Origin of the sequence: Curtobacterium sp. MCBD17_013, assembly GCF_003234565.1 — a bacterium.
In the GTDB taxonomy this organism is placed as follows: Bacteria; Actinomycetota; Actinomycetes; order Actinomycetales; family Microbacteriaceae; genus Curtobacterium.
Map to the genome: position 1 here is coordinate 400,345 of NZ_QKTU01000001.1, position 114,392 is coordinate 514,736.

Here is a 114,392-nt window from a genome sequence, read left to right on the forward strand (position 1 = left end):
GGTGGCGGATGTGGCATCTGGTCGTCGGGGCTGAACATCCCGTTCGGCGGCGGGTACTCGGCCTTCCCCAACGGTTCCGGCACGGCGACCCTCGGACGCTCGGGACCGTTCGGCTCGGGCGGCTTCGGGTCCGGACCCTTCGCCTCGGGTCCGTTCGCCTCCCAGCCCGGCGGGTACGTCCCCTGGACCTCGCCCGTCCTCACCACGGGGAGCGACGGCCGGAACGCCGGCTTCGGCTCCTACGTCCACGCCGGGCAGGAGGCCTGGCACGGGGCGCTCGACCGGATGATCGCCGAGGCTGCGGCCCTCGGCGCCGACGGTGTCGTCGGTGTCCGCATCCGGCGCACGCGGCTGGAGACCGCGACCCACGAGTTCACGGCGACCGGCACCGCGGTGCGCACGCTCGACGCCTCGGTCTCGCCGCACGCGCGGTCGGCACGCGACGTCTGGGCGGCCGGGTCGACCGCCGAGGAGGTCGCGGCCCTCATCCGCTCGGGCTGGGTCCCACGCGGGATGGCGTTCGGCGTCTCCATCGCCACGAAGCACGAGGACCCGCTCCTCAAGTCACAGCGGAGCGTCTGGTCGGGCAACGTCGAGATCGAGGGCCTCACCGAACTCGTGAACGCCGCCCGTCACGACGCCCGGGTGCAGCTCACCCGTCGCGCCGCACCGCTGAACGGCTCGGACATCGTCATCACCGGCAGCAGCCTCGGCGAGTTCGACACCCCGTGCGGCGAGGAGGTCGACCTCCACGCCGAAGCGACCTTCACCGGCACGGTCATCGCGCCGGGCCTCATGCACGCGTTCCGCGACCACTCCGCGACCGCCGCCGCCCGGCGCGACGTCACGACCGTGATCCCGCTCCGCGACACCACGAGAGGAACCACCCGCCGATGAGCACCACCGGACCCGACCTGTCCCGCGTCCCGCTCCCCGCCGACGCCACCGCGCGCCTCGACGAGGGACGGCGCCGCCTGTTCACGTCGGACCTGTCGGTCAACGAGTTCCTGCTCGTGCGGCAGGCCGGGTTCCGTCCGGTCGGCCTCGTCCTCGGCTCGAGCGTCTACCACGTCGGGATCCAGACCGGACGCTGGAGCAAGAACATGGAGCTCGACAAGCTCAGCCAGGCGATGTACCACGCCCGGGAGCTCGCCATGACGCGCATGGAGGCCGAGGCGGACCGACTCGGTGCCGACGGCATCGTCGGTGTCCGGCTCGAGATCGAGTTCAAGGAGTACGGCAACGACCTCGCCGAGTTCGTCGCGGTCGGCACCGCTGTCGTCGCGGACGCCCCGCCGCCCACGGGCAAGTGGCGCAACACCCGGGGCCTGCCGTTCACGTCGGACCTGTCCGGGCAGGACTTCTGGACCCTCATCCAGGCTGGGTACGCTCCCCAGGGCCTCGTCATGGGCACGTGTGTCTACCACATCGCCCACCGCGGCATGATGGCGTCGCTCGGCACGATCGGCCAGAACACCGAGATCCCGCAGTACACCGAGGCCCTCTACGACGCGCGGGAGCTCGCGATGGGCCGGATGCAGACCGAGGCCGAGTACCTCGACGCCGAGGGCATCGTCGGCGTGCAGCTCCTGTCGCTGCCGCACCGGTGGGGCGGCCACACGACGGAGTTCTTCGCGATCGGCACCGCGGTCCGGCCCCTGCGCGAGGACCACGTCATCGCCACGCCGGGGCTCGTGCTGCCGCTCACCGACCGATGACCGTGTCGCTCCCGGTGCCCCTGCCGTCCGCGGACGAGCCGCAGGCGCTCGTCGAGGCGCTCGCGGTGAACGCCGCGCGCGCGCTCGGCCCCGCGGCCGACGGCGCGCTCTCGGTCGAGCGCGACCGGTCGCTCGGCGATCGCCTCGCCGGGCGTCCCGGGACGGTGACCGCCCTCCGGCTCGAGGGCGTCGACGCGCGCATGACGTTGCGCCTCGAGCGGCACCGACTCACGGGGGAGGCCGCGCAGGTCTCGGGCGGCGTCGTCATCGCGCGTCGGGCGATGCCGCTCGGCGCATGGCTCCAGGCGTTCGCGGGCGAGGTCGCCGCGGTGGCCGCGGACGCCGCCGGCGACGCGGCCGTGGCCGCACGGGCGCTCGCAGCCCTCGGTGTCGCCCCGGCCGCCGACGTCGTGCGCGTCGACCCGTCGGACGTCGCCGGCGGTCTGCTCCCGCTCCGCGCGGCCGTCGCCGGACGCGTGCCCGAGCCGGCCGCCGCGATCGTCGACCGGATCGCCACGGCCCTCCAGGAGGCCCTGCCGCGCGTCACCGGCACCGGCGAACCCGAGGTCGTCGTCACCCGGACGGCGACCGACTACCTGCCCGAGACGCTGCGGGCGTACCTCGCGCTGCCGGCGGAGTGGGCGGCGCACCACCGGCTGTCCGACGGCCGGACGCCGGCCGAGGCGCTCGTCCAGCAGCTCACCGCGCTCGAGCAGGCGGCCGCGCGGATGCGCGACGCGGCCGTCGAACGCGACGCCGACGCCCTCCTCGTCAACGGGCGCTTCCTCGACGACCGGTTCCGGACCTCCCGGCTCGACCTGCCCTAGCCGCCCGGCCTGCCACGCGCGTCAGGCGGTCCGGCTCGCGTCCTCGGTGTGGGAACGAGCGAGCGCTCCGCGGGCACGCTCGACCTGCGCGCCCAGCGCGTCCACCGTCGTCGCCATGGACTGCACGGCACCCGCTCGGTAGGCGTCGATCGCGTCCATCGTCGCGAACACCTGGTCGAACGCGTGCTGGAGGGTCTCGACGCTGACCCCGGACGACGTCGCCTGCTCGTGCACGGCCGCGGTCTGCTGCCGGAGCAGGTCGCTCGTCCGGCCGATCATCGCGTCGGTCGCCGAGTTGAGCGCGGCGACCTGTTCGAGGACGAGCCGCTGCTGCCCGAGTGCCTGCGCGACGACGATGGCCGTGCGGAGCGCGGCGACGGTGGTCGTCCGTGCGCGGTCGACGCCGCGGATGAGCTCGAGGTTGTTCTTGCGGATGAGGTCGAGCGCCAGGTACCCCTGCACGGACACGGCGATCTGCGTCGCGAGGTCCTGCCGCCGCTGCCGCACGGGGAACAGCGCGTCGGCGACCAGCGCGTCCGCCGCGCGGCCGTCCGAGGCCCGGAGCGCCTCGGCCTTCGCGCTGATCGCGTCGTCGAGGGCGGCCGCCAGCGTCGCGTACTCCGCGAGTCGTCCCATCGTGGCCCACAGCTCCGCCCGCTCCTGCTCGATGGCGGCGTTGTCCCGGCGCAACGAGTCCTGACCGGACACGAGCGCCGTGATGATCGCGTCGAGCTGCTGCTGCGCGGACTCGTACTTGTGGAAGTACCGGGCGATCCGGTTCGCGCCCGGCAACCGACCGAGCAGGCGGCGGGCGCCGGTCAACTCGGCGCGCGCGGGGTCGAGGTCCGTGACGGTCTCGCGGAGGTCCTGCAGCGTCCGGGCCACCGCCGCCTGCGGATCACCCGCCGGGCCCTGGCCCTTCGCGGCGGCGAGCGACGTGGCGGGCCGCTCGAGCATGCGGCTCGACACCTGCGACGCCGACCGGATGTCCTGTTCGCCCATCCGCACGAGGTCGTCGACCCGCTTCGTGAACTCGGGGCTGCCGGGCTGCTCGGCGGCGAGTGCATCGGCGAAGGCGCGGGCCTTGTCCTGCAGTTCCGACCGCTTGTCGGCGGGGACGGCCACCATGCCGACGGCCTGGTCCGGCTCCACCTCGGGCACGGCGGCCGGCGGCGTGAGCTGGAGTTCCTGCCCAGTCGGCTCCGGCGGGGTCAGCGGTGCGTCGAGGTCGAGTTCGGACATGCGGTGTTCCCCCTCCGGCGACCGGCCGTCGGCGCCCGCGCCCAGCGTAGGGCCGGCGGCGTGGTGTGCGCCGGACGGCTCCCTGAGAAGACGGTCATCGTCCAGGGCCGACGGGCGCAGCGCGATCCGGGCGCGGCGGCCCGCTCCTGGTGGGGCGGCCCGCCGTCGCGGCCGTTCCTCCTCAGACCGTCAACCGGTACATCCGCGCCTGCGCGTTCCCCGCCTCGGTGCCGATCGTCAGCCCGGCGGTGGTGGGCGTGACGGACCAGGGCGCGCCGACGCCGGCGGGCGGGTAGACCTGCTCGACGGTCGGCACGCTGCCACCCAGGTGCGGCAGGGCGAGCTCGACGTCGCCGGCCGCGGCCGGGAGGCGCCACACCACCAGGAGCGTCTCGTCACCGGCGTCGAACGCGACCGACAGCCACTGGTCGTCCCACGTCGGCAGCCCGGTCGGGAACCGGGGGACCGCGCGGGCGAGGGTGTGCTTGGTGGCCTGGTGGGCCTCCACGGCGGCACCGACCAGGGCGAGCTGGTCGTCGTCCATGCCGCTGAGCACGCCCGCGAGGTACAGGCGACCGGCGAGCCCGGCACCCATCGCGAACACGATCTCCTCGTCCGACATCGTCGGCTGCGGGTACGCCCAGTTGCCCGCCTGCTCGGGCAGCACGTGTGCGAGGGCCCCGACGGCGATCGCCGGGTACAGGAGCGGGTCCTGCTGGTCCGAGGTGGACTGCAGCTGCAGGGTGCCGAGCATCGCGGGATCCGAGCGCATGGCCCCGGATCCGCAGTTCTCGATGACCAGGTCCGGGTGGCGGTCGAGCACGTCGCCGAGCCACGCCAGCAGCGCCCGGTCGTGTTCGAGCAGGCCCTGGCCCGCGGACTCGGCGCCGACGTCCGTGCCGGCGCCGGGCGTGACGTTGTAGTCGAACTTGAAGTAGCCGATGCCGAACTCGGCGATGAGCCGGTCGACCGCCTCGTCGAGGTGTGCGCGTGCCGCCGGGGAGCGCATGTCGAGGAAGTACCGCTGGTGCTCGCGGATCCGTTCGCCGTGCCGTCGGAGGAACGCCTCGTCGGGGAGCGTCTCGGCCGCGGTGCTCGTGACGCCGACCACCTCGGGTTCGAGCCAGACCCCGGGCACCATGCCACGGTCCCGGATGTGGTCGACGACCGCGCCGAAGCCGTCCGGGAACCGCAGGGTGGACGGCCGCCAGTCGCCGACGCTCGCCCACCATCCGGCGGAGTCGTCGTACCAGCCGGCGTCGATGCAGAAGTACTCGGCACCGGCCCGCGCTGCTGCGTCGACGAGCGGCAGGAGCTTCGCCGTGGTCGGGTCGCCCTCGAGCGTGTTCATGTAGTCGTTGAACACCACGGGCAGCGTGTCACCGACGGGGTGCGGTCGTCGGGCCGCGCGTCGATGTGTGGCGAGGTTCCCGAGGGCGTCCTCGAACGACGCCGCGACGGTCACGGTGACGGGCACGGTCGTGAACGTCACGTCGGGCGTCAGGGTGAGCGACCACTGGTGGTCGGCGTCCTCGGGGCCGAGCAGCGCGACGTAGGCACCGTCGTGCGAGCGGTCGCCCTTCGGTGGTCCGTACGGCTCCGGCGCGCGGACCCGGTCCTCGATCGGCACGGCGCCCCGGTTCCAGTCGGGGTCCTCGCCGACCTCCCAGTGCCAGGCGCCGTTGTGCTCGATCTGCCACGCGAGGGTTCGGCCGGTGCTCCGGGCGACGGCGGCACCCGCGGGGTTGTACAGGCCGGACGACCACGTCGAGGTGCTCGTGGCGGCGATGCGGTTCCGGCTCGTCTCGCCGCGCGCCCCGGGGTCGATGGACGGCAGACCGGGAGCGCGGAGCGGGGTGGGCGCCCACCGGTTCTCGGCGGACCACCCGGTGCGCGCCGACCAGATGTCGAGGTCGTCGATGTCCTCGGAGACCACGGCCCCGGTGGCGAGACTCGTGACCGCCCAGAGCGTGAGGGGAGCCGCGCCGTCACGGAGCGACACGGTCGTCGCGGTGCGGACGGCGGGCGCTCCGCCGACGAGCTCGAACCGCGAGGTCACGACGAGCCCGTCGGGGTGCTCCTGGCGGATCTCGAGGCACTCGCGCCCGGGCCGTCCGTCCGTCGCGGGCTCGGTCGTCGCGACGTGCGTGACGTACCGGAGGCCCGCGCCGAGTTCGGTGCCGTCGAACCGGTAGCTGTTGTTCCGCCGCCCGTACCGGGGCGCGAGCACCTCGACGAGGGGCTGCGTGGGCAGCAGGTCGTCCTGGATCCGCGGCGCCGGAGCGGCCGGACCCGCCAGTGACACGAGCCGGACCGGCCCGTCCTCGTCGGCGGCGAACGTCAGAGTGAGGGATGAGGGTTCCCAGGAGAAGTGCGTCACGGTGCTTCCTCGCATCGGTCGGACGGGTCGGTCAGCGGCGACCGTAGCACCGCGAGAGCGATTTTGGTAACGTTTACATTCGTTATCATCCCGTTACCGAACGCGCTTGACCGGCTTCCCGGCCGCCGGACATGATCGTCCCCACGTTCCGGAGCCGAGCAGCCCGGGACCCACATCTGGCCCAGGCGGACACCCCGTCCGCGGGGCTCCATCGGCGATGGCGTCGGTGGTCCGTCGGCGTGCCCGCCGGCGGTCTCGTCAGGACTCGAGGAGGCGTCCGTGAACGATCAGAAAGCCCAGCCCGGAGACGACGGACGGCTCTCGCGCCGTGGGTTCGTCGGCATGGGCGCGGCCATCGCGGGCGGGGCCTTGCTGTCCCCCCTCGCCGCCGCCGGCGTGCCGTCCGGCGCCGCCGAGGCCGCCGTCCCGAAGAACGTGAAGGCCGACCTCGTCCTGTCGACGTGGGACATCGCCGCGGACCTGGTCACGTACGCGAAGTTCGCCGCGGCGTACAAGAAGACGCATCCCGGGGTGAACATCAAGATCCAGAAGACGCCCGGCGGCGACTTCAACCAGTGGTTCACGACACAGCTCAGCGGTGGGAGCGCGCCCGACATCGTCCGCGTGACGTGGCAGTCGTTCGGCCGGTACGCCGAGAACGGCGGCCTCATCGACCTGTCGAAGTGGGTCCCCGCGCGGTACGGCAAGGGGTTCCAGAAGAGCTTCTGGCAGGCGTCGCTACTCGACGGCAAGCCGCACGCGATCCCGCAACACACCGACACGTTCGCGACCTACTACCGCAAGGACGTCTTCGCGGCGATCGGCGAGCAGCCCCCGGCGAGCATCGGGCAGGCGTGGTCGCTGTCCGAGTTCCACGACCTGCTCGTCAAGGTCAAGAAGCAGACCGGCAAGTACGGCATGGTCTACGGCTTCGGCGGTCCGAACACGGCCTACCGCTGGCTCCCGTTCCTCTACATGATGGGCGGCCGGTTGCTCGACAACGACCTGAAGAAGCCGATGATCAACACCAAGAAGGGCATCGCCGCGCTCGACTGGTTCCAGGGCCTGTACAACGACGGCCTCATCCCGAAGTCGAACACGATCAAGGCCTCGAACGACGCCTCGACGCTCAACAGCTTCACGACCGGTCAGGTCGGCGTCATGCTCTACGGCGACTGGCTGATGGGGGACGTCGGCAAGGGCCTCGATCAATCGAAGTGGGACGTCACGTACATGCCGAAGGGCAAGAAGGCCGCGTCCGACCTCGGCGGGAACCTGCTCGGCGTCTCGAAGTCGTCGAAGCACCCCGACGTCGCCGCCGACTTCATCAAGTTCGTCTGCAACCAGGCGAACATGGAGTACTTCTGCGAGAACGACCTGTTCCTGCCGATCCGCACCGCGCTCGACGCCGACTCGCTGCACTTCAGGTCCAACAACGACCAGATGAAGACGTTCGTGGAGCAGGTCGCCACGATCCCGACGAACATGGCGAAGATCGAGACGAGCCCGCAGTTCAACCAGATCAACGAGGTGCTCGCCGACCAGCTCGACCTCTGCTTCATCGGGACGCAGACCCCGAAGGAGACGGCGAAGAACATCTCGGACGGGATCAGCCGTGTCGTCGGCTAGCGAGGTCGCCGCGCGCGGGGTGGTCGGGTCGGTCGACGTGCGGCCGTCGTCCCGCACCGGCGGGCGGCCGCCGCGCCGGGGCGGGCGGCGTCGCGTCCCGGTCGCCGTGCCGTGGACCTTCGTCGCCCCGTCGCTGCTCCTCTTCGTCGTGTTCGCGTTCGGACCGATCATCGTGTCCGTCGTGCTGTCGTTCCAGGACGTGCAGACGTTCGGCGGCGGGAGCTGGATCGGTGGGAAGAACTACGCCGACATCCCGAGCGACCCGGTGTTCTGGACGAGCGTGTGGAACACCGTCGTGTTCACGCTCGGCACGGTGCCGACGTCGGCAGCGATCGGGCTGCTGCTCGCCGTGCTCCTCAACCGCAGGCTCCCCGGCCGCGGCGTCATCCGCAGCCTGTACTTCCTGCCGATGGTCGTGTCCGGCGTGGCCGTGTCGCTCGTCATGGCGTGGATCTTCAACGCCGACAACGGGATCGCGAACGCCGCGCTCCAGGCGCTCGGGCTCCCGCGGGTCACCTGGTTGTCGTCGCCGCACTGGGCCATGGCCACGGTCATCCTCACGGTGGTCTGGGGACGGATCGGGTTCTGCATGGTGACCTACCTGGCGGCGTTGCAGAACATCAACCCGAGCGTGCTCGAGGCGGCGAGCGTCGACGGTGCCGGCAGCGGCAAGCGCTTCTCGAACATCGTCTGGCCGCTGCTGCGACCGACGACCTACATCCTCGTCGTGCTCAACGTGGTCTTCTCGATCCAGGCGTTCGACGTCATCTACGTGCTCACCGGCGGTGGTCCCGGGTTCTCGACGACCGTGCTCGTGCAGTACATCTTCCGGGCCGCGTTCACGCAGGGGACGATGGGGTACGCGTCCGCCGTCGGCGTGCTCCTCGTGCTGACGCTGCTCCTGCTGACACTGGTGCGGAACGTCCTCGCGCGCCGCACCGAGGAGGACCAGGCATGAGCACGTCGGCATCGCGTCCCGTCGAGCGGGTCGGCAGCTCCACCGCCGTTCCCGCCCGTGCCGTCGGACGCTCCACGGCCGGTCGTCCGGGAGGCACGGCACGCGTCGTGCGCACCCGTCCCGACCGCCGCGTACCGATCCAGGACCGGATGACCCCCGCGCGGTGGGTCATCTGGGCGGCGATGGTCCTCGGGGGACTCGTCATGGTGTTCCCGGTCTACTGGGTGTTCGTCACCGCGATCAGCCCGGGCGGCCTCGCCCAGACGTCGGGGTTCTCGCTGTGGCCGCATCGGGTCGACCTGGGGGTGTTCGCCAAGGCGTTCGCGGACCAGCCGGTGCTGACGTGGCTGGTCAACTCGGTGGTCATCGCGGTCGCCGGGGTCGTCATCTCGGTGTTCATCAGCGTGCTCGCCGGGTACGCGTTCGCGAAGTTCTCGTTCCGCGGACGGAACCTGCTGTTCGGCGCGATGCTCGTGACGATCATGGTGCCGATCCAGGTGGTCATGGTGCCCGAGTTCGTCATCATCTCGAAGCTCGGACTCGTGGGCACCCCGTGGGCCGTGATCCTGCCCTCGGCGGCACAGGCCGTCTCGATCTTCATGGCCCGGCAGTACATCCAGGCGATCCCGACCGAGCTCATCGAAGCGGCTCGGGTCGACGGCGCGGGGGAGTTCCGCACCTTCCGGACCGTCGTGCTGCCGGCGTGCGGCCCGCTCGTCGCGGTCCTGACGATCCTGACGTTCGTGTGGCGGTGGAACGACTTCGTCTGGCCGCTCGTCGCCCTGCAGAAGCCGGAGAGCTACACGATCTCCGTGGGCTTGTCCTCGCTGAACGGGTCCTACTCGCACCCGTGGGACGAGATCATGGCGATCACGCTCATCTCGATGATCCCCGTGATGGTCGTGTTCTTCGTCTTCCAGCGGCAGTTCGTGCAGGGCATCGCGGAGTCCGGCATCAAGTGACCGGCGCGTGGTGTCGGGATAGCATCGTCCGATGGTCGAGCGTCCGCCCCGCGCGCCGGGCATCGCGGACGTCGCCCGGATGGCCGGCGTCTCGGTCGCGACCGTCTCCCGCGTCCTCAACGACCCGGGGGTCGTGAGCGAGCGGCGTCGGACCGCCGTGCAGGACGCCATCGTGCGACTGGGCTACCGGCCGAACGAGGCGGCCCGCGCGCTCAAGTCGGGTCGCCAGAAGATGATCGGCGTCATCACCGGGAACACGACCCGGTACGGGTTCGCCTCGGTGCTCCGGGGCATCGAGGAGGCCGCGCGTGAGGGCGACTTCCTCGTCACGATCACGGTCGTCGAGAACGGGGACCCCGACCACGTCCGGTCCGCGGTCGAGCTCGTGCTGTCCCAGCCGTTGTCCGGGATCATCGGCATCGAGTTCGACGAGTTCGTGACGGCGGCACTGGCGCGGATCCCCACGACCATGCCGACCGCCACCGCGGCGATGGTCGGCACGAACCGGTCGGGCCTGCCCTACGCATGGCTCGACGACGAGCTCGGTGCGCGACTGGCGACCGAGCACCTGCTCGCGCTCGGTCACCGCACGGTCCACCATCTCGCCGTCGACTACCCGAACGACATCGGGCACGGCCGGACGTACGGGTACCTGGCCGAGCTCGCCGCCCGCGACGCGCCGGTGCCGCCCGTGGTCGCCACGGACTGGGCCCCGATGAGCGCCCGGGCCGCCGCGATCGAGCAGCTCCCGGACGACGCGACCGCCGTGTTCTGCTTCAACGACGAGGTCGCGATGGGCGTGCTCCGGGCGATGGCGGACCAGGGCCGCGCCGTCCCCGGCGACGTCAGCGTGGTCGGGTTCGACGACATGCCCCTCGCCGAGGTGTGGACGCCCGGGCTCACCACCGTCCGGATGGACTTCGCCGGACTGGGCCGCGCCGCGTTCGAGGTCCTGCGCGCGACGATGGCGGGTGCCCCGCCCCCGACCGCGCGGGCGATCCGGCCCTCCCTCGTGGTCCGCGGCTCGTCGGGCGCACCCCGCGCCGCCGCGCGACCGTGACGCGTTCGACGGTCCCCGCTCGGACGCTCCCGCCGGGCCGACCCGGGCCTCCCGGCGTCACGCGAATCGCGCCCGGCGAGCACGATGTGGTACTCACGTGTGTGCACCCCGCCCATCCCTCGGAGGAACGACGATGACCACGATCGACGGCACGGCCCGCCACGACCGGCCACGCGACGACGTCCGGGGCGAGGTCGACGACGACCTGCGCGGCGACGTCAGCTTCCTCGGGAACCTGCTCGGGCGGGTGCTCCGCGAGACCGGCGGCGAAGCCCTGTTCGCCGACGTGGAGGCCCTGCGCGCCGCCGTGATCGACGCGTACGAGGGCACGGACGACCGGGCCATCGACCGGGCCCAGGAGATCGTCGAGGGCTTCGACCAGGACCGCGCGGAGCAGGTCGCCCGGGCCTTCACCTGTTACTTCCACCTCAGCAACCTCGCCGAGGAGCACCACCGCGTCCGCGTCCTCCGACGTCGTGGTGACGTGGGGGGCACGCCGGGGGACTCGATCGCGGCGACCCTCGCCGGACTGCGTGACGCACTCGGCGAGGACGAGGCGGCCGCCCGCCTGGCGGCCCTCCGGTTCCATCCGGTGCTCACGGCGCACCCGACCGAGGCCCGACGCCGAGCCGTGGCCACGACGATCCGCCGGATCAGCGACCTGCTCGACGCACGGGACGCCGTCCGGAACGCCGTCGACGGTGCCGAGAACGCCCGCCGCCTGCTCGAGGAGGTCGAGACGCTCTGGCGTACCTCGCCCCTCCGGCCCACGCGTCCCACCCCGCTCGACGAGGTCCGCACGGCGATGAGCGTCTTCGACCAGACGCTGTTCGAGATCGTGCCGGCGGTGTACCGGCTGCTCGACGACCGCCTCCTCGGCGACGACGCCGGGCGCCGTCCGGTGGCCGCCCCGGCGTTCATCCGCCTCGGCAGCTGGATCGGCGGCGACCGCGACGGCAACCCCCACGTCACCGCCGAGGTCACGCTCGAGGCGGCCCGGATCCAGTCCGAGCACGTCCTGCTCGGGCTGACCCGCGCCGCGACCCGGATCGCCGACGCGCTGACCCTCGACGACGGCGGCACCCCGCCGACGGCCGACCTCACCGCGCTCGACGACGCCCAGCAGGCGCTCGACGCCGACGTCGCGGCGCGCATCGCGGTCCGCGCGCCGCAGGAGGTCCACCGCCGCGTGCTCCTGTTCGTCGCGGCCCGCATCGACGCGACCCGGCGCGAGGACGTCCCGCTCGCGTACGCCTCGCCCGAGGACCTGCTCGCCGACCTCCGGACCGTCCAGGGCTCGCTCGCCGCCGCCGGCGCCGAGCGTGCGGCCCACGGCGAGCTCCAGAACCTGATCTGGCAGGTGGAGACCTTCGGCTTCCACCTCGCGGAGCTCGAGGTCCGGCAGCACTCGCAGGTGCATCGAACCGCCCTCGCCGAGGTCCGTGCCGGCGTCGAGCACAGCCCGATGACGGACGAGGTGCTCGCGGTGTTCCGGGCGATCGCGTCCCTGCAGGCGCGGTACGGCGTGCGCGCGGCGTGCCGGTACGTCATCTCGTTCACGCAGTCGTCCGAGGACATCGCCACGGTGTTCGAGCTCGCCGAGGCCGCACTCGGGTCCGCCGAGGCCGCGCCGGTGCTCGACGTCGTCCCGCTCTTCGAGACCTTCGCCGACCTCGACGCGAGCACGCGGATCCTCGACGAGGCCGTCCGCCTGCCCGCGGTCGAACGTCGACTCGCCGCGACCGGGCGCCGGCTCGAGGTGATGCTCGGGTACTCCGACTCGTCGAAGGACGTCGGTCCGGTGTCGGCGACGTTCGCGCTGTACGACGCCCAGGCCCGGATCGCCGCGTGGGCTGCCGACCATGACATCGAGCTGACGCTGTTCCACGGCCGGGGCGGTGCGCTCGGCCGCGGCGGCGGTCCGGCGAACGAGGCCGTGCTCGCGCAGCCGCCGGGGTCGGTCGACGGCCGACTCAAGATCACCGAGCAGGGCGAGGTCATCTTCGCCCAGTACGGCGACAAGACGATCGGCGCGCGGCACCTCGAGCAGATGGCCGCTGCGACCCTGCAGGCGTCCGCGCCCTCGAACGAGTCCGTGACCGCCGCGGCCGCCGATCGCTTCGCGGACGTCGCCGCCACGATGGACCGCGCATCGCGCGCGGCCTTCTTCGACCTCGTCAAGGCGGACGGGTTCGCGCCGTGGTTCGCCACCGTCACGCCGATGGAGGAGATCGGGCTCCTCGCGCTCGGCTCCCGGCCGGCCCGTCGCGGCCTGTCGGTCGAGTCCCTCGAGGACCTCCGCGCCATCCCGTGGGTGTTCTCGTGGACCCAGGCGCGCATCAACCTGGCCGGCTGGTACGGCCTCGGGTCGGCGCTGGCCGCGGTCGGCGACGTCGAGCTGCTCCAGGACGCCTACCGGTCCTGGCCGCTGTTCTCGGCGATGATCAAGAACGTCGAGATGTCCCTGGCGAAGACCGACGAGGCGATCGCGAACCGGTACCTCGCGCTCGGCGACCGCCCGGACCTCGCCCGCATGGTCCTCGACGAGATGGCTCTGACGCGCGCCTGGGTGCTCCGGACGAGCGGCTCGTCGGACGTCCTCGAGGACCGGCCCGTCCTGAGCCGCGCCGTCCGCCTGCGGAGCCCGTACGTCGACGCCCTGTCGCTCCTGCAACTCCGGGCGCTCCGTGGCATCCGGACCGCGAGCGACGGCGACCCGCAGGACGCCGACCACCGACTGCTGCTCCTCACCGTGAACGGCGTGGCCGCCGGTCTGCAGAACACGGGTTGATCCCGTCGTCCCGACGGCGGACGGGAGGCACGGGGATCGCGGTCCCCGTGCCTCCCGTCGTCTCCGTGGAGGCGTCCCTCCCGGGCGGGATCAGACGCCGACGGTGATCGCGCTGGTGGGCACGGCGGCCGCGGCGGTCGCGACGGGTTCACGCCGGAGCGCCACGACCGTGACGTCGTCGTCGTGCCCGGCGGTGCGGGCCATCGCGACGAGGGCCTCGACCACGGCGCCCGGCCGCGGATCCCGGCGGGCGATCGCGGCGACCTGGTCGATCGTGTCGAGTCCACCGCCGAACAGGTCGAGCACGCCGTCGCTGAAGGTGACGAGGACGTCCCCCGGCGCGATGGCGATCTCCATCGTCTGCCAGGCGTCGTCGATCCCGAGACCGATCGGCAGGTGCGCGGTGGTCAGGCGCTCGTGGGTCCCGTCCTCGCGGACGACGATCGACAGGCCGTGTCCGGCGTCCGCCCAGCGGAGGACGTCCCCGCTGAACCGGGCGTGGAAGAGCGTCGTGAAGGCCGTCGACTCGCCTCGGTCCGCGACGTCGGTCGAGAGCCCTTCCGAGGCACGCACGATCGCGGCCGCGGGGTCGGGATCACGCCGGGAGCTGCGGACCACGGCCCGCACGGCCGCGGCGATGAGCCCGGCGCCGACGCCCTTGCCCATGACGTCGCCGAGGGTGATCGCGATGCCCTCGTCGGTGCGGTACCAGTCGAAGAAGTCGCCGCCGACCGTGGCCGAGGGCAGACAGGTCCCCGCGACGGAGTAGCCGGGCAGCGAGCAGAGGGGCTGGGGGAGGAGCGATCGTTGCACCGCGGCGGCGCGGTCGATCTCGTCCGTGACGGCTGCCTCGCGCTCGGCGGCGAGGCGCAGCTGCGTCGCGTGCTGCCGGGCGAACTCGTTGACGACGAGCGCCACGGTCGTGTAGACGACGAGCACGACGACGAGGCGGACGAGCTCGGTGACCCGGCCGCTGCCGCTGATCCCGAAGACGAACGGCGTGAGGATCACGACCGCCGTACCGAGCATCGCGTAGAGGACGTGCCGTCGGCCGTCGGTGGCGGCGAACCACACGACGGGCAGGACCACGAGGGCCGTGAAGATCGACGCCGACGAGCCCGTCGCCCATCGGAGGACGCCGAGCGCCACGAAGTCGACCGCGGGCACGAGGAGCGCGAGGGCGCCGAGCCGCTCGCTGCGCGCGGTCACCACGCTCGCCCAGAGCGTGGCGATCGCGGTGAGCACCAGGCTCACCGCGAGTCCGGTGTGGTCCGACACGGCGAGCTGCGGGACGGCGACCGAGAGCACCGCCGCCAGGGCGACCAGCACCGCGATCGGTGCCTGCTTGAGGAACGGTGTCACCGAGTACCGGTGGATGAACCGACGCACGCTGGTCATGGGGGGTGCCTCCGGTCCGCGTCCACGAGAGTGATCGTGACGACGATAGGTGTCGCGGCTCCCGCTTCCCACCCCCAGAACGGGCACGGCGGCGGATGGGCGCCACGCCGGAGCGGGTCGCCGCTGCATGGTCGTCGGCGTGCATGCGCCGTCCGGGGCACGGGCGACGTCATGGGTGCGGAGTAGACCGGTGCCATGACCGACAGCTCGAAGGACCCGCAGCTCGTTCCGCTCGCCGGCAGCGAGCGTCCGTCCGCCCCCGGCGTCCGCGCCGCGGCGGCCCTCCCGCCCGACTCCCCGGTCCAGGCGACCGTGGTGGTGCGGCGCGCGAACCCCGTCGCGCCGCTCGACGGCACCGCCGTCCCGATGGACCGCGCCGCGTTCGTCAGTGCGCACGGGGCGACCGAGGCCGACCTCGACCTCGTCCGCACCACGCTGGAGGCCCTCGACCTGGCCGTCCTCAGCGCCGACCCCGCCACGCGTCATGTGCGCGTCGAGGGGACGACCGCGGCGATGGGCCGGGCGTTCGGCACGGACCTCGAGACCGTCACGAGCGACGCGCCCGGCGGTGGCAGTGCCCAGCACCGGCACCGGTCGGGGGGCCTGAGCGTCCCCGCGGCACTCGACGGCGTCGTCGTGGCGGTGCTCGGCCTCGACGACCGCCCGCAGGCGCGGACGCAGTTCCGTTCCGTGCCCGCCGCCGCCCGCGCGACCAGCTACTCGCCCGTCGAGCTCGGCACCGCGTACGCGTTCCCGCCCGACACCGACGGCTCCGGGCAGACGGTGGCGATCATCGAACTCGGCGGCGGGTACGTGCAGTCCGACCTCGACGCCTACTTCTCCGGTCTCGGCGTGGGCTCCCCGTCCGTGACCGCCGTGGGTGTCGACGGCGCCGAGAACGTCCCGGGTGGGGATCCGAACGGCGCGGACGGCGAGGTCATGCTCGACGTCGAGGTGGTGGGGGCGCTGGCTCCCGGAGCGGCGATCGTCGTGTACTTCGCCCCGAACACCGACGCCGGCTTCGTCGACGCCGTGGCCACCGCGGCGCACGCGACTCCGACCCCGACGGCCATGAGCATCAGCTGGGGACAGAGCGAGGACGCCTGGACCGCCCAGGCCCGCTCCGCGCTCGACGACGCCGTGGTCGACGCGGTGTCCCTCGGGGTCACCGTGACCGCGGCCGCGGGCGACAACGGCAGCACCGACGGGCAGTCGGACGGCGGGCAGCACGTGGACTTCCCGGCGTCGAGCCCGCACGTCCTCGCCTGTGGCGGGACGCGGCTCGAGGCCTCGGGCACGACGATCACCTCCGAGACCGTGTGGAACGACGGCGCGAGCGGTGGCGCCACGGGCGGTGGGGTCAGTGATGCGTTCCCGCTGCCGACCTGGCAGCAGGGCGTCGGCGTGCCGGGCACCGCCGAGTCGTCGGGCGGCCGAGGCGTGCCCGACGTCGCCGCGGTCGCCGATCCCCAGACCGGGTACGAGGTCCTCGTCGACGGCAACCGCACCGTCATCGGCGGCACGAGCGCGGTCGCTCCGCTGTGGGCCGCGCTGATCGCCCGGATCGTCCAGTCGACCGGGCGGCCGCTCGGGCTCGCGCAGCCGGTGCTGTACAGCGCGGCGTCGACCTTCCGCGACGTCACCTCGGGGTCGAACGGCGCCTTCGCGGCGGCTCCCGGGTGGGACGCCTGCACCGGGCTCGGCTCCCCGGACGGCGCTGCACTGCTCGGAGCCGTGGCCGCGGGCAGCGGTAGCGCTGGCAGGTGACGTCTCCGGACGACACCGCGGCCCCGCTCGGAACGCGACACACCGCCGATCATCCGGGTTCCTCCGCTCCTCCTGCCTACGATTCGGCCATGGAGACCCAGTCCGGAGCACGTCCCGCCCTCGTCGACCCGTTCGGCCGCGAGGTCGAGGCGTGGCTCCGGGACGTGCCGGCGGTCCACGCCCCCTACGTCCCGGACCTCGTCGTGCCGCCGGTGACCGGGCCCGTCGCACTCCCCACCGAGACCGACACGGCGGCCGCTCCGGACGCGGGCGGCACGGACGCGGGCGGTCCGGAGACGGCGGCCGAACCCGTCGCCGCTGCGGCCGTCGTCGCCGAGCCCGTGCGGGCACTCGACGTCGCTCCGCTGGACGACCCGGCACCCGCCACGCTCGTGGACCCCGCGCCCGCCGCCTTCCGCCGTGATCGCGGACGGCACGCCTCCGCCTGCGCCCCGACGTTCCCCGAGCCCCCGGCCCGGATCTCGCTCCGGATCGGGGACCTCGCCGTCGAGCTCGCGACCGCGACCGGCCGGAGCACCGTGGAGCGCATCTCCCTGCTCGAGGAAGAACTGCGCCGCCGCGACGAGGACCGCGCGCGCTTCGCCGCATGGGAGGCCCGGATCGCCCGGTCCTCCGACCCCGAGGTCGCCGCCGCCCGGGCCTGGGCCACCGAGGTCTTCGCGGACCTCCTCGCCGCCGCCGTGGTCGCCCGACCAGCCCGCACCGCCGTCTCGACCGCGGCCACCACCACGCCGGCCCGGGGCGACGCGCTCCCCGCCCTGCAGTCCGTCCTCGCCGATGCCCTCGACCGCGAGGACGTCGACGTCGAGTCCGCCGGCGCGCCGGTCGCTCCGGTGGCCGCGGTGACGCGTCCGACGCCGCTCGTGCCGCCCGCCACGGGCCCGAGCGCGATCGACCACGAGGCCTTCGTCGCCGCGTTGCGCGCCCACACGGGTGCCGACGCCGGTGCGGCGACCGCGTTCCCGCTCGGTCCGGTCCGGTCCGGGTCCGCCGCCGCGGTCGAGGCATCGGCCGAGCCGCTCGCGGGCACCGACACCGACACCGAGGAGCACCGTTCCGACGTGGCGGCACCGGGGGAGCCCGTGCCGTCCGACGTCGCGGCGACCACGCCGAGCTGGTGGGCACGCGTCGTCGCCCGCGTGCTGCGGGTCCTCCGCCGCGCCTGACCAGCCGCTCAGGGCTGTCCTGCCGCTCGGGGCTGGCGTGCCGCTCGGGGCTGGCGTGCCGCTCGGCGCTGACGTGCCGCTCGGCGCTGACGTGCCGCTCGGGGCCGACGGCCCTCGGTAGACTGGGCTGATGCCGACCCTCCGCGCCGTCCTCGCCGCCGCCGAGGCCCTCTGGCCCGCCGACGGCGCCGAGTCGTGGGACGCCGTCGGACTCGTGTCGGGCGACCCCGATGCCGAGGTCCGTCACGTGCACCTCACCGTCGACGCCGTTCCCGAGGTCGCGCGAGAGGCCGTCGCGCTCGGCGCCGATCTGCTCGTCGCGCACCACCCGTTGCTCCTGCGTGGTGTGACCACGATCGCCGAGACCACGTACAAGGGGTCGGTCCTCGCCACCCTCGTGCGCGGCGGCTGCGCGCTCCTCGCCGCGCACACGAACGCCGACGTCGTGACGACCGGGACCTCCGCGGTGCTCGCCGACCGCCTCGGCCTCGTCGAGCAGCGCCCGATCGAACCGGGCGCCCGACCGGGGACCGGGATCGGCCGGTTGGGCGTCCTCGCCGCCCCGATGACGCTCGGGGCGCTCGCGCGGCACCTCGTCGACGTCCTGCCCGCCACGGCGTCGGGTGTCCGCGTGTCGGGCGAGCACGACCGCCCGGTCCGGACCGTCGCACTCTGCGCGGGTGCCGGCGACTCCCTGCTCGGTACTCCCGAGGTCCTCGCCGCCGACGTCTACGTCACGAGCGACCTCCGGCACCACCCCGCGTCGGAGTTCCGGGAGGGCGCGATGCTGTCGGACGGTCCGGCACTCGTCGACACGTCGCACTGGGCCACGGAGTGGCTCTGGCTCGACGTCGCCGCCGCGCAGCTCGCCGACGCGACGGGCGTCCGGGTGACCGTGAGCGACATCCGAACCGACCCCTGGGACTTCGCCGTCCTCCCGTCGTCCGCCCCGCATGCCCACGGGACCGACGAGGGGCCCCAGCCGACCGACCCGGAAGGAGCCGCCGCGTGAAGGCAGCCCCGGAGGCACAACTCCTCCTCCTCGATCTCCAGCGCATCGACAACGACGTGACCCGCATCGGCCACCGCATCACCGGACTCCGCAAGGGGGAGCACCTCGCGGAGCTCGGGCGGCGTGCGGCGGTGCTCCGCAGCGACCTCGCCGCGGCGACCGGCAGCGTGGAGGACGCCGAACGCGAGCTCGCACGCCTCGAGTCCGACACGGCGACGGCACAGGCCCGGATCGACCGCGACACCACCTTGCTCCAGGCGGCGAAGAACGCGAAGGACGCCGCCGGGCTCGAGAGCGAACTCGCCAGCCTCACCCGGCGCATCAACGACCTCGAGACCACGGAGCTCGAGGTCATGGAACGGCTCGAGGTCGCGCAGGCCCGCCTCGGCGACGTCCAGGCGCAGCTCGCCGAGATCGACGGCGAGCACGACCGGCTGCTCCACGAGCGGGAGGCCCAGGTGGCCTCGCTCGAGCAGGACCTCGGTCACGTGCGGGCGAACCGCGAGACCGTCGCCGCGCGCGTCCCCGCGGACCTCCTCGCGCTGTACGAGCGGCAGCGGGCGCGGTACGGCTTCGGTGCGAGTCTGCTCCAGGGTGGGGTCTCGACCGCGTCCGGTGTGTCGCTCACGGCCTCGGACCTCCAGACCGTCCGCGCGGCCGCGCCGGACGAGGTCCTGCTCTGCCCGGACAGTGACGCGATCCTCGTGCGGACGGCCGAGTCCGGGCTCTGACCACCCGGTGCGATCGCCGCGGTGGCCGTGCTGCGGGCCGTCCGAGCGGCAACGACTGCGATCTCGGCGATCGGGCCGGTAGGGTGGACGCGCGAATGGGTCGGTGAGACGGTCGCGTCACCCCTCGGGGTGCCGAGGAACGTCCGGGCTCCACAGAGCAGGGCGGTGGGCAACACCCACCCGGGGCAACCCGCGAGACAGTGCCACAGAGAACAGACCGCCGTCGGGGCGACCCGGCGGTGAGGGTGAAACGGTGGTGTAAGAGACCACCAGGGATCCGGGTGACCGGATCTGCTCGGTAAACCTCGCCCGGAGCAAGGTCAGACAGAGGACGACGAAGCTGCTCGCTGAGTCCTCGGGTGGACCGCTGGAGGCCGACGGCGACGTCGGTCCGAGATAGATGGCCGTCACCGCCGCGCGAGCGGCGGGACAGAACCCGGCGTACGGCCGGCCCATTCGCACCGACGTCGTCAACGGCCGACGAACCGGTACCTGCCGGTTGAACACCGGCATGCCGCGGTTCCACCGGAAGCAACCGGTTCAACGGGGCGGGACGCGGCAGGACCGACGGACGGGAGGGGCGGTGCCAGGCGGCGCCGCCCCTCCCGACCGTCACTCCTTGCTGTCCGCCGCCAGCTTCGCGGCCCCGATGATCCCCGCGTTGTTGCGGAGCGTCGCGGGGATGATCTTCGCCTGGAGGTCGAGCAGGGGCAGGAACTCCTCGTGCTGCTTCGAGATGCCGCCGCCGACGACGAACAGCTCGGGGGACAGGTACGCCTCGAGGTGGGAGTAGTACTTCTGCAGGCGCTTGGCCCAGTGTTTCCAGGAGAGGTCGTCGCGCTCCTTCGCCGCGTACGACGCCTTCGTCTCGTAGTCGACCCCGTCGATCTCGATGTGGCCGAGCTCGGCGTTGACGATGAGCACCCCGTCGTTGATGAGGGCCGTGCCGATGCCGGTGCCGAGCGTCGTCATGATGACGAGGCCGTCGACGCCCTTCGCCGCACCGAACTGCTGCTCGGCGAACCCCGCCGCGTCGGCGTCGTTGACGAAGTGGATCTGGCGCCCGAGCCGCTTCTCGAACAGCTCCTCGGCCGGGAAGCCGATCCACTTCTTCGACACGTTGGCCGCGGACATGGTCCGGCCGTCCTTCACCACGGCGGGGAAGCAGATGCCGATCGGCTCGTCGTTCGTCATGCCGAGCTCGTTGATGATCTCGACGACGACCTCGGCGATGTCGTCCGGCTTGCCGCCCTCGGGCGTGGCCTTCTTGATCCGGTCGCTCGTGAGCGCGCCGGACTCGACGTCGACGATCGCGCCCTTGATGCCGGTTCCGCCGATGTCGACGCCGACCGCGAGTTGTGCCATGGGGGAGTGCCTTCCGGTGCTGGTGGGTTCAGGAAACGGTGAGGAGCTCGGCGCCGCGTTCGGTGACGACGAGGGTCTGTTCGAACTGTGCCGTCCAGGACTTGTCGCGGGTCGAGACCGTCCAGTCGTCGGGCCAGATGTCCGCGTCGATGCCACCGAGGGTGAGCATCGGTTCGATCGTGAACACCATGCCGGGCTCGATGACGGTGTCGTACTGCGGGGCGTCGTAGTGGGGGATGATGAGCCCGGAGTGGAACGCCCGCCCGACGCCGTGGCCGGTGTAGTCACGGACGACGCCGTACCCGAACCGCTTGGCGTAGGACTCGATCGCCCGCCCGATGACGTTCACCTGGCGTCCGGGAGCGACGGCGCGGATGCCACGGCGCATGGCTTCCTCGGTCCGCGTGACGAGGTCCTGGACCTCCTGGCTCGCGGTGCCGACGACGAAGGTCCGGTTCGTGTCCCCGTGGACGCCGTCCTTGTACGCCGTGATGTCGATGTTCACGATGTCGCCGTCCTGCAGCACCGTGTCGTCCGGGATGCCGTGGCAGATGACCTCGTTGACGCTGGAGCAGAGCGACTTCGGGAACCCGCGGTAGCCGAGCGTCGACGGGTAGGCGCCGCGCGCGACGATGAACTCGTGGCCGACCCGGTCGAGCTCGTCGGTGGTCACCCCCGGGCGGATGGCGGCGGCGACCGCGTCGATGGCCTGCGACGCGATACGGCCCGCGGTCCGGATCCGCTCGACCTCGTCGGGCGTGTACGTGTCGCCCAGGCCGTGCTCGTGCGGTTCGACGTGGCCCACGTACTCCGGTCGGGCGATGTCCGCGGGGACGGGGCGGGTGGGACTGATGCGGCCGGCAGTGAGGTGTCCGTGTTCGTCCCGGGGCATGCTGCCGAGTCTATCCGGCGGTCACGGGCCCGATCCTCGCGCGTACGCTCGCGGTCATGAGCGACGAACGGATCGAGTCCCAGTTCTGGTTCAACACCACCACGCACCAGGTCGAACAGGGCATGCAGTCCCCGAACCGCGACCGCATCGGGCCCTTCGACACGCGCGAGGAGGCGCAGGCGGCACTCGACCGTGTCCGTGCGAACAACGCACGGTGGGACCAGGAGGACGCGCAGGGCTGACCGTCCCGCCGCTGCCCCGCCGATGTCCGGTTCGCGCGAGCGGAGGTCCGATGTGCGCAGGACCTCGTCCGGCTCGCGCAGTCCGATCGCGTCGCGACCCCGTCGGACGTACCGTCGGAGCGGGCGGGGAGGCTGACCACGGCGACCCACCGATGCCAGCATCCGGTCCGGTGTCCTCGCTCCGTCGAGAGGAGGCACCAGATGAGCCTGTACGAGTCCCAGTCCGGCGTGGAGCCGGCCCGCATCGCCACCTACCGCCGGCTCCGGCAGCAATGGCGCCGCGGCACGCTGACGAGCAGCGGTGGCCCACGGTACGAGGACTTCTTCAGCGACGACGCGTCGTCGCTGGTCGATCGCTAGCCGACACGAGGAACGGCCCGGCACCCATGGGGTGCCGGGCCGTTCGTCATCCGGCCGGGAGGCCCGGCCTCAGCGGTACTGCTGCGGCCGGTACGTGATCGGCAGACGACGGTCGCGTCCGAACGCCATGCCCGAGATCTTCGGGCCGATGGCACCCTGCCGGCGCTTCCACTCGGAGCGGTCGACCAGCCGGGTCACCTCGGCCACCGTGTCGGGGTCGTGACCCTCCGCCACGATGTCGGCGGCACCCAGGGCCCGGGTGATGTACCCGTCCAGGATGCTGTCGAGCACCTCGTACGGCGGGAGCGAGTCCTCGTCCTTCTGGTCGGGACGGAGCTCGGCGGATGGCGGTTTGGTGATCGAGTTCTCGGGGATCGGCTCGGTCTCGCCCCGTGCCGCGGCGAACCGGTTGCGCCACGTGGCGAGTTCCCACACGAGGGTCTTGGGGACGTCCTTGATCGGTGCGAAGCCGCCGACCGAGTCACCGTAGATGGTGGAGTACCCGACCGACAGCTCGGTCTTGTTCCCGGTCGTGAGCACCAGGTGACCGTCGAGGTTCGACAGCCCCATGAGCACGAGCGCCCGGGCGCGGGCCTGGATGTTCTCGGCGGCGAGCCCGGTCAGGTGGAGCTGGTCCTCGAAGGGGCGTACGAGGTCGGCGATCGCCTCGGTCCGGTAGTGCAGGCCGAGGCGTTCGGCGACGTCGTCGGCGTCCGAGCGGGAGTGCTGCGACGACCACTGGGACGGCATCGAGACGCCGTACACGCGGTCGGGGCCGAGGGCGTCGACCGCGATCGCCGCGCACACCGCCGAGTCGATCCCACCGGACAGGCCGAGGACGACCGAACGGAAGCCGTTCTTCTCGACGTAGTCGCGTGTGCCGAGGACGAGCGCGTTCCAGATCTCCTCGAGGTCGTCACGGGGTTCGGCGACGTCGCGGGGGAGTGCCGGGCGTTGGCCGTCCAGCGCGATGCTCCCGGGGGTGGTGTCCGGGGTGTCGAGGAGGACCCGGTGGACGTCCTCGGTCACGACCGGGTCGGTCGCCGGCGCGGGGTCGAGGTCGACGAGGAGCAGGTGCTCCCGGAACTGCGGGGCGCGGGCGAGGACCGTCCCCGCTTCGTCGACGACGAGGCTGTCCCCGTCGAAGACCAGGTCGTCCTGGCCGCCCACGATGTTGACGTAGGCGACGATCGTGTCGGACTCCGTGGCCCGCCGGGTGACGAGCGGGAGGCGGACCTCGTCCTTGTCCGCGATCCACGGCGAGGCGTTGACGACGAGGAGCAAGCCTGCGTCGGCGGCGAGCACCCGGGCGACCGGACCGCCCTCGCGCCACAGGTCCTCGCAGATGATGATCGCGACGTCGACGTCGGCGATGCGCGCGACGAGCAGGTCGTCGCCCGGGATGAACACCCGGTACTCGTCGAACACCGAGTAGTTCGGCAGGTGGTACTTGGCGGTCGTGGCGATGACCCGCCCGTGCTGGAGCACGCTCGCGCAGTTCTGGGCGATGGCGCTCGGCGCGGTGGTGACGTCCACCGAGCGGGGCTCGAACGGGCCGTCCGGGTGGCCGACGACGACGGCGACGTCCCCGAGGCCCTGGTCGGCGAGCCGGCGTGCGAGGGTCTCCACGGCCTCCCGTGCGGCGCGGAGGAACGACGGGCGCGAGGCGAGGTCCTCGATGGGGTACCCGGAGATCGCCATCTCGCCGAAGGCGACGAGGTCCGCGCCCTGCTCGGCGGCCGATCGCGTGGCCGTGATGATGCCTGCCGCGTTGTGCTCGAACGCCCCGACGACCGGGTTGGTCTGTGCGAGCGCCAAGCGGAGTCGGGGCATGGCCACTACCCTAGTGACGACCATCAGAAAGGGCGTGCATGGACAAGCAGACGGACTTCGTGCTCCGCACCATCGAGGAGCGCGGCATCAAGTTCATCCGACTCTGGTTCACCGACGTCATCGGCACGCTCAAGTCCGTCGCGATCGCCCCCGCCGAGGTCGAGGGCGCGTTCGCCGAGGGGATCGGGTTCGACGGCTCCGCGATCGAGGGCCTCACCCGCTCGTACGAGGCCGACGTGCTCGCGCACCCGGACCCCTCGACGTTCCAGATCCTGCCCTGGCGCGGCGAGGTCGACCCGACCGCCCGCATGTTCTGTGACATCACGACCCCGGACGGGCAGCCCGCGGTGGCCGATCCGCGCAACGTCCTCAAGCGCACGCTCGCACGTGCCGGCGAGCGCGGCTTCACCTTCTACACGCACCCCGAGGTCGAGTTCTACCTGCTCAAGAGCCTGGCGCTCACCGACGGCCGTCCGGAGCCCGTCGACCAGGCCGGGTACTTCGACAACGTGCCCGGCGGCAGTGCCCACGACTTCCGGCGTCGTTCGGTGCGCATGCTCGAGGACCTCGGCATCTCGGTGGAGTTCTCCCACCACGAGGCCGGCCCGGGCCAGAACGAGATCGACCTCCGCTACGCGGACGCCCTGACGACCGCCGACAACATCATGACCTTCCGCACCGTCGTGAAAGAGGTCGCGATCGAGCAGGGCGTCTACGCCACGTTCATGCCGAAGCCGCTGTCGGGTCGGCCGGGTTCCGGCATGCACACGCACGTGTCGCTGTTCGAGGGCGACCAGAACGCCTTCTACGAGCCCGGTGGCGAGTACCAGCTGTCGACGATGGGCCGTCAGTTCATCGCGGGGCTGCTCCGACACGCGCCCGAGATCACCGCTGTCACGAACCAGTTCGTCAACTCGTACAAGCGCCTCTGGGGCGGTGACGAGGCTCCGTCCTTCGTGACGTGGGGGCACAACAACCGCTCGGCCCTCGTCCGCGTGCCCCTGTACAAGCCGAACAAGGGGCAGTCGAGCCGGGTCGAGTACCGGGCGATGGACTCCGCCGCCAACCCCTACCTCGCGTTCTCGCTGCTCCTCGCCGCGGGGCTCAAGGGCATCGAGGAGGGCTACGAGCTCCCCGCGGAGGCCGAGGACAACGTGTGGAGCCTCACCGACGCGGAGCGCCGTGCGCTCGGCTACAACCAGTTGCCGGCGAGCCTCGACCACGCGCTCAGCCTCATGGAGGACTCGGAGCTCGTCGCCGAGACACTCGGCGAGCAGGTGTTCAACTTCGTGCTGCTCAACAAGCGGCAGGAGTGGAAGGCCTACCGCGACCAGGTGACGCCGTTCGAGCTCGAGACGAACCTCGAGCGGCTCTAGCCGGACCGGACCACGAGCGGGTCCGAGCGCACGGTGCTCCGGGCCCGGAACCACCGCCGAGCAGGACCAGGAACCGCATGAGCGACACGACGACGACGACGTCGCGGAGCGTGTTGGCGCGCCTCGGGTTCGCGGACCTCGGGACGGCGCAGGAGCGGATCGCGGCCCTCGGCCGTCGGGTTCCCGTCGCCGAGGCCGCGTCGACCTGGGGGGCCACGGCCGACCCCGACGGCGCACTGCTCGCGGTCGAGCGGCTGCTCGACGCCGCGCCGGAGGCCGTCGCCCCCGTGCTCGCCGACCGAGCAGCCACCGAGCGCCTCATCCGCCTCGTCGGGGCGTCGGCGGGGCTGGCGGAGTTCCTCGTCCGTCGGCCCGGGGAGCTCGCCCTGCTGCTCGACCCCGTCGCACCGCCGGACGACGCCGACACCTACCGGCAGGCGCTCGAGCGGGCGGTCGACGGCGCGGTCGGCGAGGACGCCCGGGTCCGGCTCCGGGTGCGCTACCGCAGCCTCCTGGCCCGCATCGCGCTCCACGACGTCATGCACCCGGACGCGACCGAGGCGTTCCCGGCCGTCGCCGCGGGACTCGCCGACCTCGCTGGCGCCGCCCTCGACGTCGCCGTCGCGATCGCCCGGCGCGAGGTCCCGTTCCCGGAGGGCGACGTCGCCGCGACTCCGCTCGCCGTGATCGGCATGGGCAAGGCCGGCGCCCGCGAGCTCAACTACGTCAGCGACGTCGACGTCATCTTCGTCACCGAGCCCACCGAGGGCGTCGGCACCGACCGCGCGGTCCTCATCGCGACGCGCATCGCGATCGCCGCGACGCACGTCATCACGGATCTCGCAGCGGAACCGCCCCTCTGGGAGGTCGACGCGAACCTCCGCCCCGAGGGCAAGGACGGCGCGCTCGTGCGGACGCTCGACTCGCACGTGGCGTACTACGCCCGGTGGGCCCGCGAGTGGGAGTTCCAGGCACTGCTCAAGGCGCGGCCGATCGCCGGTTCGCGCGACCTCGGCGAGCGGTACGTCGCGGCGGTCGCGCCGTTCGTGTGGGAGTCGTCCGACCGGCCCGGCTTCGTGGAGTCCGTGCAGCGGATGCGCGAACGCGTCACGGCGGCGATCCCGGGCGACCAGGTGGACCGGCAGATCAAGCTCGGACCGGGTGGGCTGCGCGACGTCGAGTTCACGGTGCAGCTCCTCCAGCTCGTGCACGGTCGCACGGACCCGACCGTCCGGCAGCGTGCGACGCTCGATGCGATGGCGGCCCTCACCGATGCCGGGTACGTCGGGCGTCCCGAGGCGGCGCGGTTCGGGCCGGACTACGCGTTCCTCCGGGTCCTCGAGCACCGCATCCAGCTCCGGGGGCTGCGTCGCACGCACCTCATGCCCGCCGACGAGTCCGACCTGCGCGTGTTGGCGCGGTCGACCGGGGTCGCGACGAGCGCCGAGCAGCTGCTCACCCGGTGGCGCTCGGTCAAGCGCGAGGTCCGCGGCCTGCACGAGCGGCTGTTCTACCGACCGCTGCTGTCGGCGGTCGCCGCGACGTCGGCGGACGGCATCGTGCTCACGAGCGACCAGGTGCGGCAGCGCCTCGCGGCGATCGGGTTCGTGGACCCGGACGGCGCGTTCGAGCACATCCGCGCGCTCACGCAGGGGGTGTCGCGACGGGCGACGATCCAGCGCACGCTCCTCCCGGTCCTCCTGCGGTGGATGGCCGAGGGTCCGGCACCGGACCGCGCCCTGCTCGCGTTCCGACGGCTCAGCGACGCGCTGGGGGAGTCGAACTGGTTCCTCCGCATGCTCCGTGACTCGGACGGCGCCGCCTACAGCCTCACCGTCGTGCTGTCGGAGTCCGCGTTCCTGGCCGGTCTGCTCGAGCGGACGCCCGAGGCGGCACGGTGGCTCGACGACCCCGACGAGCTCCTGCGACCGCGTCCACGTGCCGCGCTCGTCGCCGAGGCCGAGGCGACCGTCGCGCGCCACGCGACGGACGACGTGGGCGCCGCCGCGGTCCTCCGCGCTGCCCGTCGGCGCGAGACGCTCCGGCTCGGCATGGCCGCGGTCATCGGGCGGATCCGGGTCGAGGAACTCGGTGAGGCGCTGACGGACGTGTCCGAGGCCATGCTCACGGGCGCGCTCGAGCTCGCGCGCCGGGGGACCGCGCCGGGGCTCGAGTTCGGCATCGTGGCGATGGGCCGGTTCGGCGGCCGCGAACTCGGCTTCGGCTCCGACGCCGACGTCCTGTACGTGTACCGCGCGGACGGCTGGGACCGCGAGGCCGCCGCACGTGCCGCCCGCCGCATCGTGACGCGCCTCGGGACCTGCACCGAGGACGCCCTGTTCCCCTTCGACCTCGACATCGGACTGCGGCCCGAGGGTGTGAACGGCCCGGTCGTCCGGACGCTCGAGTCGTACGCCGCGTACTACGCCCGCTGGTCCCTGACCTGGGAGGCGCAGGCGCTCCTCCGCGCCCGCGGTGCGGTCGGCGACGACGCACTGCTCCGGAACTTCGAGCACCTGGCCGACCTGACGCGGTACCCGGAACACCTCGACGACCGCGAGGTCCGCGAGGTCAAGCGCATCAAGGCGCGCGTGGAGTCGGAGCGGCTGCCTCGCGGCGCGGACCCCGCTCGGCACCTCAAGCTCGGGCGGGGATCACTCAGCGACGTCGAGTGGTTCGTACAGCTCCTCCAGCTCCGGCACGCACTCGCGATCCCCGGGCTCCGGACGACGTCGACCCTGCGGGCACTGCGCGCCGCCGAGCGCGCCGGGCTGGTCACGAGGGACGACGCCGAGCGCCTGGCCGACGCGTGGCTCCTGGCATCGCGGGCCCGCAGCGCGCTGGTGCTCTGGACGGGCCGCACGACCGACGTGCTCCCCGTCGAGCGAGCCCAGCTCGAGGGCGTCGCACGGTTGCTCGGGTACCCGCACGGGTCGGCGTCGCAGCTCGAGGAGGACTACCTCGCGACGACGCGCCGCGCTCGGCAGGTGTTCGAGCGCGAGTTCTACGGAGGACCGGACCGGAGCCCCGTCGAGGGCTGACATTCCTGCGGACGAGAGCCGCCGGGCGAGGGTCGGTGCTCCCGGGCCGGCAGACCACTCGGATCTGCGCCCGACACGCCCGAGATGCAGATCTCGCGGGTGATGCGCCCGACGATCACGGGTGATTTCGTGTTGGCGCGGATCGTCCCCCGACCTGGGAACGGTGTACCCCGGCGCTCAGGGACTGCGCGGCTCCGGCCCGGCGTCGCGCTCGGTTCGACGCAGTGCTCCCGGTCCGGCCCCCGGACGACACCTGTCAAGCACGAAAACGCGCTGTGACCAGGTGATCACGCGAGACCGACCGAAGCGGCGAACGGCCCTTCCGGCGCTGGAACATCGGCTCGATGCGGAACCGTCGGTCCCCCTTCCTGCTGTCGGGCGGACGGCGGACATGTCGGGTAGGGCGAACGACCGACCCCGATGTACCCCGTAACGCACGTGTAACACCCCCGGACGGGGGCCGCGTTGTGGACTCCGGCAGGCTCTGTCACAAATGAAGCACCCGAACTGACCCTGGTTCCCCGATGGCGCGGAATCCCACCTCGAACGCCGAAGCAGGGATCGATGTTCACTTTCATCCTCCAAATCCGCCAGATGGTCGATGGACACCCGGAGTTCTACTTGTTCACCGTGTACTCGGCGATCATCTGGCTCCTCTGGATCGCCAAGGTGGTGATCTCCGCCCGGTACCGGCCGTACACGGGCACGTTCACGGGGACGACGAGCGTCGTCGTCCCCGTCGTCGACGAGCCACTCGACCTCTTCCGTGACGTCATCGGCCGCATGGTCGAGCAGCGTCCGGGCGAGATCATCGTCGTCATCAACGGCGCGCCCAACGCGGGGCTCGTGCAGGTCTGCGAGGAATTCGCCCCCCTCGTGACCTGGACGCACACCCCGATCCCGGGCAAGCGCAACGCCGTCAAGATCGGAACCGAGCTCTCGCGCGGTGACATCACGATCCTCGTCGACTCGGACACCGTCTGGACCCCCGGCACGCTCGACGAACTCGTCAAGCCGTTCGCCGACGAGTCCGTGGGCGGCGTCACGACGCGCCAGCGCATCCTCGAACCCGAGCGCAGCTGGATCACCCGCTGGGCGGACTGGCTCGAGAACTCCCGAGCCCTCTACTCGATGCCGGCGCAGAGCGTGCTCGGGCAGATCGGGTGCCTCCCGGGCCGGACGATCGCGTTCCGCCGCAGCATCCTCATGCGCGTCATGGAGAAGTTCATGACCGAGAAGTTCATGGGCGTGTTCCTCGAGGTGTCCGACGACCGGACGCTCACGAACCTCACGCTCAAGGAGGGCTACCGGACCGTCTACCAGTACACGTCACTCGTGTACACGGACGCGCCGCTCAAGGTGAAGAAGCTGTTCAAGCAGCAGCTCCGCTGGGCGCGTGGTTCGCAGTACAACACGCTGCGGATGCTCCCGTGGATGATCGGCCACGCCCCGATCCTCGCGCTGTTCTTCGTGACCGACATCATCCTGCCGTTCATGCTCTTCGGTGTCATCGCCGGCTGGGTGTACCGCGCGTTCACCGGTCAGGGCCAGAACCTCTACCAGGGCATCCTGCACCAGTACGGGTTCTCGACCGGCTTCGTCTACGTCGCCGCGCTCATGGTCGTCTCGAGCGTGCTCAGCATGGCGATCCGGCAGATGCGGCACCTCGCCGAGAAGCCGTCCGACTTCGTCCGCCTGCCGATGTTCATCATCGTCTCGACGTTCTTCCTCATGCCGATCCGGCTGCTCGGGTTCTTCCGCCTCGCGCACGCCTCGGGCTGGGGTACCCGCGCCGGTGCGTACGCAGGCGGACCGATGGAGACCGAGCCCGCCGTACCCGTCCCCGGCCACGACAGCACCCCGCCCGTCAGCCCCATCGACCGGATCGACGAGGTCCGCTCCGAGGACGTCGACCGAGAGTTCGAGCAGATGTTCCAACTCGGCTCCTCGACCGGCGCCGACGCCACCAGCACCTCCACCACCACCGTCCTCGCGACGCGTCGGGACACCGTCCGGGACGCCCGCATCTCGCGCAAGGCGGCGGCGACGCCCGCCAAGCGCGTCAACCCCTACGCGGTGATCCCGTACCTCATCGGTGTCGCGATCTTCGCCCTGGAGGCACTCACCATTGTCTGAATCCATCCGCCACTCCGGAAGCTGGTGGGCCCCGTCGAGCAAGCACGCCAAGCGCACCGCCGTCGGGACCACCGCCATCGTCGTCGCCCTCGCACTCATCACGTGGGCCGTCTGGATCTCGCCCGGCAACGTGGTCAGCACCGCCGTGCACCACGCGCTGGGCGTGAAGACCCAGGCCCAGAAGACCGCGGACGCCACGGCCGACGCGGCGAAGCTGCAGGCGAAGCTCACCGCCGCGCAGCACCGCATCTGGAAGCTCGAGGGGCAGCTCCAGTCCGCGAACGCCTCCGGCGCCTCTCGCGCCGAACGTCTCGCCTCCTTGCAGGCGCAGCTCAAGACCGCGTACGCCAAGCTCGGCACGGCCGAGTCGGCGGCGTCCGGTGGGACCACGACCGCGTCCGGATCGACGTCGGGCGGGTCCGGTTCCGCCAGCGCCTCCAACGGGTCCGGCGGGTCCGGTGCCGCCCCCGCGGCCGCCGGGAACCCGGCCAAGGCGTCGTCGACCTCGACGGCGGCCGTCGCGGCCCCGACGAAGGCCGAGGTCCTCGCGCAGACGTCCCGCTGGTTCGGCCTGTACACGGACCAGTCGCCCTTCAACTGGGCGACGTACGACGACACCGCCACCAAGATCGGGACCGCGCCGAACATGGCGGGGTACTTCCAGGGCTTCGACCAGGACTTCCGAGCCGACGCGGTGCAGCGCTCGTGGGCGAACGGCCGGCTCCCGATGCTCACGTGGGAGTCGCAGCCGAACGCCGCCGGCAACAACGCGCCGGACCAGTCCGCGTACAGCCTGTCGAAGATCATCAAGGGTGACTTCGACGCGTACATCACGAAGTACGCCGAAGCGGTCAAGGCCAACGGTCAGCCGGTCGCGATCCGGTTCGACCACGAGATGAACGGCAACTGGTACCCCTGGTCCGAGGGCGTGAACGGGAACACCCGGGGTCAGTACGTCGAGGCGTGGCGGCATGTGTGGAAGATCTTCCAGGCCACGGGAGCGAACGCCGATGCCATCTGGGTCTGGGCGCCGTCCCGCGTCGACGTGCTCCCGACCGAGAGCACCACGGCGTGGAACCACCGCACGATCGACTACACCACGTCGCTGTACCCGGGCACGCAGTACGTCGACTGGGTCGGCATGAGTGGGTACTACCGCTCCGCGAGCTCTGACCCGACGTTCGACACCACGTTCGGTGCGACGCTCCAGCAGCTCCGGCAGATCGCGCCCGACAAGAAGATCCTGCTCGCCGAGATCGGCGCGACCGAGACCGGCGGCAGCATCGGCTCGGCCAACGCACCGAGCCAGAAGGCCGCGTGGATCACGTCGCTCTTCGACGCCCTGGCCGAACCGCAGAACAAGGACATCATCGGGTTCTCGTACTTCGACGAGACCGCGACGACGATCGCGGACGGCGTCCGCAGCACCAACGACTGGCGCATCGACTCGCGCTCCGACAGCCTCGCCGCGTTCACGGCGGGCATCGCACGCACCGACATCGACTACGACCTGCAGGAGGTCAGCAAGTGACGAACAGCAACAGCGAGCACGCCGCCACCGGGCTCGACACCCGCCCGGCGCCCCGGATCAGCGTCATCGGGACCGGGTACCTCGGTGCGACGCACGCCGCGGCCATGGCCGAGATGGGGTTCGACACCATCGGCGTGGACGTCGACCCGTCGAAGCTCGCGGCCCTCGCCGCGGGCGAGGTCCCGTTCTACGAGCCCGGGCTCCCCGAACTCATCACCAAGCACGTCGCGAGCGGCAAGCTCCGCTTCACGGCGGACCTCGCCGAGGCGGTCGCGTCGAGCGATGTGCACTTCATCTGCGTCGGCACGCCCCAGCGAGCGGGTAGCCACGCGGCGAACCTCAGCTACGTCGAGAGTGCCACCCGGTCCGTCGCGGAGCACCTGACGCACCCGGGCCTCATCGTGGGCAAGTCGACGGTCCCGGTCGGTACGGCGGCACGGCTGCGCTCCCTCGTCGCCGAGTTCTCGCCCGCCGGCATCGACGTCGAGCTCATCTGGAACCCCGAGTTCCTCCGCGAGGGCAAGGCGGTCGAGGACACGCTGCACCCGGACCGCCTGGTCTGGGGCGGTGCCTCCGCGGCGGCGGACGCCGTCATCCGCGAGGTCTACGCCGCACCGATCGCCGAGGGCACGCCCGTCATCGCGACGGACCTGCCGACCGCCGAGCTCGTCAAGGTGAGCGCGAACGCGTTCCTCGCCACGAAGATCTCGTTCATCAACGCGATCTCGGAGCTGTGCGACATCGCCGGCGCGGACGTCACGACGCTCGCCGACGCCCTCGGGCACGACGTGCGCATCGGTCGCAAGTTCCTGAACGCGGGCCTCGGCTTCGGCGGTGGCTGCCTGCCGAAGGACATCCGTGCGCTCATGCACCGCTCGTCCGAACTCGGCGCGAACCGGGTGGTCGGCCTCATGCAGCAGGTCGACGAGATCAACATGGGCCAGCGCCAGCGCGTCATCGACATGGCGATCGAGGCGGCCCAGGGCTCGGTGCTCAACCGGCGCATCGCCGTCATCGGCGCCGCGTTCAAGCCGCTCACCGACGACGTACGCGACTCCCCGGCGCTCAACGTCGCCGCGGCCCTGCATCTCCGCGGCGCGCAGGTCTCGCTCTGGGACCCGGAGGCCATGGAGACCGCCAAGCGCAGCTTCCCGACGCTCACCTACGCGGAGAGCATGGAGGCCGCGGTCGAGGGTGCCGACATGGTGCTCGTCCTCACCGAGTGGGACGACATCGTGCAGGCCGACCCGTCGAGCCTCCGTGCGCTCGTCGGTCGCGCGATCGTGATCGACGCGCGCAACTGCATCCCGGTCACCGACTGGGTCAAGGCGGGGTGGTCCGTCCGATCCCTGGGCCGGACCGCCTCGGTCGCGGGTGCACCCGTGAGCATCGCCGCCGGGACGAACGACTTGATGGCCACGAGTCGCTAGCCCCGCGGGGAACCGGAGGGCCCGTGTCGGCGGACACGGGCCCTTCGCCGTTCCCGCACACGGCCGGAGGTCCGTCCCGCGTCGCGCGCTGCGGTGACGCTCGCGGGCGGCCCGGCCCGTGCCTCCCAATCCGTGCCTCCCGGCCGTCCTCCGCGGTGACGAGACGACGAGAGGCCCGCACCCTGGCGGGTGCGGGCCTCTCGCGAGCGGCTGCGACTCAGACGCCGAAGTACATCTCGTACTCGAACGGGTGCGGGCGCTGCGCGTACGGGAGGATCTCCTTCTCGTACTTGTAGTCGATCCAGGTGCGGATGAGGTCCTCGGTGAAGACGTTGCCCTTCGTGAGGAACTCGTGGTCGGCCTCGAGCGCGGCGAGGGCCTCCTGGAGCGACGACGGCACCTGCGGGATGCCCTTGGCTTCCTCGGGCGGGAGCTCGTAGAGGTCCTTGTCGACCGGCTCGTGCGGCTCGATGCGGTTCTGGATGCCGTCGAGCCCGGCCATCATCTGCGCGGCGAACGCGAGGTAGGGGTTTCCCGAGGCATCCGGTGCACGGAACTCGATGCGCTTCGCCTTCGGGTTCGTGCCCGTGATCGGGATGCGGATGGACGCCGACCGGTTGCCCGCCGAGTAGACGAGGTTGACGGGGGCCTCGAAGCCCGGGATGAGCCGGTGGTACGAGTTGATCGTCGGGTTCGTGAAGGCCAGGACCGCCGGGGCGTGCTTGAGCAGGCCGCCGATGTACCAGCGGGCGATGTCCGACAGACCCCCGTAGCCGTTCTCGTCGTAGAACAGCGGCGAGCCGTCGCTCCACAGCGACTGGTGCGTGTGCATGCCCGAGCCGTTGTCGCCGAACAGCGGCTTCGGCATGAAGGTCGCGACCTTGCCCCACTGCTCCGCGGTGTTCTTGACGATGTACTTGAACTTGAGGATGTCGTCGGCCGCGTGCACCATCGTGTCGAAGCGGTAGTTGATCTCCTGCTGCCCGCCCGTGCCGACCTCGTGGTGGGCGCGCTCGAGCACGAGGCCCGAGTCGATGAGCTTGAGCGAGATGTCGTCACGCAGGTCGGCGGTCTTGTCGACCGGCGACACCGGGAAGTACCCGCCCTTGTACGCGGTCTTGTTCGCGAGGTTCCCGCCCTCTTCGCGACGACCGCTGTTCCAGGCGCCCTCTTCGCTGTCCACCTCGTAGAAGCTGCTGTTCTGCTTCACCTCGTAGCGGACGTCGTCGAAGATGTAGAACTCGGCCTCGGGGGCGAAGAACGCGGTGTCCGCGATGCCCGTGGACGCGAGGTACTTCTCCGCCTTCTTGGCGACCTGACGCGGGTCACGGGCGTAGATCTCGCCGTTCCGCGGGTTGTAGATGTCGAAGACCATGATCAGCGTCCGCTCGGCCCGGAACGGGTCGATGTAGGCCGTCGTCACGTCGGGGATGAGCTGCATGTCCGACTCGTGGATCGAGGCGAACCCGCGGATCGACGAACCGTCGAAGAGCTGCCCGACGGCGAAGAAGTCCTCGTCGACCGTGGAGGCGGGGATGTTGAAGTGCTGCTGGACACCGGGCAGATCCGTGAAGCGGATGTCGAGGAACTTGACATCCGTGTCCTTGATGAACGCGAGCACCTCGGAGGAATCACTGAACATGTGAGTCGTTCTCCAATGGTTGGTGATGGCGGGGGCCAGGAGGCTACCTCCGTCGAGGCTATTGACCCGGCATTTCCCCGACGTGACTGCATTGTTTCCGGCATGTTACGTGGCGGTCGGCCCAGTACCCTGGGTGGTATGCCCGGTCCGACCTACTCAGCCCCCGCCGCCTCGTCGGACACCTGGCCCGGGAAGGACCTCGGGCTCCCGGCTGAAGGGTCCCGGAGCGTCGCTCGGCTCGGTCGTCGGATCGCTGCCCTCGCGATCGACGGTGTCCTGGCGGACCTGGTCGCCGTGGCGCTCCACGTCTACCCGTCCGGCCGCGACGTCGCCGAGGGCTGGTGGGTCCTCGGGATCTTCGCCGTGCTGCAGATCGTCTTCATCGCCGTGCTCAGCGGCAGCTTCGGTCACCTGTGCGTGGGGCTGCGGGTCGTACCTGTTCGACCCGGGTACATCGGCGTGGTTCGGCCGGTGGTCCGCACGGTCCTGCTGTGCATCGTGATCCCCGCGTTCATCTTCGACCGGGATCAGCGTGGGTTGCACGACCGGATCCCGGGCACCGTGCTCGTCCGCCGATAGCCGAGCGCGCCCTCAGGGGACGAGGCGGACACGCGAGTTCCGCCCCCGGGAGCGGAGGGGGCCGACGTTTCGCCCCGGGAGCGGAGGGCGCCGACGTTTCGCCGCGCGAGCGGAGGGCGGAGACGACGAAGGCCCCACAGTCGAGCGGGGCCTTCGTGGTGATCCGGGGTGCTCAGCGAGGTCGCCCGGCACGCATGCGCGTCGGGTCCATGCCCTTCGGGATCGCGGACGCGGGGTTCTGGGTCAGCGAGTCGAGCCGGTTCGCGACGGCGACGACCTCGTTGCGGTTGAGCGAACGCTTCAGACGGTTCATCCGCCGTGGCAGCCGGTGCAGCGTGACAGCGTCCTCGCCGTCACCCACGGCGATCACGTGGAGCGCGACGTTCGGCACGATGCGGTGCACCTTGCGTCGCTCCTCCTCGACCAGGCGGGAGAGCGTCGCCGTCCGTCCCTCGGTGATGAGGACCACGCCGGGAGTCCCGACGGCGCGGTAGACCGCGGCCTGCGACCGGGCATGCACGGCGACGGGCATCTCGCTCGACCGCCAGTTGCGGCGGAGGGAGTTCGACAGGACGGCGCCGACCGCGCCGGGCTGGCCGTCGATCTGCGAGTACGCCGCCCGCTCGGCGAGACGCCCGAGCACGATGAGGAACAACAGGACGCCGAGCAGCACGCCCGCGACGATCCAGAGGATCTGGGCGAAGACGGTCTGGTTCGGCAGCAGGAACGCCAGCAGGACGCCCGCGAGCACGGGAACGCCGAACGCGAGGATGAACCACCCGAGCGACGTCGGGTCGGCGCGCCGCGTCATCTGGAAGACCTGGAACATCTGCTTGAGACGTCCGGGCTCCTTCGCCGTCGGCTCCGGGGTCGTGGTGCGTGCCATGCGTCCAGGATACGGCCTGCCCGGACACCGGTGATCCCGAGGTCGGCGCTGCGGGCGAACGAACCGTCCTGGTCCGTGTGGAGGGCGCGGGAGCCGTCGTCCACATGTGCCCGGCCGCCCGATCGTTCCCCTGGTGGATTCCGTGGCGGGTCGTGGCGGCGTGGGGACCGCGATGCTACCGGGCATGGACGGATGGTTGCGAGGAAGGGACGGGCGACGGAACGGGCGGATCGCGCCACCGCAGGTCCGGATCACCCGGAGACCCGACCGGCGTACCCCGCGCGTCGACCGTGGACGGGGCCACGGTACCGAAGCGGACGGGGGTACCGACGTCGCCGAGGCGGTCGTGGTGGACGACCAGGGGTGGCCCAACTCCTGGATCCCGTGCGTCGACGTGGACGCGGCTGCTGGCTTCCTCGGATGGGTGGCAGCGCGAGGTGTTGACGAGGACCGCCACCTCGTCCGCGTCTCCGCGTTGGCGGCCGGTCCGGACGGCCTCCCGACGGCGTTCGTCCGTCAGGTGGAGGGTCTCCCGCTGCCGATCGCGCTCGACGTGCTCGGCGGACTCACGGTCGGTGTCGCGGTGACGCTCGGGCTGCCGCTCGTCCGCCTCGCCGTGCGCGCCGCCGTGTCGGGCAGCACCCCGGTCCTCCTGCCGTTCGGCCCGGTACGACCGTCGGACGTGCTCGTGGACCGCTCGGGGGCGGTCGTCGTCGCCGAGCCGCCCCCCGGCGCATCCGGGGGTCCGCCGCACCTGCCCGGTTCCGGCACGGAGAGCGCCATGATGCGTTCCTCGGCGGCGGGACGTCGCCACCGCGCGCCTGCCGGTGTGGACGGCCTGCTCGTGGCGTGCCGCGTCGTGTGGGAGCGGGCGGACCCGCGTCTGCCCGAAGTCGACCGCGTGTTGCGCGCACTCGACGAGGCGCGCGCCGACGTCGACGGCTGGACCGATCGCGTGCCCGCGGCGATGGTCGCCGCGGCGGTGCCTCGCCCGGTCCGATGGCCTCACGACGCGACGTTCCCGGGCACGGTCGCCACCGACAGGGCCTCGCCGGCTGCGGTGCATGGGGGAGCGACGCGGTGGGGCGCAGGGGGAGCGGTGCGTGCCGGCGCGGGCCACGGCGACGGCGCGCCCGCGCCGCTCCCGAGCCGCGTGGGCACGATCGTCGGCGCGTTGTCGGCCGGTCTGCCGGTACCCGGGGGTCGGCGGCTCCCGCTCCGGGTGGCGATCGGCGGCCTCTTGGGCGTGGTCGGGCTCGTCACCGGGCTCGTGCTCACGGGCGGGCCGCGTGCGGCGACCGCGATGCCGGTGTCGCCCGGTGCGGGCACGACAGCGGCCCCGGTCCTCGTGCGAGGACCGGGGCCGCCGTGATCGCGTCAGTACCCGAGGTGCGCCGTGAAGTCGCCCGCCTCGAGCCGGTTCTTCACCGCGACGAGGTACCGCGCGGCGTCGGCACCGTCGATGATCCGGTGGTCGTACGACAGGGCGAGGAACACGGTCGATCGGATGGCGATCGCGTCCTGACCGTCGACGCTGATCACCGCCGGCTTCTTGACGACGATGCCCGTGCCGAGGATCGCCGACTGGGGCAGGAACACGACCGGGGTGTCGAACAGCGCACCACGCGAACCGGTGTTCGTGAGCGTGAACGTGCCTCCGGAGAGCTCGTCGGGCTTGAGCTGGTTGTTGCGCGTCCGCGCGGCCAGGTCCGCGATGCTGCCGGCCAGTTCCGCGAGGCTCAGCTCCGCCGCGTCCCGGATGACCGGGGTCAGCAGCCCGCGCTCGGTGTCCACCGCGATCGAGAGGTTCTCGGTCTCCGGGTACACGATCTCGTCGCCCTCCACCGTGGCGTTGAGCTTCGGGTGGGCCTTGAGGGCTTCGGCGGCGGCCAGGGCGAAGAACGGCATGAAGCTGAGCTTCGAGCCGGTCTTCTGCTGGAACTCGGCCTTGTGCGCGTCGCGGAAGCGGGCGACGTTCGTCACGTCGACCTCCACCACGCTCGTGAGCTGGGCGGTGGACTGCATCGACTGCACGGCCCGCTCGGCGACGACCTTGCGCAGGCGCGTCATCTTCTCGCGGGTGCCGCGGAGCGGCGACACCTCGGCGACGAACGGTGTCCCGCTCGCAGCCGGAGCCGTGGTCGACGCGGTGGAGGCTGCCGCTGCGGCAGCGGCCTCGGCGGCTGCGAGGACGTCCTCCTTGCGGACACGCCCGCCGACACCGGAGCCGGTCACGGTGGCGAGGTCGACGCCCTTCTCGTTCGCGAGCTTGCGGACGAGCGGGGTGACGTATCCGGAGGTGCCTGACGTGGTCGGGTTCGGGACCGTGGCCGACGTCGCCGGGGACTGCGGCGCCGCCGCGGGGGCTGACGGCACGGCGGCCGGAGGAGCGGGGACCGGCGCCGGCGGCGCGGGCACGGCGGCGGGCGGCGCGGGCACGGCGGCCGGCGGAGCGGCGGGAGCGGCCTGCGCGGCCGGCATCGGCTGGACGGCGGGCGGCGCCGGCGGTGCCGGGACGGGTGCGGGAACCTCGTGGTCCTGCTCGTCCGTCGGGGCGGCGAACGGGGCCTCCTGGTCGGCGGCCTGCTCGTTCTCGGGCGCGACCGGCTCGTTCGACTCGACGGGCGCGGCATCCTGCGCGGGGGCGTCGTCGGACGCGCCCTGGTCGGAACCGTCACCGATGCGGACCAGCGGCGTCCCCACCTCGACGGTCTCGTCCTCGCCGACGAGGATCTCCTCGACCACACCCGCGACCGGTGACGGGATCTCCGTGTCGACCTTGTCGGTCGAGACCTCGAGCAGCGGCTCGTCGACCTCGACGCGGTCGCCCACGTTCTTCAGCCATCGGGTCACCGTGCCCTCGGTGACGCTCTCCCCGAGCGCCGGGAGGTTGACGGATTCGCTCATCAGGTGGACTCCTCTTCGAAGGCGTGGTGGTGTGGTGGTGCGGTGGTGCTCGACCGGGTCCGGCGGAGCGTCACAGTGCGTGGAGGGGCTTGCCCGCGAGGTGCAGGAACGCCTCGCCGAGCGCCTCGTTCTGGGTCGGGTGTGCGTGGACCAGCGGGGCGACGTCCTCGGGGTGGGCTTCCCAGTTCACCGCGAGCTGGGCCTCACCGATGAGTTCGCCGACGCGCGCACCGATCATGTGCACGCCGACGACCGGACCGTCGACCACGCGCACGACCTTGATCGAGCCGGACGTGCCGATGATGTGGCTGCGGCCGTTCCCTGCGAGGTTGTAGTCGTACGCGTCGATCTTGTCGGCGCCGTACTCCTGCTCCGCCTTCGCCTGGGACAGCCCGACCGAGGCGACCTCGGGGTCGCAGTAGGTGACCTTCGGGATGTTCTTGTCCTCGATGATGACGGGACTCAACCCCGCGATCTCCTCGGCGACGAAGATGCCCTGCTGGAACCCGCGGTGCGCGAGCTGCAGGCCGGGGACGATGTCGCCGACGGCGAACACGCCGGGGACGCTCGTGCGGAGCCGGTCGTCCGTGAGCACGTACCCACGGTCCATCCGGATGCCGGTTTCCTCGTAGCCGAGCCCGGCCGTGACGGGACCGCGGCCGACGGCGACGAGCAGCAGGTCGGCCTCGACGGTGGAGCCGTTCTCGAGCGTCACGACGACGCCGTTCTCGTGCTGCTCGACGCCCTGGAACCGGACGCCGAGCGAGAACCCGATGCCGCGCTTGCGGAACGCCCGCTCGAGCTGCTTCGACATCGCCTCGTCCTCGTTCGGGACCAGGTGCGGCAGCGCCTCGATGATGGTGACGTCGGCGCCGAAGGACTTCCAGACGCTGGCGAACTCGACTCCGATGACACCGCCGCCGAGGATGGCCACCTTGTTCGGCACGTAGTCCATCTGCAGGGCGGTCTCGGAGGTGATGACCCGCCCGCCGATCTCGAGACCGGGCAGGCTGCGCGAGTAGGAACCGGTCGCGAGCACGACGTTCTTGCCGGTCACGGTGCGTTCACCGACCTGCACGGTGGTGGGGGAGGTGAGTCGACCGGAGCCCTCGACCACGGTGATGCCGCGCGCCTTGATCAGCCCCTGCAGGCCCTTGTACTTCGAGGTGATGACACCTTCGCGGTACTCGATCACCTTCGGGACGTCGATGCCGTGCAGCTGGGCCCTGACGCCGAAACGCTCGGCGTCACGGGCGCCGTCGGCGATCTCGGCCGCGTGGAGCAGTGCCTTGGTCGGGATGCATCCGCGGTGCAGGCAGGTCCCGCCGAGCTTGTCCTTCTCGACGAGCGCGACGCTCATCCCGAGCTCCGCGGCCCGGAGCGCCGCGGCGTACCCGCCGCTGCCGCCACCGAGGACCACGACGTCGTAAGTCTCTTCCGTCACCTGGTGCAACTCCCTCGTGCGAGAGGGCCGATCGGGCCCTCGTGGAACGCCGCGCCGCGGCGGCGCCCGGCGGTCGGTGCCCTGGTTCGGGTCCCGTGCCGTGTGTGAGCAGTCGGCGGATGACAAGCACATCCGCCGGAACGACCCTACTCCTCGGACTGCAGCTGTTCTGCGAGGGCGACGAGTGTCCGGACCATGACGCCGGTCGGACCCTTGCCGAGCCAGCCGTACCCGCCACCCTTGTTCTCGGCGGGCCCGGCGATGTCGAGGTGGGCCCACGGGATCGTGCTGCCGTCCGGGCGGGTGCCGACGAACCGCTCGAGGAACCGGCCCGCGAGCAGCATCCCGGCGGCCGGCTGCCCCGGCGTGGCGTTCACCATGTCGGCGACCTCGCTCGCGAGCCGCGCGTCCAGCTCGTCGGGCAGGGGCATCGGCCAGACGAGCTCGGAGACGGATTCGGCCACCGCACGGACGCGGTCGACGAGGTCGTCCGATCCCATCAGCCCGGACGTGCGGTCACCGAGGGCGACGACCTGCGCACCCGTGAGTGTCGCGACGTCGACGATCGCGTCCGGGACCTCGAGCGACGCCGCGGCGAGGCCGTCCCCGAGGACGAGGCGCCCCTCGGCGTCGGTGTTCGTCACCTCGACGGTCTTGCCGTTCTTGAGCGTCAGGACGTCGCCGGGGCGCGTGGCGGACCCCGACGGCATGTTCTCGGCCAGGCACAGCCACGCCGTGACGCGGACGTGGAGCCCCAGGCGGGCGGCGGCGACCGTGGCGGCGAGCACGGTGGCGGCGCCGGTCATGTCGTCCTTCATGCCGTTCATGCTCGCGGCGGGCTTCAGCGAGAGACCCCCGGAGTCGAAGGTGATGCCCTTGCCCACGAGCGCGAGGTGCTTCGACGCTCCGTCGGGCGCGTACCGCACGACCACGAGCCGGGGCGGCCGGACGGAGCCGCGGCCGACCCCGAGGATCCCGCCGTAGCCCTGCTCCTCGAGCGCGGCGACGTCGAGCACCTCGACGTCGAGGGGGAGTCCGCGCGCTGCGTCCAGGGCGGCCTCGGCGACGTCCTCGGGCGCCATGTCGGCGGCAGCGGTGTTGACGAGGTCACGGACGAGCGCCACCGCGTCGGCGACGATCGCCGGTCGGACCGTGGCCTCGGCCGGGGCGGCCGCGAGCACCGTGATCCGCTGGTCGCCGCGGACCGGTCCGGTGGTGCCGGTGCCGCGGTGCCGGGTGAACGTGTAGGTCCCGAGGGCCGCGCCCTCGAGCGCTGCGTCCACCAGGTCCTCGTGATCGGTCGGGAGGCCCAGCGCGATCGAGACGACGTCGTGCAGCTGTCGGACGGCGCTGCCGGCAGCCGCACGGATCGACGCCGCGTCGACCCGGCTCCCCAGGCCGATGAGCGCCACGCTGCGCGCGGCGAGGCCGGGCGCCGGCAGCCGGACCAGCTGGTCCTTCGTGCCGCGGACGCCGAGCGCCGCGAGGTCGATCCCGAGGTCGACGACGGTGCCGTCGGCGGTGGGGGCGACGACGGCGGGCGAGCCGTCGGAGCCCGGGCGGACCCCGAGCACGAGGACGTCGGCGTCGACGCTGTCGGGGCGGTCGGAGGTGGTGTCGAGCGTGGGGCGGACCATACCGCCAACCCTACTGACGCGCTCGTGCCGCACCGTCGGAGCTGTTCGCTCTGGGCGTGCAGCGGCGGTCGGGGGTGTCCGACGGCCCCGCCTAGCATGGTCGGGATGAACCCCGAAGACCTGTACACGCTGACCGCGGCAGCGGCGGACGTCCCGCCCGGTCTGCACCTGGTCGCGGGCCTGACGGGGTTCGCCGACGCCGGCACGGCGGTCGGTCAGGTGACCGAGACGCTGCTCGCCGGTCCGGGGGCGGTGCTCGTCGCGGAGTTCGATCCGGACATCCTGCTCGACTACCGGGCGCGCCGCCCGGTGATCACGTTCGACCGCGACCACATCGCCGAGGTCACGCCGTCCCGTCTGACGCTGCACCTCGTGCACGACGAACTCGGTCGCCCGTTCCTCTTCCTCTCCGGGTACGAGCCGGACTTCCAGTGGAACCGGTTCGTCCGCGCGGTGGTCGACCTCGCCGAGGACCTGGCCGTCACCGACACGACGTGGATCCAGTCCATCCCCATGCCCGTCCCGCACACCCGTCCGATCGGGATCACGGTGAGCGGGACACGCGCGGACCTCGTCGAGTCGATGAGCATCTGGAAGCCGCAGACCCAGGCACCGGCGAACGTGCTGCACCTCGTCGAGCACCGCATGAGCGAACTCGACCGCCAGGTCACCGGTCTCGTGCTGCTCGTCCCGCACTACCTGTCCGACACCGAGTACCCCGACGCCGCCGTCGCCGCGCTCTCCGGCATCGCGGCGGCGACCGGCCTGATCTTCCCGACGGACCGCCTCCGCGAACTCGGGCGCGACTTCCACAACCGCGTCGACGAGCAGGTCGCGGGCAACGGCGAGCTCGAGCACCTGGTGCAGGCACTCGAGGAGCGGCACGACACGTACGTCGAGGGCAACCCGGTGTCGTCGCCGCTCACCGGTGCCGACGGTGAGGTCCCGACGGCGGACGCGATCGCGGCCGAGCTCGAGCGCTTCCTGGCGGACCGCCGCCCGGACGGCCCCGACGGGGTCGCGGGCGACGCCACGCTCGACTGAGCCGCACGACCTCGGCAGCCGGAGCCGCACGGTCCGGAGGGCGGCCGCTGGATACGCTGGCGGGGATGAACTCCCGCCGCTCGTGGACCGTCTGGTCCGTCGCCGTGCTCGCCTACGTGCTGGCCGTGCTGCAGCGGTCGTCGCTCGGTGTGTCGGGCGTCCAGGCGCAGGAGCGGTTCGCCGTGTCCGCGGCCGTGCTCTCGACGCTGGCGGTCGTGCAGATCGCGGTGTACGCGGGCCTCCAGATCCCGGTCGGGATCCTGCTCGACCGGGTCGGGCCACGTCGGCTCGTCGCCGCCGGCGCGGCGTTGCTCGCGGTCGGTCAGGCGGTGGTCGCGATGTCACCGACGATCGATCCCGCGATCGGCGGTCGGGTGCTCGTCGGCGCCGGCGACGCCATGACCTTCATCTCGGTGATCCGGCTGTTGCCGATGTGGTTCACCGGGCCGATCCTCCCGCAGATCTCGCAGTGGACCGGCAACCTGGGGCAGCTCGGGCAGATCGCTTCGGCGTTCCCGTTCGCGGTCCTGCTCCACGCCTCCGGGTGGAGCGCCGCGTACGGCGTCGCGGCCGCGGTGAGCCTCGCCGGGTTCGTGCTGGTCGCCGCGTTCGTCCGCAACGGTCCGATCGCGGTGCGGACGGACGCCATCCCGTTGCCCGGCTCGCGGCGCGGCGCGTTCTCGACGTTCGGGCAGGCGCTGCGGCGTCCCGGGACCCAGCTCGGCTTCTGGTCGCACTACGTCACGCAGTCGTCGGGGACCGTGTTCAGCCTGTTGTGGGGCGTGCCGATGCTCGAGCGCGGGCTCGGGTACTCCGCGACCGTGGCGGCGGCGTTCCTCACGGTGATCGTGCTCGTCGGGTTCGTGGTCGGCCCGGTCCTCGGGGTGCTCTGCGCACGCTTCCCGTTCCGGCGGTCGAACCTCGTGCTGACGATCGTGGGCGTCATCTTCGCCGCGTGGACGGCCGTGCTGCTCTGGCCCGGCGCTCCGCCGACGTGGCTCGTCGTCGTGCTCGTGGTGGTCCTCGGCGTGGGCGGCCCCGGGTCCCTCATCGGCTTCGACTTCGCGCGGACCTTCAACCCCGTCGGGTCGCTCGGTTCGGCGAACGGCGTCGTCAACGTCGGCGGGTTCCTGGCTGCCTTCGTCATGATGTACTGCATCGGCGTCGTGCTCGACGCGGTCCACGACCACACGGGCGCGGCGGTCTTCGCGTGGTCGTCCTTCCGGGTCGCCCTGCTCGTGCAGTACGTCGTGGTGGGGTTCGGCGTGGTGATGCTCCTCGTCGCGCGGCACCGCACGCGAGCACGGATCCACGCCGAGGACGGAATACGCGTCGGCCCCCTCTGGGTTGCACTGGTGCGGCGTATGCGCGCCGGCCGTACGACGGACGGGCCGACCAGACCCTGACATCGCATCCCACCCGACCACGCATCGTGCGTTCGATCGACCTCGAGCGGACGACACGCGTCGGGCGGCGGCGGGACGTGCAATAATGGCGTACGGACCCGTTCGGGTCCTGGTACGCCGATCAGCGGCGAGCTCCGGCTCGTGGTGATCGGGGCACGAGGACTTGACATGGGTCCTCATGCTGCCCGGAACGCAGGGTCCTGACGTCGGTCCGCCGACGGCGGGGGCAGGACAGCGAGGGGCCGTCACGACCCAGGACGTGACACGACGAGAGAGGTGATCGCATGGCTGCCCGGAGCACGACGATCGATGCGACGAAGGCCACGGCCGACGCCGAGACGGTGGAGACCGCGACCGATGAGAACGCGGCACCCGCCGCGCCGAAGAAGCGCGCCCCCGCCAAGAAGGCCGCGCCGAAGAAGACGACCGCCAAGACCGCGCGCGGCAAGGCGGCCGCCCCCGCCGACGACGAGCCGGACACCGTCGAGGACGCGCCGGAGGACGCCGTCGACGTCGAGGCCGACGACACCGAGGTCGCGGCCGACTCCGAGGACAGCGACACCGAGGACGGCGAGGAGACCGAGTCCGAGGACACGGCGACCCCCGCGCCCGAGGCGGCCCCTCCGGCGGGCGCGCTCGTCATCTCGCAGGCCGACGACGACGAGGTCCCGGTCTACTCGACCACGATCACGGGCGCCACGGCGGACCCGGTCAAGGACTACCTGAAGCAGATCGGCAAGGTCCCGCTCCTGAACGCGGCCGAGGAGGTCGAGCTCGCGATGCGGATCGAGGCCGGCCTGTTCGCCGAGGACAAGCTCCAGCACGCGACGGGGCTGTCCAAGCAAGAGGAGCGTGAGCTCAAGTGGGTCGCCCGCGACGGTCAGCGCGCGAAGTCCCACCTGCTCGGTGCGAACCTCCGCCTCGTGGTGAGCCTCGCCAAGCGCTACACGGGTCGCGGCATGCAGTTCCTCGACCTCATCCAAGAGGGCAACCTCGGCCTCATCCGTGCCGTCGAGAAGTTCGACTACACGAAGGGCTTCAAGTTCTCGACCTACGCGACCTGGTGGATCCGGCAGGCGATCACCCGCGCCATGGCGGACCAGGCGCGGACCATCCGCATCCCGGTCCACATGGTCGAGGTCATCAACAAGCTCGCCCGCGTCCAGCGGCAGATGTTGCAGGACCTCGGACGTGAGCCCACGCCCGAGGAGCTCGCGCGTGAACTCGACATGACGCCGGAGAAGGTCGTCGAGGTCCAGAAGTACGGCCGCGAGCCGATCTCGCTGCACACCCCGCTCGGCGAGGACGGCGACAGCGAGTTCGGTGACCTCATCGAGGACACCGAGGCCGTCGTCCCGGCGGACGCAGTGGGCTTCACGATGCTGCAGAAGCAGCTCGAGAGCCTGCTCGACTCGCTGTCCGAGCGTGAGGCGGGCGTCATCCGCATGCGCTTCGGGCTCGGCGACGGCATGCCGAAGACCCTCGACCAGATCGGCGACACGTTCGGCGTCACCCGCGAGCGCATCCGCCAGATCGAGTCGAAGACGATGGCGAAGCTGCGCCACCCGTCGCGGTCGCAGTCCCTGCGCGACTACCTCGAGTAGGCCCCGCGTGCGTTTCGTCGTCCCGATCCTCATCGGGCGGATCCTCCGCGCCCTCGCTCGTGCGCGCGGCGGGGGATCCGCCTACCCCGGCTACATCCTCCTCAAGCTCGTTCCCGACTTCCTCCGGCACGTGTCGCGGCAGTTCCCGAACGGGATCGTGTTCGTCCTGGGTTCGAACGGCAAGTCGACGACGACCCACATGATCTCCGAGATCATGCGGGCGCACGGACTCCGCGTGTTCACCAACCCGTCCGGGGCGAACCTGCCGCAGGGCATCGCGTCGGCGCTCCTCTCGGAGGTCGGGCTGACGGGACGCCTCAAGGCGGACATCGGCATCCTCGAGGTCGACGAGGCCTTCGCCGTGGAGCTGTCCGGCATCCTCTCGCCGTCGACGGTCACGATGCTCAACGTGCAGGTGGACCAGCTGTACCGGTTCTTCGAGACGGAGCGCGTCGCGACGATGATGCTCGACACCGCGGCGACGTCGTCGCGGAACGTCATCACGAACCACGACGACCAGTTCCTCGACGCCTACGAGGGCCGGGCCGGGCAGCGGGTCCTGCGCTTCGGCGCCGCGCCCGAGGTCGTCGCTGCGGCCCCGAACGGATTGCAGAACGCGGACGACTTCGCCCGGGACGCGTCGGGCACGACCGCCGCGGACGCCGAGGTCGTCGAGTCCACCGGGGACGCAGCGGTGGTCCGCTTCGGTGGGGCCGACATCCCGGTGCGGCTGCCGGCCCGGGGGCTGCACTACGCGGTGGACGCCGCTGCTGCCACCGCGACCGCTTCGGCCGCCCTCGGCGAGCAGTTCCGCGCGGAAGCGGTGACCCGGGCGTTCACCGCGATGAAGCCGGCCTACGGGCGTGGTGAGCGCATCCCGATCGCGGGAGAGCACGCCGAGTTCACCATGTTCAAGAACGCCGCGAGCCTGCAGCTCAACCTCGACGCCCTGTCGACGCCGCCCGAGCAGGTGCTCATGGCGATCGACGAGGGCACGCCGGACATCTCCTGGATCTACGACATCGACTTCTCGCATCTCGACCACGTGGACGTCGTGTCGGGTGACAAAGCGTGGCAGATCGCCCTCGCCCTCGAGTTCGCCGGGGTGCGGATCGGCCGTGTGGAGCCCGATGTCGAGGCCGCGATCCGACTGATGTCCGGACTCGGAGCGACGACGTCCGGCACGAAGCACTTCATCGTCAACTACGAGATCATGATGCTGGCCCGCAAGGCCCTCGGTCATCCCGACCTGGAGAGGACGGCATGACGGCCGATCGCCTCACGATCCTGCACCTCTACCCGCGGCAGATGGGCGTCTCGGGCGACCGGGGGAACGTGACCGCCCTCGTCGCCCGCGCGGACGCCGCCGGGATCCCGACCGCGGTCGTGCGCCACGACGTCGGGGACAGCCTCCCGACGGACGCCGACGTCGTCGTGGTCGGCAACGGACCGCTCAGCGCGATGCGCTCGCTCGGCGGGGACCCGGCTCGGCTCGCACCGTTCCTCCAGGACGCCGTCGCCGCCGGCGTGCCGCTCGTGGCGGTCGGTGGCGGCTACGACCTGGCGACCCGCGAGGTCGTCCCCACCGAGGGGACGCCGGTGACCGGCCTCGGGGTGTTCGACGCCCGCGCCGTGCGCGGCGCCGAGCGCCGGGTCAACTACTTCCTGCTCGACGTGCGTGCGACCCTGCCCGGCGGAGATCAACGCGTGGCGGGGTTCGAGGACCACGCGACCCGCATCGAGAACATCGATCCCACGGCGGTGTTCGCGGACGTCGTGTCGGGCGGCGGCAACCAGGACGGCACCGGCACCGAGGGCTCGGCGACCGCCGCGGCGTTCGGCACCCACACCCAGGGGCCGCTCCTGCCACTGAACCCGCACCTGACCGATGCGGTGTTGGCCGCCGCCACCGGTCGTCTGGGTCGCGAATACGCGCCGGATCCGACGCGCACCGCCGCCGTGGACCGCTACGCTCGCGAGGCCCGCGCGGTGATCACGCGCTACGTCGACAAGGCGTTCAAACGCATCGCCTGACGCGGTCGCGAGCGGCACACCGGCAGGGTACGCGAGAGGCCGGATCCCCGATGGGGATCCGGCCTCTGTTCGTCGGACCGACCGCGGCGATCGCCGTGGCGGGGCCGGGCGCTACTTGCTCTCGTAGAGCCGGCTGGTCTCGTCGTGCCACTCGAGAGCGGTCGCGGCGAGCTTGTCCTTGAACTCGGCACCGTGGTGGGCGCAGAAGAGGAGCTCGCCGCTCGCCATCGTGGCTCGGATGTAGGCCTGCGCGCCGCAGCTGTCGCAGCGGTCGGCCGCCGTGAGCTGGTTGCTGCCGAGGTCGTCGATGGAGAGGTCCTGCACGGTCTGGGACATGGTGTGCTCCTCGTTGATCGGAGGCGGTGCCGGGGTTGGTGCGTCCATTTCAGCACGCGCTCCCTGGGATCCCCGCATTGTGGTCGCGCTGTTTCGCTGACCGCGGATTCCGTCGACGGTCACCTGCGCGTCGCGGACACCGCCGGGAGGCCCGGTCGGCCGAGCGTCGTGCGCTCACGTCCGGGGTGGTGCGCCAGGAGCGTCACCGGTCGCGGGTAGCCTCGGCAGGTGAGTTCCGACTACAACGCCCGCCATCTCTCCGTGCTCGAAGGGCTCGAGGCGGTCCGCAAGCGTCCCGGGATGTACATCGGTTCGACGGACTCACGAGGGCTCATGCACTGCCTGTGGGAGATCATCGACAACTCCGTCGACGAGGCCCTCGCGGGCCACGGCGACGAGATCACGGTGCGGCTGCACGCGGACGGCAGCGTCGAGGTCGGGGACGTCGCGCGTGGCGTGCCCGTCGACGTCGAGCCGAAGACGGGGCTGACGGGCGTCGAGGTCGTGTTCACCAAGCTCCACGCGGGCGGCAAGTTCGGGTCCGGCTCGTACGCCGCGTCCGGCGGTCTGCACGGGGTCGGGGCATCCGTCGTGAACGCACTGTCGGAACGCCTCGACGTCGAGGTCGACCGCGGCGGCAAGACGTACGCCATGTCGTTCCACCGCGGTGAGCCCGGCGTGTTCGACGACGCTGCGGGCATCGGCCCGGACGCACCGTTCACCCCGTTCACCTCGGGCAGCGAGCTCCGGGTGATCGGCAAGGTGAAGCGCGGCGTCACCGGCACGCGCGTCCGGTACTGGGCCGACCGGCAGATCTTCACGGCCGACGCGGTGTTCCAGCTCGGCGACCTGACGAACCGGGCGCGGCAGACGGCGTTCCTCGTGCCGGGTCTCGGCATCACCATCACCGACGAACGCCCGCACGCGATCGCCGCGGCGTCCCGGCTCGCCGAGGGGCAGGGCGCCGAGCGGCTCGAGGGACCGGTCGTCGAGCGGTTCCGGTTCGACGGTGGCATCAGCGAGTTCGCCGAACACCTCGCTCCGGACACGGCCGTGACCGACACGTGGCGCGTCACGGGGACGGGTACCTTCACCGAGACCGTTCCGGTGCTCAACGACGCCGGGGCGATGGTCGCGACCGAGGTCGAGCGCACCTGTGAGGTCGACGTCGCGCTGCGCTGGGGGAGCGGCTACGAGACCGTGACCCGGAGCTTCGTCAACATCATCGCGACGCCGAAGGGCGGGACGCACCAGACGGGCTTCGAGAACGGTCTGATGAAGGCGATCCGCGCGCAGGTGGACGCGAACGCCCGCAGGCTCAAGGTGGGGCAGGACAAGCTCGACAAGGACGACGTGCTCGCCGGACTCACCGCGGTGTTGACGGTGCGGCTGCCCGAGCCACAGTTCGAGGGGCAGACGAAGGAGATCCTCGGCACGCCGGCGGTCCGGCAGATCGTCGCGAACGTCGTGGCCGCCCGGATGACCGAGATCCTGACGTCGACGCAGCGGACCGAGAAGGCACAGTCGCAGGCGCTGCTCGAGAAGGTCGTCTCGGAGATGAAGTCCCGGATCTCCGCTCGCGCGCACAAGGAGACCCAGCGCCGCAAGAACGCGCTCGAGAGCTCGTCCCTGCCCACGAAGCTCGCCGACTGCCGGTCGAACGACGTCGCCGCGAGCGAACTGTTCATCGTCGAGGGCGACTCCGCGCTCGGCACCGCCAAGCTCGCCCGGAACAGCGAGTACCAGGCGTTGCTTCCGATCCGCGGCAAGATCCTCAACGTGCAGAAGGCCTCGGTGAGCGACATGCTCTCGAACGCCGAGTGCGCGTCGATCATCCAGGTGGTCGGAGCCGGATCCGGACGCTCGTTCGAGCTCGACCAGGCCCGCTACGGCAAGGTCATCGTCATGAGCGACGCCGATGTCGACGGTGCGCACATCCGCACGCTGCTGCTGACGCTGTTCTTCCGGTACATGCGCCCGATGATCGAGGCCGGCCGGGTGTTCGCCGCCGTCCCGCCGTTGCACCGCGTCGTGGTGGTGAACCGGGGCAAGCCGAACGACACGCTGTACACGTACTCGGAGCAGGAGCTGCAGGGCGTGCTCCGGAAGCTCGAGAAGTCGGGCAAGAAGTACCAGGAGCCGATCCAGCGCTACAAGGGCCTCGGCGAGATGGACGCCGACCAGCTCGCCGAGACCACGATGGACCGGGCGCACCGGACCCTCCGGCGCGTCAACGTGTCGGACGCCGAGAACGCCGCCCGGGTGTTCGAGCTGCTCATGGGCAACGACGTGGCGCCACGCAAGGAGTTCATCCTGGCCGGCCAGGGGCTCGACCGGGACCGCATCGACGCCTGACCGGCCCAGGCCCCGGCCGCCCCGCGGGGTCGCCTTCCGGCCGCTCCGCGGGGTCGCCTTCCGGCCCCGCTCTGCGGGGTCGCCTTCCGGCCCCGCTCCGCGGGGTCGCCTTCCGGCTCCGCTACGCGGGGTCGGACTCCGCCCCGATGGGGACGGCGGGGCTCGCACCGATCGTGGTCACGACGGCCTCGAGCGGTGACCCGGACCCGTCGCGCTTGGACAACCAGTCGGGCAGTGTCCGGGCCGCGCCGTCCGGACCGAGCGCGTGCGGTGGAGCGACACCGGCCCACGCGACGGCGAGGCCGTCCTCGCCCTTGAGGAACGCGTGCGCCCGGACCCCCATGGTGCCGCGCCCCTTGGCGGGGAACTCGGACAGAGCGGAGACCTTGGCGCGGCCGGGGTCCGTGCCGGCGAGCGTCGCGGACGACGTGGACACGGTCGCGACGACGACGTCGGCCGCTGGGTCGACGGTCGTGAAGGCGATGACCGTGGCACCCGCGGCGAGCTGGACGCCGACGACGCCGCCCGCGGGAAGCCCCTGCGGGCGGACCACGGCGGCGGGGAACCGCAGGAGCTGCGCGTTCGAGGTCACGAACACGACGTCGTCCTGTTCGGGTCCCTGTGTGGCGCCGATCACGGCGTCGCCGTCCTTGAGGGCGATCGCCACGACGTCGGGCTTGTCCGGCCACGCGTTCGGCACGACGCGCTTGACGACGCCCTGCCGTGTGCCGATCGCGAGCGCGTTCGGTGACTCGGGGTCGAGGAGCGCGACGACGGTCTCACCCGACGGCAGGCCCAGGTAGTCGCGGACACGCACGCCGGCGTCCAGGCGGACCGAGGCCGGCGGGACGGCGGGGACGTCGACGGGCGAGAACCGCACGACGCGGCCACGGTCCGTGAGTGCGCCGACGGAGGACCGCACCGTGGTGGCGACGGTGGACCGCACGGCGTCGTGCTTCGATCGCGCCGGGGTGCGCGCGACGCGGTCGGAGCCCTCCGTCTGGTCGACGCGCACGAGCCGTCCGGTGGTGGACAGGAGCACGCGGCACGGTGCGTCCACGATCTCGAGCTCGACGGCGGCCTTGCGTCCGCCGCGCACGGGCGCGTCGGCTTCGGTGAGCAGGGTGCGGCGCGGGGTCGCGAAACGGTCCGCGACCTCGGTGAGTTCCGTGGCCACCTGGGTCCGGAGCCGGGCGTCGGAGCCGAGCAGTTCCTCCAGGGCGGCGATGTCGGTGAGCAGCTCGTCGCGTTCCCGCTCGAGCTCCAGGCGCGAGAACTTGGTGAGGCGCCGCAGGCGCAGCTCGAGGATGTACTCGGCCTGCACCTCGGACAGGTCGAAGACCTCTTGGAGCCGCGTGCGTGCGGCCTCGGAGTCGTCCGACGTCCGGATGACCTCGATGACCTCGTCGATGTCGAGGATCGCGATGAGCAGGCCCTCGATGAGGTGGAGGCGCTCGCGACGCCGCGCGAGGCGGTAGCGGGACCGGCGGGTCACGACGTCGAGGCGGTGTGCGACGTAGACCTCGAGGAGCTCCTTGAGCCCGAGCGTCTGCGGGGTGCCGTCGACGAGGGCGACGTTGTTGATGCCGAAGCCGTCCTCGAGCGGGGTGTGCTTGTACAGCTGCTCGAGCACGGCGGACGGGTTGAACCCGGTCTTGATCCCGATGACGAGCCGGAGTCCGTGGTTCCGGTCGGTCAGGTCGGTGACGTCCGAGATCCCCGAGAGCTTCTTGGACTGGACGCCGTCCTTGATCTTCTCGATCACCCGTTCGGGACCGACGAGGTACGGCAGCTCGGTGACGACGAGCCCGGTCTTGCGCGGGGTGATGCTCTCGACGCTCACCTTGGCGCGCGTGCGGAAGGAGCCGCGGCCGGTGGCGTAGGCGTCCCGGACCCCGGCGAGGCCGACGATCGTGCCGCCCGACGGCAGGTCGGGGCCGGGCACGAACTCCATGAGCTCGTCGAGGGTCGCGTCGGGGTGACGGAGCAGGTGCTTCGCGGCCTCGACGACCTCGCCGAGGTTGTGCGGCGCCATGTTCGTGGCCATGCCGACCGCGATCCCGGACGCGCCGTTCACGAGCAGGTTCGGGAACGCCGCGGGCAGCACCTCGGGCTGCATGAGCTGGTTGTCGTAGTTCGGGACGAAGTCGACGACGTCCTCACCGAGGCCGTCGGTCATCGCCATCGACGGCTCGGCGAGTCGTGCCTCGGTGTAGCGGGCGGCGGCGGGTCCGTCGTCGAGCGAGCCGAAGTTGCCGTGGCCGTCGACGAGCGGGACGCGCATCGTGAAGTCCTGTGCCATCCGCACGAGGGCGTCGTAGATCGCGCCGTCGCCGTGCGGGTGCAGCTTGCCCATGACCTCGCCGGTCACGCGCGCGCACTTGACGTGTCCGCGGTCCGGGCGGAGGCCCATCTCCGACATCTGGTACAGGATCCGGCGTTGGACGGGCTTCAGGCCGTCACGGGCGTCGGGCAGCGCGCGGGAGTAGATGACCGAGTACGCGTACTCGAGGAACGAGCCCTGCATCTCCTCGGAGACGTCGACGTCCTCGATGCGCTCACCGTCGGGGAGGCCGACTGCGTCCGTGCGTGCCATGGGCCCTCTCTGTCGCGGCGCTGTCTGGTTGACTGGGCCGGATGACTCCGATGGTACCGACGGCGACGCAGGACACCGCGAACCTCGCCGACGTGGTGCCGGCCTGCCTGACCGCACTCGGCCACCCTGGACCGGCGCTCGCGGGGCTCGGTCGGGAGGCCCGGATCCGGCTCCGTCCCGCCCGGTCCGCGATCGTCGTGCTCGTCGACGGACTCGGTGCGAACGCCGTGCGGGCGCGCGCCGGTCACGCGCGGTTCCTCGCCGCCGAGAAGCGCCGGCTGCGGAGCGGGTTCCCCACGACGACCGCAGCCGCGCTCACGACGCTCAGCACGGGTGCGACGCCCGGGACGCACGGCGTCGTCGGGTACAGCGGGTTCGACCCGGGCTCGGGCCGCGTGGTCAACCTGCTCAGCGGTTGGGACACCGAGGTCCCCGCGGGGTGGCTGCTTGTCCCGACGCTGTTCGAGCGGGCCGTGGCCGACGGGCTCGTGGTGCGGTCGGTCGGGCCGGCGCGATACCGGACGTCGGGGTTCACCGCGAACGTCCTAGCGGGCGCGGACTACGTCGACGCCGACACCATCCCCGCCCGGGTGGACGCCGCGCTCGAGGCGGTTGCCGACGGGCCGGCCACGCTCGTCTACCTGTACGTGCCGGAGCTCGACTCGATCGCCCACAAGCGCGGCTGGCAGTCGGACCGGTGGACGAGCGCGCTCGAGGCCCTCGACGCCGAACTGGCCCGGCTCGCGGCGGCGCTCCCGGCCGATGTCGGCCTCGTCGTCACCGCGGACCACGGCGTGCTCGACGTCCCCGACGAGGCGAACGTCGCCATCGCTCCCGACCTGCTCGAACCGGTCGTCGGGTTCGCGGGGGATCCGCGCTGCCGACAGCTCACCCTGGCGCCGGGGACCGACGTCGACGCCACCGTGCGCGCGTGGCGGGAGCGCGTCGGCAAGCGCGCGTGGGTGGCGAGCCGCGACGAGGCGATCGCCGCCGGGTGGTTCGGGGCGGTCACCTACCCGGTCCGGGCGCGACTCGGCGACGTCGTGGTCGCCGCTCGCGGTCAGTGGGCGTTCAACGACGACCGCGAGGCCGGCGAACACCCCCGGCGGATGCTCGGCCAGCACGGATCGATGTCGGACGACGAGACCTACGTCCCGCTGCTCCTCGCGGGGGCGTTCGCCACCTGAGGTCGGGGTGCCGGATCAGGCCAGGTCGTCGTCCGGCCGCGTGCCGAACACGATCTCGTCCCAGCTCGGCATCGCCCGTCGGCTCCGCTTCTTCCGGTCCGGTCGGCCTCCGTCGGGCTGCTCCGCGGTGGAGCCGGACTCGTCCGCCCGGGGCGCGGACGACGGGCGGCCGCCGTCGCCCACCGGGTCGTCGACCCCGTCGGCGTCGCCGACCTCGCCGGGAGCGAGGGTGTCGAGCGGGATGTCCACGACGGTCACCGACCGGCGCTGCCGGTCGTCCCCGCGGCGGTCGTCCGAGTGGTCGCCGAACGTGGCGGCCTCGCGCTCACCGCGCCGGCGCCGCAGCGCCTCGAGCAGGTCGGCGGTCTCGTTCCCCGGGCCCCGTTCCTCGACGGCCGGCGCGCCGATGCGCGGCAGCGGTGCGCGGAGTGGCGGACGGTCGGCGGCCTCCCGGTCCGGAGCCGGACGCTGGTCGGTCTCGACCCGGAACGCGCCGGAGTCGAACCGGGTGGACGCGCTGTCCTCGGGCTCCGGATCGACGGCGCGGAGCCGAGGGGTGAGGCCCTCGTCGTCGTCCTCGCGCGACAGGCGGTGCGCGTCGCCGTTGTCGGGCGTCAGCGTCGAGGTCTTCGGGTCGAAGCGCCACTGCGCGTCGTGCTCGACCTCGTCCGCGATGTAGTGGACCTGCACCTGCCAGCCGTGCTCGACGTCCTTCCGGCTGGACCAGCGGACGTCGGTGGCGTCGCCGGCCTCGAGCCGCGCGGTGATGGCGTCACCGAATACTTCGGGTGCTCCCGCTTCGCCCGTGACGGAGACGCGTCGGGCGGCGTCGAGCACGAACGACCGCTCGGCCATCACCGGCCCCTCGAACCGACGGACGTCCTCGACCTCGACGCCCATGAGCTCGGCGACCTGCTCGCTGCTCAGCCCGGCGCGGATGCGCGCCTGGATCTCCTTGGGCGGGATCCGGCGGTGCGGCTCGCCCTCGGCGGGGCTCGCCTGGCGGACCTGGCCGGACAGCGAGGGGGTGACCGCGAGCCGGTACTCGCTCCCGGAGTCGGTCGCGAGGAGGATCGCGCCCGGTTCCACACCGATGACTCTCACGTCTTGCATCTGTCCGCCTTCCCGTGCATGCGTACAGTCCGGAAGTGTGCCACCCGCCCGACCCCGCGACCGGGACGTCGTGGGCGTGCCGCGCGGAAACGTCGTCGGCCTCGTGTCCGTGGCCGGCCGCTCACGCCGGTGCCGACGACGGCGTGAAGACGGGCTGGAAGCGGGAATGCGCAGCCGGCCCGACGGGTTGCACCGCCTGCTGGAGCACCGGATCGCACGGTTTGCGAATCATCGGTACTTGATGCAAACTGTCGCCGCCGATCCCGGCGACGACCCCTCTCAACGAGAACGGATGGGCATGGCCACCGACTACGACGCCCCTCGGAAGACCGACGACGACTCCGAGTCGATCGAGGCACTGAAGGAGCGCGTCCCCGACAAGATGTCGGGTGTCGTGGACGTCGACGACGCCGACAACCCCGGCAGCTTCGAACTCGCCGGACAGGACCTCTCCGACGTCGACCTCGACGTCGTGGTGCTGCCGCCGCAGGTGGACGAGTTCACCTGCGTCGAGTGCTTCCTCGTGAAGCACCGCTCGCAGCTCGACCACGAGACGAAGCTCGGTCCCGTCTGCATGGAGTGCGCCTCGGCGTAGTCCACACCCCGCACGTCGAACGGCGCCGGATCCCGATCGGGGTCCGGCGCCGTTCGTCGTCCTCCCGACCGGCGCCGTTCGTCGTCCTCCCGACCGGTCAGCGTCCGAGGGCCGCGACGACCTGGTCGGGGTGCCGCACGGACACCAACCAGTACGGGGTCGGGTCCTGCGCGTCGGCGACCTCGACCTTGACCACCCCGTGGACGTAGCCACGGAAGAGCGTCCAGGCGCGCGCGTCCAACGTCGGCCCGCGCTCGCGGGTCGCCGCGCTGCCGTCGTACCCCTGCACCGCGCCGACAGCGCTCCGCGGCAGGTGCGCGCGGCCCGCCCGGAACTCGTCCTCGGTCACCTCGACGATCGGTGCGAGCAGCCAGAGCATGACGAGGACCGCGAGCTCCATGCCGATCGCGACGACGACGCCGACGGTGGTGTTGATGGGCAGGAACACGAGCAGGCTGGCGGGGATCACCAGCGCGGTCGCGAGGTAGAGGGTCGGGGGAGCCCAGAGTCGTTCGCGGTACACGGTCACCCCCCTATTCGACCACGCCGTGTGCACTACCCTCGTCACGTGACCGAGCCCCTCGACGTGCCATGGACCGGGGCGGACGCCCCTCGGTTCGCCCACCCGGGAGACGCCGGAGCCGACCTCGTCTCCACCGAGGCGGTGGTGCTCGCCCCCGGTGAGCGTCGACTCGTCGGCACCGGCGTACGGATCGCCCTGCCCGACGGGTACGCCGGGTTCGTGGTGCCGCGGAGCGGTCTGGCCGCCAAGCACGGGATCACGATCGTCAACGCGCCCGGCACGATCGACGCCGGGTACCGCGGGGAGCTCAAGGTCGCCCTGCTCAACACGGACCAGCGCGAGTCGTACTCGGTGGCGGTGGGGGACCGCATCGCCCAGCTCGTCGTGATGCCCGTGCCCGCCGTGCGGTTCGTCGCCGTCGACGAGCTCCCGGACAGCGTGCGCGGACACGGCGGATTCGGGTCGTCCGGGTACGGTACGGCGGTGGACGTGAGCGTGGCGGCCGCCCCCACGACGGAGGGCGCGGCGGACGGCACGCGACCCGGAACGGACGACCAGGAAGGAGCCGGCGCATGAGGATCGGCAGGGGCAAGAAGGGCACCGAGCCCGCCGAGGAGGTCGAGCTCGCCTCGACCACGCCCGAGGTGGACATCGCGGACGAGGCCGACGAGGCGCTCGACGAGGTCGTGACGGTCGAGCCGACGGCGAAGTCGGCTCCCGCGGACCGCGAGGAGAACGGGCCGCTCGACGAGACCGAGGCGAATCCCGTGCGTCCGTACGTCGACCTCGGCGGGGTGAAGATCCTGCCGCGTGAGGGCCTCCACCTCCGCCTCGAGGTCGAGGAGGGCTCGCAGCGGGTCGTCGCGGTCGGTCTCGACTTCGAGGAGTCGACGCTCCAGGTGCAGCCGTTCGCCGCGCCCCGGACGACGGGGCTCTGGCACGAGATCCGCGCGCAGATCGCCGAGCAGATCGGTCGGCAGGGTGGCGTGGCGACCGAGGTGGACGGGCCGCTCGGCCCGGAGCTCCGCGCGGACGTCCCGGTGGTCGGCGAGGACGGCGTCACCGACGGGCTGCGGACCGCGCGCTTCGTCGGGGTCGACGGGCCCCGCTGGTTCCTCCGCGGTGTGATCGCCGGCAAGGCGGCGGAGGACCCCGAGGCCGCGACCGAGATCGAGGACCTGTTCCGGAGCGTGGTCGTCGTCCGCGGGACGAGTCCCATGCCGCCCCGCGACCTCATCCCGCTCCACATGCCGAAGACGATGCCGACCGCGACGATCTGATGACGTCGGACCCGAGCGCCCCGCTCCCCGAGGACCACGCCACAGACCACGCCGACGCGCTGTCGTTGTCGGCGCAGCTGCGTGACGCGGTCGCGCGGGCCGGCATCGCGCGGGTCGCTCCGGGCGAGGCGCCATCGGGCCGCGCGCTCGTCGCGGCGGTCGGCGGGGTGCGCGGACTGGCCGAGTCGATCCTCCCGGGGTTCGCGTTCCTGATCGTGTTCGCCGTCACGCACCAGCTCGTGCCGAGTGTCGTGGTCCCCGTGCTCGTCGGGCTCGTGTTCGTCGGGCTGCGGCTCGTGCAGCGTCAGCCGCTCGTCACCGCGCTCTCCGGGATCCTCGGCGTCGCGATCTCCGCCGGCCTGTCGCTGTTCACCGGGCGCGCCGAGAGCAACTTCGTGCCGGGCATCGTCGTGAACGCGGTGTCCCTGGCCGTGTTGCTCGCCACCCTCGTGGCCCGACGGCCGCTCATCGGGATCGTCGTGGGGCTCCTGCTGCCGGAGGGCGACCACTGGCGCAGCGACCCCGGCAAGCGCCGTGTGCTCACCGTGGCGACCTGGCTCTGGGCGGGGCTGTTCGCCGTGCGGCTCGCGATCGAGGTCCCGCTCTACCTCGCCGCGCAGGTGGAGCTCCTGGCCGGCATCAAGCTCGTCACCGGGGTACCGCTCTACGCGGCGATGCTCTGGGTGACGTGGCTGCTCGTCCGCTCCGTGTTCGGGCAGGTCGCCGACGGCGGCACCGGGGACGTCGACGCCGCCGGAGGCCCCGACCGCGTGTAGCATCTGTCTCGACATCGAGACATCTCGGGCCCGCGACGGAGCGGGCCCGACCAGCAAGGGAGGCGGCACGATGGCTGCGTTGAACAGCTTCGGTTCGAAGGACGTCCTCACGGTCGGGGGTGTCGACCACGCGTTCCACCGCATCGACACCGTGCCCGGACACGAGCGACTCCCGTACAGCCTGAAGGTCCTGCTCGAGAACCTGCTCCGCACCGAGGACGGCGCGAACGTCACCGAGGCGCAGATCCGCGCGCTCGGCTCCTGGGTGCCGACCGCGGAACCCGACACCGAGATCCAGTTCACGCCCGCGCGCGTGGTGATGCAGGACTTCACCGGCGTGCCGTGCATCGTCGACCTCGCCACCATGCGTGAGGCGATGGCGGAGATCGGCGGGGACCCGACGAAGATCAACCCCCTCGCGCCGGCCGAGCTCGTCATCGACCACTCGGTGATCGCCGACCTCTTCGGGCGTGCTGACGCGCTGAAGGTCAACACGGACATCGAGTACGAGCGGAACGGCGAGCGGTACCAGTTCCTCCGCTGGGGGCAGACCGCGTTCGAGGACTTCAAGGTCGTCCCGCCGGGCACCGGCATCGTCCACCAGGTGAACATCGAGTACCTCGCCCGTGTCACCTACACGCGCGAGATCGACGGCGAGCTGACGGCCTACCCGGACACCCTCGTCGGCACCGACTCGCACACCACGATGGTGAACGGGCTCGGCGTCCTCGGGTGGGGCGTCGGCGGCATCGAGGCCGAGGCGGCGATGCTCGGTCAGCCGGTGTCGATGCTCATCCCGAAGGTCGTCGGGTTCAAGCTGTCCGGTGCGATCCCGGCCGGCGTCACCGCGACCGACGTCGTCCTGACGATCACCCAGATGCTCCGGAAGCACGGCGTGGTCGGCAAGTTCGTCGAGTTCTACGGCGAGGGCGTCGCCCAGGTGCCGCTCGCGAACCGCGCGACGATCGGCAACATGAGCCCCGAGTTCGGGTCGACCGCCGCGATCTTCCCGGTCGACGACGTCACGCTCGAGTACCTGCGCCTCACCGGGCGCGAGGAGTCGCAGATCGCCCTCGTCGAGGCCTACTCCAAGGCGCAGGGCCTCTGGCACGACCCCTCGGTGGAGCCGGCGTACTCCGAGTACCTCGAGCTCGACCTCTCGACGGTCGTGCCGTCGATCTCCGGACCGAAGCGGCCCCAGGACCGCATCGAGCTCTCGGTCGCCAAGGACCAGTTCGAGGTCGACCTGGCGAACTACGCCACGACGACGCCGTCGGAAGAGGACAAGGCCGTCGCCGACTCGTTCCCCGCGTCGGACCCGGTGGCCGCCGCGCCCGGCGACGAGCACGCCGTCCAGGACGACGCGGACGCCCAGCCGTCGGAGGTCCCGCTCCACGCCGCCAGCGCGCCGAACACGGCGTCGAAGCCGGTCCGGGTGGCGCTCGACGGCGGCGACGCGTTCACGATCGACCACGGCGCGGTCGCCATCGCCGCGATCACGTCGTGCACGAACACGTCGAACCCGTCGGTCATGCTCGCGGCCGGGCTCCTCGCCCGGAACGCCGCGAAGAAGGGCCTGAAGTCGAAGCCGTGGGTCAAGACCACGCTCGCGCCCGGGTCGAAGGTCGTCACGGACTACTACGAGAAGGCCGGGCTCACCGGGTACCTCGAGGACCTCGGGTTCTACACGGTCGGCTACGGCTGCACCACGTGCATCGGCAACTCCGGCCCGCTGCCCGACGAGATCTCGCAGGCGGTGCAGGACAACGACCTCGCCGTGACCGCGGTGCTCTCCGGCAACCGGAACTTCGAGGGGCGCATCAACCCCGACGTCAAGATGAACTACCTGGCGTCCCCGCCCCTCGTGATCGCGTACGCGCTGGCCGGGTCCATGCACTTCGACTTCGACGCGGACGCGCTCGGCACCGACCAGTCGGGGGAGCCGGTGTACCTCAAGGACATCTGGCCCGACGCGGCCGAGGTGCAGGAGGTCATCGACCACTCGATCGACACCGGGATGTTCACGCACGAGTACGCCTCGGTGTTCGAGGGCGACGACCGCTGGAAGTCCCTGCCGACGCCGACCGGTGACACGTTCGAGTGGGACGCCGAGTCGACCTACGTCCGGAAGCCCCCGTACTTCGAGGGCCTGACGATCGAGACCACCCCGGTGTCGGACATCAGCGGCGCCCGGGTGCTCGCGAAGCTCGGCGACTCCGTCACGACCGACCACATCTCGCCCGCCGGCTCCATCAAGGCGGACAGCCCCGCCGGGCACTACCTGGCCGAGCACGGGGTGGATCGGAAGGACTTCAACTCGTACGGGTCGCGCCGCGGCAACCACGAGGTCATGATCCGCGGGACGTTCGCGAACATCCGCCTCAAGAACCTGCTGCTGGACGGCGTCGAGGGCGGGTACACGCGGGACTTCACGACCCCCGAGGGTGCACAGGCGTTCATCTACGACGCGTCGCAGCACTACCAGGCGCAGGGTGTCCCGCTCGTGATCCTCGGCGGCAAGGAGTACGGATCCGGGTCCTCCCGCGACTGGGCGGCGAAGGGCACGAACCTGCTCGGCGTCCGTGCGGTGATCGCGGAGAGCTTCGAGCGCATCCACCGCTCGAACCTCATCGGCATGGGTGTCGTGCCGCTGCAGTTCCCGGCGGGCGAGACCGCGGACTCGCTCGGACTCGACGGCACCGAGGTCGTGTCGATCTCGGGGCTCGAGCAGCTCAACGACGGGACGACCCCGCGCACGGTGCACGTCACCGCGACGCCGAGTGAGCACTCGCCCGCGGGTGCCCAGCCCGTCGAGTTCGACGCGGTGGTGCGCATCGACACCCCCGGCGAGGCCGACTACTACCGCAACGGCGGCATCCTGCAGTACGTGCTCCGCTCGCTCGTCTAGGTGACCGGTGGACGGACGGGAGGGAGGGTGCGACTGGCACCGTCCCTCCCGTCCGTCCAGGTCACCATCTGCGCGACGAGCCCCGCGCCGCCAGCAACCAGACCGTTCTGCGGTGGCGCGAATACACTGAGCGTTCGCCCACGAAAGGAGCGTCCGTGAGCCTGTTGTCCGGCATCCGGTCGCCACGCGACCTGAAGCGTCTGTCCGACACCCAGATGGTCGAGCTCGCAGCGGAGATCCGCACGTTCCTCGTGGCCGAGGTGGCGAAGACGGGCGGGCACCTCGGGCCGAACCTCGGCGTGGTGGAACTCACCCTCGCCATGCACCGGGTGTTCGACTCCCCGCACGACCCCATGGTGTTCGACACCGGGCACCAGTCGTACGTCCACAAGCTCATCACGGGGCGACAGGACTTCAGCGGCCTGCGGACACAGGGCGGTCTCGCCGGGTACCCGCAGCGGTCCGAGTCCGAGCACGACATCGTCGAGTCCTCGCACGCGTCGTCGTCGCTGTCGTGGGCGGACGGCATCTCGCGGGGGTTCCAGCTCACCGGGCAGAGTGATCGCACCGTCGTGGCCGTGGTCGGTGACGGCGCGCTCACCGGCGGCATGACGTGGGAGGCCCTCAACAACATCTCGGACGACAACGACCGCCGTCTCGTCATCGTCGTCAACGACAACGGCCGCTCCTACGCGCCGACGATCGGCGGCATGGCGCGGTTCCTCAACCAGGTGCGGACGCGGCGTGAGTACCGCGAGATGTACGAGCGCACCCAACGCTTCGCGAGCCACTTCGGGCATCCCGGACGTGCCGTGTACCGGGGACTCCGGGGCGGCATGCACGGGTTCCTGTCGCGGTTCACGAACAACGAGGCGCTGTACTCGAACCTCGACATCAAGTACATCGGACCGGTCGACGGCCACGACGAGCGCGCGCTCGAAGCCGCGTTCCGGCAGGCGAAGGACTACGGGACGCCGGTCATCGTGCACGCGATCACGGAGAAGGGGCACGGCTTCGAGCCCGCGCTCCGCGACGTCGCCGACCAGTTCCACGCCGTCGGGCACATCGACCCCGAGACGGGCGAGTCGCTCGAGAGCGCGAGCGCCGGACCCGCCTGGACGGACGTGTTCGCGGAGGCACTCGCGCAGGCCGGCGACGACGACGAGCGCATCGTCGCGATCACCGCGGCGATGCTCCGGCCGACGGGACTGCACCGGTTCCAGGAGCGGCACCCGGAGCGCGTGTACGACGTGGGGATCGCCGAGCAGCACGCCGTCACCACGGCAGCGGGGCTCGCGTTCGGCGGACTGCACCCGGTCGTGGCGCTCTACGCGACGTTCGTGAACCGCGCGTTCGACCAGGTCCTCATGGACGTCGCCCTGCACCGCGCCGGCGTGACCTTCGTGCTCGACCGCGCCGGCGTCACCGGTCCGGACGGACCGAGCCACCACGGTATGTGGGACCTCGCGACCCTGCAGGTCGTCCCGGGCATCCGCATCGCTGCGCCCCGTGACGCCAGCACCCTCCGCGAGGAGTTCCGCGAGGCCGTCGCCGTCGACGACGCCCCGACCGTCGTGCGGTTCCCGAAGGGCGCGGTGGGGCCGGACATCCCCGCGGTGCACCGCCTCGCGGACGGCGTGGACGTGCTCCGGTCGGCGTCGGACTCGTCGGACGCCGAGGACGTCCTCATCGTCGCGGTCGGGGCGATGGCACCGATCGCGCTCGACGTCGCCGCGCTCCTCGAAGCGCAGGGCATCGGCGCCACGGTGGTCGACCCGCGATGGGTCGTGCCCATCGCGACCTCGCTCGTCGACCTCGCGCGCGACCACCGGCTCGTCATCACGCTCGAGGACGGCGTCCGCGTCGGGGGCATCGGGACGCGCCTGCGGCAGGACCTCCGCGCGGCCGGGGTCGACACCGCGGTGAACGAGCTCGGGCTGCCCGACGCGTTCATCGACCACGCGTCGCGGTCCCAGATCCTCGAGCAGGTCGGACTGTCGGCACAGGCGATCGCGCGCGACGTGATCGACCAGGTCGTGGGCACGAAGCTGCCGAAGGCGAAGCCCGCCCCCGCTCGCGAGTCGTCGGGCTCGGCGCAGCGCTGACGGCGGCGGGTCCGCGACCGCCGTCGCACCGCCGGGGTGCCGGTCGCACCGGGGCATCCCGGTGTCCGAACGGGATGCTCCGGTGCGACGCGGCCGGAGCGGCGCTCAGCGGGAGGCCGGACCCACGATCCGCGGGTCGTGGAATGTGCCGCCGAACACCCGCTCGGACGCGCCGACCCGGTCGAGGTACGGGCTGATGCCGCCCGAGTGGAACGGGTACCCGGCACCGAGGATCAGCCCGAGGTCGATGTCCTCGACGGCGGAGACGACGCCCTCGTCGAGCATGCGGTGGAGCTCGTCCGCGAGGCCGTCCTCGAAGCGTCGCTGGATCTCCGCCGCGGACGATGGTGTCGCGTCCTTCTTCGCGGGCGCGACGAGTTCCACCGCCGCCCGGTCGTACCCGGTCACGGCGCCCTTCTTGTCGCGCGTCGTGATGGCACCGTGCTCGGCGAGCCGCCGGAGTCCGTCGCCCGACCAGTAGCGGTCGGGGAACGCCTGGTGGTGGGAGTCGAGCACGTGGGCGCCGATGGGCAGACCGACGAGTTCGAGCAGTTCGAACGGCGACATCGGGAGGCCGAGCGGCGCGGCGCCCTCGGCCACGACCTCGAACGGGGTGCCCTGCTCGACGCCGCGCATCGCCTCGCCGAGGACCCGGGCGAGCACACGGTTCACGACGAAGCCGGGGGCGTCCGCCGTGATGATCGCGGTCTTCTTCAGCGTCCTCGCGACGGCGAGTGCGGTCGAGACGGCCTCGTCCGACGTCCGCGGTGCGCGGACCACCTCGACGAGCGGCATGACCGCGACCGGGTTGAAGAAGTGGAAGCCGACGAGGCGGTCCGGGTGCTCGAGCGCGTCGGCCATGGCCTCGACCGAGAGCGACGACGTGTTCGTGGCGAGGATCGCGTCCGGGGCGACGATCTGCTCGACCCGGCGGAGGACGTCCTGTTTGACGCCGAGTTCCTCGAACACGGCCTCGATGACCCAGTCCGCGTCGGCGAACGGCTCGAGGGACACCGTGCCGGAGACGAGGCCCACGATCCGGTTGGCGTCGTCGGGCGAGATCCGTCCCTTGCCGAGCAGCGCGTCGACCTCGCTGCGGATCCGGGCCACCCCGGCATCGACGCGGCCCTGGTCGAGGTCGGTGATGACCACGGGCACACCGAGACGGCGGGCGAACAACAGCGCGAACTGCGACGCCATGAGTCCGGCACCGAGCACGCCGACCTTCGTGATCGTCCGCGGAGCGGCCTCGGGTGCGCCGACCGGACGCTTGGCGCGCTTCTGCACGCGGTCGAACGCGTACATCGACGCGGCGAACTGGTCGCCGCTGATGAGGTCCGCGAGGGCGTCGTCCTCGGCCGCGAACCGGTCGTCGAGGCTGCCGGAACGGGCGGCGGCGACGAGGTCGAGAGCGACCCGGGGCGAGCGCGGCACGGTGCCGATCCGGCCCGCGACCTGCCCTCGGGCGACCTTGACGACCGTGCCCCAGGTGGCCTTGGCGAGGGTGCCCGGCTCGTTCGGGCGCTGCACCGTCACCCGACCGGACAGCACGCCGTCGGCCCAGCGCAGCGCATCGGTGAGGAACATCGCCGAGGGCACGAGCGCATCGCCGATGCCGAGTTCGACGGCGGTGGGCCCGTCCATGAGCCGGTTGTTCTTCAGCGGGTTCTCCACGATGACGCGGAGCGCGCGCTCGGGCCCGATGAGCCGCGGGAGCAGCGTCGCGCCGCCCCAGCCGGGGATGATCCCGAGGAACACCTCGGGCAGCCCGATGCCCTGCGCCGCGGATGAGAACACGCGGTAGGTGCAGTGCAGCGCGACCTCGAGTCCGCCGCCGAGGGCCATCCCGTTGACGAAGGCGAACGACGGCACGCCGAGGTCGCCGAGCCGCCGGAGGGTGTCGTGTCCGAGCCGGGCGAGCGCGTGCGCGGTCTCGCGGTCCGGCACGCGGGAGGCCTGGGAGAGGTCTGCGCCGGCGGCGAGGCAGTACTGCTTGCCCGTGATGGCCGCGGCGCGGATCGTGCCGGCGGCGGCGTCCGCGCGCACCTGGTCGAGCGCCTCGCCGAGCGCCCGGAGCGACCGCGGGCCGAGCGTGTTGGGGCGTTTGTGGTCCTTGCCGTTGTCGAGCGTGATGAGCGCCAGACGGCCTCCGGAGGGCAACGCCACGTGCTTGACGTGGGCGTTCGTGACGACCTCGTCGGCCGCGAGCGCCTCGAGTCGGTCGAGCACGGCCTGGTCCGGTGTCGCGGTGGCGTTCGTGCCGGTCGTGGTCATGTCAGGCCGCCTTCCGTGCCGCGCTGCGCGAGAAGCCCGGGTTCTCCCAGACCACCGTGCCGCCCTGCCCGAGTCCGATGCACATCGTCGTGATCCCGTACCGGACCTCGGGGTGCTCGGCGAACTGGGCGGCGAGCTGGGTCATGAGCCGGACACCGCTCGACGCGAGGGGGTGGCCGACCGCGATGGCCCCGCCCCACGGGTTCACCTTCTCGCTGTCCTCCGGGATGCCGTAGTTGTCGAGGAACGCCAGGACCTGCACGGCGAACGCCTCGTTGATCTCGAACAGCCCGATGTCGTCGATCGACAGCCCGGCCTTCCGGAGCGCCTTGTCCGTCGCCGGGACGGGTCCGACGCCCATGACCTCGGGGTCGACGCCGGCGAACGCGAACGACACCATGCGCATCTTCGTCGGGAGTCCGTGCTGCTTCGCGCCGTCCTCCGAGGCGAGGAGGCTCATGGTGGCGCCGTCATTGAGGCCGGCGGCGTTGCCGGCGGTGACCCGTCCGTGGGGCCGGAACGGTGTCCCCAGCGCGGCCAGGGCCTCCAGGGTGGTGCCGGGCCGCGGCGGTTCGTCGCGGTCGACGACGTCCCAGCCCGATCCGGTCGCGACCGCGACGGGGACGAGGTCCGGCTGGAGCTTCCCGGCCTCCCACGCCGCCTGGTACCGCTGCTGGGAGCGGACGGCGTAGGCGTCGGTGCGGTCCTTCGTGATCGCGGGGAACCGGTCGTGCAGTCGTTCCGCGGTGTTGCCCATGACGAGTGCGTCGCCCGCGACCATGCGCTCGGCGAGGAACCGGGGGTTCGGGTCGACCCCGAAACCCATCGGGTGCCGACCCATGTGCTCGACCCCGCCGGCGATCGCGACGTCAGCGGCGCCGAACGCGATCGCCCCGGCCAGGGTCGTCACGCTCGTCATCGCGCCGGCGCACATCCGGTCGATCGCGTAGCCGGGAACCGACTTCGGGAGGCCCGCGAGCATGCCGACCGTGCGGCCGAGCGTCAGCCCCTGGTCGCCCTGCTGCGTCGTCGCGGCGACCGCGACGTCGTCCACGGCGGCGCCGTCCAGCGACGGGTTCCGGTCGAGCAGGCCACGCATCGCGTGCGTTGCGAGGTCGTCCGCCCGGGTGTTCCAGAACACCCCCTTCTCGCCGGCGCGTCCGAACGGGGTCCGGACACCGTCCACGAAGACGACGTCTGATGCCTTGGTCACATGAGCCTCCTGATCTTCCTCGATCATCGCCGACGCTAGGCCGGGCGCGACCCCGGAGCGAGTCGGTTGGCCGGTTCCTACGAGGCGGACTCGCCGCCCGGCTCGTCGGCCTGTCCGGCTGCCACAAACGCGGCGGCGATGCGGTCCGCGGTCTCCTCGATCTGCCACGGGCGGGCGTCGAGCGCGGCCAGCGCATCGGCGACGGTCTCGGGGGTCACGGGCGAGGGGGGCTCCCACGCGAGCGTCCGGAGGGTGTCCGGAGTGAGCAGGTTCTCGACCGGGAGCGCGAGCTCCTCAGCGCGCGCCACGACCGCGGGTCGCGCCGCCTTGTACCGGCGATCGGCCGCGGGATTGCGGTCCGACCACGCGCGCGGCGGCGGGAGGGACGGCTCACCCGTTCCACGCACCGACGGGAGGTCCGTGGTCGCCCGGCCCTCCTCGACGGCGGCCCACCACCGGTCGAGTTCGCTGCGGCTCGCGCGTCCGGAGAACGTCTTGACGGCACCCAGCTCGCGCTTCGACGACGGGTTCGCGGCCGCGGCGGCGATGATCGCCGAGTCCGGGATCGTGCGCCCGGGCGCGACGTCCGCCGCCTGGGCGTAGGCGTCACGCGCCTGCCAGAGCGCCCGTGCGATCGCGAGGGACCGCTGTCCGCGGAGCGTGTGCAGCCCCGAGAGCCGGCGCCAGGGCTCCGCGCGCGGGGGCTTCGGCACGCGCGTCAGGACCGCCGCGAACTCCTGTTCGGCGATGTGGGCCTTGCCGGACCGTTCGAGGCGCTCGGCCATCTCGTCGCGGAGGTCGACGAGGAGCTCGACGTCGAGGGCCGCGTACACGAGCCACGCCTGGGGGAGCGGACGTGTGGACCAGTCGGCGGCGGAGTGCTCCTTGGCGAGGTGGATCCCGAGGAGCTCCTCGACGACCGCGCCGAGGCCGACGCGGCTGAGCCCCGCGAGCCGCGCTCCGAGCTCGGTGTCGAAGATGCGCCGCGGCACGAGCCCGACCTCGCGAAGGCACGGCAGGTCCTGGCTCGCGGCGTGGAACACCCACTCCTCGTCCCCGATGACCGCTTGGAGGGCGGCGAACGCGTCGGCGTCCTCGGCCCTGATCGCGATCGGATCGAGCAGGAACACCCCGGCACCGCGGCGGTAGACCTGGATCAGGTAGGCGCGCTGGGAGTACCGGTAGCCGCTCGCGCGCTCGGCGTCGACCGCGACCGGACCGTGACCGGCGGCGATGTGCGCGACGGCCTGCCGGTACGCCGCGAGGTCCTCGATGACGCGGACGGTCGCGTGGGAGTCCTCGACGCCGGGGTCCGTTCCGTCGGGCGTCGTGCGCTGGTCAGTCACGGGCGAGCCGCCTCGGGGCGAGGAGGGTGACGCCGTCCGACGACGGTGGGAGTCCGGCGAGCATCGCGACGATGTCCTCCCAGGCCCGCACGTGCGCCGTGAGGTCGTCATCGGTGGGGCTCCACGAGGCACGGAGCTCGAGCTGGGCGCCGTCGCCCTGGGCGCTCAGCTCGCCGTAGCCGCGCGAGATGATCTTGGTCGCCGTGCCGGAGGCGTGGTCGTACGCGGCACCGTGCGCCGCGAGGGCGTCGACGAGCCAGCTCCACGTGACGTCGGCGACGAACTCGTCCACCCCGATCTCGGGCTCGAGGGGCGCCTGGGCGAACGTGACGACGCGGAACGGGCCGTACCAGCCCTCGGGCTCCGCCGGGTCGTACATGGCGATGAACCGACCGGTGCCGAGGTCGGAGTCGACCCCGTGAGCGATCCCCGAGACGTCGGCGGCCAGCGCGAGGGAGTGCGGCGCCACCCGGCTCGGCGACGGGATCTCGGTCACGGTCGTCTCCGACCGGGTCGAGCCCTGGGCCACGAACGCCCGCAGGCGCGCGAACGCCTCGGGTTCCGCGGTCGGTGCAGGGGTATCGGACACCTCTGCAGACTAGGCTCCGGAGCCGGGACCGGGAGGGGCGGCACGCCGTCCGTCGGTCTGCTCGGCAGAGAGGACGCGTGCGATGACCGGAACGGCGTCGTCGGCGCGCCTCGCGAGGAGTGTCCTCACGGTCGGTCTCGGCGTCGGCACGGTCTCCCTCGGACGCACCGTGACCTACGCGGCGACGGCCGCCCGGACCTGCCGCTGCACCCGGCCGAGCATGCCGACCATGCCGCGGATCCGCAGCGGGCTCACGGCCTCGCTGAGTCCGAGCGTCAGCGGGTAGTCCGCCGGCACCGCCAGGACCTCGTCCGAGGTCAGTCCGCTGAGTCCCTGCGCGAGGATCGACGCGAAGCCGCGGGTGGTCGGGGCCTCGCGCGGAGCCGTGGCGTGCATCGTGACCACGCCGTCGTCGACCGTGACGAAGATGAACACGGGGGACTGGCACTCCTCGACGCGCTCGAGCAGGTCCGGGTGCTCGGCGTACTCCTGCGGCAGCGCCGGGAGTTCGTCCGAGAACTCGAGCAGCAGCTGCAGGCGGTCCTGGAGCCCCAGCGCGAGGAAGTCGTCGCGGATCGTGGCGAGCGACGCGGGCAGCGTGTCGGTCATCGGGTCCGTCCCGCCGGGATGTCGCCCGGCTCGGTGCCCGTCGCGATCGGCACGCGCACCGCGCTGCCCCACTCGGTCCACGAGCCGTCGTAGTTCTTGACGTCCTGGATCCCGAGCAGGTGCGTGAGCACGAACCAGGTGTGGCTCGACCGCTCGCCGATGCGGCAGTAGGCGATCACGGCGTCGTCGTCGCCGATGCCCGCACCGTCGCGGTACACGGCGTCCAGCTCGGCTCGAGGACGGAACGTGCCGTCCGGCGCCGCCGCGGTCGCCCACGGGATGTTCGTGGCGGTCGGGATGTGGCCGGCGCGCAGCGCGCCCTCCTCCGGGTAGTCCGGCGCCGTGGTGCGCTCACGCGAGTACTCGGCGGGGCTCCGGACATCGATCAGGGGCTCGCCGAGGTGCGCGAGGACGTCCTCCTTGAAGGCGCGGACGGCGCTGTCCCGCCGCTCGACCACGGGGTACTCGACCGGCGTCACCTCGGTCCGGTCCGTCGTCATGGGGCGACCCTCGGCCACCCACTTCGCCCGCCCGCCGTCGAGCAGACGGACGTCCTCGTGCCCGAAGAGGGTGAAGACCCACAACGCGTACGCGGCCCACCAGTTGTTCTTGTCACCGTGGATGACGACCGTCGTGTCGCGCGCGATCCCCTTGCCGCCGACCAGGCGCGCGAACGCCTCGCCGTCGATGTAGTCGCGCTGCACCGGGTCGTTCAGGTCGGTGTGCCAGTCGATCTTGACGCTGCCGGGGATGTGGCCGGTCTCGTACAGGAGCACGTCCTCGTCGGACTCGACGACGACGAGGTCGTGCTGACCGGGTTCCGCGGCCGTCAGCCGTTCGGCGAGCCACGCGGTCGACACGAGTCGCTCGGGGTGGGCGTACGCGGCGAACTGCTCGGACGGGTCGACCGGGGCGGTCATGGGTACCTCCTGGGCCCCTCGGGGCCGGTTCGGATCGTGCGGGTGGACATCGGACGCGGATAGCATCGACGGGCGGCGCCCGGACAACGCTACGCGTCCGCACCGTCCGTGGTCGATCAACGTGACGACGGGTGACGCTGTTCCCGATCCCTCGACGGAAGGTCCGCCCAGCATGCCGAACGACGCCGTCGGGACCCTGCCGCGTCTGGCGGACCGGGACCCCGTCGTCACGCCGGAGCAGATGGCCGCGGCGCTCGTCCCGCCGCCGCAGTTCGCCGACGCGTCGTTCGCCTCGTACCGACCCGACCCCGACTTCCCGTCGCAGGCCGAGGTCCGCGACGCCGTCGAGCGGTTCGTCGCCGACCGGCCCGTGTCCGCCCGCCGCGGACTGTTCGGCCGTCGGCGTCCCGCACCCGAGCCGACGACGTCGGGCGTGTACCTCGACGGCGGCTTCGGTGTCGGCAAGACCCACCTGCTGGCGGCGGCGTACCACGCGGAGACCGGCCGCCGGACGTTCGGGACGTTCATCGAGTACACGGCACTCGTCGGTGCGCTCGGGTTCCAGGGCACCGTGGACCTCCTCACGGGCACGGCGCTCGTGTGCATCGACGAGTTCGAGCTCGACGACCCGGGCGACACCATGATGATGACCCGGCTGATCCGGGAACTCGCCGAGCGCGGCACCCGCATCGCGGCGACGTCGAACACGCCGCCCGGGGCCCTGGGCGAGGGCCGGTTCGCGGCGCAGGACTTCCTCCGGGAGATCCAGGCGATGGCGGACCGGTTCACCACGCTCCGCATCGACGGGCTCGACTTCCGCCGCCGCTCCATCGACGAGACCGCCGCGACCGTCGACGACGTCGCCGCGGTCCTCCGCGCCCTGCCGGGAGGCCAGGCGCGCGTCACCGAGGACCGGTTCGCCGACCTCGTCGCGCACCTCGGGACGGTGCACCCCTCGCGGTACGTCGCGATGGTCGAGGGGCTCGACGCGGCCGGCCTCGTCGACGTCGTGCCGTTCACCGACCAGACCGACGCGCTCCGGTGGGTCGCGCTCGTGGACCGCCTGTACGACGCCCAGGTGCGGCTCGTGGCGTCCGGCACTCCGCTCGACCAGGTGTTCCCGGAGTCCATGCTCTCGGGTGGGTACCGCAAGAAGTACCTCCGTGCCGCGTCGCGCGTGGTCGCGCTGACGCGCGCCTGAACGCCGCTCCGGCGCGTCGGCTGCGCGTCGGCACCTGTTCGGGGGAGGTCCTCGGCTGCTGTCGAGCGCCGCGCCAGCCTGCCGAAACACAACGTTCACACGGCGGCGCGTCGTGTTACATCCGTGAAACACGCCGTGCTCCGGAGTGAAACCTCTCGTCGCCACACTGGTCCCACCCGAGGCGGGCCCGTCAGACGCGGACAGCGCCGCCGACGCGGTCCACAGCAACAGAGAGGTGAACAGATGCTCAACCAAGGTCAAACGGCCTTCATCTTGATCATGGCGGCGCTGGTGTTGTTCATGACGCCGGGCCTCGCGTTCTTCTACGGCGGCCTGGTCAAGGCGAAGAGCGTCATCAGCATGATGATGATGTCCTTCGGCGCGATCGGTCTCGTGAGCGTCCTGTGGGTGCTGTACGGCTACGCGATCTCGTTCGCGAACACCGGCCCCGGCACCCACGTCGTCGGCAAGGTCGGGTTCTTCAGCATCGACCTCAACCAGCTCGGCCTCGGCCAGGCGTTCGAGCAGTCGCAGGCGTCGACGCTCCACGCCACGTACCCCGACCTCGCCTTCGTCGGGTTCCAGGCCACGTTCGCGATCATCACGGTCGCGCTCATCTCCGGCGCCATCGCCGACCGCGCCAAGTTCGGCGCGTGGATGATCTTCTCCGGCATCTGGGTGACCCTCGTCTACTTCCCGGTCGCCAGCTGGGTGTTCAACCTCAGGTCCGGCATGTTCGCCACGTGGGGTGTCATCGACTTCGCCGGTGGCACGGCGGTCCACATCGACGCCGGTGCCGCGGGCCTCGCCCTCGCGATCGTGCTCGGCCGCCGCGTCGGGTTCGCCAAGGGTGCCCACAAGCCGCACAACCCCCCGTTCGTCCTGCTCGGCGCCGGCATCCTCTGGTTCGGCTGGTTCGGGTTCAACGCCGGGTCCGAGGGCGCCGCGGACGGCATCGCCTCGCTCGCGTGGATCAACACGCTCGCCGCACCCGCCGCCGCCGTGCTCGGCTGGCTCATGATCGAGAAGATCCGCGACGGCAAGGCCACCTCGGTCGGCGCGGCGTCGGGCGCCGTCACCGGTCTCGTCGCGATCACGCCCGCCTGTGCCGCGCTGACGCCCGGCTGGGGCGTCGTCCTCGGGTTCGTCTCGGGCATCATCTGCTGCTTCGCGATCGACTGGAAGTACCGCCTCGGCTTCGACGACTCGCTCGACGTCGTCGGCGTCCACCTGGTCGGCGGCATCGTCGGCACGCTGTGGCTCGGGTTCTTCGCGAACACCACCGGGCTCATCTACTCCGGCTCGTTCGTGCAGCTCGGCAAGCAGGCCACCGCGGCCGGCGTCGTGCTCGTCTACTCGTTCGTCCTCGCCTTCGTCATCGGCTGGATCGTCGAGAAGACCATCGGGTTCCGCGTTCGCGCCGAAGACGAGGTCGCCGGCATCGACACGGCCGTCCACGGCGAGGAGGGCTACGTGCTCTACGAGGAGGCCGACCGCACCCCGGTCTCCGTCCGCTGACCCACGCGACACGCACGACGCCCCCGGCTCCGCGCCGGGGGCGTCGTCGTGTCCGGTGGCAGACTGACGCGGTGACCACGACGACACCGCCCACGCTCGCCAACTTCCGTGAGGTCGGCGGACCCGGGTTCCAGGCCGGGCGGACTCGCACCGTCTACCGCTCGAACACCGAGGACGTGCCGGCCACCGCCTACCCCGTCGTGCTCGAGACGGTCGTGGACCTGCGCCGCGGCGACGAGGTCGCCGCGCTCACGCACCCGCTCCGCGCGGCCGCGGGCTACCGGAACGTACCGCTGTTCGACCCCGCGGTCGGTGAGGAGTCGGCCCCCGACGCCCTCGAGCTCCGCGACCAGTACGTGGACTGGCTCGTGCGGCACCGAGCGACGATGCTTCTCGTGTTCCGCGCCCTGGCCGAGACCGAGGGCGACGTGCTGGTCTGTTGCTCCGCGGGCAAGGACCGCACCGGCGTCGTCAGCGCGTTGCTCGCCCGGCTCTGGGGTGCGGATCTCGACCGCATCGGTGCGGACTACGCCGCGACCGGGGCGGCGCTGGCGGACCGTTTCGCCCGCGAACGCGCCGAGGCTGCCGACGCCGAGCACTTCGACCGCAACGCCCGATCGGAGGCCGCCACGGCCGTCGCGGTCGTCGAGCACGTGGAGGAGCGGTTCCTGTCCGTCCGCGGCTACCTGCGCTGGCTCGGGCTGAGCGACCGCGAGGTCGACCGGCTCTGACCTCGGGTCCCGGCCACCGGCCCCCGGCCCGGGAACCGCGAGATCGCGGACGATGCCGCCCTGTCGTGTGTCAGAGCGGCATCTCGTGCGACCTCGATCGTCCCGGGTCCGGGGTCCCGGGGTCAGGGCATCACGGCACGTCGGCGCCGTCCGCGCGGTCGCCGCCCGGTGCCTCCTGGTCGTCCTGCTGGGTGCCCGAGGACGCGTCGCCGGCCGCATCGGCCGCGCCGACCATCGCGTCGCCGCCGCGCGCGTCGTCGCCGAGCGCGGCCAGGGCGCTCTGCTCCTGCTCGCCCCGGTCCTCCCGGTCGAGGCCGGACGAGCCGTCCTCGGCGCGACCCATCTGCTCCGGGTGCTGGTCCATGTGCCGGTCGCCCGACTCGGATGCCTCGTGCTGCAGGCTCGCACCCACGCTCGCGGCACCCTCGTTCATCCCGCCGCGGTCGTTCACCATGTCGTCGTCCTCTCCGAGTTCTCGGCCACCGGATGGGTGACCGGCGCGTCCGTCGTCACCAGGCGTAGTCCTCCGGGGACGTCTTGTGCCCCGGGAAGATCTCGTCGAGGCGGTCGAGCGCCGCCTGGTCGAGGTGGATGTCCACGGATGCCACCGCCGACTCGAGCTGCTGCATCGTCCGCGGGCCGGTGATCGGCGCGGTCACGCCCGGCTGGTGGAGCAGCCACGCGAGCGCGAGCTCGCCCGGCGCGTGGCCGATCTCCTTCGCGAACGCCTCGTACTGCTCGATCGCGGGTCGGTTCGCCTCGAGGGCCTCCTTCGCGCGACCCTCGAGCCGGCGCGAGCCCTCCTCGGTCTTCTCGATGACGCCACCGAGCAGACCGCCCTGGAGCGGCGACCAGGGGATCATCCCGAGGCCGTACGCGCGCGCGGCGGGCAGGGTCTCGCGCTCGACGTCGCGGACGAGCAGGTTGTAGATCGACTGCTCGCTCACGAGGCCGACGAAGTTCCGGCGCGCGGCGGCCTCCTGCGCCTGGGCGATGTGCCACCCGGCGAAGTTGCTCGACCCGGCGTACAGGACCTTGCCCTGCTGGACGGCGACCTCCATCGCCTGCCAGATCTCCTCCCAGGGCGTCGCCCGGTCGATGTGGTGGAACTGGTACAGGTCGACGTGGTCCGTCTGCAGCCGGCGGAGCGAGTCGTCGAGCTGACGACGGATCGCCAGGGCCGAGAGCTTCGACTCGTTCGGCCAGTCGCCCATGTCGCCGTACAGCTTGGTCGCGATGACCGTGCGTTCGCGGCGGCCGCCGCCCTGCGCGAACCAGCGGCCGACGATCTGCTCGGTGACGCCCTCGCCCTTCTGCCAGCCGTACACGTTGGCGGTGTCGAAGAAGTTGACGCCGAGGTCGTGGGCGCGGTCCATGATCGCGAACGAGTCCTCCTCGCTCGTCTGTGGTCCGAAGTTCATGGTGCCGAGCACGGCGCGGGAGACGGACAGGCCGGTGCGTCCGAGGTGTGTGTATTCCATGCCTCCGGGTCTACGCCTCCCGCTGAGCGCGGGTCCAGGAGCAGCGGACCAGCCTGGGTGCCGTGCGTCCGCCACGCATCACCAACGGACGCCGACGGAGCAACGACAGGAGAGGACCACATGAGCGACCAGCAGCAGCCCCCGCAGCAGCAGGACACCCCCGGCAGTGAAGCCGAGCTCGGCCCCAAGGCGGACCACGGCGAGCAGTCGTACAAGGGCTCAGGCAAGATGACCGGCAAGCGTGCCGTCATCACGGGCGGCGACAGCGGCATCGGCAAGGCCGTGGCCATCGCGTTCGCCCGCGAGGGTGCCGACGTGCTCATCAGCTACCTCCCGGACGAGGAGGAGGACGCCCAGGACACGAAGCACTGGATCGAGGACGCCGGCCGGAAGGCCGTCCTGTTCCCCGGTGACCTGTCCGACCCGGCGTACTGCCGCTCCGTGATCGCGACGGCGGTCGAGGAGTTCGGCGGGCTCGACGTACTCGTCAACAACGCCGCGTTCCAGATGACGCACGAGACGCTCGAGGAGATCCCCGACGAGGAGTGGGACCACACCATCGCCACGAACCTCAGCGCCTACTTCCACCTCGCGAAGGCCGCCCTGCCGCACATGGAGGCGGGCGCGTCGATCATCGGCACGAGCTCGGTCAACTCGGACAACCCCGTGCCGACGCTCCTGCCCTACGACGTGACGAAGGCCGGCATCGCGAACTTCTCGGCTGCGCTCGCGCAGCTCGTCGGGTCGCGCGGCATCCGCGTGAACAGCGTCGCGCCCGGGCCGATCTGGACGCCGCTCATCCCGTCGACGATGCCCGAGGAGCAGGTCGAGTCGTTCGGGTCGCAGGCGCCGCTCGGTCGCGCCGGCCAGCCCGCGGAACTCGCCCCGGTGTACGTGCTCCTCGCCAGTGACGACGGCAGCTACGTGTCCGGTGCCCGCATCGCCGTCACCGGCGGCACGCCGATCCTCTGATCCGCGACCACGGGACGGACGGGAGGCGCGACATCGAAACCGGTGCCGCGCCTCCCGTCCGACACCCGGCCGTGTGGGGTACGACTGGACCAGCGAGAGGAGTGACCATGCCCGCGAAGGACGAGATCCCGAGCACCCTGCAGCGCTCGGATGAGCACGCGCAGGAGATCTACGCGAAGACGCTCGACTCGGCGAACGAGACCTACGGCCCCGGGGAGCGCGCCCACCGGACCGCGTTCGCCGCCGTCAAGCACGAGTACGAGAAGATCGGCGACCACTGGGAGCGCAAGGCGGAGAACGGTCCGTCCGACTCCGGTGCAGCCGGGAGTCGTGACGACGGTGAGACCCAGCAGGGCGTCGACGCGAACGCGTCCAAGCAGCACCTCATGGACGTGGCGAAGCGGCTCGACGTCAGCGGGCGATCGTCGATGACCAAGGACGAACTCGTCGACGCGATCAAGAAGGCCAACGCGAAGGCGACGCGCGACGCCCGCTCGTGAACGTGCACGAGGGCCCCAAGACGGGGTCGGGTTCGTTGTCGTGCGCACTGCACGGTCGCCGGGCGCGCGTCGACTAGCGTCGATCCGGTGAACGACGCGAACACGCCCGGCAGCCGCATCATCGGCCTCGGGCACCACCAGCCCGCCCGGATCATGACGAACGACGACCTCGCGGCGATCGTCGACACGAACGACGAGTGGATCCGGACCCGAACCGGGATCCGCACGCGGCACATCGCGTCCGAGGTCGACACCGTCACGAGCATGGCGATCGAGGCCGGCCGCGCCGCCATCGCCGACGCAGGCATCGACCCCGCCGAGATCGACCAGGTGTTCGTCGCGTCGACCTCCGCCACCGACCGCGCGCCGTACACCGCCGGACGCGTCGCCGTCGCGCTCGGACTCACTGCCGGCCCGGCGCCCATCGACATCAACACCGCCTGCTCCGGCTTCGAGTACGCGCTCGCCCTCGCCGACCAGTCCATCCGGCTCGGCAGCGCCACGACCTCGCTCGTGATCGCGTCCGAGAAGATCTCCGGCCTCGTCGACTGGACCGACCGGTCGACGTGCGTCCTCATCGGCGACGCAGCCGGAGCCGCCGTCGTCCAACGCAGCGACACCGCGGAGATCGGCCCGGTGTCCTGGGGGAGCGTCCCGCACCTGCTCGAGGCCGTGCTCGTCGACGGGGACCCGCAACGGTTCTCGCAGGAAGGCCGCTCGATCTACCGCTGGGCGATCACCGAGGCGGAGGGGCACGCGCGCCGCGTCGTCGAGAAGGCCGGGATGACGATGGACGAGATCCAGGTGCTCGCGTTCCACCAGGCGAACCTCCGGATCATCGAGCCGCTCGCCAAGGCGCTCGGGGGCGACACGAAGTTCGTGATCACCGACGTGCAGGAGTCCGGGAACACCTCGGCCGCGAGCGTGCCGCTCGGGTTGTCGAAGGCGTGGGCGGCCGGGGAACTGCCCGAGGGCGTGCCCGCGCTGCTGTTCGGGTTCGGCGGGGGCTTCGCGCACGCCGGACAGGTCGTCCGGACGCCGGTCCGGCGGGGCTGAGTCCACCGTCGGTGCGGCCGTGTCGCGCCCGGCCCGCTCGCTACGACGCGGGCGTGTCCGTGCCCGTGTCTGGGTCGGCCCAGAGGTCGTCCGTGTCGGCCGGACGACGCCAGGGCAGGGCGCGCTGCCGGCGCCGCGCGGTCCCGGCCTCGAGGCCCGGGGCGACGTCGCGCCCGCGTCGAGCCCGCTCGGGGCGCGGCGACACCGGGAGCGGGAAGTGTGCCGGCGGCGGGCCGAACGCCGTCCGCGAGCCGTCGATCACCTTGCGGCCGAGCGCGTGGTTCCCGACGCCGCCGATGACAGCGCCGATCCCGAACGGCACCGCGCGGCCGAGCACGCTCGCCCCCTGCCGCGCCAGGAAACGCTTGACGAACGAGTCACGGAGCCGTCCTCCGATGCCGCTGACGACCGAGCGGGGCAGGCTCGACGTGACGAGTTCGCCCCAGAACGCCGTCCGCGTCGGGCCACCCCCGGCCTGGGCCGCGAGCTGCTTGACGAGCGAGGTACCGGGCGCGCCGAGGATCATCGCCATCACGAGCGTCCGCGCTCGTTCGGGGTCGGTCACCGCGATGCCGTGCACCTCGGTGACCGACTGGGCGAACAGGGCGCTCGCCTCGAGGAACGCCGCCGTCTCCGCGCCCGTGAGGCCGAGGCTCGTCGCGAACCCGACCCCGGGGATCACCGCGCTCGCTCCGACCGCGGCGCCGCCCGTCGACACGGCGGTGAGGTACTGGCGCTCGAGGATCGCGATGACCTCGGCCGGTGTGGCGTCCGGGCGGCGCCGACGGATCCGGTCGACGTGTGCGACCACCACCGGGCGTTGCACGCTGAGCACGCGGTCGAGCGTCGCCGACCAGCGAGTGGACGCCAGGCCGCTCGGGCCGGGTACGTCGGTCTGCGCCTCGACCGAGGTGTTGTCGGTCGGGACCGTGACGGGAAGGGGGACGATGGCGTTTCGATCGCCCGGGGTGCCTCGTTTGACCATTCGTGCACCCTACGCTCGGCGGTTTCGCGGGTGCCGGGGCCGGTGCGTTCCGGCCGCCCTGCCTGCGCGCTTCTTCCGCTTCAGACTGCGCGTGGGGGCGGCGATGGGGCGGAGGGGTAAGCCCGCGCGGGGGAGCGTCGGCAGCTCGGCCCGCGGGCGGCGTCGACGTCCTGGACGCGTGCTGGCGGCGTGGACGCCGGTCGTGCGCTCCGGGGATCCGTGAACGGGGCCCGCACCGACCGTGCGCGCCCGGCGGTTGCCGGTCGGGCGGGAACGAGGTGGGCCTCCCGGTCGGTGGCGGCACCGGCGGCTGTCGGCGACGCGACCAGAGCGGGCGTGACGAGTCGACGGCATGCAGTGATGCTCGTGGAGCTCCGGGCGCGCCCACGCACCGGGAGCACTGGACTGGGGACGGGCCTGCTCGTGGATCACCTGGGGAGGAGTGTCGTCACAGTCGGAAGCGAGTGGTGCGTCACCTGGTGACGATCCCGCTGTCGTCCGTCATCGGCGATGTCGTCGTATGCGCGGGAACCAGATGCACGCGTCTTCGGTGACGGTGTGCGTGTCGGACGACCGCTGACCTGTCGGGAAACCAGCGGGAGCGGCGGGGCGGCGTCAGCGGCGCGCGAGCACCGCTCGGAGGGGGTGGTCCTGCCCCTCGAGGATGAGCTGCGCGCCGATGCCGGTCCGGGCGTTGACGATGACCGGCGCGAGCAGGTTCACCGTTGTGCCGCTCTCGGCGGGGTTCGCGACGACGAGGAGCATCGCCTCGCCCGCGTCGCGGAGGTCGAGGAGCGCGGTCTGCTCCTCGGTGATGACGGGCGCGTAGTCGGGCAGGTGCACGGCGGCGTCGAGGACGAACAGGCGTGGGTCCTCGGTGCTGGCAGCGGTGGTGCCGTGCCCGGCGAGGGCGAAGAGCCCCTCGGCACCGGTGACCTCCTGCAGGGTGAACGACGTCAGGGGTTCGAGACCGAACGGTGGGACGGTGAACGTCAGCGGGATGTTCATGAGAGGTAGTCCATCAGGGTCGGCTGCAGCGTCTTCGCGGTGACGGCGAGGGCTGCCTGGTAGTTGGTCTGCTGGAGCTGCAGGTCGAGGATCGCCTTGGCGACGTCCTTGTCCTCGATCTGGGAGCGCTGTCCCTCGAGGTCGGTGGACTGGGACGCGAGCGTCGACTGCGCGGTGATGACCGAGGAGTGTCGGGTGCCGACGTCGCCCTGGACGCCACGGACGGCGGCGATCCGGCTGTCGACCTGACTGATCCGCGCGCTGACGTCGGCACCGGACTGCAGGTCGCTGCTGATGTCGTCGATGAGGCTGAACACCGAGTCACTCCCGGTCCCGAAGACGGCGCTGCCGTCGGTGTCGACGCGCACGGTCGTCCCCGACGCGATCCGGCGCTGCACGCCGACGTCGGTGCCGTCGGTCGACCCGTTGTAGGTGAAGTCGCTGCCGTACGCGGCGGACGCGTCCGTGTTGCCGGCGAAGACGGCCCGACCGCCGTACTGCGTGTTGGCGTCCTGGAGCAGGTCCTGCTTGAGTCCCTGGAGCTCGGTGACGATCGCGTTCCGGTCGGTGTCGTTCATGGTGCCGCTGTTGGATCCCTGCACGGTGAGGTCCCGGACCTTGTTCATGACCGAGTACACGCTCGCGAGCGCGGAGTCGGTCGTGGCCAGCCACCCGGCGCCGTCGTCGGCGTTGCGGGAGTACTGCGCGTTCTGGGCCTGGGCGCTCCGCACGGTGATCGACTTGCCGGTACCGCTGGGGTCGTCCGACGGGACGGTGATGTTCTTCAGGCTCGACGCCTGGTCCTGCAGCTGCGCGAGCCGCGCGGCACCGGTCTGGAGACGCTGTTGCGCCGCCGCCATGGACATCTGGGTCGTGACACGAGTGAGCATGACGATCAGCTGATCCCGACGACGCCGACGTGGTTGATGAGGGTGTCGAGCATCTGGTCGACCGCGGTGAGCACGCGCGCGGCCCCCTGGTAGGCGTGCTGGTAGGTGAGCAGGTTCACGTTCTCCTCGTCGAGGTCGACGCCGGCCCCGGACTGCTGCTGCGTCTTGGCGCTCGTCGCGGCGAGTCCGGTGAGGGTGGTCTGGGTCGCGGCCGTCTTCGACGTCGTGCCGATGCCGGTGACGACGTCCGACCAGGTCCGGTCGGGGGCGTCCGCGGCGGAGCCGATCTGGCCGATGGTGTCCGCGATGCTGCCGCTGTACGAGCCGTCCGCGGTCCGGACGGCGATGCCGGCGGCGTCGGTCGGGACGACGGTGAGGCCCTGCGCGGCCGGGACACCGGCCGCGATCGCGAAGAAGTCGGTGCCGGTGGCACCCGCGGGGGTGTACCCGGTCTCGTGCACGGCGTTCACCTGCGTGGCGAGCGCGGTCGCGACACGGTCGTACCCCGCGGAGGCCTCGGCGAGGGCGCCCCCGGTGCCGTCGGCGTTCGCGGGCGCGAGGACGCTGAGCGTGCCGGCGATGCTGCCGCCGTCGAGTGTGACGGGCGAGCCGGACCCGCCGACCCACGACAGGGTCACCGGGGAGGCGGCGGCGCCGCGTAGCGTGTCGGAGCCGGTGACGGCCACGGCGTGGGCGGACGTGCCGTCGACGATCGCGTTCCCGCCGATGACCACGTCGACCGTGCCGTCGCCGTTGTCCCGCACCGTGGCGCCGGACAGGGACGCCATCTGTTCGGTGAGCACGTCGCGTTGGTCCATCAACTCGTTCGTCGAGCCGCCCCCCGCGGCGGTGGTGCGGATGCGGTCGTTGAGCGCCGCGACCTGGGTCGCCGCGGTGTTGAGCTGCCCGACCGCGTCGCCGACGTCGGACCGCGCGGAGGCCCACTGTGCGTCGATCGCCTGGGATCCGGTCCGCAGCGTGCTCGCCACCTGCGTGGCCGAGCTGAGCACGACGCCGCCGGACGCCGTGTCCCCGGGGTTGTTCTGGAGGTCCGACCAGGCCGACCACATCGTGTCCAGCTGGCTGGACAGTCCGTTCGCCCCGGGTTCGTTCAACGACGTCTCGAGGTCGGACAGTGCGGACGAGCGAGCCGACGCGTACCCGGAGGCGGACGCGGAGGCACGGACCTGCGTGTCGAGCGTCATGGTCGCGAGTCGGGCGATGCCGTCGACGGAGACGCCCTGGCCGGCGGTCGCGACCGTACCGGTGAGGAGCCCGGTCGCGGCGACCGGCGGGATGGACGTCTGCGTGATCCGCTGCCGGGTGTACCCGGTCGTCCCCGCGTTCGCGATGTTCTGACCCACGACGTCGAGTCCGGCACGCGCGGCGGAGAGCCCGGAGTAGGCGGTTGCGAGCGATCCGAAGGTGCTGACCATGACTACAGGCTCCCGTCGAAGAAGTGCGCTCCGGCGGCGCCGGCGTCGGCGGACCCGCGGCCGTCGTACGTCGCGACCTCGCCGACCGCACCGGCCAGCGTCTCCTGCGTGGCGCGCGCCGCCGCTCGGAGGAACCGCTCGTTCTCGTCCCGCAGCGCGGCGACCTGCGCGGTCAGCTCGATCATCGCGCGGAGGTGCGCAGCGAGGATCTCGCCCCACGGCCCCTCCGGCGCGGCGGCCGACACGATCTCGCGGAGGGGTGCGTCGGTCGGCGCGCCGAGCTGCTCGGCGACGGCGGCGCTCTCGACGCTGCGCTCGAGGCCGACGGCGCGCAGCCGCTCGAGGACCTGTTCGACCTCACGGCTCGCGTGGTCGACCCACCGCGAGCGTCCGGCGGTCAGGAGCAGCTGCTCCTCCTCGAGCTTGAAGGTGAGGAGCTCGAGGAGCTCGCGTTCCCGCCACAGCACGGCGGACAGTTCGTTCATGCCCAAGGTCTCCTCCCGGTGATCGGCTCGCTGCGTCGACGAGCACTATCGGTCCGCACGTCCGCCGCCGTTAGGAGCGACGGTGGGAGCGACCTGGGCGCACTAGCCGAACCCCCGGAGGGGCACCAGTGGCACCGCGCCTCCACTTCGGGGGGACGGGAACCGCCTTGTCCCCCGAAATGCCGACCCAGGGCGCCCAGGAAACCCCCGGACTGGGGCCGGTGGAGGTCTCCTGTCCCCCTCAGCTCGTCGATAGGTTCATGACTGCACCGCGGGCGACCGCACCGATCATCGAGGGGGAGACACCGGATGGACCGCACGGCACGGAACGCACTCGTGGTGGAGAACCTCCCGCTGGTGGGGTACCTCGTCGCCGAGGTCTGCGCCCGTGCGACCCACCTGTCGCGCGACGACATGGCCTCCGTCGGTGCCCTGGCGCTCGTCACCGCCGCAGACGCGTACGACCCCTCGCTCGGGGTGCCGTTCGGTGCGTACGCCCGCACGCGCATCACCGGGGCGTTCGCCGACGACATGCGCGCCGGCGACTGGGCCAGCCGTGGGACGCGCAAGCGCATCAAGGAGACGCTCGCCGTGCAGGACACCCTGACGGCGCAGCTCGGACGCGCGGTGTCGGTCCAGGAGCTCGCGGACGCCATGGGGGTCGACCGCCAGTCCGCGGCGGACGCCCTCGCCGACGCGGGCCGGACGGTCACCACGATCGACGAGACCGTGCACGACTCGCTCGCGGCCGAGGTCCCGCTGCCCGGTGACGACCTCCTCGCCACCGAGCGCACCCGCTACCTCCGCGCTGCCGTCGCCGCTCTGCCGGAGCGCATGCGGTTCATCGTCGAGGCCGTGTACTTCGGGGACCGCACCGTCACCGAGGTCGCCGAGGAGCTCGGGATCACCCACTCGGCGGTGTCGCAGCAGCGGTCCGAGGCGATGCGCCTGCTCCACGACGGCCTGACCGCCCACTACGGCGACAGCGACGACGTCGTCGTCGAGCCGCGCTCCCGCACGACGGCCGCGCGACGCAGCGCCTACCTCGCACGGGTCGCCTCGAACGCGGCGGTCGGCATGGCCCGCGCCGTGATCGAGCCCCTCGCCGGAACTGCCGCCGCGGCGAGTTGAGAACGTCGGGAGCACGGCACGCGGAAATCGGTCCGCACCGTCTCCTAACGGCTCCGGCCGCACGGCCGAGAGTCCTCGATGCCAGCCCATGGACGGGCCGGCGCACCACACCCACATTTCACGGAGGAAATCACCATGGGTATGTCCATCAACACCAACCTCTCGGCACTCGACACGTACCGGAACCTCAACGCGACCCAGAACGACCTGTCGAACTCGCTCGAGAAGCTCTCGAGCGGTCTGCGGATCAACAAGGCCGCCGACGACGCTGCCGGTCTGTCGATCTCCGAGGGCCTGAAGTCGCAGGTCGGTGGCCTCACGGTCGCGGCCCGCAACGCCCAGGACGGCATCTCCGTCGTGCAGACCGCTGAAGGTGGCCTCACCGAGGTCCACTCGATCCTCCAGCGCATGCGTGACCTCGCCGTGCAGGCCGGCAACGACTCGAACAACGCCGACTCGCGCACCGCGATCACGACCGAGGTCTCGTCGCTCCAGTCGGAGCTCAGCCGCATCGCCTCGTCCACGAACTTCAACGGCACGTCGCTGCTCAACAGCAACAGCACGCTGAAGTTCCAGGTCGGCGCGAACGGTGACGCCAACAGCCAGATCTCGGTCGACCTGTCCGGCGCCAACGTGAACAAGGTCGTCGACGCGCTCGGCGCGACGCAGTCCGACGGCACCGCGTTCACGATCAAGAGCGGCACGAACATCAACACCGCCTTCCAGGGCAAGTCGCTCTCGTTCGAGGCCGGCAAGGGCACCTCGTCGGACCTCAAGGTCACGACCGGCACCCTCACGGGCTCGAACGCCGACGGCACGTTCACGTCGGTCGACGATCTCGTGTCCTCGCTGAACGGTGACGCCACGTTCTCGAAGAACTTCACCGCCACCGCGGTGAAGGACGTGAACGGCGCGACCACCGGCTTCAACGTCCGCGCGAACGACGGCAGTGCGGTCGACACCGTCAGCCCGCTCGGGACGGCGGACACCACCGGCACCCTGACGGGCGCCGCCGGTTCGTCCACGACGGGCCTGCAGTTCGACACCGCGGACCACGCCCAGGCGGCAATCCGTGCCATCGACGCGCAGATCACGGCCGTGTCGACCGCCCGCTCGAACCTCGGTGCCGTCCAGAACCGCTTCGATCACGCCATCAACGTGACGAACGTGGCGAAGGAGAACCTCACCGCGGCGCAGTCGCGGATCACCGACGTCGACATGGCGGAGGAGATGGTCAACTACACGCGCGACAACATCCTGAGCCAGGCCGGCACGGCGATGCTCGCGCAGGCGAACCAGAGCACGCAGGGCGTCCTCTCGCTGCTCAAGTAACACCCCTGGCGGCCGCCGCCGTACGGATCCGTTCGGGTGATCCGTGCGGCGGCGTCGCTGCCGTCGAACGACCGGAAGGAGCCCCACGGTGTCCACCACCTCCGCCTTGACGACCACCTCGACGTCGGCATCGGGCACGCTCGGCATCGACGGCCTCGCCAGTGGCCTCGACACCACGAGCATCATCAACTCGCTCATGTCGATCGAGCAGCTGCCGCAGTCGCTGCTCCAGGACAAGGTCACGTCGACGAGCGCGTTCATCTCGTCGCTGCAGACGATCAACGGCCTGTTCGCGACGATGGCGACGAAGGCCACGGCCGCCGCCACGAGCACCTCCCTCAACCTCCTCACCGCGTCGAGCTCGTCCTCCGCGGTCACCGCGAGCGTGTCGAGCACCGCGGCCGCCGGGAGCGTCAGCTTCACGGTCGGGAGCACCGCCGCAGCGCAGGTCGGTGTCACCGCCGCGATGACGACGTGGTCGAGCAGCGCGCCGACGCTCACACTCGTCTCCGCGAGCGGTGCGAAGACCGAGATCAGCCCCGCCTCCGGCTCGCTCGACGACGTCGTCAGCGCGATCAACAAGGCAGGCGCCGGCGTCACCGCGACGAAGGTCGCCGCGGGCACGACAGCCGACGGCACGAAGCAGTACCGGCTCCAGCTCACCGCGACGGCCTCGGGGTCGGCGGGCGCGTTCACCCTCTACCGCGGCTCGGGCAGCGACGTCGACGCGGGGACCGCGACGAACGTCCTCACCGAGTCCGGTGCCGCCGTCGTGCAGCAGGCGTCCGACGCCTCGGTCACGCTGTGGGCGGGCACCGCGGCCGCGCAGACGATCACGAGCTCGACGAACACGTTCACCGACCTCGTGCCCGGACTCACCGTGAACGTGTCGGCGGTGTCCGCGGCGCCGGTCACGGTCACCGTCGCCCAGGACACGACGAAGGCCACCGCCGTCGCGTCCGGCCTGGTCGACGCGCTCAACGCGATCACGAGCTACTACTCCTCGAACACGAGCGTGTCGACGTCGACGAGCGCCACCGACGGCTCGCAGTCCACGACCGCGGGCGTGCTCCTCGGCGACGCGACGACGCGGGACGCCGTGCAGCAGATCACGAGCGCGATGTCGACACCGGTGAACGGGCAGTCCCCGTCCTCGATCGGCATCGAGATCACGAAGGACGGCGACTTCACCTTCGACTCCGACGCGTTCCAGGCCGCGCTCGCGACGGACCCCGCCGGCACGCAGAAGATCCTCTCGGGCCTGGCGCAGAACGTCGCGAACGTCGCGAACGGTGCGTCCGACAAGTACAGCGGTTCGATCACGACCGCGATCACGGGGCAGCAGTCCGTGGTCACGGACCTCAACCAGCAGATCAGCGACTGGGACACGCGGCTCGCGGACCGCCGTGCGACGCTGCAGGAGGAGTACACGAACCTCGAGACGAACCTGTCCACCCTGAAGTCGCAGTCGACCTGGCTCACGAGCCAGATCTCGTCGCTGCCCTCGTACTCGTCGTCGAGCAAGTGACCCGATGAACGCCTTCGACCTCGCCTCCGCCGCCGCGTTCCGTCGCGCCGCCGCCGAGGGCACCGCCGCTGACGACCGTCGCCGCGCGCAGTACGCGACCCAGTCGGTGCTGTCCGCGACCCCGGCCCAGCTCGTCACGATGCTCTACGACCGGCTGCTCCTCGACCTGCACCGCGCCGAGCAGGCGCAGACCACCGCCGACTGGTCGACCGCTCGGGAGCAGCTCATGCACGCGCAGGCGATCGTGGGGGAGCTGTCCACGTCGCTCCGCATCGACGTGTGGGACGGCGGGGAGGGGCTGCTCGCCATCTACAACTACGCGTCGACCGCGCTGATCACCGCGAACGTGCACCACGACGTCGACGCGACACGGCAGTGCATCCGTCTGCTCGAGCCGCTCCGTGCCGCGTGGCACGACGCCGCCGCGGCGTTGCCCGCGTCGGCGACGGCGACCGGGACCGGGGGAGCACTCGGTGTCGCCTGAGTGGTCGACGCCCGGCGAGCAGTCCGGTCAGGATCGCGGCGACGCAGTGACCGTGGACGCGCACTCGGCGTGGCACCGCGTCCTCACCGACCTCGAGGTCGCGGTCGCCCGCGCCGACGCCGTCGGCGTCGCGGTCCCGGCGTGGACCCCGCCGACCGGACTGGGACGGATCCCGCGCGAGCTCGTGGGTCGGGCCTCCCGGCTGCTCGCAGCGCAGCGGGACGCCGTCGCGCGCGTCGACGCGGCCAGGAGGGACGTCGCCGCGCATCTGGGCGCGCTGCGGTCCGTCGCGTCGTCGCGGGCGCCGGAACCGGCTCGGTACCTCGACGTCACGGGCTGACCGACCCCCGTTCGGGGCGACCGCTTACGTGGCCCGGGCGGTGCGCCGATAGCCCCTCTCGAGCACGGATCGCTCGTCCTCGGCCACGGATCGGCCTCCGCCACCGGCGACCCCTCGTGGTCGCCGTCCTCGTGGAACGGCTGGTCATGCTCGACTCCGTGTCGACCTCGGCGCTGCAGAGCGCGCTCGACGGTCTCTCGCTCCGGCAGAAGGTGATCGCGAACAACGTCGCGAACATCAACACGCCGAACTACCACGCCGAGAAGGTGCAGTTCGAGGACGCGCTCGCCCAGTCCGTCGCGGACGGGAACGGCAGCACGACGCCGACCATCGCGCGGAGCCTCGAGCCGACGAACACGAACGGCAACAACGTCGACCTCGACGAGGAGACGCTGTCGAACGTCGACACGACCCTGCGGTACCAGTTCGCGTCACAGGCGATGAACGCGGAGCTCACGGCGGTCCGCGCGGCGATGCGGACCGACTCGTGACCACGTTCGACGCGATCGGCATCGCGAGCACCGGCCTCACGGTGCACCGGAAGTGGCTCGACGCGATCTCGGACAACATCGCGAACGTCAACACGGTCAAGTCCATGGACGACTCGGCGTTCCAGGCCCGGTACGTCGAGGTCCAGGAGGGCGACGGCGTCTCCGGCGCCTACGTGGAGGGCGCGGCGTTCGGCAGTGCCGCCGGCCGCGTGACCTACGACCCGGACAACCCGCTCGCGAACAAGGAGGGGTACGTCCGGATGCCGGACATCGACCTCGGGACGCAGATGGCGGACCTCATCATGGCCCAGCGCGGCTACCAGGCGAACGCCGCCGTGGTCGACCGTGCCAAGACCGCCTACGAGGCGGCACTCCAGATCGGGAAGAACTGATGCCCATCGACGCCGTCAACGGGGTCACCACGAACGCGCTCTCCGGCGTGTTCGGCACCTCGCAGGCCACCACGCCCGCCACCACCGCCGAGCCCACGACCGGCGCCGACGGGTCGTTCGCCACGAGTCTCGGCAACGCGGTGGACGGCCTCCAGTCGCTCGAGAGCCAATCGAACACGCTCGCCGTCAAGGCCGTGACCGGGAACCTCGACGACATCCACGACGCGACCATCGCCGCCACCCGCGCGCAGGTGACGCTCGAACTCGTCTCCGCCGTGCGGAACAAGGGCGTCGACGCCTTCAACGAGATCATGAGGATGCAGGCCTGATGCCGCTCGCACTCCGCAACGCGTTCGCGCGGCTCGGCGCGACCCTCAAGGGGTTCAGTGTCGCGCAGCGCACCATCGCGGTCATCGGGATCGCGGCCGTCGTGCTCGGCGCGATCGCCCTGACGAGCTGGCTCTCGAAGCCCTCGTACGCGCCGCTGTTCACCGGCCTCGCCGCCACCGACGCGAGCTCGATCACCGACCAGCTGACGACGGACAACGTGCCGTACCAGCTCACCGACGGCGGGGCGACCATCCTCGTGCCCCAGGGCGACGTGTACCAGGAACGCCTCAAGGCGGCCTCGAACGGACTGCCGTCGTCGAACGAGGGTGGGTACGCACTGCTCGACAAGATGGGCGTCACGGCGTCGGAGTTCCAGCAGAACGTCACCTACAAGCGCGCGATCGAGGGCGAGCTCGCCAAGACGATCAGCGCCATGGACGGCGTGCAGACGGCGTCCGTGCAGCTCGCGATCCCCGAGAAGAGCGTGTTCGTCTCGGAGACCAAGGACCCGACCGCGTCGGTGTTCGTCGAGCCGAAGGCCGGCCAGACGCTGAGCACCGAGCAGGTCCAGGCGATCGTCCACCTGACGAGCGCCGCGGTCGAGGGCATGCAGCCGACCGACGTCTCGGTCGTCGACGCGAAGGGCGACGTGCTCTCGGCCGTCGGCACCGGCACCACCGGCGGGTCCGACGACCAGGCGAGCGACTACGACACCCGCGTCGGCCAGCAGGTCCAGGCACTGCTCGACAAGGTGGTCGGCGCCGGCAACTCCTCGGTCGTCGTCGCGGCGACCATGGACCCGAACTCCGGGACGCGCACCACCGAGTCGTTCGCCCAGCCCACGAGCGGCCCCGTCGCGCTCAACGAGTCCAGCTCGACCGAGAGCTACGACGGCTCCGGCGCCGGCGGATCCGGAGCGACCGGTGTCCTCGGCCCGGACAACATCGCCGTGCCGAGCGGCAGTTCGACGAGCGGCACGAGTGGATCGAGTGGGTCCAGCGGCTCGGGCAACGGTTACACGAACGAGTCGTCGACCAAGGACAACGCCGTCGACAAGACGACCGAGACCACCACGATCCCGGCCGGTGCGCTCAACCGGCAGACGATCTCGGTCGCGCTCAACAGCAAGGCCGCCAAGGGCGTCAACCTGCAGAGCATCGACGACCTCGTGGCCAACGCCGCCGGTGTCGACCAGACCCGCGGCGACCAGGTGAAGGTCGCGGTCGTCGACTTCAACAACGACGCGGCCAAGCAGGCCGCCGCCGCGCTCAAGGCCGCCGACGCCCAGGCCGCCGCGACCGCGATGTGGTCCACCATCCGCACCGCGGCCATCGTGGGCGGTGTCGTGCTCGCGATCGTCGCCGTGCTCGTCATGATGGCCCGCCGGGGTCGGCGCGCCGAACGCGAGGACGTCGACCTCGGCGAGCTCGACGCGTTCTCCGACGCGTACGAGCTGCCGATCGCGCTCGACGGTGCGGACCCGCGTGCGTCGCTCGCCGCGGCGGACGCACCGACCATCGCGCTGCCGACGCTCGGTGAGGCGCCCACCGGAGACGCCCCGACCGAGGTGCTCTCGAGCGAGGACGTCACGGCGGAGCGCCGGCGGGCGGACATCGCCGCCCTCGCCGAGCGTGATCCGGAGAAGACCGCCGACCTGCTCCGCGGGCTGCTCGACGACAGGACCTCGGTGTGAGCACGCCGCTGACGACCCCGAGCAGCGGGGCCCCGACGGCCGGGACGCAACAGCTCACCGGCGCGCAGAAGGTCGCGGTCATCCTCATGCAGATGGACACGGCCAGCGCCGCGAAGGTCATGAAGCAGTTCTCGGAGCTCGAAGCCGAGGAGATCACGGCCGAGATCGTCCGGATGCGCCGCGTCGACCAGACGGTGGCGGACCGCGCGATCGCCGAGTTCCACCGCATCAGCACGACCGGCCGGGTCACCCGCCGCGGGGGCAAGGACGCCGCGCTCGGACTGCTCGAGGCGTCGTTCGGCTCCGAGCGGGCCGCGGGTGTCATGGAACGCCTGGCGTCGACGATGGCCGGGGCGTCGTTCGAGTTCCTCGACGAGGCCGAGCCCGGGCAGGTCGTCACGCTGCTCGACGGCGAGCTGCCGCAGACGATCGCGCTCGTGCTCGCGCACCTCAGCGCCGGGCAGGCGTCCGCGGTGCTCGCCGGCATCGACGAGGCCGCGCGGACCGACGTCGCGCAGGCGTTCGCGACCATGGGCACGGCGACCCCGGAGGCCGTCGGGATCGTGGCCGCGACGCTCCGCGGTCGCGCCGGCGCCGTCGTCGCTCCCCGCGAGAGCGTCGAGGTCGTCGGCGGCATCGCGCCCCTCGTCGAGATCATCAACCGGTCGGACGTGTCGACCGAGCGGGCCCTGCTCGACAGCCTCGAGTCGCGCGACCCGGAGCTCGCCGAGGACATCCGGTCGCGCATGCTCACGTTCGCCGACATCGTCAAGCTCGAGGCGCGGGACATCCAGCAGGTGCTCCGCGGCATCGACTCGAAGGTGCTCGCGACGGCGATGAAGGGCGCGCAGCAGGCGGTCGTCGAGACCATCCGCGCGAACGTGTCCGAGCGCAACCGTGACCTGCTCGACGACGAGGTGCAGTCGATGGGGCCGGTCCGCATGTCGCAGGTCGAGGAAGCACGTGCCGAGGTGGTCCGTTCCATCCGCGAGCTCGAGGCCCAGGGCGTCATCACGGTGCACCGCGCCGAGGAGGACGACTTCGTTGAGTGACGTCGACACGAGCGCTGCCACGTTCACCCGGATCGCCTATCCCTCGATCGCGGCCCCGGCCGAGGAGCGTCGGAAGGCGCAGGCCGACGTGCGCGGTCACGCCGCGGGCTACGCGGCGGGCCTGCGCGCCGCCGAGGCCGAGGCGTCGGTGCGGCGGGCTGAGCTCGAGGCCGAGCACGTGGCCCGCACCGCAGCGCTCGAGGCGCGGACGGCCGCCGCCGTGGCCGCGCTCGAGACCGCGACGCGCGCGCTCGTGGCACGCGTGGTCCCGGTGCTGCACGAGGCCGAGGAGACCGTGGTCACCACCGCCGTGGAGCTCGCCGAAGCCGTCGTCGGACACGAGATCCGGGCCTCCCGGGCGGTGCCCACCGACGGCCGGGAGGCGCAGCACCCGTCCGGCGCGCTCGCGACCGTCCGACGCGTGCTCGCGTCCCTCGACACCGACGTCGCGCTGGCGGTGCGCCTCAGCCCGGCGGACGCCGCCGCCGTCGCAGGGGCCGCTCTGCCGGTCCCCGTCGTCGCGGACCTGGCATTGCGCGACGGCGACGCCGTGGTCGACCTGCCCTCCGGGATCCTCGACGCGCGCATCACCACGGCGTTCGCCCGCGTGCGTGCCGCGCTCGACCTCGCGCCGGACGACGGGACCGCCTCGTGAGCGTGGGAACGACGCCGCGGATCCGTCCGGCGGCACTCGACCGCGCCGTCGCGGCGGCACGTCCGCAGCGGGTCGGCGTCGTCACGAGCGCCGTCGGACTCGGACTCACGATCGCGGGGCTCGACTGCGCGATCGGCGAGGTCGTCGCCGTCGGCCGGGACGGCGAACCACCGGTCGCCGTCGAGGTCGTGGCCACCGACGCGAGCGGCATCCGCTGCATGCCGCTCGGCCGACTCACCGGCGTGACGGCGGGCACCCCGGCACGGCCGACCGGGCGTCCCGTGCTCGTGCCCACCGGTGCCGGTCTGTTCGGGCGCGTGCTCGACGGGCTCGGGCGGCCGATCGACGGTGCCGGGCCGCTCGACGCCGACGACCTGGTGCCCCTCGACCACGACACGCCCTCCGCCATGCACCGCGCACGGATCGCGACCCCGCTCCAGCTCGGCGTCCGCGTGCTCGACACCCTCACCACCGTCGGCCGAGGGCAGCGCCTGGGGCTGTTCGCCGGCTCGGGTGTCGGCAAGTCGTCCCTGCTGTCGATGATCGCGCGGGGGAGCGACGCGGCCGTGAGCGTCATCGCCCTCGTCGGTGAACGCGGTCGCGAGGTCCGGGAGTTCCTCGAGGACGACCTCGGGCCAGCCGGGCTCGCTCGTTCGGTCGTCGTCGTCGCCACCTCCGACGAGCCGGCGCTCATGCGGCTCCGGGCGGCGTTCCTGGCGACCCGCATCGCCGAGTCGTTCCGCGACGCCGGACAGGACGTCGTCCTCATGATGGACTCGCTCACCCGCGTCGCGATGGCGCAGCGGGAGATCGGCCTGTCCGTGGGCGAGCCGCCCGCGACCCGCGGGTACCCGCCGTCGACCTTCTCGCTCCTCGCAGGACTGCTCGAGCGTGCCGGAACGGACCGCGTCGGCAGCGTCACCGGCCTGTACACGGTGCTCGTCGACGGCGACGACCACAACGAGCCGATCGCCGACGCGGCGCGGAGCATCCTCGACGGGCACGTCGTGCTCGACCGGCGCCTGGCGGTCACGGGACACTTCCCGTCCGTCGACCCCCTCGGGTCGGTGTCCCGCGTCGCCGGCAAGGTGACGCCGGCGGACCGCCGCGCCCTCGCCACCACGCTCCGATCGGTCATGGCCGCGCGGAAGGCCGCGCAGGACCTGCTCGACGTCGGGGCGTACCAGCGGGGGAGCAACCCCCTCGTCGACGCCGCGGTGGACCACCAGGGCGCGATCGACGCGTTCCTCCGGCAGGGCATGGACGAGCGCGCCGAGGCCGAGGACTCCTGGCGCCGGCTCGCCGCCCTCGTCGCGCGGTTCGGGGGCGTCTGATGCCCCGCCGCTTCGCCCTCGCCGGACTGCTCCGCCTCCGGCACGCGCAACAGGACCAGGCCGCCGCCGAGCTGGCTGCCGCCAACGAGCGGCTCCGCGACGCCGCCGACGCACGGATGGCCGCCCGCCGCACGCTCGACGACCCGCAGGCCGAGGTCACCGACGCCGCGGTGCTCAGCGCGGTCGCCGCCGCCCGCGCCGCGACCCGCGGGATGCTCGAGGAGCTCGCGGGGGTCGAGGCCACCCGCCGTGCCGCCGCCGACCGGGCCCGCAGCGCCCACCACGACGCACGCCGTGCCGCGATCGGACTCGAGAAGCTCGAGCAACGGCACGCCGAGCGCGTCGCCGAGGAGGACCTGCGCGCCGAACAGCTCGTCCTCGACGAGATCGCCGCCCGCACGGCACGACCCACGCCGCCGGAGACCGAGCGTCCCGCGGCCCCCACCGACCCCACCGGAGGTGCCCGATGACCGTCGACGCGGTGTTCGCCCGGATCCAGGAGATCCAGTCCCAGATCGCCACCCTGCGCGGCGGTGTCGACGCGAGCGCGACCGCCACGAGTTCCACCGATGCCTCGACCGCGTTCGCGGACGCCCTGAGCGCCGCGAGCGACCCGACGACGGCGACCGGCGCCAGTGCCACCGCTGCTCCGGCCACCACCGACGCTGCCGCGCCGACGTCGACGGATGCCGAGGCCGGCGCGCTGGCGACGGGGTCCGGGGCCACGGGAACCGAGGTCGTGGCGGACGCGGAGAAATACCTCGGCGTGCCGTACGTGTTCGGTGGCACCACCCGGTCCGGTATGGACTGCTCGGGACTCGTCCAGACGGTGTTCAAGGACCTCGGCGTCCACATGCCCCGCGTCGTGCCGGACCAGGCGAAGATGGGCGTCGCCGTGCCCTCGCTGGCCCAGGCGCAGCCCGGGGACCTCATCATCCCGAAGGGCGAGGGCCACGTCGTCATCTACGTCGGCAACGGGAAGGTGCTCCACGCGCCGCACCCCGGCAAGGACGTCCGCATCGTCGACAACTGGCTGAAGGACAGCGACATCGCGACGATCCGACGCATCGTGCCGTCGACCGCCACGTCCTCGCCCCCGGCCGCGGCCGCCTCCGACGCGTCCGCGGTCGCGTCCGCCCGGTCCCTCCTGGCGTCGCTGTCGTCCGCGACGGGAGCGGGCTCGAGCGCGTCGTCGCTCGACGCGCTGGCGTCGCTCGGCGGGCTGTCCTCGCTGTCCTCGCTCGGGGGCCTGTCGTCGCTCTCGTCGCTCGGCGGCACCGTGGGGACCTCGTCGGCCGACCTCCAGACAGCGGCGCTCATGTCGCTGCTCGGCGGCGGGAGCATCGCATGACCGTGCTCGCCACGCCCGCGGCACCGCCGCCCGCGGCGCCACGGTCCGGTACGGCCCGTCCGACGTCGCCCACCGGCTCCGGGGACTTCGACGCGACCCTGGCCTCCGTCGCCACCGACAGCGATCGGGACGGCCGGTCCGACGACCGGCTGGACCAGGAGGCCGGCGTCCGACCCGATCACCGGCCCGCTCCGTCGACCGGGAGGCCCGGGAGCAGCCACGACGACCGCGCCGCACGACCACGGGGGCGCCACGACGGCGCCGACCGCCATGCGGAACGAGCCCGGCCGGCATCGACGCCCGCGAACGGGACGGACGCGGGCGACCAGTCCGGCGCCGACGTCGGGGACGGGCTCGTGGACGTCGCCGGTGCCGCGGCGCTCGCGAGCCTGGCTGCTGCCGTCACCGGGGCCTCCTCGACGGCCGCCGGTGCGCCTTCTGCCGTGGCCGACACCGGAGCCGCGTCCGGCTCGGCCGGTGCCGTCCCGACGGGCGCGGGTGCTGCGCTCGACGTCCCCGGTGCCACGACCGCCACGGCCACCACCGTCGCCGGGGGCGCCGTGCCCACGGGCGTCGGTCTCGGCGCGGACCCGACCACCGGCCGCCGCGCGGCGCTCGGGTCCGGTGCCTCCGGCCCGACATCCGCCGTGCCGGCGACGCTCACCCCGATGGGGGGACTGCCCGGGCTCGCCGCCGCCCCGGTGTCCGACGCCGTTCCGGGGAACACCGCGGCCGACGCGACGTCCGACCCGAGCGCGACCGCAGGCGTCCCCGGCACGCTCGCCGGAGGCACCACGGCCCCGGGCGGCGCCTCCGTCACGTCGACGTCGCCGGTCGGAGTCGACACCGTCGGCCGCAGCCGGCTCGGCCGGAGTGCCACCGGCACCGGCGCCGGCACCGGCGCCTCCCGGTCCGGCTCCGTCGAGACCAGGACCTCCGAAGCCATCACCGACGGGGTCGGCATCGCCGGGCGCGCCACCGACGCCTCGAGCCCCGGAGCGAGCGTCACCGGACCCGCCACGACCGGCACCGCGACGAGCGGCACCGCGACGAGCGGCACCGCGACGAGCGGACCCCTGCCGAGCGCGGCGGCGGCCAGCGGGGCGATCACCGTCCCGCCGTCGACGGCGACCGAGCGACCGGCGGTCCGCATGGCGTCCGCGGACGCCGCACCGTCCCTCCCGACCCGCACCGCGGGACCGGCGCCGGCCGGGCCGGCGCGCACGACGACCGGACCCGCGGCCGTCGACCAGCGCGCGCCGGACGCGGCCCCGTCCCTCCCGTTCGCCGTACCCGCGGTGGCCCCGGGAGCCGGACCGGCCGGTCCCGCGGTGTCGGCGACCGCCGCAGCGCCGTCACCGACCCCCGCGCCGTTGGCGCAGCAGCTCGCGCGACCGCTGTTCACGCTCGCGGCAGCGCCACACGGCGAGCACGTCGTGACCGTCACGGTGAGCCCGGAGACGCTCGGATCGGTGACCGTCCGCGCGCACGTGTCCGCCGACGGGATGCGCGTCGAGCTGTTCGCCGCGTCGGACGCGGGCCGGGACGCGGTGCGGTCGATCCTGCCCGAGCTCCGACGTGACCTCGGGCAGACCGGGGTGGCGACGACACTCGACCTCTCGGGGCAGAACCAGCCGTCGGACACGGGCGGCGGCGACCGGCGACCCTCGACCGCCCCGACGCCCGGGTCGGGCGGTCCGGTCGGGCCCACCGGCGCCACGGTGGCGTCCGCTGACGCCGCTGCGGCCGCCGGACGGACGGCCACCCCGACCACCGGGCTCGACGTCCTCGCCTGACGGCGCTGACGAGACCCGAACGACGACCGATAGTCACCGAGAACGAACGAAGGACCGCACATGGCACTCGACGGCATCACCGGCACCGTGGACACGGCCGCCCAGGCATCAGCGCTCGCGGCGAACCCGACGACGACCTCGTCGACGATGGACTCGCAGATGTTCCTCAAGCTGCTCGTCACGCAGCTGCAGAACCAGGACCCGTCGAGCCCGATGGACACGAACGCCATGATCAGCCAGCAGACGCAGATGGCGATGATGGAGCAGATGACGAACCAGACGTCGACCGCGAACGAGAACTTCTCGCTCCAGATGCGGATCGCCGCCGCCAACCTCGTCGGCAAGCAGGTCTCCTACACCGACGCGACGACCGGCACCGACGTGACCGGCACCGCCACCGCCGTGTCGTACGCCGGGAGCGTCCCGCAGGTGACCGTCAACGGGAAGGAGGTCGCTCTGGACAGCGTCTCCGGCGTCACGACCACGACCAGCAGCGGGTCCTGAGGGCCCCGCGTCTCCCCGGGCCCTGCCCGCACGACCACCCCGGCCAGGACGGCCGGTCGGACCACCACCGCACAGCACGGACGCGCCGCGGAGACCACCACTTCCGTCACCGACGGCGAGCCAGCCGGCCCGTCGCCCTCCGAAAGGACGCACCATGCTCCGCTCGCTGTACTCCGGGATCTCCGGACTCCGCTCCCACCAGGAGATGCTCGACGTCACGGGCAACAACATCGCCAACGTCAACACGGCCGGCTTCAAGTCGTCGACGACCGTGTTCCAGGACACCCTGTCGCAGATGACCCAGGGTGCGGGCTCCCCGCAGTCCGGCCTCGGCGGCACGAACCCGGCCCAGATCGGCCTCGGCGTGCAGGTCGCCGGCGTCTCGACGAACTTCGCGCAGGGCTCGGCCGAGGCGACCGGCAAGGCCACCGACCTCATGATCTCCGGCGACGGGTTCTTCGTCACGCGACAGGGCAACGACACCGTCTACACGCGGGCCGGCTCGTTCGACTTCGACGCCCAGGGCCTCCTGACCACCCCGGACGGCAAGATCGTCCAGGGCTACTCGGCCACCAACGGTGTCGTCGACGACGGCGGCCAGCTCGGCGACATCACGCTGCCGCTGACCGCAGCGGCACCCGCTGCCGTGACGACCTCGGCCACGGTCGACGGCAACCTGCCGTCGGACACCGCGACCGGACAGGTGATCACCCGCGACAGCGACGTGTACGACGCGTCCGGCACCAAGCACGCGATGACGCTCGCATTCACGAAGACCGCCGCGGGCTGGAACGTCAGCGGCACCGACGGTGAGGGCAACGCCGCGTCCGGCACGATCACGTTCGGCGCCGACGGCAAGATCAGCGGCGGTGGGACGCTGAAGATCGGTGGCATCACCGCTGACATGACCCAGCTCACCGGGTTCGCCACGCTCTCGACCGCGTCGATCAGCAGCCAGAACGGCCACGCGGCCGGCACCCTCAAGGGCTTCTCCATCTCGCAGGACGGCACGCTCGTCGGCCAGTTCTCGAACGGCTCGACCGAGGCGCTCGGCCGCATCGCCCTGGCGTCGTTCGCGAACCCGGGTGGCCTCGAGAAGGTCGGCGACTCCGGCTACCGCGCCACGGCGAACTCGGGTTCGGCGCAGGTCGGGAGCCCCACGTCCGGCAGCCTCGGCTCGCTCGCGTCGGGCACGCTCGAGATGTCGAACGTGGACCTCTCGCAGGAGTTCACGAACCTCATCGTCGCCCAGCGTGGGTTCCAGGCGAACGCCCGCATCATCACGACGTCCGACTCCGTGCTCGAGGAGCTGACGAACCTCAAGCGCTGACGCGCACGCCGCGCGGCCGGGAGGCCCGGCGGACGTCCGGTTCACCGGTCACGTCCGCCGGGCCTCCCGGCATGTGCGCGGTCACCGGCGCGCCGCTGCCCCTCGGGTGCTGGGAATTCGAAGCACCTAGGATGGACGGATGCCCGTCGACGAAGCCCGACCCCTGCTCGACCCCGTCGAACTCGACGCGTACTTCGCGCTCATCGAGGTGAGCAGTCTGCTGCGCCACACGGTCGAGCAGCAGCTGCGTGAGGCCGGCGACCTCAGCTACGTGCAGTTCCAGCTCCTCGCCACGCTGGGCGACGCTCCGGACGGCAGCCGCCGGATGACCGAACTCGCCGACGGCGTCGTCTACAGCCGGAGCGGCCTCACCTACCAGGTGGGGCTGCTCGAGCGGGCCGGGCTCGTCGCCCGGAGCACCTCGGCCGAGGACGAGCGCGGCGTCACCGTGACGGTCACCGACGCGGGTCGCGCCGTGCTCGCCCGCGTGTTCCCGGGCCACGTCGCGGTCCTCCGCGAGCTGTTCCTCGAACCGCTCGGCCACGACGACGTCGTGGCGCTGTTCCGCGTCCTCGCCCGCGTCCGCGACCACATGCGCACCATCCCGCCCCGTTCCGCCAGGCCGCGGCGCACCCGTGCCGCACGGCGCGACACGCCGAGCGGCGACTGACCGGAACGGATCGTGAACCCGATCGCCCGGTCCGTGCAATACCTGGTGTGAGCACCGACAGCGACATCATCCGGCGGACCCTGGAGCGGCCCGCCGAGTTCGCGCAGCTGTACGACCGGCACGCCCCGGCGATCCACCGGTTCGCAGCGCGCCGCGCGGGACCCGACGTGGCCGAGGACCTGGTGTCCGAGACCTTCACCGTCGCGTTCGAGCGCCGGACCGCGTACGACCTCGACCGCGCGGACGCCCTGCCCTGGCTGTACGGCATCGTCACGACGCTGCTGAAACGGCACCGTCGGATCGAGGCGCGGCTCTGGGCGAGCGCCCGGGCCGACCCGACCGCGCTCGTCACCGAGCACGACCACGAGGCGCTCGAGGCCGAACTCGCGGTCCGCCGACTGCGCTCCGCGATCCAGCGGATGCCCGCCCGCGACCGCGACGTGCTGCTGCTCTACGCCTGGGCCGACCTCGACTACGAGGGCGTCGCCCTGGCGCTGGACGTTCCCGTCGGGACGGTCCGCTCACGACTCAACCGAGCACGCCGCACGCTGCGTGCCGCTGCAGGCCGCGACGCGGCTCAGGAGGTGGAACATGGACGAGTTGACACTGCTCCGGTCCGTTCGTGACGACGTGGAACCGGTCCAGCCGGAGACGTTGGCACGCGGCCGGGAGGCACTGCTCGCGCACATCGAGCAGGGCACGCCCACACGGGGTCCGGTCCGACGTGGATCCGGTCGGCGCGGCCGCCGTGCCGGGTGGATCGGCGCCGGTTCCGTCGTCGCCGCGGGCGTCGCGGCGGCCCTCGTCGTCGGGAACGTGATCGGCGTGGCCGGCACCGGACCGCACGGGAGCGCCGCGCCGGCAGCGGCGGAGGTCCTCACCCACGCCGCCGCCTCGACGACCGCCACGACGGACCCGGTCGTGCACCCCGGCCAGTACCTCGAGGTCGCGACGCGGGCCGTCTACGCATCCGGGTTCGAGGACGACCACGGCTCCGGCACCTACCTGTCGTCGCAGGACGGCCAGTTGTACGTCCCCGCCGACACGGCCGGTGACTGGGTCTGGGTCCGCGACCCGGAGCGGGTGGTGCAGACGTTCGGGCCCGACTCCGAGCGCGCCGCGCGCGTGTCCGACAAGGCGAAGGGGGAGTACCTGCGCGCAGCCGGTGGTGGGTTCTACGGGAGCCCGGCCGTGGTGTCGCCGTCGGACCTCGCGGCCCTTCCACGGGACCCCGCCGCGCTGCTCCGGCACGCCTACGACGCCACGAAGGGCCAGGACGACCCGGACCTCGCCGCGTTCGGGTGGATCGCCGACACGCTCCGCAGTGGACTCGCACCGGCGGACCTCCGCGCAGCCCTGTACAAGGCGGCCGCGGGCATCCCCGGGGTCGTCCTGACCGACCGCCAGGCCAACCTCGAGGGACGGACCGGCGTCGCGATCGGCTACGCACAGGGCAACGGCGACCAGCAGGAGCTCATCATCGATCCGTCCACGGGCCTGCTCATCGGCGAACGCGAGGTCGTCACGGGCGGGGCGGCTGCCTCCTGGAAGGTGCCCGACGGCACCCCCATCGGCTGGACCGCGGTGACCACGAGCGTCGTCGACGCCGCACCGGCCAGGAGCGCCCGGTGAGCGCCGCACCGCAGGTCGAGACCGTCGGCGTGGACACCGTGCCGCTCCTGGTGATCCCGACGCCGAGGACCCGCTGGGTCGACGTCACCTGGGCACTCGAGCGCGAGGCCGCGAACGGACGATGACGGCCCGTGCCGGGGAGCGGCACCGCCCGACCACCGGGCGTACGCTCCCCGGCATGACCGCCGCCGACCCCGCGATGCCGACCCTCGTCGCCACCGTCCTCGACTCGCCGCGCCCCCTGGAGCTCGCCCGCTTCTACGGCGCCCTGACGGGTTGGACGGTGTTCGAGGACGACGACAGCTGGGCCCGGGTCCGTCCTGACGACGGCCCGGGCCTCTCGGTGCAGCTCGAGCCCGAGTACGTCCCGCCGACCTGGCCCGGCCGATCGGACGCGCCCGGCATGCAACTCCACCTCGACTTCCTGGTCGAGGACCTGCCTGCCGCGGTCGCGCGAGCCGAGGGGCTCGGCGCACGGCAAGCCGCGTGGCAGCCGACCGAGGACGTCCGGGTGATGCTCGACCCCGACGGCCACCCGTTCTGCCTGTTCCTGCCGGGGGCTTGAGCGTTCCCGGCTGTCCCCGCCGGTGGTGCGGGCCGGCGGGTCAACTCCCGTCCCCGGTCGGACGGACGGGCGACGGCGCCGGCCACGCCCCGCCCGGCGCACCGTCCGACCGCCCATGCTCCGCGGCGAGCCGGTCGGCTCGGCGGAACTCGCCGCGCCGAGCGATCGCCCCGGCGGCGCCGGCCGCGACCGAGATGGGCACGAACAGGATCGCCGACGGCGGCCAGACGGCGATCGGGACCGCGGCGAGCGTGCCCGCGAGCACCGAGGTCGCGACGACGTGCACCGCGCGCGAACGGACGGGGCGCATCACCCGGCCCAGTGACCACGTGAACGGCAACGCGACGAGGACGGCGCCGAAGGCGAACACGGCAGTGAGGCCGTCCATCCAGACGACCCAGAGCAGCATCTGGCCCACGACCTCGTACCAGGGCCCGCCACCGACGCCGATGCCGTCCGTGAGCGACACGAGCGAGGTCCCCGACAACCCCAGGAGCAGGACGATCGGCAGTGTCACCCCGACGAGCCACCCGTACGCCCGGATCTCAAGCCACCAGCTGTCGGCCCACGTCCGGGTCCCGTTCTGGCGGTCGGTCGTCATGCGAGGCGCCCGGCGACGATGCCGACGATCTCGGTGACCGCCGAGCGGAACGGGCGGATCCGGAGCATCGGGAGTGCGAACCGGAGGACGCGGAGCATCGCGTCGACGAGACGTGCCGTGCGGGCCTGCTCGGCGGAGGTGTCGTAGGTCCAGAACAGCGTGAGGAGCAGGTAGCCGGTCCAGAGCGCGATCGGCAGGTCACCCGCGAGGTCGCGGGGGAGCTGTTGCCGCGCAGCGTCGACGGCCTCGCGGAACAGCCCGAGCACGAGGTCCCGCGCGGCGGACGACTCGGTGGACAGCGGGTTGATCGGGGAGCCGGGCGCCATCGCGGCCGCGAGGAACTGCGGGGCGATCGCGTGGTAGCCGCGGAGGTTCGCGAGCCCGGTCCGGACGACGATGCCCACCCGCGCCGTCAGATCGTCCTCCGCGGCGAGCTGCGGGAGCGCGACCGCGCGGTGCTGCTGCTGCACGTCGACGTAGAGTTCCTGGACCAGGTGGTCTTTCGTCGGGAAGTGGTAGTAGGCGTTCCCGACGGAGAGTCCGGCGTCGGTCGCGATGCCTCGCATGGTCGTACCGTCGTAGCCACGCTCGCGGAGTGACCGCAGCGCGACCTCGCGGATGTGCGCCCGTGTGCGGCTGCGCTTCGACTCCCGGTCCTCGTTTTTGAACATGTTCAAAAACTAGCGCGCGATGCGTTCCGCCGTCCAGCTTCCGGGACGGCGATCGTCCAATCCGTCACCGTCGGACCGGCTCCGTCCCTCCGGACCGTGCGGCTCGGCGGATGGCATCCACCACGTCGAGGTTCGCGACGATGTCGTCGCCGCGCCCGTACGCCGTGCTGGGATCGGGGACGCCGGCACCGACACGACGGACGAAGGCGTCGAGCTGGTGGTCGAAGCTCGTGCCGCCGGCGACCGTCGTCATCGTCGGAGCGCCGTGTCGGGGGATGACACGGAGGCTGTTTCCGTGGTGCGGCACGATCGGTCCCGTCACCGTCACCTCGGCCTCCGCGAGTTGGAGCGTGAGGGACACCGGATCGTCCTGGTCGAACGAGCAGTGGATGCTGGCGGTGGTGCCCGTGGGGAAGCGCAGCGTCGCGATCGTGTCCGAGTCCGCGCCGCTCGGGTTCCACCGCTGACGGGCGGCCACCTCGCTCGGCTCCGCGTCGAACAGGAGTCGCGACCAGTGCACGGCGTACACGCCGTTGTGGAGGAGGGCACCGCCTCCGAGCGCGGCGACGTGCAGGATCGACTGCGGATCGTACGGGCGGGTGCCGTTGACCGAGGAGCTGATCGACGAGAGCGCCCCGTACCGGCCGTCCCCGACCAGCGTCCGGAGCGCGTCGAACAGCGGGTGGAAGCGGTAGTGGAACCCCTCCATGACGAGCCGCCCCGAGTCCGCCGCGACGGCGACGATCGCGCGACCCTCGGCGCCGCTCACACCGATCGGTTTCTCGCACAACACGTGTTTGCCCGCGCGGAGCGCCGCGATCGTCCACCGTGCGTGTTCGGCCGCGGCGTTCGCGATGTACACCGCGTCGACGTCGGCGTCGGCGAGGACGTCCTCGTAGTGCTCCGACGCGCGCGGGATGTCCCACGTCCGCGCGTACTCCGCGGCTGCCCCGGGGCGACGCGCCGCGACCCGCGCGACGCGCACGTCCGGACGACGTGCGGCAGGCTCGACCAACCCGGATGGACCGATCGTCGACGCCCCGATCATCCCGAACGTCAATGGCATGCTCGCTCCCTCGTGGCTCATCTCGGTGTTCGTGTTCGCTCCCCGCGACGCGCGGACGCTCACCAGGTGTCGGGACGCGCTCCCAGCGGGACGGGCTCCGGTCGCTCGACGCGCGACGCGATCTCGACGACGCGGTGCTCGGCGGCGGCACGGGTGATCGACTCCATCACGTCGAGCACGTGGAACGCGAGCGCGCCGGAGGCCCGGTGCGGCCGGCCGGTGGCGATCGCGTGGGCCATGTCCGCGAGGCCGTGACCGCGGCCCGCGTCGGCGTACCCGCCGGCGCCCGGGAGCTCCCGCCACGCGTCGCTCCCGGCGACGAACACCGACACGGGGTCCGAGAAGCGGTTGGGGTCGGGCACACCCAGCGTGCCCGCGGTGCCGTACACCTCGAACAGGGGTGCGCGGGTCGCCCAGACCTCGAACGACATCGTGACGGTCGAGACGCTGCCGTCGACGTGCTCGAGGATCGCGACGACGTGGGTGTCGACCGACACGTCGATGCCCGTCCCGGCCGCCGGGCCCGTACCGATCGTGCGCCGGCGGTCCGATCGCGTCGCACTCGCGCTCACCCGGGCGACGGGGCCGAGGAAGGTCACGAGGCTCGACAGGGAGTAGGGACCCATGTCGAAGAGCGGACCCCCGCCCGGCTGGTAGTAGAACCCCGGCGCGGGGTGCCACAGCTCGTGCCCGGGCGCGCTCCAGGCGACGGCGGCACCGACGGGTGTGCCGACGAGCCCGTCGTCGATCGCGGCCCGTGCGGTCTGGATGCCGGTACCGAGCACGGTGTCCGGGGCGCTGCCCACCCGGACGCCCGCGCGCGCGGCGGCCTCGAGCACCGGGGCGGCCTCGGCGGTCGAGAGCGCGAGCGGCTTCTCGCCGTACACGTGCTTGCCGGCCGCGACGGCGCGTGTGGCCACGGACGCGTGTGCGGCGGGGATCGTCAGGTTGAGCACCACGTCGACGTCGGGCGAGGTCAGGAGGTCGTCGACCGCGAGTGCCTGCACGCCCGCAGCGGCGGCGACGGCAGCCGCACGGTCCTCCAGGACGTCCGCGACGGCGGTGAGCCGGAGTCCGGGCAGGGACGGCAGGTCGGCGAGGTACTGGGCGCTGATGGTGCCCACGCCGACCAGGCCGACGCGCATCGGGGCGGTCATCGCGCGGCCTCCCCGTGGAACTCGACGCGCGGAGTCGCACCGTCGAACGACACCCGTGTCGCGCCGATCCGCCACGTGTGCCCGTCGTCCGCGTTCGCCTGGAAGAACAGGACCCCGGCGTCGGGGCCGTCGGCGAGGAACCCGGGATGTCCGGACTCGCTGTGGTTCCAGGCGCCGCCCGGACCCGCCGGGATCAGCGGCTCGTCGGCACCCCGCGTCCACGTCCGCGCGTCCGTGCTCGTCGCCCAGCCGATCTGCTGCGGGCAGTTGTTGTACGCGCCCGCGTAGAACATCGTGAACGTCGTGCCGTCCCAGCGCAGCGCCGGCGCTTCGATGCACTCCTGCTCCCACGGCAGTTCCGGTGCCAGCGCGGGACCGTCGACCGACAGCTGCTCCCAGTCCGCCCTGCCGAAGGCGCTGTCGAGGGGCGCGCGAGCGGTGCCGAGCATCTGGATCCGCATCTCCGGGTCGCGCGTGACCCAGGCGAGCACGAGGTGCTCGTCGGTCGCCACGAGGTCGGCGTCGATCGCACGTCCGCACGTCCAGTCGCCCGACGGCGCGAAGACCGGGTTCTCGGGGTTCGGCGTGAAGGCGATGCCGTCGTCGCTCACGGCGTGGCAGATCGCGTCCTCGCGACCACGGCCGTAGGTCTGGAAGAACAGGTGCACGCGTCCGTCGAGCACGACCGCACCGGGGGCGGCGGCGCCCGTCGCGTCGTAGTCGCCGAACGGCGGCAGGACGGCGACGGTGCGCCAGGACACGAGGTCGTCGCTCTCGGCCACGGCGACCGACCAGCCCTCGGCGACGTCGTCGGACCCGGACGGCAAGGAGCAGTAGAGCAGGTAGCGGCCACCGAACCGGATCACCGACGGGTCCTTCGCGTACGGGCGGCCCCGCCGCGAGGTGTCACCCCACGGTGCGCCCACCAGTCGAGGGGTGCCGGGGAGGTCGATGGACCCGAGTGCGTCGTCAGCGGTCATGCCCCGAGCCTGCTCCCGATCCGCTCGTCATGCCGCGACGAGCAGGTACCCGGCGAGCACGAACCCGCACACCGCGATGGCGACACGGAGCACGGACTGCGGGACACGCCGTGCGACGCTCGGACCGATCAGCCCGCCGATGAGCGCGCCGAGGCCGAGGGGCCACACCGCGGCCCACGTGACCGTCCCGGAGAGGGCGAACAGCACGGCGGGCACGATGTCACCAGCGAGGAGCAACACGTTCTTCAGCGCGTTCGCACGGTGCAGGACGGGTTCGCCGTCGAGCAGCAGCACGGCGATCATGAGGACCCCGGAGCCCGCCCCGAAGTACCCGTTGTAGAGCGAGACGCCGGCGACGCTCGCCGCGGCGACCGGGCGCGCCATCGTCGTCGCCGTCCGTCGGCGGTCGATCCACGGTTGCACGAGCAGCAGGGCGGACCCCGCGGCGACGAGGAACGGGACGATGCGGTCGAACACGTGCGACGGCGTCGCGAGCAGCAGGGCCGCGCCCGCGGTCGACACGACGACCGTGACCGGCAGCCACCGCCGGACGGTCGGCGCGTGCCCGACCAGGTCGCCCCGCGCGCTGAGGGCCGATCCCGCCCCGCTGCCGAGCAGGGCCACTGAGTTCGTCACGTTCGCGGCGAGGGGCGGGATGCCCACGGCGAGCAGGGCCGGGTACGCCACGAGCGACGTGATGCCGCCCGCGGTGCCGATGACGCCCGCGGCGACACCGGCCACGAACAGGAACACCGCGGTCGTCACCGTTGGATCCTGGCACGTCGCGGAGCCCGGCCGACGGGTCCGCGCCGTGGCTCGGCGGGTTCCCGCTGCCGGTCGTCAGGCGGTCGCGGTCCTCGGCCGGGAGGCCCGGTGCGGGGTTGCGGATGGGTCCGGCTCCTCGAGGTCGATCGTCCCGGAGCGGTTGCGTCCCTGCGTCTCGAGCACCGCGCTCCGCACCACGGCGCCGAGATCGCCCGTCCGCGCGTACTCGGCGCGCTGCCGCTGGGCACCCGTGCCGTGCGCGAGGACCTCGGCGATGCCCCGCTCGACGAACTGCTCGTCACCGTTCGCGCGGAGCGCCGGGCCGAGGCGCTCGAGGAGCATCCCGATGACCGTGCGCGCCTCCGCCGCACGTCCCGTGACCGGGTCGACGAGTTCGCCCTCCAGTCCCTCGAGTGCCGCCCGCCAGTTCGCCAGTCGAACCGCGCACGCGGGAGCGTCCGGGGCGGGCACGCCGTTGCGCCAGTCCGCCGCGGCGGTGTCGACCATCGCCCGCACGATGCCCGCGATCATCGCCGTCACCGCCGGGTCGAGCGGCACGTCCGCGACGCGCACCTCGACCGTCGGGAACGACCGCGACAGCCGAGCGTCGAGGTAGAGCATGCCCGCATCGAGCAGGGCACCGGTGCCGAGCATCGCCTGCTCGACGGCGTTGTACCGGGCGACGGATCCGAACCGCTCCATCGGCCCGGCGGAGGGCCACCGCGTCCACTCGATGCTCCGGTAGCTCGCGTGCCCGGTGTCCTCGCCGTCGTGGAACGGGGAGTTCGCGGTGAGGGCGATGAGGACCGGTGTCCAGGTGCGGATCCGGTCCAGCACGGCGACGCCCTCGTCCTCGGACTCGATGCCGACGTGCACGTGCAGCCCGCAGGACAGGCTCCGACGGGGCAGCGCTCCGTAGCGGTCGAGCATCGTCCGGTACCGCGGTGTGTCCCGGGCGTGCGGTCGCGTCGGGAGCGGCGCGCTCGCGAGTGCGGCGACCCGGGCACCCTCGAGCGCCGCGATCGCGTCGACCGTGCCGCGGTTCGCGAGCACCTCCTGCTCGAGCGCCGACAGCCGGTTGTGCACCGACGACACGGTCTCCAGCATCTCGAGCTGCATCTCGCCCGTCAGGGAACCGTGGGCGCGTGACCCCTGCAGCCGGGTCCGCCAGCCGAGGACCTCGTCGGCCAGGGGCACGGGCTCGCCGGTCTCGCCATCGACCAGCAGCAGTTCTTCCTCGACACCCATGGTTCGCATGCCACAACTGTGTGCGGACGCGGCCGGGAGGACTCACGGGGTTGCCAGGTGGACGACGCGGGTGTAAAGCGCGCGATCGCCGCCCGTGCGCGAGGGGCTAACGGCGGCGACGCCACGGCCGATAGTCGTGCCTGTACCGCTCAGGACGAGCGGGACACCCGCCCCACGGACGGCGGCGGGAGCACACGACCTAGGACGGGCCATGATCGTCGTCACGCGACTCAACGACAGCAGATTCGCTGTCAACCCGGATCTCGTGGAACGCATCCAGGAGAGCCCGGACACCACCCTCATCATGGTGGACGGCGCGAAGTACATCGTGCAGGAGTCGATGGCCGAGGTCATCGACATGATCGCCGCGTACCGCGCCCGGATCATCGCGATCGCCTCCGGCGTGGCCGACGACACGGCCTCGAGCGTGAACACGACGGGCCCGCAGCCGGTCCTCGCGCCGGTGTCCGACATCGCCGCACCGCGCACGTCCGAGGGGCGGCGCTGACGTGGACCTCGCGACGATCATCGGCGTCCTGCTCGCGTTCGGGGCGCTCTTCGGCATGGTCTCGATGGAGCACGTCGAGATCTCCGGACTCATCATCCCCGCCCCGATGGTGCTCGTGTTCGGCGCGACGCTCGCCTGTGGCCTCGCCGGAACCACGCTCAAGGACGCCATCGCGAACCTCAAGGCGATCCCGACCGCGTTCACCGGCAAGGTCGTGCCCCCGGCATCGGTGATCGAGGACGTCGTCGGTCTGGCTGAGACGGCGCGGACGAACGGCCTGCTGTCGCTCGAGCAGGAGGCCGACAAGCACGACGACCCGTTCCTCAAGAAGGCGCTCCAGAACATCGCGGACGGCACCGACGGCGAGGAGCTCCGGATCCTCCTCGAGGACGAGATCGAGTCGAACGCGTCGACCCTGCGGAACGCGAGCAAGTTCTTCATGGGACTCGGCGGATACGCCCCGACGGTCGGCATCATCGGCACCGTCGTCAGCCTGACCCACGTGCTCGCGAACCTGTCGAAGCCGGACGAGCTCGGGCCGCTCATCGCGTCGGCGTTCGTGGCGACGCTCTGGGGCCTGCTCAGTGCGAACTTCCTGTGGCTGCCGATCGGCGGCAAGCTCAAGAAGCTCGCCGACCTCGAGGTGGCTCGACAGACGCTGCTCATGGAGGGCCTCCTGGCCGTGCAGGCGGGCAGTCAGCCGCGCCTGCTCGGCGAGCGGCTCCGCGCCATGGTGCCGCCGTCGGCCCGCGGTGACGCGGCTCCGGCCAAGGGCGCCAAGGGCAAGGGCAAGGGCGCCGCCGACGACGAAGCGCTGGCGGCCTGACGTGGCTGGCAGAGGGCGAGGGCGCCGCGGTCACGGCGGCGGCGGACACGATGACGACGACCACCCGGACGAGCGCTGGATGGCGTCGTACATGGACATGATCACCGTGCTCATGTGCATGTTCCTGGTCCTGTTCGCGATGTCGCAGGTCGACCAGCAGAAGTTCATCGCGCTCAAGGACTCGCTCGCGACCGGCTTCGGCCAGGTGCAGAAGCAGAAGGTCGACACGGCGTCCGGCACGGTCGTCAAGCCCGACGAGGTGACGAAGAAGGACGGCAAGGGCTACGCGCTGTCGAAGTCCGATGCGGAGCACTCGAGTGCGGCGAGCGGCACGGCGAACAGCAACGCGGACGGCACGAGCGCCGACCCGAGCGCGGTCGCGGTCCCCGCGGCGGCCCCGACGCCGAACACCGCCGTGGCGAAGGCGAGCAAGGCGGACGTCGAGGCGGCGAAGAAGGAGCTCGACGACCTGAAGGCGATCGAGGCCGCGATCAAGAAGAACCTGACGGCCGAGGGCAAGACCGCGAACGTGCAGTTCGACCTCGACGCCCGCGGGCTGACGGTCCGGCTGGTCGGGAGCGAGACGTACTTCGCCACCAACAGCGCGGACCTGTCGGACGAGGCCCGGGCGGTCATGGACGCGATCGCCCCGGTCCTCAAGAGCAGCGGCCACGATATCAGCGTCGAGGGGCACGCCGACCAGCGGAACTCGACCGCGCCCTACGCCACGAACTGGGAGCTGTCCGCGGCCCGCGCGACCGGCGTGCTCCGGGATCTCGTCGAGCGCGGAGGCCTGCCGGCCGACCACGTGCAGAGCGTCGGGTTCGGGTCGAGCCGGCCGCTGTCCAAGGGGTCGACCGACGCCGACCTCGCGCTGAACCGTCGCGTCGACATCGTCGTGCTGTCGAACCAGGACCAGGACGTCAGCGCGCTCATGCCGGCCATCGCGGCTGCGCAGGACGCGGCGCATCGGGGCGAGACGGCGGGGACCACGGCGCCGACGACCGCGGAGGGCGATGGGTAGCGGCGACGGGACCCCCGCCCAGTCCGGGGGACAGCGCTAACGACGGATCACCGCGGGACCGATAGTGCCCGTCGTGACCGACCTCCTCGCCCAGCGCGCCGTGGCGTCCCCCCGCGACGACCACGGTGGGGACCAGCGTGCGCACGACGACGCCCAGGTCGAGGTGGTGGACTTCCGTCGACCGACGACCCTCGCCCGTGAGCAGTCCCGCGTGCTCGAGCTCGCGTTCGAGACGTTCGCGCGGCAGTGGGGCACCCAGTTGACCGCGAAGGTCCGGGTGCTCTCCCAGGTCACCTGCGAGCAGGTGCAGGTGCTGACGTACGACGAGTACGCCGCGTCGCTGCCGCCGCTCACCGCGATGGTGCTGCTGACGATCGAGGACGTGAGCGCCAAGGGCGTCCTGCAGTTCCCGCTCACCTCGGTGCTCACGTGGGTCAGTCACATGCTCGGAGCGGCCCGACCGCTGCCGGCCCCCGAGCGCACCTTCACCCCGATCGAGCAGGCGCTCGTGCGCAAACTCGTCGAGGACGCGCTCGACGACCTCCGCTACTCGCTCGGCACGCTCCTCGTGCAGCCGATCGGGGTCGGCTCGTTCCAGTGGAACAGCCAGTTCGCGCAGGCGGCCACGAAGAGCGACCTCATGCTCGTCGCGTCGTTCGACATCCGCGTGGGGGAGCGCATCGCGCCGGCCACCCTGGCGATCCCGCTCGAGGTCGTCCTGCCGCAGCTCGGCGAGTCGAACCCGACGGTGACGACGGCCGATCCGCGCGAACTCCTCGACGCGCAGATCGCGAACGTGCCGGTCGGGGTCTCGCTGCAGCTCGCCCCGGCGGTCGTGCGTCCGGCCGTCGTCCTCGGCCTCGCGGTCGGCGACGTCGTGCCGCTCCCGCACCCGCAGCACCGTCCGCTGACCCTGACGGTCGACGGCGAGCCGATCGGCACGGCGGCGGTCGGCGCGAACGGCTCACGTCTCGCCGGCGTCGTCGTCGCCACCACGCCCGCCGCCGCCGGCGCCCACGCACGCACTCCGAACACCGAAAGGGCGTCATGACCGCCACCATCACCCTGCAGACCTCGGTCGCCGAGGCGCTCGTCGGTCAGCTCCCGACCCCCACGCCCCTGCGCGCCACCCCGCTCACGCCGGGAGCGGCGAGCGGTGCCGCCGGGCAGGCGGGCGGCGCGGTCGTCGCGTCGTTCGTCGGTGCGCTGTCGGCCGACCTCGCGCTCGTGCTCCTCGACCTCGACGGCATGACGGCCGCCGGCGGCGTCGACGCGCCGCTCGTCTCGGTGACGGACGTCGTCCGGCCAGCGCTCGAGGCGGCGGCCGGCATGCTCGGCGTGGGCGTGCTCGGCGAGGCCGTGCGCGCGTCCGCCGCGTCGCTCCTGCTCGACCCCCAGACCACCGTGTTCGAGCTGAGCGCCGCGGGCGTCCCGGCGGGGTGGTTCGCCATCCGCATCCGCGAGGACGCACCCGCGGCCGCGGCCGTCGCCTCGTCTATCAGCGGCAACCTCGGCCGGATCAACAACGTCGAGATGGCGCTCACCGTCGAGATCGGTCGCACCCGCATGGCCGTCCGTGACGTCCTGGGCCTCGAGCCCGGGGCCGTCGTGGAACTCGACCGATCCGCCGGCGCACCGGCCGACGTGCTGCTCAACGGCCGCCTCATCGCGCACGGCGAGGTGGTCGTCGTCGACCAGGACTACGCCGTCCGCATCACGAAGATCCTCGACGTCGCCGAGGGGATCTGACCCTCCGTGGACACCCTCGTCGTCGCCCTGCGGGTCGCGCTCTCCCTCGGCGTCGTGCTGGCCCTGCTCTGGTTCGTGCAGCGCCGCGTCGCGAAGAGCACGACCGGCTCGTCGCGTGGTCGCGGACGACGCTCGGCGGCGGTCCAGGTCGTCGCGCGCCAGGGGATCGGTGGCAAGGCCAGCGTCGTCGTCGTCGACGTCGAGGGTGAGCGGCTCGTCCTCGGGGTGACCGAGCAGCAGGTGGCCGTGCTCGCCTCCGGGACCGCGCCCGCGGCGTCGGCCGCGGGGTCCGACGCGGGGTCCGACGCGGGGTCCGACGCGACCGACCCGTTCCGGGCGGTCCTGGCGGCACAGGCTGCACCGTCCCTCCCGGCCGCCGCGCAGGCGCTCACCGAGGAGCCGGAGAGCGTCGCACCCGTCCTCCGGGCCCGCCCCCGCAACCGCCGCGCCGCGCACATCGCCGTGCCCACGCAGCAGCAGCTCCAGGGCTCGATCCTGTCGGCGGACACGTGGCGGCAGGCCGCCGCGGCCGTCCGCGCGAGGCGCGCCGGATGACGCTCGTCCCCGGCGGACGCACCCCGCTGCGTCCGCTCGTCCTCGCGCCCGGCGTCGGCCGGGAGGCCCGGAGCAGCCGAGCCCGCGCGGTCCGGGTCGCACGCATCGCCGTCCTGGTCTTCCTCGGTCTCGCAGCGGTCGTCGGCTTCCTCATGCTCACCGCTGGCGGCGCGCACGCCGCCGGCGTGGTCGGGCCGACCGCACCCGCGGCCCCCACCGCGCCCGCGACCCCGTCGACGAACGGCGGCCTCGACGTGTCCGTGAACGGGCCGGACGGCACCCCCTCGTCGGCGGTCGTCACCCTCGTCGGCATCACGCTGCTCAGCGTCGCACCCGCGTTGCTGCTCATGATGACGTCGTTCACGAAGATCTTCGTCGTCCTGTCGATGACTCGGAACGCGCTCGGACTGCAGTCGATCCCGCCGAACCAGGTGATCGCCGGGCTCGCCCTGTTCCTGTCCCTGTTCATCATGGGGCCGATCATCGGGCACATCAACGACGACGCCCTGCAGCCGTACCTCGCCGGGCACATCGACTTCCAGCACGCCGTGGACGTCGGCAGTGCGCCCCTGCGGAAGTTCATGCTCCACCAG

General features: G+C 72.1%; 104 protein-coding genes and 1 other RNA gene (2 of these 105 only partly in view). 70 read left to right on the forward strand and 35 right to left on the reverse strand.

Annotated elements, in window-relative coordinates:
* The 3 genes in view from DEI81_RS01765 to DEI81_RS01775 are tightly spaced (each overlapping or abutting the next) and all read left to right on the forward strand, a layout consistent with a single transcriptional unit that may run on beyond the window.
* Positions 1–897: the 3' portion of a heavy metal-binding domain-containing protein gene (locus tag DEI81_RS01765; protein WP_111008765.1), read on the forward strand. The gene continues 177 nt to the left of window position 1, outside the view; 897 of the gene's 1,074 nt are visible here — the last part of the coding sequence; its start codon lies off the left edge, out of view; the stop codon is at positions 895–897.
* Entirely contained in the window at positions 894–1,718 is an 825-nt protein-coding gene (locus DEI81_RS01770; protein WP_111008766.1) for a heavy metal-binding domain-containing protein, read from the forward strand. The genes DEI81_RS01765 and DEI81_RS01770 overlap by 4 nt, the downstream gene beginning before the upstream one ends.
* Entirely contained in the window at positions 1,715–2,545 is an 831-nt protein-coding gene (locus DEI81_RS01775; RefSeq protein WP_111008767.1) for a hypothetical protein, read from the forward strand. The genes DEI81_RS01770 and DEI81_RS01775 overlap by 4 nt, the downstream gene beginning before the upstream one ends.
* Positions 2,546–2,566: 21 nt before the next feature.
* Here DEI81_RS01775 and DEI81_RS01780 read toward each other — a convergent pair whose 3' ends face one another.
* The gene (locus DEI81_RS01780; protein ID WP_111008768.1) at positions 2,567–3,787 is read right to left on the reverse strand and encodes a toxic anion resistance protein; all 1,221 of its coding nucleotides are present in this window, start codon (positions 3,785–3,787) and stop codon (positions 2,567–2,569) included.
* A gap of 181 nt (positions 3,788–3,968) precedes the next feature.
* A complete protein-coding gene (locus tag DEI81_RS01785) occupies positions 3,969–6,167 on the reverse strand; it encodes a glycoside hydrolase family 36 protein (protein ID WP_181435289.1) in 2,199 nt (732 codons plus the stop codon).
* A 279-nt stretch (positions 6,168–6,446) separates the two neighbouring features.
* Between DEI81_RS01785 and DEI81_RS01790 the strand changes: the two genes are divergently transcribed.
* The 5 genes from DEI81_RS01790 (at position 6,447) to DEI81_RS01810 (ending at position 13,567) form a co-directional block, all read left to right on the forward strand.
* Positions 6,447–7,796: a sugar ABC transporter substrate-binding protein gene (locus tag DEI81_RS01790; protein WP_111008770.1), complete on the forward strand. Its 1,350-nt coding sequence runs from the start codon at positions 6,447–6,449 to the stop codon at positions 7,794–7,796.
* Entirely contained in the window at positions 7,783–8,754 is a 972-nt protein-coding gene (locus DEI81_RS01795) for a carbohydrate ABC transporter permease (RefSeq protein WP_258368429.1), read from the forward strand. Before DEI81_RS01790 ends, DEI81_RS01795 begins: the two co-directional genes overlap by 14 nt.
* Positions 8,751–9,716 (forward strand): carbohydrate ABC transporter permease, encoded by a 966-nt coding sequence (locus DEI81_RS01800; RefSeq protein ID WP_258368430.1) that lies wholly within the window; start codon positions 8,751–8,753, stop codon positions 9,714–9,716. Before DEI81_RS01795 ends, DEI81_RS01800 begins: the two co-directional genes overlap by 4 nt.
* Before the next feature lie 31 nt (positions 9,717–9,747).
* On the forward strand, positions 9,748–10,776 hold the full coding sequence (locus DEI81_RS01805) for a LacI family DNA-binding transcriptional regulator (protein ID WP_111008771.1): 1,029 nt from the start codon (positions 9,748–9,750) through the stop codon (positions 10,774–10,776).
* Positions 10,777–10,909: 133 nt separating this feature from the next.
* Entirely contained in the window at positions 10,910–13,567 is a 2,658-nt protein-coding gene (locus DEI81_RS01810; RefSeq protein WP_111008772.1) for a phosphoenolpyruvate carboxylase, read from the forward strand.
* Between the two features lie 90 nt (positions 13,568–13,657).
* Here DEI81_RS01810 and DEI81_RS01815 read toward each other — a convergent pair whose 3' ends face one another.
* Positions 13,658–14,965: a PP2C family protein-serine/threonine phosphatase gene (locus tag DEI81_RS01815; protein ID WP_111008773.1), complete on the reverse strand. Its 1,308-nt coding sequence runs from the start codon at positions 14,963–14,965 to the stop codon at positions 13,658–13,660.
* 195 nt (positions 14,966–15,160) lie between these two features.
* On the opposite strand from DEI81_RS01815, the gene DEI81_RS01820 reads away from it, so the two are divergent.
* The 5 genes from DEI81_RS01820 to rnpB all read left to right on the forward strand — a co-directional run bounded on the left by DEI81_RS01820 (position 15,161) and on the right by rnpB (position 20,122).
* Complete coding sequence (locus DEI81_RS01820) at positions 15,161–16,732, forward strand: protease pro-enzyme activation domain-containing protein (RefSeq protein WP_111008774.1); 1,572 nt, start codon at positions 15,161–15,163, stop codon at positions 16,730–16,732.
* 89 nt (positions 16,733–16,821) lie between these two features.
* Positions 16,822–17,919 (forward strand): hypothetical protein, encoded by a 1,098-nt coding sequence (locus DEI81_RS01825; protein WP_111008775.1) that lies wholly within the window; start codon positions 16,822–16,824, stop codon positions 17,917–17,919.
* A 130-nt stretch (positions 17,920–18,049) separates the two neighbouring features.
* On the forward strand, positions 18,050–18,931 hold the full coding sequence (locus DEI81_RS01830) for a Nif3-like dinuclear metal center hexameric protein (protein WP_181435290.1): 882 nt from the start codon (positions 18,050–18,052) through the stop codon (positions 18,929–18,931).
* Positions 18,928–19,662, forward strand: a complete 735-nt coding sequence (locus DEI81_RS01835; RefSeq protein ID WP_111008777.1) for a zinc ribbon domain-containing protein — start codon at positions 18,928–18,930, stop codon at positions 19,660–19,662. Before DEI81_RS01830 ends, DEI81_RS01835 begins: the two co-directional genes overlap by 4 nt.
* A 95-nt stretch (positions 19,663–19,757) precedes the next feature.
* An RNA gene (rnpB, locus tag DEI81_RS01840) (RNase P RNA component class A) lies at positions 19,758–20,122 on the forward strand.
* A 152-nt stretch (positions 20,123–20,274) separates the two neighbouring features.
* Here rnpB and ppgK read toward each other — a convergent pair.
* A complete protein-coding gene (gene ppgK / locus DEI81_RS01845) occupies positions 20,275–21,027 on the reverse strand; it encodes a polyphosphate--glucose phosphotransferase (RefSeq protein ID WP_111008778.1) in 753 nt (250 codons plus the stop codon).
* Between the two features lie 28 nt (positions 21,028–21,055).
* Positions 21,056–21,919 (reverse strand): type I methionyl aminopeptidase, encoded by an 864-nt coding sequence (map, locus tag DEI81_RS01850; protein WP_111008779.1) that lies wholly within the window; start codon positions 21,917–21,919, stop codon positions 21,056–21,058.
* Positions 21,920–21,975: 56 nt separating this feature from the next.
* Between map and DEI81_RS01855 the strand changes: the two genes are divergently transcribed.
* Both DEI81_RS01855 and DEI81_RS16125 read left to right on the forward strand, forming a co-directional pair.
* Positions 21,976–22,161 (forward strand): SPOR domain-containing protein, encoded by a 186-nt coding sequence (locus DEI81_RS01855; RefSeq protein WP_111008780.1) that lies wholly within the window; start codon positions 21,976–21,978, stop codon positions 22,159–22,161.
* A gap of 201 nt (positions 22,162–22,362) precedes the next feature.
* The gene (locus tag DEI81_RS16125; protein ID WP_181434642.1) at positions 22,363–22,521 is read left to right on the forward strand and encodes a hypothetical protein; all 159 of its coding nucleotides are present in this window, start codon (positions 22,363–22,365) and stop codon (positions 22,519–22,521) included.
* 69 nt (positions 22,522–22,590) lie between these two features.
* Here DEI81_RS16125 and DEI81_RS01860 read toward each other — a convergent pair whose 3' ends face one another.
* Complete coding sequence (locus DEI81_RS01860) at positions 22,591–24,354, reverse strand: NAD+ synthase (RefSeq protein ID WP_111008959.1); 1,764 nt, start codon at positions 24,352–24,354, stop codon at positions 22,591–22,593.
* Between the two features lie 38 nt (positions 24,355–24,392).
* Between DEI81_RS01860 and DEI81_RS01865 the strand changes: the two genes are divergently transcribed.
* From DEI81_RS01865 to DEI81_RS01885, 5 genes are all read left to right on the forward strand, one after another.
* Entirely contained in the window at positions 24,393–25,730 is a 1,338-nt protein-coding gene (locus DEI81_RS01865; RefSeq protein WP_111008781.1) for a glutamine synthetase family protein, read from the forward strand.
* A gap of 77 nt (positions 25,731–25,807) precedes the next feature.
* A complete protein-coding gene (locus DEI81_RS01870) occupies positions 25,808–28,771 on the forward strand; it encodes a bifunctional [glutamine synthetase] adenylyltransferase/[glutamine synthetase]-adenylyl-L-tyrosine phosphorylase (RefSeq protein WP_111008782.1) in 2,964 nt (987 codons plus the stop codon).
* Positions 28,772–29,335: 564 nt separating this feature from the next.
* Entirely contained in the window at positions 29,336–30,907 is a 1,572-nt protein-coding gene (locus DEI81_RS01875; protein WP_111008783.1) for a glycosyltransferase, read from the forward strand.
* Entirely contained in the window at positions 30,900–32,438 is a 1,539-nt protein-coding gene (locus DEI81_RS01880) for a glycoside hydrolase family 26 protein (protein WP_111008784.1), read from the forward strand. The genes DEI81_RS01875 and DEI81_RS01880 overlap by 8 nt, the downstream gene beginning before the upstream one ends.
* Positions 32,435–33,868, forward strand: coding sequence for a UDP-glucose/GDP-mannose dehydrogenase family protein (locus DEI81_RS01885; protein ID WP_111008785.1), 1,434 nt, complete (start codon positions 32,435–32,437; stop codon positions 33,866–33,868). The genes DEI81_RS01880 and DEI81_RS01885 overlap by 4 nt, the downstream gene beginning before the upstream one ends.
* 217 nt (positions 33,869–34,085) lie before the next feature.
* Here the strand turns inward: DEI81_RS01885 and glnA are convergent, their stop codons facing one another.
* Complete coding sequence (gene glnA / locus DEI81_RS01890) at positions 34,086–35,510, reverse strand: type I glutamate--ammonia ligase (protein WP_111008786.1); 1,425 nt, start codon at positions 35,508–35,510, stop codon at positions 34,086–34,088.
* A gap of 138 nt (positions 35,511–35,648) precedes the next feature.
* Here glnA and DEI81_RS01895 point away from each other — a divergent pair, with 138 nt between their 5' ends.
* A complete protein-coding gene (locus DEI81_RS01895; protein ID WP_111008787.1) occupies positions 35,649–36,089 on the forward strand; it encodes an RDD family protein in 441 nt (146 codons plus the stop codon).
* A 172-nt stretch (positions 36,090–36,261) separates the two neighbouring features.
* On the opposite strand, the gene DEI81_RS01900 is transcribed toward DEI81_RS01895, so the two are convergent.
* Positions 36,262–36,975: a DUF4191 domain-containing protein gene (locus tag DEI81_RS01900; protein ID WP_111008788.1), complete on the reverse strand. Its 714-nt coding sequence runs from the start codon at positions 36,973–36,975 to the stop codon at positions 36,262–36,264.
* A 349-nt stretch (positions 36,976–37,324) separates the two neighbouring features.
* Here DEI81_RS01900 and DEI81_RS01905 point away from each other — a divergent pair, with 349 nt between their 5' ends.
* The gene (locus tag DEI81_RS01905) at positions 37,325–38,347 is read left to right on the forward strand and encodes a hypothetical protein (protein ID WP_146243984.1); all 1,023 of its coding nucleotides are present in this window, start codon (positions 37,325–37,327) and stop codon (positions 38,345–38,347) included.
* A 5-nt stretch (positions 38,348–38,352) separates the two neighbouring features.
* On the opposite strand, the gene sucB is transcribed toward DEI81_RS01905, so the two are convergent.
* The 3 genes from sucB to DEI81_RS01920 all read right to left on the reverse strand — a co-directional run bounded on the left by sucB (position 38,353) and on the right by DEI81_RS01920 (position 42,963).
* Positions 38,353–39,882, reverse strand: a complete 1,530-nt coding sequence (gene sucB / locus DEI81_RS01910; protein WP_111008790.1) for a 2-oxoglutarate dehydrogenase, E2 component, dihydrolipoamide succinyltransferase — start codon at positions 39,880–39,882, stop codon at positions 38,353–38,355.
* A 70-nt stretch (positions 39,883–39,952) separates the two neighbouring features.
* Positions 39,953–41,326 (reverse strand): dihydrolipoyl dehydrogenase, encoded by a 1,374-nt coding sequence (gene lpdA, locus DEI81_RS01915; RefSeq protein ID WP_111008791.1) that lies wholly within the window; start codon positions 41,324–41,326, stop codon positions 39,953–39,955.
* 146 nt (positions 41,327–41,472) lie between these two features.
* Entirely contained in the window at positions 41,473–42,963 is a 1,491-nt protein-coding gene (locus tag DEI81_RS01920; RefSeq protein WP_111008792.1) for a leucyl aminopeptidase, read from the reverse strand.
* A gap of 105 nt (positions 42,964–43,068) precedes the next feature.
* On the opposite strand from DEI81_RS01920, the gene DEI81_RS01925 reads away from it, so the two are divergent.
* The 5 genes from DEI81_RS01925 to DEI81_RS01945 all read left to right on the forward strand — a co-directional run bounded on the left by DEI81_RS01925 (position 43,069) and on the right by DEI81_RS01945 (position 49,051).
* Positions 43,069–44,007 (forward strand): proteasome assembly chaperone family protein, encoded by a 939-nt coding sequence (locus DEI81_RS01925; protein ID WP_375334614.1) that lies wholly within the window; start codon positions 43,069–43,071, stop codon positions 44,005–44,007.
* 65 nt (positions 44,008–44,072) lie between these two features.
* On the forward strand, positions 44,073–45,413 hold the full coding sequence (locus DEI81_RS01930; RefSeq protein ID WP_111008794.1) for a nitrate/nitrite transporter: 1,341 nt from the start codon (positions 44,073–44,075) through the stop codon (positions 45,411–45,413).
* A gap of 284 nt (positions 45,414–45,697) precedes the next feature.
* Positions 45,698–47,017, forward strand: a complete 1,320-nt coding sequence (locus tag DEI81_RS01935) for an RNA polymerase sigma factor (protein ID WP_111008795.1) — start codon at positions 45,698–45,700, stop codon at positions 47,015–47,017.
* A gap of 7 nt (positions 47,018–47,024) precedes the next feature.
* Positions 47,025–48,284 (forward strand): MurT ligase domain-containing protein, encoded by a 1,260-nt coding sequence (locus tag DEI81_RS01940; RefSeq protein WP_111008796.1) that lies wholly within the window; start codon positions 47,025–47,027, stop codon positions 48,282–48,284.
* Positions 48,281–49,051, forward strand: coding sequence for a type 1 glutamine amidotransferase (locus DEI81_RS01945; protein WP_111008797.1), 771 nt, complete (start codon positions 48,281–48,283; stop codon positions 49,049–49,051). Before DEI81_RS01940 ends, DEI81_RS01945 begins: the two co-directional genes overlap by 4 nt.
* Positions 49,052–49,162: 111 nt before the next feature.
* On the opposite strand, the gene DEI81_RS01950 is transcribed toward DEI81_RS01945, so the two are convergent.
* Complete coding sequence (locus DEI81_RS01950) at positions 49,163–49,387, reverse strand: hypothetical protein (protein ID WP_111008798.1); 225 nt, start codon at positions 49,385–49,387, stop codon at positions 49,163–49,165.
* Positions 49,388–49,615: 228 nt separating this feature from the next.
* Here DEI81_RS01950 and DEI81_RS01955 point away from each other — a divergent pair, with 228 nt between their 5' ends.
* On the forward strand, positions 49,616–51,742 hold the full coding sequence (locus tag DEI81_RS01955; RefSeq protein WP_111008799.1) for a type IIA DNA topoisomerase subunit B: 2,127 nt from the start codon (positions 49,616–49,618) through the stop codon (positions 51,740–51,742).
* Between the two features lie 121 nt (positions 51,743–51,863).
* On the opposite strand, the gene DEI81_RS01960 is transcribed toward DEI81_RS01955, so the two are convergent.
* Positions 51,864–54,338, reverse strand: a complete 2,475-nt coding sequence (locus tag DEI81_RS01960) for a DNA topoisomerase (ATP-hydrolyzing) subunit A (protein WP_111008800.1) — start codon at positions 54,336–54,338, stop codon at positions 51,864–51,866.
* Between the two features lie 41 nt (positions 54,339–54,379).
* On the opposite strand from DEI81_RS01960, the gene DEI81_RS01965 reads away from it, so the two are divergent.
* Positions 54,380–55,525, forward strand: coding sequence for an alkaline phosphatase family protein (locus DEI81_RS01965; RefSeq protein WP_220035610.1), 1,146 nt, complete (start codon positions 54,380–54,382; stop codon positions 55,523–55,525).
* Positions 55,526–55,540: 15 nt separating this feature from the next.
* On the opposite strand, the gene sepH is transcribed toward DEI81_RS01965, so the two are convergent.
* Positions 55,541–56,638, reverse strand: coding sequence for a septation protein SepH (sepH, locus tag DEI81_RS01970; RefSeq protein WP_111008802.1), 1,098 nt, complete (start codon positions 56,636–56,638; stop codon positions 55,541–55,543).
* Positions 56,639–56,936: 298 nt separating this feature from the next.
* Between sepH and DEI81_RS01975 the strand changes: the two genes are divergently transcribed.
* Positions 56,937–57,233, forward strand: a complete 297-nt coding sequence (locus DEI81_RS01975) for a DUF4193 domain-containing protein (RefSeq protein WP_111008960.1) — start codon at positions 56,937–56,939, stop codon at positions 57,231–57,233.
* A gap of 97 nt (positions 57,234–57,330) precedes the next feature.
* On the opposite strand, the gene DEI81_RS01980 is transcribed toward DEI81_RS01975, so the two are convergent.
* Positions 57,331–57,762 (reverse strand): DUF3093 domain-containing protein, encoded by a 432-nt coding sequence (locus tag DEI81_RS01980; RefSeq protein ID WP_111008803.1) that lies wholly within the window; start codon positions 57,760–57,762, stop codon positions 57,331–57,333.
* Between the two features lie 39 nt (positions 57,763–57,801).
* Here DEI81_RS01980 and dut point away from each other — a divergent pair, with 39 nt between their 5' ends.
* The 5 genes from dut (at position 57,802) to dxs (ending at position 64,825) form a co-directional block, all read left to right on the forward strand.
* Positions 57,802–58,332, forward strand: coding sequence for a dUTP diphosphatase (gene dut, locus DEI81_RS01985; protein WP_111008804.1), 531 nt, complete (start codon positions 57,802–57,804; stop codon positions 58,330–58,332).
* Positions 58,329–59,036: a DUF3710 domain-containing protein gene (locus DEI81_RS01990; protein ID WP_111008805.1), complete on the forward strand. Its 708-nt coding sequence runs from the start codon at positions 58,329–58,331 to the stop codon at positions 59,034–59,036. Before dut ends, DEI81_RS01990 begins: the two co-directional genes overlap by 4 nt.
* Positions 59,036–59,812 (forward strand): DUF3159 domain-containing protein, encoded by a 777-nt coding sequence (locus DEI81_RS01995; protein WP_111008806.1) that lies wholly within the window; start codon positions 59,036–59,038, stop codon positions 59,810–59,812. Before DEI81_RS01990 ends, DEI81_RS01995 begins: the two co-directional genes overlap by 1 nt.
* 70 nt (positions 59,813–59,882) lie before the next feature.
* Positions 59,883–62,720, forward strand: coding sequence for an aconitate hydratase (locus DEI81_RS02000; protein ID WP_111008807.1), 2,838 nt, complete (start codon positions 59,883–59,885; stop codon positions 62,718–62,720).
* Between the two features lie 155 nt (positions 62,721–62,875).
* Positions 62,876–64,825, forward strand: coding sequence for a 1-deoxy-D-xylulose-5-phosphate synthase (dxs, locus tag DEI81_RS02005; RefSeq protein ID WP_111008808.1), 1,950 nt, complete (start codon positions 62,876–62,878; stop codon positions 64,823–64,825).
* Between the two features lie 105 nt (positions 64,826–64,930).
* Here the strand turns inward: dxs and DEI81_RS02010 are convergent, their stop codons facing one another.
* The 6 genes from DEI81_RS02010 to DEI81_RS02035 all read right to left on the reverse strand — a co-directional run bounded on the left by DEI81_RS02010 (position 64,931) and on the right by DEI81_RS02035 (position 71,776).
* Positions 64,931–67,099 (reverse strand): 3-hydroxyacyl-CoA dehydrogenase NAD-binding domain-containing protein, encoded by a 2,169-nt coding sequence (locus DEI81_RS02010; protein WP_111008809.1) that lies wholly within the window; start codon positions 67,097–67,099, stop codon positions 64,931–64,933.
* 1 nt (position 67,100) lies between these two features.
* The gene (locus DEI81_RS02015) at positions 67,101–68,312 is read right to left on the reverse strand and encodes a thiolase family protein (protein ID WP_111008810.1); all 1,212 of its coding nucleotides are present in this window, start codon (positions 68,310–68,312) and stop codon (positions 67,101–67,103) included.
* 77 nt (positions 68,313–68,389) lie between these two features.
* On the reverse strand, positions 68,390–69,658 hold the full coding sequence (locus DEI81_RS02020) for an HRDC domain-containing protein (RefSeq protein WP_375334750.1): 1,269 nt from the start codon (positions 69,656–69,658) through the stop codon (positions 68,390–68,392).
* The gene (locus tag DEI81_RS02025; RefSeq protein WP_146243985.1) at positions 69,651–70,247 is read right to left on the reverse strand and encodes a DUF3000 domain-containing protein; all 597 of its coding nucleotides are present in this window, start codon (positions 70,245–70,247) and stop codon (positions 69,651–69,653) included. The genes DEI81_RS02020 and DEI81_RS02025 overlap by 8 nt, the downstream gene beginning before the upstream one ends.
* Before the next feature lie 174 nt (positions 70,248–70,421).
* Positions 70,422–70,856, reverse strand: coding sequence for a SufE family protein (locus DEI81_RS02030; protein ID WP_111008812.1), 435 nt, complete (start codon positions 70,854–70,856; stop codon positions 70,422–70,424).
* Positions 70,853–71,776: a sulfurtransferase gene (locus DEI81_RS02035; RefSeq protein WP_111008813.1), complete on the reverse strand. Its 924-nt coding sequence runs from the start codon at positions 71,774–71,776 to the stop codon at positions 70,853–70,855. Before DEI81_RS02035 ends, DEI81_RS02030 begins: the two co-directional genes overlap by 4 nt.
* Before the next feature lie 172 nt (positions 71,777–71,948).
* Between DEI81_RS02035 and zapE the strand changes: the two genes are divergently transcribed.
* From zapE to DEI81_RS02050, 3 genes are all read left to right on the forward strand, one after another.
* On the forward strand, positions 71,949–72,977 hold the full coding sequence (gene zapE, locus DEI81_RS02040) for a cell division protein ZapE (RefSeq protein WP_111008814.1): 1,029 nt from the start codon (positions 71,949–71,951) through the stop codon (positions 72,975–72,977).
* 243 nt (positions 72,978–73,220) lie between these two features.
* On the forward strand, positions 73,221–74,495 hold the full coding sequence (locus DEI81_RS02045; protein WP_111008815.1) for an ammonium transporter: 1,275 nt from the start codon (positions 73,221–73,223) through the stop codon (positions 74,493–74,495).
* 71 nt (positions 74,496–74,566) lie between these two features.
* Positions 74,567–75,226, forward strand: a complete 660-nt coding sequence (locus DEI81_RS02050; protein ID WP_181435291.1) for a tyrosine-protein phosphatase — start codon at positions 74,567–74,569, stop codon at positions 75,224–75,226.
* Between the two features lie 130 nt (positions 75,227–75,356).
* On the opposite strand, the gene DEI81_RS02055 is transcribed toward DEI81_RS02050, so the two are convergent.
* A complete protein-coding gene (locus tag DEI81_RS02055) occupies positions 75,357–75,680 on the reverse strand; it encodes a hypothetical protein (protein ID WP_111008817.1) in 324 nt (107 codons plus the stop codon).
* Positions 75,681–75,735: 55 nt separating this feature from the next.
* Positions 75,736–76,707, reverse strand: a complete 972-nt coding sequence (locus tag DEI81_RS02060) for an aldo/keto reductase (RefSeq protein ID WP_111008818.1) — start codon at positions 76,705–76,707, stop codon at positions 75,736–75,738.
* A 120-nt stretch (positions 76,708–76,827) separates the two neighbouring features.
* Between DEI81_RS02060 and DEI81_RS02065 the strand changes: the two genes are divergently transcribed.
* The 3 genes from DEI81_RS02065 (at position 76,828) to DEI81_RS02075 (ending at position 79,235) form a co-directional block, all read left to right on the forward strand.
* The gene (locus tag DEI81_RS02065; RefSeq protein WP_111008819.1) at positions 76,828–77,679 is read left to right on the forward strand and encodes an SDR family oxidoreductase; all 852 of its coding nucleotides are present in this window, start codon (positions 76,828–76,830) and stop codon (positions 77,677–77,679) included.
* 107 nt (positions 77,680–77,786) lie between these two features.
* Positions 77,787–78,179, forward strand: coding sequence for a ChaB family protein (locus DEI81_RS02070; RefSeq protein WP_111008820.1), 393 nt, complete (start codon positions 77,787–77,789; stop codon positions 78,177–78,179).
* A gap of 87 nt (positions 78,180–78,266) precedes the next feature.
* Complete coding sequence (locus DEI81_RS02075) at positions 78,267–79,235, forward strand: beta-ketoacyl-ACP synthase 3 (RefSeq protein WP_111008821.1); 969 nt, start codon at positions 78,267–78,269, stop codon at positions 79,233–79,235.
* A 40-nt stretch (positions 79,236–79,275) separates the two neighbouring features.
* On the opposite strand, the gene DEI81_RS02080 is transcribed toward DEI81_RS02075, so the two are convergent.
* The 5 genes from DEI81_RS02080 to DEI81_RS02100 form a co-directional block, all read right to left on the reverse strand.
* Positions 79,276–80,220 (reverse strand): hypothetical protein, encoded by a 945-nt coding sequence (locus DEI81_RS02080; protein ID WP_181435292.1) that lies wholly within the window; start codon positions 80,218–80,220, stop codon positions 79,276–79,278.
* A 615-nt stretch (positions 80,221–80,835) separates the two neighbouring features.
* Positions 80,836–81,228 carry a flagellar assembly protein FliW gene (locus tag DEI81_RS02085; protein WP_111008822.1) on the reverse strand — a complete coding sequence of 131 codons (393 nt, stop codon included), beginning with the start codon at positions 81,226–81,228 and terminating at the stop codon, positions 80,836–80,838.
* The gene (gene flgL / locus DEI81_RS02090) at positions 81,225–82,118 is read right to left on the reverse strand and encodes a flagellar hook-associated protein FlgL (protein ID WP_111008823.1); all 894 of its coding nucleotides are present in this window, start codon (positions 82,116–82,118) and stop codon (positions 81,225–81,227) included. The genes DEI81_RS02085 and flgL overlap by 4 nt, the downstream gene beginning before the upstream one ends.
* Before the next feature lie 5 nt (positions 82,119–82,123).
* Positions 82,124–83,554, reverse strand: coding sequence for a flagellar hook-associated protein FlgK (gene flgK / locus DEI81_RS02095; protein ID WP_111008824.1), 1,431 nt, complete (start codon positions 83,552–83,554; stop codon positions 82,124–82,126).
* A 2-nt stretch (positions 83,555–83,556) separates the two neighbouring features.
* On the reverse strand, positions 83,557–84,045 hold the full coding sequence (locus DEI81_RS02100) for a flagellar protein FlgN (protein WP_111008825.1): 489 nt from the start codon (positions 84,043–84,045) through the stop codon (positions 83,557–83,559).
* 303 nt (positions 84,046–84,348) lie between these two features.
* On the opposite strand from DEI81_RS02100, the gene DEI81_RS02105 reads away from it, so the two are divergent.
* The 22 genes from DEI81_RS02105 to DEI81_RS02205 all read left to right on the forward strand — a co-directional run bounded on the left by DEI81_RS02105 (position 84,349) and on the right by DEI81_RS02205 (position 102,649).
* Positions 84,349–85,170: a sigma-70 family RNA polymerase sigma factor gene (locus DEI81_RS02105; RefSeq protein WP_111008826.1), complete on the forward strand. Its 822-nt coding sequence runs from the start codon at positions 84,349–84,351 to the stop codon at positions 85,168–85,170.
* A 135-nt stretch (positions 85,171–85,305) separates the two neighbouring features.
* A complete protein-coding gene (locus DEI81_RS02110) occupies positions 85,306–86,502 on the forward strand; it encodes a flagellin (protein WP_111008827.1) in 1,197 nt (398 codons plus the stop codon).
* Between the two features lie 88 nt (positions 86,503–86,590).
* Positions 86,591–88,030 carry a flagellar filament capping protein FliD gene (fliD, locus tag DEI81_RS02115; protein WP_258368434.1) on the forward strand — a complete coding sequence of 480 codons (1,440 nt, stop codon included), beginning with the start codon at positions 86,591–86,593 and terminating at the stop codon, positions 88,028–88,030.
* Positions 88,031–88,034: 4 nt separating this feature from the next.
* The gene (fliS, locus tag DEI81_RS02120) at positions 88,035–88,514 is read left to right on the forward strand and encodes a flagellar export chaperone FliS (RefSeq protein WP_111008828.1); all 480 of its coding nucleotides are present in this window, start codon (positions 88,035–88,037) and stop codon (positions 88,512–88,514) included.
* 46 nt (positions 88,515–88,560) lie between these two features.
* Positions 88,561–88,854: a hypothetical protein gene (locus DEI81_RS02125; RefSeq protein ID WP_111008829.1), complete on the forward strand. Its 294-nt coding sequence runs from the start codon at positions 88,561–88,563 to the stop codon at positions 88,852–88,854.
* Positions 88,855–89,000: 146 nt separating this feature from the next.
* Positions 89,001–89,345, forward strand: a complete 345-nt coding sequence (locus DEI81_RS02130; protein ID WP_111008963.1) for a flagellar basal body protein — start codon at positions 89,001–89,003, stop codon at positions 89,343–89,345.
* Positions 89,342–89,737 carry a flagellar basal body rod protein FlgC gene (locus DEI81_RS02135; protein WP_111008830.1) on the forward strand — a complete coding sequence of 132 codons (396 nt, stop codon included), beginning with the start codon at positions 89,342–89,344 and terminating at the stop codon, positions 89,735–89,737. Before DEI81_RS02130 ends, DEI81_RS02135 begins: the two co-directional genes overlap by 4 nt.
* The gene (fliE, locus tag DEI81_RS02140) at positions 89,737–90,066 is read left to right on the forward strand and encodes a flagellar hook-basal body complex protein FliE (protein ID WP_111008831.1); all 330 of its coding nucleotides are present in this window, start codon (positions 89,737–89,739) and stop codon (positions 90,064–90,066) included. Before DEI81_RS02135 ends, fliE begins: the two co-directional genes overlap by 1 nt.
* On the forward strand, positions 90,066–91,760 hold the full coding sequence (gene fliF / locus DEI81_RS02145; RefSeq protein WP_111008832.1) for a flagellar basal-body MS-ring/collar protein FliF: 1,695 nt from the start codon (positions 90,066–90,068) through the stop codon (positions 91,758–91,760). The genes fliE and fliF overlap by 1 nt, the downstream gene beginning before the upstream one ends.
* Positions 91,757–92,812 (forward strand): flagellar motor switch protein FliG, encoded by a 1,056-nt coding sequence (gene fliG, locus DEI81_RS02150; protein WP_258368435.1) that lies wholly within the window; start codon positions 91,757–91,759, stop codon positions 92,810–92,812. Before fliF ends, fliG begins: the two co-directional genes overlap by 4 nt.
* Positions 92,805–93,467 carry a hypothetical protein gene (locus DEI81_RS02155; protein WP_111008833.1) on the forward strand — a complete coding sequence of 221 codons (663 nt, stop codon included), beginning with the start codon at positions 92,805–92,807 and terminating at the stop codon, positions 93,465–93,467. Before fliG ends, DEI81_RS02155 begins: the two co-directional genes overlap by 8 nt.
* Before the next feature lie 2 nt (positions 93,468–93,469).
* Positions 93,470–94,801, forward strand: a complete 1,332-nt coding sequence (locus tag DEI81_RS02160) for a FliI/YscN family ATPase (RefSeq protein WP_111008834.1) — start codon at positions 93,470–93,472, stop codon at positions 94,799–94,801.
* Positions 94,801–95,271: a hypothetical protein gene (locus DEI81_RS02165; protein ID WP_111008835.1), complete on the forward strand. Its 471-nt coding sequence runs from the start codon at positions 94,801–94,803 to the stop codon at positions 95,269–95,271. Before DEI81_RS02160 ends, DEI81_RS02165 begins: the two co-directional genes overlap by 1 nt.
* A complete protein-coding gene (locus DEI81_RS02170) occupies positions 95,268–96,152 on the forward strand; it encodes a C40 family peptidase (protein WP_111008836.1) in 885 nt (294 codons plus the stop codon). The genes DEI81_RS02165 and DEI81_RS02170 overlap by 4 nt, the downstream gene beginning before the upstream one ends.
* On the forward strand, positions 96,149–97,948 hold the full coding sequence (locus tag DEI81_RS02175; protein ID WP_111008837.1) for a flagellar hook-length control protein FliK: 1,800 nt from the start codon (positions 96,149–96,151) through the stop codon (positions 97,946–97,948). The genes DEI81_RS02170 and DEI81_RS02175 overlap by 4 nt, the downstream gene beginning before the upstream one ends.
* A gap of 60 nt (positions 97,949–98,008) precedes the next feature.
* Positions 98,009–98,452, forward strand: a complete 444-nt coding sequence (locus tag DEI81_RS02180) for a flagellar hook capping FlgD N-terminal domain-containing protein (protein WP_111008838.1) — start codon at positions 98,009–98,011, stop codon at positions 98,450–98,452.
* 154 nt (positions 98,453–98,606) lie between these two features.
* On the forward strand, positions 98,607–99,782 hold the full coding sequence (locus DEI81_RS02185; RefSeq protein WP_111008839.1) for a flagellar hook protein FlgE: 1,176 nt from the start codon (positions 98,607–98,609) through the stop codon (positions 99,780–99,782).
* Positions 99,783–99,921: 139 nt separating this feature from the next.
* Positions 99,922–100,452 carry a MarR family winged helix-turn-helix transcriptional regulator gene (locus DEI81_RS02190; protein WP_111008840.1) on the forward strand — a complete coding sequence of 177 codons (531 nt, stop codon included), beginning with the start codon at positions 99,922–99,924 and terminating at the stop codon, positions 100,450–100,452.
* Positions 100,453–100,499: 47 nt separating this feature from the next.
* Entirely contained in the window at positions 100,500–101,078 is a 579-nt protein-coding gene (locus DEI81_RS02195) for an RNA polymerase sigma factor (protein WP_258368437.1), read from the forward strand.
* The gene (locus DEI81_RS02200; RefSeq protein WP_111008841.1) at positions 101,044–102,084 is read left to right on the forward strand and encodes a CU044_5270 family protein; all 1,041 of its coding nucleotides are present in this window, start codon (positions 101,044–101,046) and stop codon (positions 102,082–102,084) included. Before DEI81_RS02195 ends, DEI81_RS02200 begins: the two co-directional genes overlap by 35 nt.
* On the forward strand, positions 102,081–102,209 hold the full coding sequence (locus DEI81_RS16455; protein ID WP_258368438.1) for a hypothetical protein: 129 nt from the start codon (positions 102,081–102,083) through the stop codon (positions 102,207–102,209). Before DEI81_RS02200 ends, DEI81_RS16455 begins: the two co-directional genes overlap by 4 nt.
* A 53-nt stretch (positions 102,210–102,262) precedes the next feature.
* Positions 102,263–102,649, forward strand: coding sequence for a VOC family protein (locus DEI81_RS02205; protein WP_258368439.1), 387 nt, complete (start codon positions 102,263–102,265; stop codon positions 102,647–102,649).
* A 40-nt stretch (positions 102,650–102,689) separates the two neighbouring features.
* Here DEI81_RS02205 and DEI81_RS02210 read toward each other — a convergent pair whose 3' ends face one another.
* The 7 genes from DEI81_RS02210 to DEI81_RS02240 all read right to left on the reverse strand — a co-directional run bounded on the left by DEI81_RS02210 (position 102,690) and on the right by DEI81_RS02240 (position 109,146).
* Positions 102,690–103,250: a hypothetical protein gene (locus DEI81_RS02210; protein ID WP_111008842.1), complete on the reverse strand. Its 561-nt coding sequence runs from the start codon at positions 103,248–103,250 to the stop codon at positions 102,690–102,692.
* On the reverse strand, positions 103,247–103,921 hold the full coding sequence (locus DEI81_RS02215) for a TetR/AcrR family transcriptional regulator (RefSeq protein WP_111008843.1): 675 nt from the start codon (positions 103,919–103,921) through the stop codon (positions 103,247–103,249). The genes DEI81_RS02210 and DEI81_RS02215 overlap by 4 nt, the downstream gene beginning before the upstream one ends.
* Positions 103,922–103,985: 64 nt before the next feature.
* Positions 103,986–104,987 (reverse strand): Gfo/Idh/MocA family protein, encoded by a 1,002-nt coding sequence (locus DEI81_RS02220; protein ID WP_181435293.1) that lies wholly within the window; start codon positions 104,985–104,987, stop codon positions 103,986–103,988.
* A 59-nt stretch (positions 104,988–105,046) separates the two neighbouring features.
* Complete coding sequence (locus DEI81_RS02225; protein WP_111008845.1) at positions 105,047–106,144, reverse strand: Gfo/Idh/MocA family protein; 1,098 nt, start codon at positions 106,142–106,144, stop codon at positions 105,047–105,049.
* The gene (locus tag DEI81_RS02230; RefSeq protein ID WP_111008846.1) at positions 106,141–107,124 is read right to left on the reverse strand and encodes a glycoside hydrolase; all 984 of its coding nucleotides are present in this window, start codon (positions 107,122–107,124) and stop codon (positions 106,141–106,143) included. Before DEI81_RS02230 ends, DEI81_RS02225 begins: the two co-directional genes overlap by 4 nt.
* Positions 107,125–107,151: 27 nt before the next feature.
* Complete coding sequence (locus DEI81_RS02235; RefSeq protein WP_111008847.1) at positions 107,152–107,889, reverse strand: sulfite exporter TauE/SafE family protein; 738 nt, start codon at positions 107,887–107,889, stop codon at positions 107,152–107,154.
* 75 nt (positions 107,890–107,964) lie between these two features.
* Complete coding sequence (locus DEI81_RS02240) at positions 107,965–109,146, reverse strand: glutamate--cysteine ligase (RefSeq protein ID WP_111008848.1); 1,182 nt, start codon at positions 109,144–109,146, stop codon at positions 107,965–107,967.
* A gap of 202 nt (positions 109,147–109,348) precedes the next feature.
* Here DEI81_RS02240 and DEI81_RS02245 point away from each other — a divergent pair, with 202 nt between their 5' ends.
* The 7 genes from DEI81_RS02245 to fliP form a co-directional block, all read left to right on the forward strand.
* Positions 109,349–109,645: a flagellar FlbD family protein gene (locus DEI81_RS02245; protein ID WP_111008849.1), complete on the forward strand. Its 297-nt coding sequence runs from the start codon at positions 109,349–109,351 to the stop codon at positions 109,643–109,645.
* 1 nt (position 109,646) lies between these two features.
* Complete coding sequence (locus DEI81_RS02250) at positions 109,647–110,471, forward strand: motility protein A (RefSeq protein ID WP_111008850.1); 825 nt, start codon at positions 109,647–109,649, stop codon at positions 110,469–110,471.
* A 1-nt stretch (position 110,472) separates the two neighbouring features.
* Positions 110,473–111,495, forward strand: a complete 1,023-nt coding sequence (locus DEI81_RS02255; protein WP_258368440.1) for a flagellar motor protein MotB — start codon at positions 110,473–110,475, stop codon at positions 111,493–111,495.
* Between the two features lie 73 nt (positions 111,496–111,568).
* Complete coding sequence (locus tag DEI81_RS02260; protein WP_258368441.1) at positions 111,569–112,546, forward strand: flagellar motor switch protein FliM; 978 nt, start codon at positions 111,569–111,571, stop codon at positions 112,544–112,546.
* Positions 112,543–113,244, forward strand: coding sequence for a flagellar motor switch protein FliN (gene fliN / locus DEI81_RS02265; RefSeq protein ID WP_111008852.1), 702 nt, complete (start codon positions 112,543–112,545; stop codon positions 113,242–113,244). Before DEI81_RS02260 ends, fliN begins: the two co-directional genes overlap by 4 nt.
* 6 nt (positions 113,245–113,250) lie before the next feature.
* Complete coding sequence (locus DEI81_RS02270) at positions 113,251–113,799, forward strand: flagellar biosynthetic protein FliO (RefSeq protein WP_111008853.1); 549 nt, start codon at positions 113,251–113,253, stop codon at positions 113,797–113,799.
* A protein-coding gene (fliP, locus tag DEI81_RS02275) for a flagellar type III secretion system pore protein FliP (RefSeq protein WP_111008968.1) crosses the window boundary here: on the forward strand, positions 113,796–114,392 show its 5' portion. 321 nt of this gene lie beyond the right edge of the window; only the first 597 of its 918 coding nucleotides appear in the window; the start codon lies at positions 113,796–113,798; its stop codon lies beyond the right edge, outside the window. The genes DEI81_RS02270 and fliP overlap by 4 nt, the downstream gene beginning before the upstream one ends.

Excerpts from the sequence above, each read along its gene's own strand:
- DEI81_RS01770 (WP_111008766.1), top strand. The coding sequence starts at position 894 with ATGAGCACCACCGGACCCGACCTGTCCCGCGTCCCGCTCCCCGCCGAC.
- DEI81_RS01775 (WP_111008767.1), top strand. The coding sequence starts at position 1,715 with ATGACCGTGTCGCTCCCGGTGCCCCTGCCGTCCGCGGACGAGCCGCAG.
- DEI81_RS01780 (WP_111008768.1), bottom strand. The coding sequence starts at position 3,787 with ATGTCCGAACTCGACCTCGACGCACCGCTGACCCCGCCGGAGCCGACT.
- DEI81_RS01800 (WP_258368430.1), top strand. The coding sequence starts at position 8,751 with ATGAGCACGTCGGCATCGCGTCCCGTCGAGCGGGTCGGCAGCTCCACC.
- DEI81_RS01805 (WP_111008771.1), top strand. The coding sequence starts at position 9,748 with ATGGTCGAGCGTCCGCCCCGCGCGCCGGGCATCGCGGACGTCGCCCGG.
- DEI81_RS01810 (WP_111008772.1), top strand. The coding sequence starts at position 10,910 with ATGACCACGATCGACGGCACGGCCCGCCACGACCGGCCACGCGACGAC.
- DEI81_RS01815 (WP_111008773.1), bottom strand. The coding sequence starts at position 14,965 with ATGACCAGCGTGCGTCGGTTCATCCACCGGTACTCGGTGACACCGTTC.
- DEI81_RS01820 (WP_111008774.1), top strand. The coding sequence starts at position 15,161 with ATGACCGACAGCTCGAAGGACCCGCAGCTCGTTCCGCTCGCCGGCAGC.
- DEI81_RS01825 (WP_111008775.1), top strand. The coding sequence starts at position 16,822 with ATGGAGACCCAGTCCGGAGCACGTCCCGCCCTCGTCGACCCGTTCGGC.
- DEI81_RS01830 (WP_181435290.1), top strand. The coding sequence starts at position 18,050 with ATGCCGACCCTCCGCGCCGTCCTCGCCGCCGCCGAGGCCCTCTGGCCC.
- ppgK (WP_111008778.1), bottom strand. The coding sequence starts at position 21,027 with ATGGCACAACTCGCGGTCGGCGTCGACATCGGCGGAACCGGCATCAAG.
- map (WP_111008779.1), bottom strand. The coding sequence starts at position 21,919 with ATGCCCCGGGACGAACACGGACACCTCACTGCCGGCCGCATCAGTCCC.
- DEI81_RS01855 (WP_111008780.1), top strand. The coding sequence starts at position 21,976 with ATGAGCGACGAACGGATCGAGTCCCAGTTCTGGTTCAACACCACCACG.
- DEI81_RS16125 (WP_181434642.1), top strand. The coding sequence starts at position 22,363 with ATGAGCCTGTACGAGTCCCAGTCCGGCGTGGAGCCGGCCCGCATCGCC.
- DEI81_RS01860 (WP_111008959.1), bottom strand. The coding sequence starts at position 24,354 with ATGCCCCGACTCCGCTTGGCGCTCGCACAGACCAACCCGGTCGTCGGG.
- DEI81_RS01865 (WP_111008781.1), top strand. The coding sequence starts at position 24,393 with ATGGACAAGCAGACGGACTTCGTGCTCCGCACCATCGAGGAGCGCGGC.
- DEI81_RS01870 (WP_111008782.1), top strand. The coding sequence starts at position 25,808 with ATGAGCGACACGACGACGACGACGTCGCGGAGCGTGTTGGCGCGCCTC.
- DEI81_RS01875 (WP_111008783.1), top strand. The coding sequence starts at position 29,336 with ATGTTCACTTTCATCCTCCAAATCCGCCAGATGGTCGATGGACACCCG.
- glnA (WP_111008786.1), bottom strand. The coding sequence starts at position 35,510 with ATGTTCAGTGATTCCTCCGAGGTGCTCGCGTTCATCAAGGACACGGAT.
- DEI81_RS01895 (WP_111008787.1), top strand. The coding sequence starts at position 35,649 with ATGCCCGGTCCGACCTACTCAGCCCCCGCCGCCTCGTCGGACACCTGG.
- DEI81_RS01900 (WP_111008788.1), bottom strand. The coding sequence starts at position 36,975 with ATGGCACGCACCACGACCCCGGAGCCGACGGCGAAGGAGCCCGGACGT.
- sucB (WP_111008790.1), bottom strand. The coding sequence starts at position 39,882 with ATGAGCGAATCCGTCAACCTCCCGGCGCTCGGGGAGAGCGTCACCGAG.
- DEI81_RS01920 (WP_111008792.1), bottom strand. The coding sequence starts at position 42,963 with ATGGTCCGCCCCACGCTCGACACCACCTCCGACCGCCCCGACAGCGTC.
- DEI81_RS01925 (WP_375334614.1), top strand. The coding sequence starts at position 43,069 with ATGAACCCCGAAGACCTGTACACGCTGACCGCGGCAGCGGCGGACGTC.
- DEI81_RS01930 (WP_111008794.1), top strand. The coding sequence starts at position 44,073 with ATGAACTCCCGCCGCTCGTGGACCGTCTGGTCCGTCGCCGTGCTCGCC.
- DEI81_RS01935 (WP_111008795.1), top strand. The coding sequence starts at position 45,698 with ATGGCTGCCCGGAGCACGACGATCGATGCGACGAAGGCCACGGCCGAC.
- DEI81_RS01945 (WP_111008797.1), top strand. The coding sequence starts at position 48,281 with ATGACGGCCGATCGCCTCACGATCCTGCACCTCTACCCGCGGCAGATG.
- DEI81_RS01950 (WP_111008798.1), bottom strand. The coding sequence starts at position 49,387 with ATGTCCCAGACCGTGCAGGACCTCTCCATCGACGACCTCGGCAGCAAC.
- DEI81_RS01960 (WP_111008800.1), bottom strand. The coding sequence starts at position 54,338 with ATGGCACGCACGGACGCAGTCGGCCTCCCCGACGGTGAGCGCATCGAG.
- DEI81_RS01965 (WP_220035610.1), top strand. The coding sequence starts at position 54,380 with ATGACTCCGATGGTACCGACGGCGACGCAGGACACCGCGAACCTCGCC.
- sepH (WP_111008802.1), bottom strand. The coding sequence starts at position 56,638 with ATGCAAGACGTGAGAGTCATCGGTGTGGAACCGGGCGCGATCCTCCTC.
- DEI81_RS01975 (WP_111008960.1), top strand. The coding sequence starts at position 56,937 with ATGGCCACCGACTACGACGCCCCTCGGAAGACCGACGACGACTCCGAG.
- DEI81_RS01990 (WP_111008805.1), top strand. The coding sequence starts at position 58,329 with ATGAGGATCGGCAGGGGCAAGAAGGGCACCGAGCCCGCCGAGGAGGTC.
- DEI81_RS01995 (WP_111008806.1), top strand. The coding sequence starts at position 59,036 with ATGACGTCGGACCCGAGCGCCCCGCTCCCCGAGGACCACGCCACAGAC.
- DEI81_RS02000 (WP_111008807.1), top strand. The coding sequence starts at position 59,883 with ATGGCTGCGTTGAACAGCTTCGGTTCGAAGGACGTCCTCACGGTCGGG.
- DEI81_RS02010 (WP_111008809.1), bottom strand. The coding sequence starts at position 67,099 with ATGACCACGACCGGCACGAACGCCACCGCGACACCGGACCAGGCCGTG.
- DEI81_RS02030 (WP_111008812.1), bottom strand. The coding sequence starts at position 70,856 with ATGACCGACACGCTGCCCGCGTCGCTCGCCACGATCCGCGACGACTTC.
- DEI81_RS02035 (WP_111008813.1), bottom strand. The coding sequence starts at position 71,776 with ATGACCGCCCCGGTCGACCCGTCCGAGCAGTTCGCCGCGTACGCCCAC.
- zapE (WP_111008814.1), top strand. The coding sequence starts at position 71,949 with ATGCCGAACGACGCCGTCGGGACCCTGCCGCGTCTGGCGGACCGGGAC.
- DEI81_RS02045 (WP_111008815.1), top strand. The coding sequence starts at position 73,221 with ATGCTCAACCAAGGTCAAACGGCCTTCATCTTGATCATGGCGGCGCTG.
- DEI81_RS02055 (WP_111008817.1), bottom strand. The coding sequence starts at position 75,680 with ATGGTGAACGACCGCGGCGGGATGAACGAGGGTGCCGCGAGCGTGGGT.
- DEI81_RS02060 (WP_111008818.1), bottom strand. The coding sequence starts at position 76,707 with ATGGAATACACACACCTCGGACGCACCGGCCTGTCCGTCTCCCGCGCC.
- DEI81_RS02065 (WP_111008819.1), top strand. The coding sequence starts at position 76,828 with ATGAGCGACCAGCAGCAGCCCCCGCAGCAGCAGGACACCCCCGGCAGT.
- DEI81_RS02070 (WP_111008820.1), top strand. The coding sequence starts at position 77,787 with ATGCCCGCGAAGGACGAGATCCCGAGCACCCTGCAGCGCTCGGATGAG.
- DEI81_RS02080 (WP_181435292.1), bottom strand. The coding sequence starts at position 80,220 with ATGGTCAAACGAGGCACCCCGGGCGATCGAAACGCCATCGTCCCCCTT.
- DEI81_RS02085 (WP_111008822.1), bottom strand. The coding sequence starts at position 81,228 with ATGAACATCCCGCTGACGTTCACCGTCCCACCGTTCGGTCTCGAACCC.
- flgL (WP_111008823.1), bottom strand. The coding sequence starts at position 82,118 with ATGCTCACTCGTGTCACGACCCAGATGTCCATGGCGGCGGCGCAACAG.
- flgK (WP_111008824.1), bottom strand. The coding sequence starts at position 83,554 with ATGGTCAGCACCTTCGGATCGCTCGCAACCGCCTACTCCGGGCTCTCC.
- DEI81_RS02105 (WP_111008826.1), top strand. The coding sequence starts at position 84,349 with ATGGACCGCACGGCACGGAACGCACTCGTGGTGGAGAACCTCCCGCTG.
- DEI81_RS02110 (WP_111008827.1), top strand. The coding sequence starts at position 85,306 with ATGGGTATGTCCATCAACACCAACCTCTCGGCACTCGACACGTACCGG.
- fliS (WP_111008828.1), top strand. The coding sequence starts at position 88,035 with ATGAACGCCTTCGACCTCGCCTCCGCCGCCGCGTTCCGTCGCGCCGCC.
- DEI81_RS02130 (WP_111008963.1), top strand. The coding sequence starts at position 89,001 with ATGCTCGACTCCGTGTCGACCTCGGCGCTGCAGAGCGCGCTCGACGGT.
- fliE (WP_111008831.1), top strand. The coding sequence starts at position 89,737 with ATGCCCATCGACGCCGTCAACGGGGTCACCACGAACGCGCTCTCCGGC.
- fliF (WP_111008832.1), top strand. The coding sequence starts at position 90,066 with ATGCCGCTCGCACTCCGCAACGCGTTCGCGCGGCTCGGCGCGACCCTC.
- DEI81_RS02165 (WP_111008835.1), top strand. The coding sequence starts at position 94,801 with ATGCCCCGCCGCTTCGCCCTCGCCGGACTGCTCCGCCTCCGGCACGCG.
- DEI81_RS02170 (WP_111008836.1), top strand. The coding sequence starts at position 95,268 with ATGACCGTCGACGCGGTGTTCGCCCGGATCCAGGAGATCCAGTCCCAG.
- DEI81_RS02175 (WP_111008837.1), top strand. The coding sequence starts at position 96,149 with ATGACCGTGCTCGCCACGCCCGCGGCACCGCCGCCCGCGGCGCCACGG.
- DEI81_RS02180 (WP_111008838.1), top strand. The coding sequence starts at position 98,009 with ATGGCACTCGACGGCATCACCGGCACCGTGGACACGGCCGCCCAGGCA.
- DEI81_RS02185 (WP_111008839.1), top strand. The coding sequence starts at position 98,607 with ATGCTCCGCTCGCTGTACTCCGGGATCTCCGGACTCCGCTCCCACCAG.
- DEI81_RS02190 (WP_111008840.1), top strand. The coding sequence starts at position 99,922 with ATGCCCGTCGACGAAGCCCGACCCCTGCTCGACCCCGTCGAACTCGAC.
- DEI81_RS02200 (WP_111008841.1), top strand. The coding sequence starts at position 101,044 with ATGGACGAGTTGACACTGCTCCGGTCCGTTCGTGACGACGTGGAACCG.
- DEI81_RS02205 (WP_258368439.1), top strand. The coding sequence starts at position 102,263 with ATGACCGCCGCCGACCCCGCGATGCCGACCCTCGTCGCCACCGTCCTC.
- DEI81_RS02210 (WP_111008842.1), bottom strand. The coding sequence starts at position 103,250 with ATGACGACCGACCGCCAGAACGGGACCCGGACGTGGGCCGACAGCTGG.
- DEI81_RS02215 (WP_111008843.1), bottom strand. The coding sequence starts at position 103,921 with ATGTTCAAAAACGAGGACCGGGAGTCGAAGCGCAGCCGCACACGGGCG.
- DEI81_RS02220 (WP_181435293.1), bottom strand. The coding sequence starts at position 104,987 with ATGCCATTGACGTTCGGGATGATCGGGGCGTCGACGATCGGTCCATCC.
- DEI81_RS02225 (WP_111008845.1), bottom strand. The coding sequence starts at position 106,144 with ATGACCGCCCCGATGCGCGTCGGCCTGGTCGGCGTGGGCACCATCAGC.
- DEI81_RS02230 (WP_111008846.1), bottom strand. The coding sequence starts at position 107,124 with ATGACCGCTGACGACGCACTCGGGTCCATCGACCTCCCCGGCACCCCT.
- DEI81_RS02240 (WP_111008848.1), bottom strand. The coding sequence starts at position 109,146 with ATGCGAACCATGGGTGTCGAGGAAGAACTGCTGCTGGTCGATGGCGAG.
- DEI81_RS02245 (WP_111008849.1), top strand. The coding sequence starts at position 109,349 with ATGATCGTCGTCACGCGACTCAACGACAGCAGATTCGCTGTCAACCCG.
- fliN (WP_111008852.1), top strand. The coding sequence starts at position 112,543 with ATGACCGCCACCATCACCCTGCAGACCTCGGTCGCCGAGGCGCTCGTC.